A 115,343-nucleotide genomic window follows, 5' to 3' on the forward strand; every position below is an offset into this window, starting at 1 on the left:
GATCAGTACAGTTCAAAGTGATGCTTTATTGTGGGATGGGACTAAAGGCGCTTTTGTTGCAACGCATGGGAAAGATAATGACAAAAAAGCTAGCAAGATTACCTCTCTTCAGGATGGAGACATTAGTGCAACCTCAAGTGATGCTGTAGCTGGTAACCAGCTTCATAAATTTGGTACTGAAGTTGCGCAGTCTTTAGGTGGTGGTGCGAGCTATGAGAATGGCACATGGACAGCTCCAAGCTTTACGGTTAAGACTTTTAAAGAAGATGGCGGTGTTGCTGACTCGACTTATGACAATGTCGCGTCTGCCTTTTCCGGTGTTGGTGATTCATTCGAGAAAGTTAAAGATAAATTTGCGAATATTAAGGATGAAATTAGCAAAGAGATCAGTACAGTTCAAAGTGATGCTTTATTGTGGGATGGGACTAAAGACGCCTTTGTTGCAACGCATGGGAAAGATAATGACAAAAAAGCTAGCAAGATTACCTCTCTTCAGGATGGAGACATTAGTGCAACCTCAAGTGATGCTGTAGCTGGTAACCAGCTTCATAAATTTGGTACTGAAGTTGCGCAGTCTTTAGGTGGTGGTGCGAGCTATGAGAATGGCACATGGACAGCTCCAAGCTTCAAGATAAAAACAGTTAACGCGGATGGTCAGGAGAAGGATGAGACTTATCAGAATGTATCTGCTGCTTTTGAAGGAGTTGGCACATCTTTTACGAATATCAAAAATGAGATTACGAACCAGATTAATCATCTTCAGTCAGAAGATTCAGCGGTTGTTCATTATAATAAAAAGAAAGATGGTAAGACTGATTATGCCAATATAACTTTAGGTGGTAAGGGTAAAATCCTCACAGCGCTGCACAATGTTGGTGATGGTCAGATTGGTGACAAGTCACATGATGCAATTAATGGCGGACAGATTTATAAAATTGGTGAAGATGTTGCAAAATTCTTTGGTGGCGATGCAGCTTTTAACAATGGAGCCTTCACAGGACCAACCTATAAATTATCTGATGTTGATGAAAAAGGTAATGTTACAGATAAGCTGTTTAGTGATGTTGGCACAGCGTTTAGTGGTCTTGATAAGAATATCCAGCATGTGAACGATCGTATTAAGGAAGTTTCAGAAGGCGTTGCGCAGGATACTTTGAGTTGGAGCAAGGAGAAAGGGGCATTTGTTGCGGTTCATGGTGAAGATGGTGCAAAGAGCAATAGCAAAATCACGTCTCTTTTAGATGGAACTGTTTCTAAGGGTTCAACGGATGCAGTTACAGGAAGTCAGCTTTTTGATACAAATAAGACAGTTGCAACTTATTTAGGTGGCGGTGCTAAGTATGAAGAAGGTAAATGGACAGTTCCGAATTTCAAGGTAAAGACAATAAAGGATGATGGCAATTCTGGAGAAGAGAGCTACACAAGTGTATCTGCTGCGTTTGAAGGAGTTGGTACATCTTTTACGAATATCAAAAATGAAATTACAAACCAGATTAATCATCTTCAGTCAGAAGATTCAGCGGTTGTTCACTATGATAAAAAGAAAGATGGTAAGACTGATTATGGCAATATAACTTTTGGTGGTAAGGATGAGGTCCTTACAGCGCTGCACAATGTTGGTGATGGTAAGATTGCAGAAGATTCCCATGATGCGATTAATGGTTCCCAACTTTTTGCGACGGATAAAAAAGTGAGTATTGTGTCAGATAATCTAAAAGTTGCAGGCACAAATATAGCCAAAGTCCTTGGGGGTGGAGCTAAGTATGAAGAAGATAAATGGACAGCGCCAAGCTTCAAGGTAAAAACAGTCAAGGATGATGGGAGTGACGTTGAAGAGCAAAGCTATGAAAGTGTCTCTGCTGCGTTTGAAGGAGTTGGTACATCTTTTACGAATATCCATAAAGAGCTTAAGAATGAGATTACGAAAGTTGTAGGAGACAGTCTTGTTAAGCAAGATGCAGCGAGCAAGGTTATCAAGATAGGAGCGGAAAAGGGCGGTACGAGCATTAACATTGCCAATAGTGGAGATGCAGCGCGGAGCCTTTTAGGGGTAAAAGCAGGATTGCTTACAGAAGGCTCGACAGAAGCAGTGAATGGCTCACAGCTTTATTCGATGAGTAATGCGCTTGCGAGCTATTTAGGTGGTGGTGCTGGCTATAAGGAAGGAAAATGGAGTGCTCCAAGCTTTAAGGTTAACACTATCAGTGAAGATGGTAGCAAAGTTGAAGAGAAGAGCTATGATGATGTAGTGAAAGCCTTTGCTGGTGTAGGAAGTTCATTCACGAATATCCATAAAGAGCTTAAGAATGAGATTACGAAAGTTGTAGGAGACAGTCTTGTTAAGCAAGATGAGAAGACACGTGTCATTGCGGTTGGAGGTGAAAAGAGCGGCACAGAAGTTACTTTTGCAAATGTTGATCATGCAGCACGGACCCTCACAGGTGTGAAAGCAGGAAAGCTTTCAGATGTATCGACAGAAGCGGTGAATGGCTCTCAACTTTATTCATTGCATCAGAGGTTAGCGAGTTATTTGGGAGGTGGTGCAAGTTATGAAAATGATGCATGGACAGCACCAAGCTTTAAGATAGTGAGCTTCAAAGAAGATGGAAGTTCTGAAGAGACGATCTATGATAATGTTGCAGCCGCCTTTGCTGGTGTTAATAATTCTTTCACGAAGCTTCAACATGATCTTTCAGACAACATAGCGCAGAATGCATTGTTGTGGAGTGATGATGACAAAGCGTTTGTAGCAGTTCATGGCAAAGGAGATGGTAAGCATAATAGTAAGCTTAGCCACCTTGTTGACGGGGACATTTCAGCAGGTTCGACAGAAGCAATCACTGGTAACCAACTTTATCAGCTGGATCAGACGTTAGCGCTGTATTTAGGAGGTGGAGCGAAGTATGAGAATGGTCAATGGACAGGTCCTCAGTTCCAAGTAAGGCAGTTTAAGAGCGATGGAAGTTCTGATGATAGTAAGAGCTATGATAACGTAGCTGGTGCGTTTGAAGGAGTTAATGGAAGTCTTTCTGGTATGAATGATCGTATTAATAATGTAGCGCAGAATGTATCGTCGAACGGCTTAAATTGGAATGAAGAATTAGGGAGTTATGATGGTCGTCACAATGGGGTTGATAGTAAGCTTACGCATGTAGCGGATGGAGATGTATCGGAAGGCTCGAAGGAAGTTGTTAATGGAGGCCAACTTTGGGAGACGAATAAGAAAGTTGAAGCTGTTGAGGAGCGTGTAGAGAATATAGATCAACAAGTACAAGCGATTGAAAATACGTTTACGAATGATGTGGTTAAGTATGATAAAGGAGAAGATGGCAAGAAGACGAATAAAATCACGTTGGTTGGTGGTAATGAGAGTGATCCAGTATTGATAGAGAATGTAGGTGATGGTCGTATAGAAAGTGGTTCGAAAGAAGCGGTTAATGGAGGTCAATTGCATGATTACACGGACCAACAGATGAAGATCGTTCTTGATGATGCGAAGAAATATACGGATGATCGTGTGAATGATATAGTAAGCAATGGTGTTAATGAGTCCAAAGCCTATACAGATATGAAGTTTGAAACATTAAATTATGCAGTTGAGGATGTTCGCAAAGAAGCTAGACAAGCGGCGGCTATTGGTTTGGCTGTATCGAATTTGCGTTATTATGACATACCAGGATCTTTAAGTGTTTCATTTGGTACGGGTGTATGGCGCAGCCAATCGGCATTCGCTATCGGTGCTGGTTATACATCTGAAGATGGAAATATTCGTTCTAACGTATCTGTCACGAGTGCTGGAGGTCACTGGGGTGTAGGCGCAGGAATTACTCTGAGGCTGAGATGATAATGAAAAAAACGAATATTATGATAAAAAAACAAAATATTTTTGTGAAGGTTTTGTTCGTTCTTGCCTTATTAGGCAAGAACGAAAGTTTTGCCAACGAGAATAATAATATTTATACAGTGCAACCACCACATTTATCTATTCCTAAGGGAGAACCTGGTGAAACACGCCGTATCATTATGCAGTTTTTTCATTGGACGTTGATTTGCGATGAAAAACAAGATGAAAAACAGAAACTCAAGCGAGGCATATGTAATGTGACACAGACGGTTCATGATCAAGAGGATAATACTATTTTCAGTTGGTCTCTTGTTTCTACAAAAAATGGGCAAGCAGTAATGCTTTTGCGAACATTGCCAAATGCTGATACAAATGTTCCTATCCGAATGTTTATTGAGGGAGTTAAAAAGCCTATCCTTATTCAGTATACGCAATGTAATGAAACAGTCTGTTTAGCACAATCGTCTGTAGGACCAGTTCTTAGTAAACAAATAGAGCAAAACAAAAAGGTGCGTATTTCCTATAAAGTTAAAGAAGGAAAGGTATTTTCTTTTATTGTACCATTTCAAGGATTAAGTGCGGCACTTAATTCTCTACAACGATAGCTTATATCAAGTATTTTAACAAAGATTTTTCATAAATTATTGCATTATATTTCAGATGTAGTTGCAAATTCAGATCTAAATGAAGAGTAATGAGTAAAAAGTTCTACACGATATGATATAGAAGTGAATTCAAAGGAATGCATTTTAAAAATGTATAGTTACAATCAGATAGTATATGTAATAGAAAAATTAATTTAAATTTTTTCTACTAAGGTTGATAAAATTAGTGGCGTTAGTCATGAAAATTAAAAAAAATCATTAAGATAGCCCGTTGTAAATAAACAGAGTATGATTACCTCGAATACGAAAGAAATAGTTTATTTTATTTCTGCAAAAGTTCTTTATGAATTTTATAATGACATTATTTGACATCAATAATTTCTAATTGAAATGATATAGTCATTTTGTGTGATGGTATAAGAGATGAGTCATTTTACAAAATGCAATTACAACTCCAATATTGTGATCTCATGAGTACAAAGAAAAATTATAAATTTATTCTCTCTAAAATAAATATGCATTTCATGTGAATGAGGTAAAGAAATATTAAAAGGTTATAAAAGGGAATATAAATACTTCATTTATAGTTTCAGGTTCATAAAAATAAATACGGATTTGTGTAAATAGCAAAAAAATATTTCAATATCTGAATGGTACTAGCATAGAAATCTTAATGATAAAAAAATAGGTAATGTTTTCTTGATATTTGTCATTTAATACCACATTGTTACTTTAGCTTTATGAATGATCAGCAGAGTGCTCGCGTTTATTTATTGGGGGAAAATGCTTAAAGGATAGGAAAAATGCCTCCATTAAATTATAATTCAAAAGTGTCAAAGCGAGCAAGAGTGTATGATACGAAAGCAAATCAATTATCTGATAAGCGTGAGTGTAATAAAAATAACTGTTCTACATTATTACAGAGAGAGAGGGATTCTATTTCCGTTGATATAGAGAAACAACAGCGAAAAAAACACAATAAACAGAAACGGGTATTTATTCAATCAAATAAAGTTTTTGAATTGCATGGTCAAGAAATTGTAGGTGTAAAAAAAACAAAATGCATCAAATCTCCATTTCTTTCTCGGCTTTCTCAATTACAATCTCCACCTCTTTATGCTGCACTTGATTTAGGAACAAATAATTGCCGACTTCTTATTGCCTCTCCTAGCAAGCCCGGGTATTTCCGCGTTGTTGATGCTTTTTCACGTATTGTACGATTGGGAGAAGGATTAGTGAATAATGGCTTTCTGAATACACAAGCGATGGATCGCACAATTGAAGCATTAAAGATTTGTCATTTTAAGTTAAAACAAAAACGTATTAAGCGTTATCGCTTGGTTGCAACGGAAGCATGCCGTTCGGCGAAAAATGGTAAATATTTTATTCAACGTGTTTTGGATGAAACCGGTCTTGAATTGGAAATTGTTGATAGAGAAACAGAAGCACGTTTTGCTGTTTCGGGATGTGGTACGCTTGTTGAGCCAAATACTGATGCGATTGTGCTTTTTGATATTGGAGGAGGGTCATCAGAAATCGTGCTCCTTAATATTTCCAAAAAGCATTCTTTACGTTTAACGGAACAGATTACTGCGTGGACTTCACTTCCTGTTGGTGTTGTTACGCTTGCTGAGCGCTTTGGGGGAAATAATGTTAGTTTAGATAATTTTGAAAAGATGAAAAGTTATGTACGGAGTTTTTTAAATAATTTTTCAGAACGTCATAAATTAGGTGCTTTAGCTAAAGGTTCAAAGTTTCATCTTTTGGGAACTTCTGGAACGATTACGACTTTAGCAGGGATGCATCTTAATTTAGAGCGTTATGACCGGAAGCAAATTGATGGCATTTGGATGAGCGATGCAGACATTACTCTTATGATACAACGTTTATTATCATGGGATATGAAAAAACGCATGACTAATCCTTGTATTGGACGAGGTAGAGCAGATTTAATTTTAGCTGGTTGTGCAATTCTAGACGTTATTAGAGAAGTTTGGCCAAGTCAACGATTAAGAGTTGCTGATCGTGGATTGAGAGAAGGAATTTTGATAGAGTTAATGTTACGCGATGGTGTATGGCGTCGTCATAGGAAGGGAAAAAGGTTCAAACGCTAAGGCAGTTATTAGAGTCATGGAGATAATAAATAACAATGAAAAAAACGATAAAGACACCGACTGGTGGATATGGTGGTTCAGGATCACATGAACTATATCAGCGTGTAAAGAAGAAAGCAGGGACCATTAAAGCATCATCAAGAAGATGGTTAGAGAGACATCTGAATGATCCTTATGTTCATCAGTCGAAAGTGGATGGTTATCGTTCGCGTGCAGCTTATAAGTTAATTGAAATAAATGAACGCTATAAGTTTCTCAAAAAAGGTCAAAAGATTATTGATTTAGGAGCGGCACCAGGCGGATGGTGTCAGGTGGCAAAGGGTATCGTAGGGTCAAGTGACCAAAAACCTAGTGTAGTTGGCATTGATTATTTGCCTGTTGAGCCATTACCTGGGGTTGTGATGTTGGAAATGGATTTTTTGCACGCAGATACACCACAGAAATTAATAAGTGCTTTAGGAACAAAGCCGGATGTAGTGCTTTCTGATATGGCTGCACCAACAACAGGTCATCGTCAGACGGACCATTTAAGAACAATTTATTTATGTGAGGTTGCTGCTGATTTTGCCCTTTCAGTTCTTAAGCCCGGAGGGCATTTTTTAGCAAAGGCTTTTCAAGGGGGAGCCGAAAACACCCTTCTCACAACATTGAAACAGAATTTTAAAACAGTTCATCATGTTAAACCACCTGCAAGCCGATCAGAATCCGTGGAACTCTACCTTTTAGCACTTGGATTTAAAGGAAGAGAAGAAGATTAGTTTCTTTTTTTCAGAATATTTAAGTTTACTTACATATTTATAACATAAGGATGTTGTTAAACGGTTTTCGATAGTGTTGGTGATGTTATAAAATGTTTTTTTGTCAATAATGAAGACTGGTAAAATCGATGCATTGCTTATAAAGGTAAAGGGATTGATTTCTCAGTGAGCGTTTCCAATGAAATTTCTTGATCAAGCTAAAGTCTATATTCGTTCTGGCAATGGAGGGGCAGGGGCAGTATCATTTCGTCGTGAAAAATTCATTGAATTTGGTGGTCCTGATGGAGGCAATGGGGGGCGTGGTGGTGATGTGTGGGCACTGGTTGTTGACGGGCTTAATACACTGATTGATTATCGCTACCAACAGCATTTTAGAGCAAAAACAGGGGGGCATGGTAAGGGGCGTAATATGACGGGTGAAAAGGGTGATGATATCATTCTTAAAGTACCAGTCGGGACACAAATTTTTGAAGAGGATAATAAAACTTTAATCTGTGATTTAACACAAGTAGGACAACGTTATCGTCTTGCAAAAGGCGGAAATGGTGGTTTTGGAAATCTGCATTTTACGACATCTACGAATCGAGCACCTCGCCGTGCAAATCCTGGATTGGCTGGAGAAGAGCGCACATTGTGGCTTCGTTTGAAGTTAATTGCTGATGGGGGGCTTATTGGTTTGCCTAATGCTGGCAAATCAACTTTTTTAGCTTCTGTGACGGCAGCAAAGCCAAAAATTGCAGATTATCCTTTTACAACTCTGCATCCACATCTTGGTGTGGCACGTATTGATGCCCGTGAATTTGTTTTGGCTGATATTCCTGGCCTTATCGAAGGAGCTCATGAGGGTGTAGGGATTGGGGACCGTTTTTTAGGGCATGTAGAACGTTGTCGTGTTTTACTTCATTTGATTTCTGCACAAGAGGAAGATGTGGCGAAAGCCTATCAGATTGTACGTAATGAGTTAGAGGCTTATGGAAATAATTTGAGTGATAAGACTGAAATTATAGCTTTAAGTCAGATAGACACCCTCACTGTTGAAGAGAGTAAAGCCAAACAAGAGGTTTTGCAGAGCGTAACGGGTAAATCTGTTTTGATGTTTTCTGCGGTTAGTCATGAAGGTTTAGAAAATGTACTCCGTGCTGTTGCACGTGTTATTGAAATGGCACGTGAAGAGGATGATGGTGGAGAAAAACAGGATTGATGAGGATGGCAGTTGGTTTGCAAAAGCTTGTGCATTATAAACGCATTGTGATCAAAGTTGGTTCTGCGCTTTTGGTTGATCCTCAGACAGGTTTGCGGGCTGAATGGCTCAACAGTTTGATAAGTGATGTTGCCAAATTGCGTAAAAAAGGCGTGGAGATTTTACTGGTTTCTTCAGGGGCCATTGCTTTAGGAAGGACATTACTACAGCTTCCCAACGGAACTTTAAAATTAGAAGAGAGTCAGGCATGTGCTGCTTTAGGGCAAATTGAATTAGCAAAAACCTATGGTGATGCGCTTGCGCGGTATGGATTAAAAACGGGACAAATTTTACTCACTCTATTTGATACAGAAGAACGGCGACGTTATCTCAATGCTCGTGCTACGATTAATGTGCTTTTGCGTTTTGGAGCGGTGCCTGTTATTAATGAAAATGATACTGTAGCAACAAGTGAAATTCGCTATGGTGATAATGATCGTTTAGCAGCACGTGTGGCAACAATGATGGGCTCGGATCTTTTGATACTTTTATCAGATATTGATGGACTTTATACCAAGTCCCCCCATCGTGATCCAACAGCTGAATTTATTCCTTTTATTGCTTCAATTACCAGTGATATCGAAAAAATGGCGGATGTTGCTGCTTCAGAGTTTTCTCGTGGAGGAATGAAGACCAAACTTGATGCCGGGAAAATAGCCAGTTCTGCAGGAACGGCAATGGTAATTGCTTCAGGCAAGCGTATGAATCCTCTTGCGGCTCTTGATAGGGGAGAACGTAGCAGTTTTTTTGCTGCCAGTGAAAAACCGGTCAATGCTTGGAAAACATGGATTTCTGGTCATTTAGATCCATCTGGTATTTTAATGATTGATCAGGGAGCAGTTAAGGCTCTTGAATCTGGAAAATCATTATTAGCTGCAGGAATTGTTGGGGTTGAGGGAGAATTTAATCGTGGGGATACGGTTGCGATTATTGATGCAAACAGAGTTGAGATTGCTCGTGGACTTGTGAATTATGGCAAAGATGAAGTTGTCCGCATTATGGGGCGTAAAAGTGAAGAAATTGAATTTATCTTAGGTTATGAGGCACGCTCTGCTATGGTACATCGCAATGATATGGTTTTACGCTGCTTGACCGATTCTGCTTAAAAAAGTTATCTTTTATCTTCTTTATGTTTTAACAAAGTGGATAATACGATGGCTTTAAAAGAACAAATGAAGGACATGGGGCGAAAAGCGCGCCATGCTGCTGCGGCATTGGCTGTTATGTCTTCTGAACAAAAAAACAAAGCATTAGAAATGATAGCTTTAAGTTTAGAAGCTCAATCAGCTGAAATTTTACAGGCAAATTGTCAGGATTTAGAAAATGCTGCTCAAAATAATTTGAAGGCAGCAATGGTTGATAGACTTAAATTAGATGAGTCGCGTTTGCGTGCAATTATAGAAAGTGTCCACCAAATTGTTCATTTGCCTGATCCTGTTGGACAAGTGATGAGTGAATGGATACGTCCCAATGGGCTTCATATTAGCCGTGTCCGGACACCTCTTGGTGTGATTGGCATTATTTACGAAAGTCGACCAAATGTTACAATTGATGCAAGCGCTTTGTGTTTAAAGGCAGGAAATGCTGCAATTTTACGTGGTGGTTCGGATAGTTTTTATTCTGCCCATGCACTTCATTGTGCGTTGGTGAGAGGATTAGAGAAAGCTGGTTTTCCTAAAGATGCCATTCAAATGGTTGGAACGAGAGATCGTGATGCCGTTGGAGAAATGCTCAAAGGGCTTGATGGTATGATTGATGTAATTGTGCCTCGTGGTGGAAAAAACCTCGTTGCACGCGTTCAGTCTGATGCACGTGTTCCAACTTTTGCACATTTAGAGGGGCTTTGTCATATTTATATTGATCAATCAGCAGATTTAAAGATGGCGCGCAAGATTGTTTTAAATGCAAAGTTGCGGCGAACAGGTATATGTGGCGCTGTTGAAACAGTTCTTATTGACCGTAAAGCATTAAAAAAGTTTCTTCCTGTTCTCACAGATTTGCAGGAGAAAGGGTGTGAAATTCGCGCAACAGAAGATATTCTTTCTCTTATGCCAAGTTTCAAATTAGCCTGTGAAGAAGATTGGTCATACGAATATCTTGATGCCATTCTTTCTGTCAAAACAGTTGAAGGTATTGAGGGAGCCATTGCTCATATCAAGCGTTATTCATCAGGACATACGGAATCGATTATTGCTGAGGATAAAGAAATGGTGGAAAAATTTTTTAATCATTTAGATTCAGCTATTTTGCTTCATAACGCATCTACCCAATTTGCTGATGGAGGTGAGTTTGGTTTTGGGGCGGAAATTGGTATTGCCACGGGAAAAATGCATGCGCGTGGTCCTATAGGTGTTGAACAACTCACATCATTTCAGTACCATATTAGGGGAAATGGACAGGTTAGATCTTGAAACAGCTTTTTTTCCCGTGGAAAGATCGTATGCCCCATGTTGAAAGGTCCAATGTTGTGGGGCTTTTTGGGGGGTCTTTTAATCCACCTCATAAGGGACATCTTCTTGTTGCAAAAATTGCAATTCGGCGGTTGCATCTTGATCAATTATGGTGGATGGTAACACCACAAAATCCCTTAAAAGATCGTACACACTTACTCTCTTTAGAAGAGAGAATGCAGCTCTGTGTTCAATTGGTTGATCATCCAAAGATTCGTGTAACCGGTTTTGAGCAGACGATAGGCAGTAAAGTATCCGTGGATACGATTTCTCATATTCTGACGCATTATCGAGGTGTCCGTTTTGTATGGATTATAGGTGCAGATAGTTTTGCCACGATTCATCATTGGTATCGATGGCATGATATCATCTCTATGCTTCCTCTTGCGGTTATTGATCGTCCTTTTGTGCATATGTCAGCACTCTCTTCTCCTGTGGCACATATTTATCGTTCTTTTCGTTTAGATGAGAGAGAAAGTAGACGATTACCTTTTATGAAACCACCAGTTTGGAGTTATTTGCATGGGCCTTTGTCTTTTGAGTCTTCAACGAATCTTCGTTTAAAGAAGAACAATTTTTCTTGAACATTTTATTTTAAATGCCATAAAATACTGCTCTTCAGGATAGTGATATAAATTCAATTTTCTTTTGCATCAATTAAGTGTAAAAGAGTGAAATTAAATGGGACATTCAAGGTAGGGCTTGTTTAGTTAAGCTTATAATAAGCTTATAAAGTGAAGCCATCAAGGAGCTTAAGAGGGAGAGCAAATCTGAACCAATCTTATGATAGATTGGTGGAGGAGTGAAGATCTTTGTTCTAAAGGACAAGGAGGAGTATGGGGGATTCTCACTTCTTTTTTTACGAAGAAGTTCCTTTTATACTTTAAATGATAAGAAAGGATATTGGTCTGGAAAACCTAATAGAAAAACACTTTCACGGTATCGCATCACGCGCAGAAAAAAAAGTCTTTTCTGTGAGAGATGGTCTCAAAATTATTCTCAAGAGTTTAGAGGATACAAAAGCAGAAGATATTATCTCCATTGATATTCAGGTGAAGTCGTCTTTAGCTGATTACATAGTTATAGCTTCAGCAAATTCAAAGCGTCATGTCTCTGCTGTTGCTGATCATTTGTTACGTACTTGGAAAGACAAAAAATGCGGCTTTGCAAATGTAGAAGGGCTGGCCGGAGGTGATTGGGTATTGATTGATACAGGTGATATTATTGTTCATCTTTTTCGTCCGGAAATTCGTCTCTTTTACAATCTAGAAAAAATGTGGCTTACTCCAGATTTCAACAATACAAAATCGGTTCTCGTTGGAGATCATTAACATGCAAATTTCTATTTTTGCTGTTGGGCGTATGAAAAAGGGAGCAGAACATAAATTAGTTGATCATTATTTGGATCGTTTTTCTAAAAGTTGTGGAGCAGTAGGATTTCATTTAAAAAAACTACAAGAAATATCAGAAAGTCGTGCTCAAACAGCATACCAGCGTATGGAAGAAGAAGGAAGAAAGCTTATCGAGTTCCTCCCTGAAAAGTGTCGGTTAATTGTATTGGATGAGCGTGGAAAGTCAATTTCATCATCTGCTTTTGCTGAAAAACTGGGATTTTATCGTGATGAAGGCATCCGTGATCTCGTAATTGCTTTAGGAGGTCCTGATGGACATAATGAACAGATAAGAAGTCGTGCTGATTTTCTGTTGTCTTTTGGTTTTATGACATGGCCACATCAAATTGCCCGTATACTCCTTACAGAACAGCTTTATCGTGCTGTAACGATTGCAACTAATCATCCTTATCATAGGGCTTAAAATTTTTATGCGATTTTTAGCACTTATTTATGTATTTATTAATATTGTTTTAGCGGACATCATTTAAAGCATCGCTAGTTTATGCGATGATGCTTAATGGTTGGGCAAATGAAGAAGCTTCTTCATAGAAAAATGCGATGTTTATATGAGGAATGTGTGATATTTGTCGTACTGTTCTTGAGTATGTTTTTTTGCTGTTCTATCTTACATGCTGAGGATAGCATAAGAAGTGTAGAGACAGCACATAAAGAGTTGGTAGAAATTCGCCAAAATATTTCCATCTCGCGTGAACGTGTTGCTTTTCTTACACGTCAAGTTGAGCATTTAAAGAAAGATCAACATGCTTTAAGGGATGCACTCATAAAAACTGCTAAATTAGAACGTGCGATAGCAAATGATATTGCTGAAAGGGAAAAAAAGCTAAAAAAGATGATAGAAAAGCGGGCACAAATTCATCAAAGTTTAAAAAATCGTCGTGCTGAATTTGCAGAAGTTCTCGCTATCTTAGAACGTATGGGGTTAAAGCCTCCTCCTGCTCTTATGGTGCAACCTGAGGATGCGTTAGCTTCTGTACGGAGTTCTATTTTATTAGGGGCTGTCGTACCTCAGATGCAAGAGAAAACAAGGGACTTGACAGAGAGTCTCAAGGAATTGACCACTTTGAGTAATTCAATTGCTGCGGAATATGCAGCCTTAAAAACCAAAATGCAAAATCAAGCAGAGCAGAGAAAACGTTTAAAGCTTTTGTTAGAAGAAAAAGCCAAATTACAAAAAAAGTCAGAAGAGGAACTTACACAACAGCAACAAAACAGTATTGTTCTAGCTAAAAAAGCGCAGTCTTTGGAAGAATTGATTGTAGAACTTGACCGTCAATCAAAACTGAGTTTTGATACATCCATACAGGTACGGAAAAATTTACAATTGTTAGAGCAAAACAATTTTGAAAGCCGAAAAGGCTCTTTGCTTTTTCCTGTTGTAGGAACAAAAGTTCGGCATGTACACAAAAGTGCGCAGATTACACGCTTTGGTGAAATGGTTGAAACAGAAGAAGCTGCAGTTGTTATATCTCCTGCTGATGCTCTTGTTGCTTTTGCTGGACCATTTCGTTCTTACGGACAGTTAATTATTCTCAATGTTGGGAATGGTTATCATATTGTTCTGACTGGAATGTCGAGAATTAATGTCACTCAGGGGCAGTTTGTTCTTGCAGGTGAACCTCTTGGCACAATGGGAATGCAATTTATTGCGAACAGTGTTGCATTGGATATAGGCAAAACTGTTCCAATGCTTTACATTGAGTTTAGAAAGCAGGGGAAGCCTGTAAATCCAACTCCTTGGTGGCGGACTGAAAAAAACGAGAAGGAACCAAAATGATTCGTAAAGTTATTCTTTTGGTCGCTGGGGTATTGCTCGGCGCCAGTTCAATGATTATGGTGCAGTCTGTTGCTGCGAATAATGAAAATGATGTATATAAAGAGCTGGCTCTATTTGGCGATATTTTCGAACGAGTACGTATGCAGTACGTTACGGTTCCAAATGATAAAAAACTTATTGAAAATGCTGTCAATGGGATGCTCACATCACTTGACCCCCATTCATCTTATATGAATGCGCAAGAAGCCAAAGAAATGCGGGATTCTACGAAAGGAGAATTTGGAGGTCTTGGTATTGAAGTTACCATGGAGAAAAATTTAATTAAAGTTGTTTCTCCAATGGATGACACACCTGCTTCAAAAGCAGGGATTTTAGCAGGAGATCTCATTTCAAAAATTGATGGTGCACAAACTAATGGTTATACATTGAATGAAGCTGTTAATAAGATGCGGGGTGCGCCTGGCACACCAATTATGTTGACAATTATTCGTTCTGGTGTTGATAAGCCACTCGAAATTAAAGTTGTTCGTGATATCATCAAAGTGAAAGCGGTAAAATATCGTGTTGAGAACGATATTGGTTATGTAAGGATTATTCAGTTTTCTGAGCAAACTTTTGGTAATCTTCAGGCTGCAATTAAAGATATCCAATCTAAAATTCCTCAAGATAAATTAAAGGGGTATGTTCTTGATTTACGGCTTAATCCCGGTGGTCTTTTAGACCAAGCAGTAAATGTTTCGAGTGCTTTTCTCAATAAAGGTGAGATTGTATCGACCCGTGGGCGTAAAAAGAGTGATGTGACAAGATTTGATGCTAAACCAGGAGATATCATCAATGGAAAGCCTCTCATTGTACTTATTAATGGTGGTTCGGCAAGTGCTTCTGAAATTGTTGCAGGTGCATTGCAAGATCATCGTCGTGCAACAATTTTAGGAACACAATCTTTTGGTAAGGGATCTGTCCAAACAATTATCCCCTTGGGTGAAAATGGTGCTTTACGCTTAACAACAGCACTTTATTACACTCCGTCCGGCACCTCAATTCAAGGCACAGGGATTACACCTGATATTATTGTAGAGCAACCACTTCCTGAAAAATATAAAGGTTATGATGTAAAGGTTGGTGAATCTGCATTACAAGGGCATATCAAAGGGAAACGAGAAAATAATAAAGGTTCTGGCTCAGCTGCGTTTGTTCCGCAAGATCCCAAAGATGATGTTCAATTACATGAGGCTTATAAGCTGTTACGAGGTGAAATGGCAAATGCAGCATTTCCACCAGATTCCAATAAGGATGTTTTAAAGTAGAAAAGGTGTGTACAGTTTATGCATTTGGGAGGTAATTGAATGAATGCGGTGGTTAATGTAAAGGCGCTTCCTTATAGAAAATCTGTGGGGATTGTTGTCTTTAATCATGTGGGTGAAGTTTGGGTTGGGCGCCGTTTAATGACATGCGCTCATACCGATACTGATATGTCTCATCGGTGGCAGCTTCCTCAAGGGGGGATAGATGAGAATGAAGAACCATTTGATGCAGCATGTCGTGAACTTTACGAAGAAACGGGAATCCGATCTATAAAGTTGATTAAGGAAGCACAGGATTGGTTCCATTATGATTTTCCACAAGAACTTGTTGGCTGTACATTAAACAATAAATATCGTGGACAAATACAAAAATGGTTTGCTTTTCAGTTTACAGGAGATCAACATGAAATTGCTATAAACCCTCCACCAAATGGTCATAAAGCAGAATTCGACCAGTGGAAATGGGCTGATTTGGAAAACCTTCCCTCGATTGTGGTTTCTTTTAAAAAGCGTGTTTATATGCAAGTTGTCAACGAATTTCGCAGTAGCCTTAGAGGAATATAAAAGCTATATAATGATAGCAAGCTCTTTTTTATGAGGATGCTTGATATTATGTATAGTCATTAACATAATAACAAAAATGTTTCTCTTTTATGTAAAGAACTGGAATATAAGATGAAAAAGTTATTTAATTTACTTATAGTTTTTACTCTCTTGAGTATTTCTTCTGTTGCATTTGCATCAGATTCAAAGCCAGCTGCGACTAAACCAGCAGCAGCGACTTTACCAAATGGTGCTTCTTCTTTGACTGAGACCTATGGCTTGTGGAGCATTAGCTGCGGTATACAGGAAGGCAAGAAGATTTGTTTTATGGGCCGTCAGGAAGTGAATGATCAAGGTCGCGTGGTTGTGGCTATGAACGTTATGCTTAATGCTGATGGTGTGGTATCTGGTAATTTAACGGTTCCTTTTGGTATTTTAGTTTCTAAGCCTGTTCGTTTACAAGTCGATGAAGGGAAAGCTGTTATCGAGACCGGTATTCGCACTTGTGTACCAGCAGGTTGTATTGTTCCAATAGTTTTTGACAAAAATCATGTAGCAGCTTTACGCTCTGGAAAGCATTTGAAGCTAGCTATGACGATTGCTGCTCCAGGCGAACCACCTTTGAATGATTTGTTCGTTCAACTGAATGGTTTTAGTAATGCTCTTAATCGTTTGTCTGCTTTGCAGAAATAATCTATGGAATATAAAAAAGGCGGCCTTTTAAGGCCGTTTTTAGCCTGAGCGTTTTTTGTAATAAGCTTACGCTTAAAATAACAGTGTTGTTATAGAAGAGATTTTCAAAGTCTTTTGGAGATTCTCAGAATGTTTTCCGTTGCTTTTATTTTGGTAAGTCATTTTTTATTCCGATTATGAGTTTCATTATTATTATTATTATAGAAGTGAAGAATTGAGATGTTTAGATCCTTTAATTTGTAGAAAAAATGTTAGAGTATAAAACCATTGTTTAATAAACAAGCTCATTTTAATGAAAGTTCTCTATAAGATCTTCTCTTTCTTGAATAGAAAAAAGGATAAGGCATGGTTTATGCATTGCTTCAAGTGATTGATCTTATTTTAGATATTTATATTGATATTTTAATCGCAAATGTCATTTTTTCTTGGCTTTATGCATTTAACATCGTAAATGCACGAAATCGCTTTGTTGTTTTAATAGGAAGCTTTTTGTATCGCTTGACAGAACCAGTTTTAAGCCGTATTCGGCAGTTTTTGCCAAATCTTGGAACAATTGATATTTCACCTGTTGTAGTGTTTATCATTATTTATTTTATTCGTATGTTTATGTGGCGGGTTTACACAGATATGTATCTGTAAAGATATTGCATGAGATGAATAAAAATGTTTTATCGATTTGACACGAATGGTTTAATTTTATTTGTATATCTCATTCCAAAATCGTCTGTAGATCGCATAATGGGTGTTGAATGTAGAGATAATGGAAAGCAGTATTTGGTTATACGCTTGCGTGCTGTTCCTGAAGATGGAAAAGCAAATAAAGCACTTATCAAATTTTTAACGAAGCAATGGAAAATTCCATCTGCTTGTATTTCGCTTAAAAATGGCGCAACATCCCGTTACAAACAACTCTATTTTTCAAGACACTTAGAAGAGCTAAAACAAATATGGCAATCTTTAGGTGATTACACCTCAAAATAACAGCCCATTGAAAAAACAGGCTTTTATTTTTGAAGAAATCATAAATTTTCATGACGCTCAATGGCTTGCTTAATCAGTTCACACGCAAAATTTTTATCCCGCCAACCTTCAATTTTAGCCCATTTTCCAGGTTCAAGATCTTTGTAATGGGCAAAGAAATGCTCAATTTGTTTGAGTGTAATTTCGGGAAGATCTGTATAGTCATGGATATTAAGATAACGTTTTGTTAATTTTGGGGTAGGGACAGCAATAATTTTTTCATCTTTACCTCCATCATCTTCCATAATCAGGGCTCCGATGGGGCAAACATTAATAACACAACCAGGAAGGAGTGGACGCGTATTACAAATAAGAACGTCAATGGGATCACCATCATCTGAAAGGGTATGGGGGACAAAACCATAATTTCCAGGATAAACCATTGATGTATGAAGAAAACGGTCAACAAATAATGCTCCCGATTTTTTGTCCATCTCATATTTTATTGGTTGTCCACCAAGAGAAACTTCTACAATAACATTGATGTCTTGTGGTGGATTTTTACCAACGGGGATTTCTTTAATATTCATGTAAATATCCTTTCCAGAGTGTGAGGAAGTGAGGTCTCATAAAATATTTGACCGAAGAAGTTATGAAATTAGTTTGAAATTGATGCACGTGTTTTTTCAAAACGTTTGCGTTCATTAGGATCTAGATAAAGTTTACGAAGACGAATACTTTTAGGAGTTACCTCCACAAGTTCGTCATCTTGTATCCACGATAGAGCACGTTCTAATGTCATTTTAAGAGGAGGCGTTAATTTTACGGCTTCATCTTTTCCAGAAGCACGCATGTTGGTGAGCTTTTTTCCTTTTAACACATTCACTTCTAAGTCATTATCCCGTGAGTGGATGCCAATAATCATGCCTTGATAGACTTTAACACCGGCATCAATGATCATAGGCCCACGATCTTCAAGATTAAAAAGAGCATAAGCGACGGATTCACCATTATCGTTTGAAATCATCACACCATTGACACGACCACTAATGTCTCCTTTGTAAGGCTCATAGGCATGGAAAAGACGATTCATAATAGCTGTACCGCGTGTATCCGTTAAAAGTTCCGATTGGTAGCCAATAAGCCCTCGCGTTGGTGCATAAAAGACAAGACGGACACGATTTCCTCCAGAGGGGCGTAATTCAACCATTTCAGCCTTACGTTCAGACATTTTTTGAACGACAGTTCCAGAATATTCTTCGTCAACATCAATGACAACTTCCTCGATTGGTTCAAGAGTTGTTCCGTTTTCATCTTTTTGCATAACAACCCGTGGACGAGAAACACTCAGCTCAAACCCTTCACGGCGCATATTTTCAATGAGAACGGCAAGTTGCAATTCTCCCCGTCCTGAAACGTAGAAGGAATCTTTATCGGCTGATTCTTCAATTTTAAGGGCTACATTCCCTTCTGCTTCTTTAAACAAACGATCACGGATAACACGGCTTGTTACTTTATCGCCTTCAGTTCCAGCAAGAGGGCTATCATTGACAAGAAAGCTCATCGTAACAGTGGGAGGATCAATTGGTTGAGCAGTAAGAGGTTCATTGACCGCGAGATCACAGAAGGTATCAGCAACGGTACCTTTTTGTAAGCCCGCAATTGCTACAATGTCACCAGCACTACTTTCTTCAATAGGTTGCCGTTCCAACCCACGAAATGCCAAAATTTTTGAAATACGCCCCGTTTCTAAAAGCTTTCCATCTTGCCCAAGAACTTTCACACTTTGATTGGATTTTATAGTGCCTGAATGAATACGGCCTGTAATAATCCGCCCCAAAAATGGATCAGCTTCAAGAATAGTTCCAATCATACGGAATGGTCCTTCTGCTACATGAGGCGCAGGAACATGGCGGGTTACAAGATCAAACAAAGGACCAAGTCCTTGATCTTTTGGCCCTTCGGGAGTTTCAGCCATCCAACCATCGCGACCCGATCCATAAAGGATAGGAAAATCAAGCTGTTCATCACTTGCATCGAGAGCAGCGAAAAGGTCAAAAACCTCATTGATAACTTCATCAGCACGAGCATCAGCTCGGTCAATTTTATTGATAGCAACAATGGGGCGTAAACCGACTTTCAATGCTTTGCCAACGACAAATTTTGTTTGCGGCATTGGACCTTCAGCGGCATCAACAAGGACAATTGCCCCATCTACCATATTCAAAATACGTTCAACTTCTCCACCAAAATCAGCGTGTCCTGGTGTATCAACAATGTTAATCCGAGTATCTTTCCAAACAACGGATGTTACTTTTGCTAAAATTGTAATTCCGCGTTCTTTTTCAATATCGTTTGAATCCATCATACGTTCACTGGTACGCTGATTATCACGAAAGTTTCCTGATTGCTTGAGAAGCTCGTCTACGAGCGTTGTTTTGCCATGGTCAACATGGGCAATGATGGCGATATTGCGCAATTGCATAAATTTTCTTCTTTTCGTTTAATGAAATTTCACTTGAGGCAACGCCTTTGCGTCCTTTACCTTACTATTACAGAACCTTTTACATGTTTTTTTATAATTTTGGAAGAGAGGAAATATTTTTATAGCAAAGTGTTTACAAAAGTTTCTCATGTTCTGTTAGCCTAGAAGAATGTTATCAAAAATTTTTGAATATATGAACATTTTGTATAAAGGATGCACTCAGAAAATAAATAATGTCATTTGCTCTTTCTATAAGCAAAATGTATCATTGCACTTTTGCTTATAAATAAACATTGAGACACAATATAGTGGTATGCTTTGGATAACGATTGAAAGAGCTCAGTGTTTTGGGCAGAGTTTCATTTTTCTCTGCTAAATGAGAATGAGGATATTTATTTGTCTTTTTTTATCATTTTTCCTTAATTCAGCGTCGCATTTTTCAAAGTTATTTATCATAATATCTTTTAAATAGTGAAGCTTACGCAGTGTATTATATTATTAATATACAACCATACTTCAAGAAGATTCTTTACTTAGATTCATTTTCTCGTGTTATCCGTGAATATCATCAAAGCAAAGTCTATTAAGCATATTTCTAGTATGTTTGAAACTATAAGCTAGCCTTATATTTATCTATTTCCTATGACACAGCTACTCTTGTATTTAAACAAGTCATGCTTATTTTGAGTTATCATTGAATAATTTTTTAGTCTCTGAACGATGGAATGTTTGAAACAATACAATAAGATCAAAGAGCTTGGGTGAATATGCGTTGTTTATGGCTTACAAGTTAAGATATTGCTTCATGTATCATGCCCTTTATAAAGAGCAATATATCACTCTACAGCTTATTGATATATCAATCTAAAGCTATTTATAACACCACTCATGAAAGATATGACGCAAGATCATTGCTACTAGCAGCTTTAATTTATTCAAGGCATAAGCTAGCATTCATATGTTAGTTTTGGCTCTTAATATTGCCAACTGCTATTGTAGTGATATGGTAGATGAGAGGCATTTTACTTTTTTCTCAAACAGTTTTTATTTTACATGTTACCTTTTCTATGATGTGCAAACGAATAGGCTTTTTATGTTTTGTAATAAGACAGGTTTAAAATAACAGAAATTTGCTTTATTGAAGTTTCTCATTCAAGTTGTAAAACGATAAATTATCAATCAATATATTATCTAATGAAGAGATCTTAGATTTCATAAGACTTTTACTTTTCATGTTAGAGCAGAGTTCCAGACAAGATAAGGGAGGCAACAGAAAAATAGATTACGATTCCCATCACATCCACTAAAGTTGCTACAAGAGGTGCAGAAGCACTTGCTGGATCAAATCCAAAGCCTTTAAGGATAAAGGGAAGCATGGAGCCGGATAAAGAACCGAAGGTGACAATTCCAACTAAAGCTGCGCCTACTGTTATGGCAATAAAAATCCAATGTTCACCGTAGTTGTAGATACCAAGTTGTTGCCAAAGAGCAATACGCATCATTCCAATAATTCCCAGTAAAAGGCCAAGAGATATCCCTGCTGGAATTTCACGAATGATAATTTTCCACCAGTCTTTGAGTGTGAGTTCACGTAGAGCTAATGCGCGAATAATAAGGGATGTTGCTTGCGATCCAGAGTTTCCTCCCGAACTCATAATGAGGGGAATAAAGAGTGTGAGAGTAATGGCTTTTTCAAGTTCTGTTTCGAAATATTGCATAGCGGTTGCTGTTAGCATTTCACCAAGAAAAAGTAATGCGAGCCAGCCACCCCGTTTTTTCATCATTCCTAAAAAATTGATCTGCATATAGGGCTTATCAAGAGCTTCCATACCTGCAAATTTATAAGCATCTTCACTCATTTCATCAACCATTGTATCAAGGACGTCATCGACAGTGACAATCCCGATGACATGATTATCGTCATCAATCACCGGTACAGAGAGAAGATCATGGCGCTGAAAAAGACGTGCAATATCTTCATGATGTGTAAAGGGAGATATTGTAATGGGGGTGTCATGTGTGTAAACGTTGAGAATTTGCTCATCAGGAGAAGCAAGGATAAGATTACGTAGGGAAACAGCTTTGAGAAGAATGCCTGTTTTGGGATCAATGACATAGCTTGTATAAACTGTTTCACGTGTACGTTCGACATCACGAATATGATTCAGAGTTTTTTTTACGGTCCAGTTTGCGGGGATGGCTATAAACTCTGTAGTCATCAATGCGCCTGCTGTATGATCAGGGTAACTGGTCAGTTTTTTAATTTCAGAACGCGTTAAGGGTTTGAGCAATGCATAAAGCCGCGTACGGGTTTCTTTGTCCATTTCTTGAAAGACATCGGCGGCGGCATCAGCAGACATGCCATCAAGAATTTCAACAGAACGATTAACAGGAAGAAGTTCAAGAATAGCAGCTGGTTGTTCAAGTTCTGGTTTGTCGAAGAGTTCAATGGCATAATCAAGAGGTAAAAGGCTTAAGATAGCTACACGTTCCATGATATCGAGATCATTAATGATATCAATTGAGTCAGCAAAATGATGATTTTGTAATTCTTCGGCAAGAGCTTCAGGAGAAGAGTTTTTAAAGTCGAAGGTCGTTTTAATTTCAGTCATAATAAAGTACCTTCTGAAAGGTTAAAGAATTATAATTTTAAATCATGGTTCAAGATAAAACAAAAGTTGTGGAAGATTGAAGAAAAGCCCCTCCTAATTATATTCTCCCAATTGTTAATATTTAAAATTAAAGTCAAGGATAGATCGCATGTTATAAACAATTTCATGAATCAAATAGGGAGGGATTCTTATTTTTGTTTATTTCCCAGTGTTGAAGATATCCTTTATTTTTACTCCTACAATAGTGGTCTAAAAGGCATTTTAAAGCATAGTCATCATTTTTAGTGTATGATCAATGTGTATCGTAAAGGCGATAATTATACGTTAAATTTATAATTGGAGATAGGTCATATTATGACAAAAGCGGCAGTATTGGATTGGAAGGGATTTGCAGGGCTTCCTGATTTTTCTTTAATAAGTGATGAAGATTTTAAACCTGCTTTTGAACAGGCACTTCAAGAAGCAGAAGAAGAGTTGGAGACGATTGCAACGGTGCAAGAAACACCAACGCTTGAGAATTTTTTGCAGCCTTTTGAGCTTGCTGGTAAAGCGCTCAGTTGTGTATGTTCAATATTTTTCTTGCGCACGGGAGCCCATAGTAACGCTTTCATTCAACAGTTAGAACAAGAGTTTGTTGTAAAGCTTTCTCGTTATTCTTCAAAAATAATGCTGGATGCGCGGATATTTGCAAAAATAGACATACTTTATCAACAATCGCAGCAAGGCATGTATGATAGTGAAACAACACGTGTGCTTGAATTATGGTGGAAAAAGTTTGTTTGTAATGGTGCAAAACTAGATGAAAAAGGTCAGAAACGGCTTACTGAAATTAATGAAAGACTTGCTTTTCTAAATGCTACTTTTGGTCAGAATGTCTTAAAAGATGAAGCTGAATGGATTTTATTTTTAAAACAAACGGATTTATCTGGTTTACCTGATGATCTCATTGCTTCAATGAATGAAATTGCGCGTGAAAGAGGCAATGAAGATGCATATGCATTAACATTGGCACGTTCAATTGTTGAGCCATTTTTGAAATTCTCTCATCGTCGTGATTTGCGTGAGATTGCATTTCAAGCTTGGGCCAAACGTGGTGAAAATGAGAATGAAAACAATAATCGAGCGATTATTGTAGAGATCGTTTCACTTCGAGATGAAAAGGCTAAATTACTAGGATATAAGTCTTTTGCAGATTTGAAACTCGATAATACCATGGCCAAAAATGTTGATGCGGTTATGGATTTGCTTACACCTATATGGGAACGGGCGAGAGCTAAGGCTGCGGTCGAGCAGATTGAATTGCAAAATTTTGCAAATAATCAGGGCAGCAATGACACTTTAGAGGCTTGGGATTGGCGTTATTACGCTGAAAAACTTCGCTCTGAAAAATTTTCTTTCGATGGCTCTGAAATTAAATATTACTTTCAGCTTGATCGCATGATTGAAGCAGCTTTTGGTGTGGCAGAAAAGCTGTTTGGTATTACCTTTGAAGAAAAAAGCGCTGTTACACTTTGGCATCCTGATGCACGTTTGTGGGAAGTAAAAAAATCTGATGGAAATGTGCTTGGACATTTCATTGGTGATTATTTTGCGCGTTCATCAAAACGGTCTGGGGCATGGATGAGCAGTTTGCAATCACAGCATAAATTGGATGGTGGACAAAAGCCTATTATCTACAATATTTGTAATTTTGCGAAGCCCCTCAAAGGAGGGATTGCTCTTTTATCCCTTGATGATGCGCACACACTTTTCCACGAATTTGGTCATGCATTACATGGTTTGCTGTCTGATATAACATGGCCGTCTGTTGCGGGAACATCGGTTGCACGTGATTTTGTTGAACTTCCTTCTCAACTTTACGAACATTGGTTAACTGTACCGGAGGTCTTAAAGTCTTATGCTACACATACAAAAACAGGGCTTCCCATGCCACAAACACTGATGGATAAAGTTTTATTGGCACAGACATTTAATGCTGGTTTTTCTGCGGTTGAATTTACCTCATCTGCTCTCATGGACATGGCTTTTCACCAAGGAAAAACCATACCGGATCCAACTATATTTGAGCATCAGGAGTTAGAAAAATTACAAATGCCTAGTGCAATTATCATGCGTCATCGTCCACCTCATTTTATGCATATATTTTCAGGAGATGGTTATGCTGCTGGTTACTATTCTTATCTGTGGTCAGAAGTGCTTGATGCTGATGCTTTTCAGGCTTTTGAAGAAGTGCATGATGTTTTTAATTCAGAACTTGCTGATCGCTTAAAGCGTTTTATCTATTCTGCTGGGGGAAGCCGCGATCCAGAAGAACTCTATAAAGCTTTTCGCGGACGGTTGCCTTCACCAGAAGCGATGATTAAAAAACGTGGACTATAGGAAGAGAACGGTATGGTGGGAGCCATGCCGTTATTTTTTCTAGCCAATGAAATTTATGCAAATTGTTATTCGATCAAAGACATATGAAAAGAGGATTTTAGTCTTTGAAAAAAGCGAAGATTCTCTATTTAAAAAAACATTAGGGAAAAGAAAAATTATCAGCGCGGTCTCTCTGATGACCATTGGGAGGTGACCACGATTTTTGTATGAAACTTGGCTCTATTTTGCCCACGAGGTGGGTATTTTGTTGCGCGATGTTATCGAGGCTCATTGGCGGTTGGCGGACAATATTGTCCAGCTGTTGTATAAGCTTTGGAACATTGGTATTATTTAAAATTAGACTTTCGTGGGAAGATGTATGAAAACTTAAGATATTTTCTAATTGTTTTTCTAAATAAGAAGCAAGTTTTCTTTTTCCTGCAGTGGTAAAATTGATACCATTAGGTGTGCGCAATCTAACGACTTTTCCATCTGTATCATAGCTTGAAAAAGAAAATTGCCCTTGTTCATCAGTAAAGCCGCTCCAAATATCAATGAAATATCCTCCTGCTTGTTCTGTTTTTTGTTTATAGAGCGCATTAAAAATTTTCATTTTTTGTGTCAAGGTATCATTGCCAAAAGCAGGTTGCCCCATCCATATCCATGGTTTTCCTGAACTATGAAGACTTTCAACAATTTCGCTAATTTTCTGTTTATAGATGTTGAGCCATTCTGTCTGAACCGTATTAAATATGCCATAAGATGTTGTGATTGGTTGATTATCATTTGCGCCGATCACCATGACAATAGCATCAGGTTTATTTTTATCAATGCGTTCAGAAATATTATTTTTCCAAGAAATATGATCAGTTCTAACTAAACCAGAAGCTGGTACTGTATCATTTATGATGATAACATCACTATTCTCGGTAAAAAGCTTTTTGAGTGCATCAGCAACAGCAGAAGCTACAAAATCTCCTATGACAAGAATACGTTTTGCATTTTCGCCTTTTAACTGTTGCTGGGGTTTTCTTACGACACTCTTTTTTTGTGGTTTATATATCTTTTGTTCTATAACTTGCGGTGGTTGTTGTTCGGCTGTGTTATGTTGGTACAACCATTTAAAGAAATTCGTAGCTTTACTTGGAGATGGTTGTATGACACTCACGGCAAAGAGAGAAAAACACAGGAAAATCAAGTATAATGAGCGGAAACAGGACAAATATTTTGCTCCAGATTATTGTTTTCTCAGCAAAGAGAGAACATTATAGGTTGGATAGCCATTTGCTGTTAAGCTATGGCGCTGCTGAAAAGCTTTGATAGCTTTTCGAGAGGCAGTACCGATTTTTCCATCAACTTCTCCTTTATAATAGCCAAGTTTGGCTAAGCGAGATTGCAATTCTTTACGCTCATGGAATGTAAGAGGGGGAAATGGTCGTTGCCAATCTTGAACTAATCTAGCATGTCCAGCAATACGGTGAGCGAGAAGAGCAACAGCGAAAGCATAACGATCTGCATTATTATAACGTTTGAGAACAAAAAAGTTTTTTGTTACTAAAAATATGGGGCCTTCTGGTCCATCTGGATATTTTAATATTGCTTGTTCAGAGAGTGCAGAAAGAGCTTGCCCATTTGCCTGTTTTACACCTAACTTCGCCCATTGCTCAAAGGAATGCCAACTTGCTGGAAGTTTTTTACCTTTTGGCACTTTAACTTCTACTCCCCAAGGAAGGTTAGACTGCCAACCGTTCATATAGAGAAGATTAGCAGCACTAGCCAAAGCATCTGGAACAGAGGTCCAAATATCGCGCCGTCCATCTCCATCCATGTCAATAGCATAAGCGAGATAACTGCTTGGAATAAATTGCGTATGCCCCATAGCACCAGCCCAAGATCCAGTAAGCTTTACACGTGTAATTTCACCACGTTGGAGAATTTTCATGGCAGCAATGAGTTGCGCGTGGGCGTATTTGGCACGTTTTTTATCAGCATAGGCGAGGGTTGCAAGGGAGCGAATAGTATCACGCATTACACCTTTATTTGTTAAAATCTTTCCATAATTACTTTCCATTGACCAAATAGCAAGGAGGATATTGCGGTCAACACCAAAACGTTTTTCAATTTGAGGAAGCCATTTTTGCCATTTTTTTGCTTGGCGTTGTCCTTCTACAATTGCAATATCATGAACACGATTATCGAAATAATTCCATGAGGGATCAACAAATTCTGGTTGGTATGCAGCTCTTTCTAAAACCTCTGGATCAATTGCATTGACACCTTTAAAAGCCAGATCAAACGTAGAGGGTGAAATATTATTAGCAAGAGCTGTTTTTTTAAATTCTTTAATCCAAAGTTTAAAACCACCATCAGCATGTAAAAATGATGTAGAAAACGTGAAAAAAGCAAAAAAGAGAGTAACTAAACCTATAATAAAAGCCTTCTGATTTGTTGATTTTTTTGCAGAAGAGAAAATTTTAGATTTCGTGCTGTGCATTTTAAAATTCCCCTCAATATTCAAGTATTTTGTTGTGCAAGAACTTTATTTTGTATTTGATCTTATTGAAACATGTTATCAAGCAAGTAAGAAAGGCTAAAACGGATTATTTATTTAGGAAGATTGGTGATAAATTAGCATACTCTTGTATCTCTTTCTTGTCCATTATAATGGCGATAAAAACAATAAGATGTCTTTTTTACTATTTAGTAAAAACATATATTAAAGCAAATCAGAAAGTGATACGGTGAATGAGGAGCAAGAGAGTGAGAGTGCATAAAATCCGGAAAGCAGTATTTCCTGTGGCTGGTCTTGGTACACGTTTTCTTCCTGCAACAAAAACAGTTCCTAAAGAGATGCTGACGGTTGTTGATAAGCCTGTCATTCAATATGTTGTAGATGAAGCACGTGAAGCTGGTATTGAACATTTTATTTTTGTTACTGGACGCAACAAAGCAGTCATTGAGGATTATTTTGATGCGCAAGTTGAATTATATACAACGCTTGCCGAACGTGGCAAGAGGGAAGAACTTGAACATTTACACGCCTTACAGCCTCCACCAGGGTCAACTTCTTTCACGCGGCAACAGCAACCTTTAGGATTAGGACATGCTCTTTGGTGCGCGCGCGAATTAGTTGGGAGTGAGCCTTTTGCTTTATTATTACCAGATATGCTTATACAAGCTAAAAAGAGCTGTCTTTGTGAAATGATTAATCTTTATGAGAAAACTGGTGGAGGAAATATTATAGCAGTCCAAGAATGCGATCCGAAAGAGGCGCATAAATATGGTATTGTTGGACAAGGCGAGCAGATTGCAAACGGTTTTAAAATCACAAAAATGGTAGAAAAACCAACAAAAGGAACAGCACCTTCAAATCTGTACATCAATGGGCGTTATATTTTGCAACCAGAAATTTTTAATATTCTTGCCAATCAAGAACGAGGAGCAGGAAACGAAATTCAATTAACGGACGCGATGGTATGGCTTTCAAAGGAGCAGGATTTTTTTGGTTTCCAGTTAGAGGGGCGCACATTTGATTGTGGTTCTAGAGCTGGTTTTATTGAAGCCAACGTTGCATTTTCTTTAGCACGTGCTGATATGCATAGCGAAGTTTCTGCTTCATTGAAAAATTTACTAGAAATCATTAAAGTTGAGAAATGATATAGATCTCTCGTTTAATTTCATTTATCAAGTTTGATCATGATAATACAGTCTCCTCATATGCCTTTGCAAGGTGCCGTTGCCTCAGCGCTTAAAACGCTTGCGAGTGAAAAACAAGGGATTAAAGCCCTTGAAGAAGCTCTTATCGGAAATCTTTCTTCCCCTTTTGAAACAGCTGTTCAAACCATTAGAAATGCGAGTGGTCATGTGGTAATTACAGGCCTTGGCAAGAGTGGGCATATAGGTACAAAAATTGCGGCAACTTTAGCTTCCACTGGAACACCTGCTTTTTTTGTTCACGCTGCAGAAGCTAATCACGGTGATCTTGGTATGATTGGCTCTGATGATGTTATTCTTGCTTTGTCATGGTCAGGTGAAACCTTAGAATTAAGTGGCATTATCAATCATGCTGCGCGTTTTCACATACCACTTATTGCCATGACATCGGGTGAAAACTCTGTATTAGGACGACAAGCTGATGTTGTCCTTTTGTTGCCAAAGATAGAAGAAGCTTGTCCTCACGGGCTTGCTCCGACAACTTCAACTATTATGCAATTAGCAATGGGAGATGCATTGGCTGTTGCTCTTTTAGAAATGCGTGGTTTTACTGCAACGGATTTTAAAATTTATCATCCTGGTGGTTCTCTTGGTGCAAGTCTGAAATATGTGCGTAACATCATGCATGAGGGAGATCGTATTCCTTTAGTTGCGCAGGGAACAACTATGACTGAAGCAATGAATGTTTTGGTTGAAAAACATTTTGGTTGTGTTGGCGTTGTGAACCAAAAAGGTGAATTAATCGGAATTGTGACCGATGGTGATCTTGCACGCAACATGCATTTTGATTTATCAAAATTTAATGTTGATGAGGTGATGACAAAAAAACCTAAAATTCTAGAGCCAGATATACTGGTTGGTGCTGCAACAGCATTTATTAATGATCATCATATTGGTGCGTTTTTCGTAGTTGAAAATAAGAAACCGGTAGGTATTGTTCATTTTCATGATCTTTTGCGCATTGGGGCTGCATAAGTGGGAGCGCTCATACCAGAGAGCGTTTTATTTTAGAGTAAAACAGCTGCAACAATAATAAAAATAAAATTTTATGAGGCAGTAGCTTTATAAGTACTTCTTGGAAAAGATGGCTGGTTGCATTTTTTATGGTGTTTGCAAATTCTACTTCACGGGGGTATGTTCCTTACATAAAACAGAACGCCATTGTGTTGTAAATTCATTACGCTTGTAAAAGAACATCTCTTAAGGCATCCAAATCCATTTCGTGACGCCGCTTGTGAATGGTATAACGATAAGAATCTATTAATACTATCATCTTTACGCTTATAAAGGAGCAAGTTGGCATCATCATACTATTTATCAGTGCTCGGTTGCGGCAGCCTTTGGTACTGGAGAGCATTCATGAGAGGCATGCTTACTTTTTTAAAGAGTTTTTTATCTACACGCTAATCCCGCTTGTAAGCTCTAAGCGAATGGCTGAGATTGATTCACTATAGGAAAGGATTGGAATGAAAAAAATCCTACGATATTCAGCTTTCTCATTTTATATGCAAATAATGAACGATCATTATAATCAATACGTTACCTATAAGGAACTGTATTATCTTTGCTATTTTAAAAGAAATTTGATCAGGAAGAGAGGTGATACCTCCTGATATGCAAATTTATCACATTTCTTGTAGAACCCATAGTTTTTATTATGTTAAAATTTTCTCTTAAGAGAAAACTGTGATCCTGTATATGATGAGCAGAACAGTTGCATTGCATTTTGTGACATTATACAACTGACTTTAGAGATTGTGCCACGAAGAATGGAGCGTATTTCAATTTCTATATGTTGAGCACTGACATAATTATAGGTACCTTCTGACAATTTTTCTTCTGTATCTGCTGCACGCGTTTCAAAAACACCTCTACGGAAAGAAGAAATAATACCATTTTCATCAACCCATTTACCATCAATTCCAGCCTGTATATTTTGCTCATAATGTTGTGAAAAGCTACAGGCACCTAACATCAAAGCGATGATTGTAAGACATAAAGTACGGTAGGTGTGTTTCATTTGTTTCACTCTATTTATGTTACTCTGCTCTCTAAGATCTATAACATTGTTAAATTATTCTATGAGTCAAGATAAAAAATTTGATAAAAATCAATGAAAAAGTAAAAAAATGGAAAAAAATGCCTTAATGTTGTATTTAATTAGCAGCTTGATGAAATTTGTATAAACACAAGAGGCGAAATATTTCTTATGGTTTACAACAATTGTTACATTAAGTCGTTTAGTAGTCTCAAAGGAGATTATTAAAATTATGGTTGGTCCCATTCTTGTTGCGAGTGAAGATTATGGAAGACGTATAGAGCTTTCTGCTATGCTTCGAAGTTTTAGTCACCGTGTCATTGAAGCAGAAAATGGCCTGCGTACGATTGATCTTTTACACAGACGTAAAAATATTATTCTTGCACTCATTGATGTTGCTATGAGTGATTTGGGGGTGGGTGATTTGATTAAAATGATTAGGGTTGCTGGTGTTTCTGTTCCTATTGTTGTGATAGCACAAAAAGAGAATCAAGATTTACTCCAAAAGGCTTTAACAGCAGGGGCTATTGATTATTGGATTTATCCAGTTACACCACTGCGCTTAAGGGTTACTTTGGATACTCTCTCTCTTTTATCAGCATTGGAGCGTGAGGTTCATTATACTCGGCGAAAAAATGAGAATCATTTGCGTTTTTCGGATCTCTGTATAAAAAGCAGGGCAATGCAGATAGTTCTGGAACAATCAAGGAGTGCAGCCTCTTCATTACAGAATCTTTTGATAGAAGGTGAAAATGGTACTGGTCGCGAAACATTAGCTCGCATTATTCATCATGAGGGTTTGTTATCGGATGGGGCTTTTGTTCGCTTTCAATGTTCAGCTCTCATAGATCCAGAAGAAGAAAGTCGCCAGTGGTTTCAAGAGTTTTTGCCACTGGTTTCTTCTCTTGAAAGAGGAACACTGTGTCTTTATGATGTTGATCGACTTGAGCCTATACAGCAAAAACGTTTTGCACGCTATCTTCAAGAGAGGGATGAGGCTACAAAGAACAATCCCCCCTCCGTTCGTGTCATGGCTATTTCAACGTCACGGCTTTCAGATCTAGTTAAAGAAGATTGTTTTTCGCACAGTTTGTTTGAACAACTTTCCCAATTATCAATCAGTGTTCCTGCTTTGCGGGAATTGAGAGACGATTTTCCAGAGCTTACACAACGTTTGATTGACCACATTATCATTGAAACAGGGCGATCGCATGTACATGGTTTAGCAGGATCAGCTCTTTCATTACTTATGCAGTATGATTGGCCTGGTAATCGTAACGAACTTGAAAATTTTTTATTTCGTGCGGTTTTACTCAGTGAGGGGCCTTTGTTAACGGTTCGGGATTTCCCTCAATTAATGGGAAATTCATTAATAGGTGTTCCAAATATTGTTGAGAGCGATGTTCAAGAAGATCATGAACAAGAATCGATACAATTTTTAAATGCTGATGAGCATGTGCGCACTTTTGCAGAGATGGAATATGATATTATTGAGAAAGCAGTAAAACATTATAAGGGACATATGAGTGAGGTTGCTCGCCGTCTTCGTATTGGTCGCTCTACGCTTTATCGAAAAATAGAAGCATTAAGAGCAATAAGAAACCAAGAACGAAAATAAAATCCGTGATAAATCTCCATTTATTAAGAAGTATAATCTTCGAAAAATTATAAGATCTTTTAATATCAGCAGTAGAAGGGGAGATTTTAAAAGAAGTATTGTATAATGCAGATGAGGCGTTGAGGATAATTTGAAATTTTAATAAGTATTAATTTTATTAAAATAAACTCAGTTTTAATGCTTCTTTTTTATTTTTCATAATTTGAGTTAAGTTTATTTTCTCTTAAGCAAGGGATGGCATTTTATCTATTGTAATGATTAAGATTTGATCATTATTTAAATATTATGGTTTGTATCGCTAGTGGTGCGATAGCTTTAAAATAGAAAGTTTGTCTTCTTTGACTTTTTTAGAGATTGTTATCAGTTTTACCATATCTTTTTTTATTGCGTCTACGTTGGCTATTTACACATATGGGCGTTTTATGAAAAACGCTAGGGGAGTGTGTTCTTATGCATTGGCTATTAAGAAAGATGAAACCAAGCTTGACCGTATCATAAGCCGATTGGCAGAGGAGACAGATGGGCTAGGAATTGATAAAGATGCTCTTTCACTCATCATTAGTAATTTGGATGCGTTTTGTGTTCGTGCGATAGGAGCAGCACAGGCTGGGCGTAGTCTCGATCTCATGTATTATATTTGGGATGATGATTTAACAGGGCGCTTATTATTAAGTGAAATAGTAGAGGCCGCTGATCGTGGTGTTCGAGTGCGTCTTCTTTTAGACGATATTAATGCTCAAGCCCGTGATCCAGCTTATATTGCCTTGGACAAACATCCACATATTGAAGTGAGAATGTTTAATCCAGGTCGATCACGAAAGGGGGGATTACGCCGTGGTTTAGAGATTATATTGCGGGCAATTACTGTAACGCGCAGGATGCATAATAAAGCTTTCATTGTAGATGGTCGAGTAGCTTTTGTAGGAGGGCGTAATCTTGCCGATTCTTATTTTGACGCTGGTAAAGAATCCCATTTTCGAGATTTAGATTTGATGTTAATTGGTCCTTCGGTTAAAAAGGTGGAAACCATTTTTGATGACTTTTGGAATAGCGCTGTCGTTTTACCAATTCATACTTTGGTTGTCCCTAAAAGTGCAAGCGATCTTGGCTATTGGAAGGATAAATTACGTAAATTTCGTGATTCCAAGGTTGCGAAAGTTTATCTCGACTATGTCAAAGAACATATTCATTTTGATTGTTTTATCCAAGTAGGAAAGCGGTTATTTTTAGCAGATAAAGTTGTCGTACTCTCCGACCCTCCGGAAAAAGCATTGCGCAAAAAAGCAGGAAATTGGCTTATGAAGGCACTTTCACAGGTTATTAGTGATGCGAAAAAAACCGTCCAAATTACATCGCCTTATTTTGTTCCAGGTAGAGTAGGTACGCAGAATTTGAGCAATTTGGTTTCAAAGGGTGTTGATGTCAAAATTCTTACAAATTCCTTAGCGGCCACTGATGTGGCACTGGCACATGGTGGTTATGTACCGTATCGTAAAGCGTTATTGAAAAGTGGTGTGAAGCTTTATGAGTTAAAACCCGGTGGTAATATGCACGGATTACGACTCTTTCGTTCAAGTAAGGCAAGTTTACATACTAAAGCTTTTTTAGTTGATCGTAAAACTGCTTTTATTGGTTCTCTAAACTTTGATCCCAGGTCAGCTGCACTGAATACGGAGATGGGTATCCTTTTTGAATGTGCACCAATTACAGCAAGATTAGATTTGCTTTTTTCTGAAGAAACAACTGGTGAAATGAGTTATCACCTCCGTCTTGCTGATAATAACCGTATTTATTGGGATTTTATTGAAAATGAAAAACAGCATAGCCTTGATTATGAGCCGGAAAGCAGTTTTTGGCGTCGTGTGTTTGCGAAAATAATAAGTTGGTTACCCATTGAATCACAATTGTAGATTTTATAAACTATATTAAAAAATTATTTTTCTTTTCATTTTTTTTGTGGCATGGCATAATTTCTTGCCAATCCACAACGTCTGAGAACCGCAGTTGTATCAAACTACTTGCGGTGTTTTATTATAAAAGGAATTTGGCTATGGCAAAGATTGTTGAAACGGCGACAGGTGTATTGGCATTGACTTTTGATGATGTGCTTTTACAGCCTGGTCATTCTCTTGTTATGCCTAGTCAAGTAGATTTGAGAACGCGTATTGCAGCTGATATCACGCTAAATTTGCCGTTGCTTTCTGCTGCGATGGATACTGTAACAGAATCGCGTTTGGCTATCGCTATGGCTCAAGCTGGTGGTCTTGGTGTTATCCATCGTAATATGTCTCCTACAGAGCAAGCTGAAGAAGTTCGTCAGGTAAAAAAGTTTGAATCTGGTATGGTTGTTAATCCAGTGACAATTGGGCCAGATGCAACACTTGAAGAAGCAAAAGCTTTGATGCGTTCTCATAGTATTTCGGGTATTCCGGTTGTTGAAAATGGAGCTAAAGGTGAGACTGCGGGACGGCTTGTCGGCATTTTAACGAATAGGGATGTGCGTTTTGCATCAGATCCAAAACAAAAAATTTATGAATTAATGACCCATGAAAATTTGATAACTGTGCATGAAAATGTCCAACTTAGTGAGGCAAAATATCTTTTACATCATCACCGGATTGAAAAGTTATTGGTTGTGGATGGCCAAAATCGCTGTGTTGGTTTGATAACAGTTAAGGATATTGAAAAAGCACAATTAAATCCAAATGCAGCCAAAGATTCTCAGGGGCGCTTGCGTGTTGGCGCTGCCAGTAGTGTGGGGAATGATGGGATTGAACGGGCTGAACGACTTATTGATGCAGGTGTTGATGTACTGGTGATTGATACAGCCCATGGGCATTCTCAACGTGTGTTAGAGACCGTTGAGCGAATTAAAAAAATGGCGTGTTCTCCAGCAGTTATTGCTGGTAATGTAGCGACTTCTCAAGCAACACAGGCGTTAATTGATAGTGGTGCAGATGCGGTAAAAGTTGGTATTGGTCCTGGTTCTATTTGCACGACACGAATTGTTGCAGGGGTTGGTGTACCACAACTTGCAGCCATTATGAGTGCTGCTGAAGTTGCTGAAAAAGCGGGTATTCCTGTGATTGCAGATGGCGGGATTAAAGCTTCTGGAGATTTTGCTAAAGCTTTAGCAGGTGGGGCTTGTGCTGCTATGATTGGTTCTCTTTTAGCAGGTACAGATGAAAGTCCTGGCGAAGTTTATCTTTATCAAGGGCGATCTTTTAAGGCTTATCGCGGTATGGGATCCGTTGGTGCTATGGCAAGGGGATCGGCAGATCGCTATTTCCAGGATGAAGTGCGTGATGAACTTAAATTGGTTCCTGAAGGTGTAGAGGGGCAAGTAGCTTATAAAGGCCCTATAGCATCGGTCTTACATCAACTTGCTGGTGGATTGCGTGCCTCAATGGGCTATGTTGGAGCGAAGGATTTGGCAGAGTTTCGTGAAAAAGCGACATTTGTTCGTATCAGCAATGCCGGACTCCATGAAAGCCATACACATGATGTTGCTATCACACGAGAGAGTCCTAATTACCGCGGCCCTGTCTGATGTGTAAGCGCATAGAGCTATGTGAGATGGTATAAAATCTTTTGAGAAAATGGAGCGAGGCTATCATTTTCTTTTTATGATTTCGTTTAATAACTCTAAAAGAGAAAGAATTGGAGGTTGATATTCCAATTCTTTCTGTGTGTTATACGAAATTAAGGGAATTAACTTTTTGTTGTCTTCCGCGCCGACTTTGATGCACGTTGGCGAGTGTTAGTCTGATCACTTTGGATGGATTTCTTTCCATTGTTTGAGGGCATTGTATTGTGACGGCTTTTAGATGAAGTTGTTTTTCCATTATTATAAGTGTTCATTATTTTCTCCTTTTAAATTATCTGGCTTAAGACCAGTATAGTAAAAACGGTCATGCCAAATAGTGGTTCCAAGCCTTTCCTAAAAAGTTAATATTTCTTGAAGAATAATATGGACGTGCTGGCCTTAACCGGGATGTTTTTGCATCTTTTCAGAAAGGTAGCATTTTCAAGATAGGAAAATATTGGGTGTCAAGTACTGTTTATAGAAAGCTCTAAGAATTTAATTTACAAGAAAATAAGGAGGGGATGATTTTTGCCTATCTTATAAAGTGTGTGCTTATTCTGTTATCTGTAAATTAACATCAAAATCTACCGCAGCCGTATGTTTGAGATAAAAATTGAGACGATTGAAAGTTTTGCAAGAAGTTCCAGCTTTTGTATAGTAGGGGCGAGCATATTGTATATCTCTGTTTGACTAATCTCTGGAAAGGTGAGACAGCCTCATTTGGGGGGAGTGTAAAGCTGTAAAGATAAAAACCGATTCTCACCTTTACCACTTTCATAAGCATCTATAGCAGTATCTTTTAAATAATGGAGATTACGCATTGTCTCATGCTTTTGTTTTTCTCGTTTCTCAATGTTCTCAAGCTCATTTCACTACGGAGGTTCGTGAATGCTATAAGGATAAAGCCATACCACCATCTTATCGCTTATAAAGGAGTAAAACCGGCACCATCATACTATTTCTCTCAATGTTACGAGGTTTTCGGCATTTGAGAGCGTTTATGAGAGGTATTTTTACTCTTTTCTTTAAGTGTTTTATTCAGCGCTAACTGTACTTGTAATCTGCAAGTAAGTAATTTGTTTGATTCAACATAGAAAATATTTGAAATAAGAGAAACTTACGATATTCAGGACTTCTATCCCACATGCAAATAAATAATTATCATTATAAATTAAAATATTAATACATATTTGGAAAGGTTTTTAAGAAGATATCTTACCTTGCAGGATCAAGATAGAATATGTGTATTTTAGAATAAGGGGAATGTAAACGGATAGCAGGTGAAATGAAGATTTTGAAATGCTAAATAAAGCGCGATCAGAATCATTTAGTTTCCAATGTAAATTTTGTAGAGTTTCGAGAAATTCCATTGGCGTTAAGAAAGATAATTTATTTTAGCTTAACTTATTGAGAGAGTTTATAAAAATTTAATGGGAGAAATGAATGCGCTTAGGTGGGCGTTTGCGTGCAGCAATGGATATCCTACAAGAGATAGAAACGCGGCACTACTCAGCAAGTGAAGCTTTAAAAGCTTGGGGGCTTTCTCATCGTTTTGCTGGTGCAAGTGATCGTGCAGCAATTGGTACAATTGTTTATGATGTTTTAAGAAGGCGTTATTCTTTACAATGGCGTATGGAGAGTGATGATATTCGGGATAGCGTTTTTGGTACTTTGTTAGACACTGGAACAATGACCATTGAACAAATTGATGGTGAATTAGCAGGAGATCGATTTGCTCCACAGCTCTTAGGAATTAAGCAGCGTCAATCATGGCAAAAACGGCAATTAGGTGATGCGCCAGACTATATTCGTGGTGATATTCCCCAATGGTGTAAAACACATCTGTATCCTGTATTTTTCGAAAATTGGATCGTAGAGGCAGCTGCATTAGCAACACGCCCTCCTTTAGATTTACGGGTGAATAGTTTAAAGGCAACGCCAGAAAAGGTTTTACAAGAATTAGTAAAAACCAAAGTTCAGCCATTTTCATGGTTTCCGCAAGCTTTAAGAATTGCCCCGCTTAAAAAATTTGCACGTCATCCCAATCTTCAAGTTGAATCGGCTTTTCAGAAGGGGTATTTTGAAATACAAGATTTGGGATCTCAGATTGTTTCTTATCTTGTCGAAGCAAAAGCCAATATGCAGGTATTGGATTATTGTGCTGGAGCTGGTGGCAAAACGTTAGCTTTAGCTGCTTGTATGAAAAATCAAGGGCAAATTTATGCCTATGATTCAAATGAAATCCGTTTGGCTCCTCTTTTTGAACGTCTTTACCGTGCTGGTGTTCACAATGTACAGCCATGTGGACATACAGAAGCATTAAAGCCGTTAGTAGGTCAAATGGATATCGTTTTACTAGATGCTCCATGTAGCGGTACAGGAACATGGCGGCGGCGGCCAGATACGAAATGGCGCTTGACACTAGAACAGGTAAGACAACGCCAAACAGAACAGAAGACTATTTTGCATAAGGCTATAAATTATCTTAAACCAAACGGGCGTTTAGTCTATATTACATGCTCTCTTTTTGTGGATGAAAATGAGAAACAAATTTCCCATTTTCTACAACAGCATTGCAGTTTTTATCCAATAAATATGCAGGCTCTTTGGCAGCAATATTTCAGTTCTTCACCGGTTCAACCGATTTTTTCAAATTATGGACTCACCTTATCTCCAGCAACAACAAAAACAGATGGTTTCTTTTTATCTGTGTTGCAAAAAAGATATTGAGATCTCTTTTCGCATTTCTTATCTTTAAATTTTACGAGAAAAACCTTTTTTAAGTGAAAAGGCTTGTGAAAAGGAAAAGATTGAATAATAAATCTTATTTGTTCTCATCTTATAATGATTGATTGGTTTTCTATGAGCGTAGCACATTCAGACACTGTTCTTATTATCGATTTTGGTTCACAAGTGACACAACTTATTGCACGGCGGGTGCGAGCAATGGGTGTCTATTGTGAAATTGTCCCTTTTCAATCTGCGTTAGAAGGCATGCAAAGGATAAGTCCTAAAGCTATTATTTTATCGGGTAGTTCCTATTCAGTTATTGATGATGGTTCACCGCGTATTCCGATGGAAATTTTTGCAAGGGGTATCCCAGTTCTTGGTATTTGTTATGGCGAACAAGTGATGTGTGTTCAGCTGGGGGGAAAAGTTGAATCTGGACATGAGCGTGAATTTGGGCGTGCTTTGTTGGAGATACAAGAAGACAGTGTACTTTTTGATGGTGTGTGGGAAAAGGGTTCTTGTTATCAAGTATGGATGAGCCACGGTGACCGTGTGACGACTTTACCAGAAGGTTTTCGTGTCATAGCAACATCAAAAGGCGCGCCTTATGCTGCTATTGCGGATGAAAAAAGGCACCTTTACGCAGTGCAGTTTCATCCTGAAGTTGTTCATACACCAGATGGTACAAGACTTTTGCAAAACTTTGTTCATAAAGTTTCTGGCCTTAAGGGCGATTGGTCCATGGCTTCTTATCGTGAGCAGGCAATTGCTATGATACGACAGAAAGTTGGAAAAAGTCGTGTCATTTGCGGTCTTTCAGGTGGTGTTGATTCGTCAGTTGTCGCTGTGCTCCTCCATGAAGCAATAGGAGATCAACTCACATGTATTTTGGTAGACCATGGATTGATGCGCAAGAATGAAGCTGAAGAAGTGCTCACACTCTTTCGTGATCATTATAATATAGAGCTTATTCATGTTAATGCTGCTAATATGTTTCTCAGTGCTCTAGAAGGAGAGACAGATCCAGAAAAAAAGCGCAAAACAATTGGTCGCCTTTTTATTGAAGTTTTTGAAGAAGAAACCAAAAAGATTGGCGGCGCGGAATTTTTAGCACAGGGTACGCTCTATCCAGATGTCATTGAGAGTGTTTCAGCCATTGGTAAAACGGTAACAATTAAAAGCCATCATAATGTGGGGGGCTTACCGGAACAAATGAACATGAAACTTGTAGAACCGTTGCGTGAACTATTTAAGGATGAAGTTCGCGCGCTAGGGCGAGAATTAGGGTTACCTGAACAGTTTATTGGGCGTCACCCTTTTCCAGGTCCTGGTCTTGCAATTCGCTGTCCAGGAGCTGTGACACGTGAAAAATTAGAAATCTTACGTGAAGCAGACGCCATTTATCTTGATGAAATTCGTAAAGCGGGACTTTATGATGAAATTTGGCAGGCTTTTGCTGTGCTTCTTCCTGTTCAGACTGTTGGTGTGATGGGTGATGGACGCACTTATGAATTTGTTTGTGCTCTTCGCGCAGTGACATCTGTAGATGGAATGACGGCTGATTTTTATCCCTACGATATGGCGTTTTTAAGCAAAACAGCAGCGCGCATTATTAACGAAGTAAGGGGTATTAATCGTGTTGTTTATGATATAACTTCAAAACCTCCCGGTACTATTGAGTGGGAATGATTGAAATGAAATATAAACCTTATTGCACCATGTATGATGAGTGAAGGAGAGAGCATTAATGGTGTTGTGTATGGTATAATTCCAAAGTTATTTCAGAAATGAGAGTATTGTTTAAAATTTGATTTTCAGAAGAGTAAATAAAGAATCATTTTTTAAAATCACTGTCTAATCAGTATGAATCAATATCATTAAAAATTGAGAAGTGTGAAATTTTGCATGCCTGAGAAAAAAATTGTTGCACACCGTGGTGGAGCTCATCTTTATCCTGAAAATACCCTTTCTGCATTTCTTAATGCTATAGCGTTAGGTGTTGATGAGATTGAATGCGATGTTCATTTACTGAAAAGCGGTGAAGTGGTTGTATTTCATGATTTTCGTCTAGAACAACTTGTTGGGAAAACAGGATATATTTATGATATTGATAATGAAACACGCAAACAACTCTGCGTAAGAGGAAGTATGGAAGCACCTCCTTTATTAGAAGAAGTGCTTGATCTTTTAGCGCCCACTAACGTTGCCTTACATCTTGAAATTAAAACTTGTGGTGAGGTTGAGCGTGAGAAAATTTTATCCCAAAAAGCACTCGCATTGATAAAAAGTCGAAATTTAGAAGAACGCGTTTCTGCAATCAGCTTTGATCCTGCAAGCCTTTGTCCCTTTATTGAAGCAGGAATAACATCTGGACCATGTCTTGATAGCTTTTCCGATAACATGGACCATCATTTTTCTGAGTGGAAACAATTGGGATATACTGATTTGAGTGTAGATGGGTCCACTGTTCCACAGAACTTTATTAAATCTGCCCTTGAAGCTGGCTTTACTGTAGGGGTATGGACAATTAATGGGAAAGCTCGACTATCGCATTGGCTGGATATGCCGGTTCATTATATCACCACAGATCAACCTGACCTAGCTTTACAATTACGTGCACAAAGATAAGTATATATCTATAAAATTTTACCCTCCTAGCAGAAATGGAATTAATAGGAGGGAGGTAAGTAAGTAAGTAAGAAACATTCTCTGATGATGTTTATAAGATTAAAGTTTCTACTTTATTTACTTATTATCTGTACGTTTTCCAGTGGTTTTATTAAAAGTATGAAAATTCTGATAAGGAACAGTAAAGCTTAGTTTTTGACCATAGTTGTGTGCCAAGCGCTCTTTTATTTCAATGGTAAAAATATTGTCTTTCCAACGTGTTAAAATATGGCTCCCTGTTCCAACAGGCTTAATAAGTTCAATTTGTGTGTGAAAGACAGGCCCTTGATCTGGATATTCTCCAAACAAAATGATTTCTGGTCTAAAAGCTAAAAGATCAGTTTCTGTATTATAAGATAATGGCTGACCTAAATGTTGTTCTAAGATTTGGCAATCAAGAAAATTCATAGGAGGCGAACCAATAAAATCAGCAACAAACGTTGTTGCTGGATAATCGTAAATTTCCATTGGCGTTCCAATTTGCTCAATAGCTCCGTTATTCATAACAACGATTCTATCCGCTAATGTCATTGCTTCTAGTTGATCATGGGTAACATAGAGGCTAGTTGTTCCCAGTGAACGCTGAAGTGTTTTAATCTCAATACACATTTGCGCCCGCAATTTTGCATCAAGATTTGAAAGAGGTTCATCGAAGAGAAAAACACGTGGTTGACGCACAATCACACGTCCCATTGCTACACGTTGGCGCTGTCCTCCAGATAATTGTCGCGGTTTACGATCTAGAAATGGCTCTATTTGCAAAAGTTTTGCAGCATGTGTGATACGTCGATTTATTTCATCTTTAGGTGTTTTACGATTTTTAAGACCATATTCTAAATTTCCACGAACTGTCATATGGGGATAAAGTGCGTAATTTTGAAAAACCATAGCAATGTCACGATCAGCTGGTTCACGCTCATTGATACGCTCATTATCAATAGTGAGTTCACCTGATGTAACTTGTTCAAGTCCTGCAATGATACGCAATAACGTTGATTTTCCACACCCTGAAGGCCCCACAAGGACAAGAAGTTCCCTATCGGCAACTGTTAAATTTAAATCATTGATGACCAGAATGCCATTGTCATACTGTTTTTTTATGTTTGATAACTGGATTATGGCCACAGTTACTTCTCCGTTTCAATAAGACCTTTGATAAAAAGTCGCTGCATGCAGATGACGACAAGAACAGGCGGCACCATAGCAACAACCGATACTGCCATGAGTATATTCCATTGAGGATCATGTTGAAGTGATTCTACGATAAGCTGTTTTAAAATAATAAGAATAGTTTGATGATTTTGATCAGTTGTAACAATAAGAGGCCAGAGATACTGTATCCATCCATAAACAAACATAATAATAAATAAAGCAGCGATATTGCTTTTACTGAGAGGAAGAAGAATATCTTTAAAAAATTTAAATGGCCCTGCACCATCAACACGAGCAGCTTCTAAGAGTTCGTCTGGAACAGTTAAAAAAAACTGGCGGAATAAAAATGTCGCCGTTGCAGATGCGATGAGTGGAATAATCATTCCGCTATAGGTATTTATCATACCTAATTGTGCGACGATTGCATATGTTGGAATAATGCGAACTTCGACAGGGAGCATCAAGGTAATAAAGATGAGAGCAAAAGCAGTTTTTCGGAAAGGAAAACGCATGTAAACAATTGCATAAGCAGAAAAGAGCGAAATAATAATTTTTCCAATGCTAATACCAAGGGCCATAATAAGCGAATTCATTAAAAGTGGACAAAGATTGGGTAGTCCGAGTTTTTCAAGACCATCACCAAAGATTATTTGATAGTTTTCCAGAGCATGCTTTCCTGGTAAAAGAGGAAGTGTTCCTGAACTAAATGCCGCTGAACTATGGGTTGACGCAATAATAGCAACATAAACTGGAAAACAAATAACTATAATACCAATAATAAGAGTGAGATGGGTTAGAAATTTCAAAATAGGGCGATTTTCAACCATAATTTGTTTCCTAATATTGCACGCGGCGTTCAATCCAGCGAAACTGGATAAACGTTAAAACAATAACCATCAACATTAATATTGTTGATTGTGCTGCTGATGCACCGATTATTTGGTTTTTAAAACCATCGTCATACACTTTGTAGACGAGAGTGCTTGTTGCACGTGCAGGACCTCCAGAGGTTATGTTATCAATAATACCAAATGTATCAAACATGACATACTGAATATTGATAACAAAAAGAAAAAAGGTTGTCGGTGAAATTTGTGGAAACACTACGGTCCAAAATCGTTTAAAGGGACCAGCACCATCAATTGCTGCGGCTTCTATTTGGGAACGTGGAACAGATTGGAGACCGGCAAGAAAAAAGAGAAAGTTATAGGAGATTTGTTGCCAACTGGCTGCAATCACAATAAGGATCATTGCTTGTGTACCATTAATACGATAATTCCATATAATACCGATTTTCTCCAACAGAACAGGGATAATTCCGATGGTTGGATGAAAGATAAACAACCATAATATACCTGCCAATACTGGAGCCACAGCATAAGGCCAGAGCAAAAGCGTTGTGTAAGCTTTTTTTGCGCGGATGACACGATCAACACAGACAGCTAAAAGAAGCGCGATCGTCATTGAAACAACAGTAACCGAAATAGAAAATATTGCGGTTGTAAGCAGTGATTTCAGATAAGCAAGATCAGAGAGAACATTTATATAATTTTCAAAACCAATAAAAGTTGTCGAAAAACCAAAAGGATCCTCACGCTCGAAAGATGATTTTATTGCTTGGGCAGCAGGCCAAAAGAAAAACAAAAAAGTCACAATGAGCTGAGGAAACAGCAGCCAATAAGGGAGTAAACTATTTTTGAAATATGCGTGCTTTTCTTGCATCCGTAGGGTTCTTTACACACAGAAACTTTATAAAGGTAAACAAATAAAAAGACTCAACTGCTTAATTAACCTTTGATCTTTAATGATGAAGAATAAAACCCTAATGATTGGCTTTTTCAAATTCACGTAAGAGCTTATCGCCACGTTTAACGGTTTCATCTAATCCATCTTTTGGTGTTTTTGAACCACTAAGGACAGCTTCTAATTCTTGATCAAGAATAGAACGAATCTGTGGTAAATTACCAAATCTTATACCTTTTGAGTTCACAGTTGGTGGGTTAAGATTAATTTGTTTAATAGCAATATCTGCACCGACATTTTTATCGTAGTAATGTTGTTGTTTGCTCAATTCGTAAGCAGCTTTCGTTGTTGGCAGGTAACCTGTTATCTGGTGCCATTTAGCCTGATTATCTGCTCTGGAGAGATATTTAAGAAAAGCAGCCGCACCAGCATATTCCTCAGGTGTATGACCTTTCAAAGCCCAAATAGAGGCGCCACCAATAATTGAATTTTGTGGTGTACCTTTTACATCATCATAATAGGGCAGCATACCAAATCCCACCTTAAACTGTGCTTCAGACAGGATTCCATCCCGAGAGCCTGAAGATTGCATAAAGATCGCGCAATTTTGCGTCATAAACATTGGTGTCGCATCTAATGCTCCAGCAGGACCACCATAGCGAAAAATACCTTTGTCAGACCATCTTTTAAGGTCGCTCCACATACGCACTTGCAAAGGTCCATTCAAGGTAAGTTTTGCATCAAGTCCGCCAAAACCATTTTCTTTGGTTCCAAAGGGCACATTGTGCAATGCTGAAAAATTTTCTATGCCAATCCATTGGGCTGCATAAGACATTGTAAAACCGCAGCTTGCAGCTTTAGTCTCAAGAATTTTTTTAGAAAAATTTTCTATATCTTGCCATGTTTTAGGTGGTTGCTCTGGATCAAGCCCTGCTTTTTTAAAGATATCTTTATTATAATAAAGAATTGGTGTTGAAGCATTGAATGGCATAGAAAGCATTCGCCCTTGGACATCTGAGTAATAGCCACTGATAGCAGGTAAATAATCTGTAGGGTCAAATTCTTGTTTTGTATCCTTCATAAGTTGATAAAGAGGATAAACGGCACCTTTTGCAGCCATCATAGTCCCAGTACCAATTTCATAGATTTGGGCAAGAACAGGTTGTTGTTTTCCACGGAATGCTGCAATGAGTGAAACCATACCTTCTTCATATTCACCACGAAATGAAGGTACAACTTTATACTCAGATTGACTGGCATTAAAATCGTTAATGAAACGCTCAGTTTGTTTTCCTAGCTCACCGCTCATAGAATGCCAAAAGCTAATTTTTGTTTGCGCAAACCCCGCTGTTGTCATACTGACAGTAATTGCAAACGCTGCTATAGAAAAATAAAAACGACTCATGGTTCCCCCTTTTTGAAGCGATAGAAGACAGACTTTCCCTAGATTTATGATATTACACATGAACATGCCATGACAGTTTTGTTTCAGAAATAGATTGGTTCATTTAAACAGGAACCAGCAAAAGGTCAAACGAATTTGTTTAGATTTACTTGTTTTCCTTTATGAAAGCTATCGTATGTTAACGAGATATTGCCCTGTAAACATCTGATAAAAAATAAAATGGTGTTGAATAAAGCAGTAGACAAGATCAAGGATATAAACAGTAAATGTTACTCAGTTATGGCTATTAGAGTATCCAGATTTACTTTTTCAAGAAAGAATTGTTTATTTTCTGTGCGAGTTGTCTTGTAACTGTGGAACAATAAGCTTGAGGTAAATTGTTTGTATTCCATTTAAATTAAGAAATTCTACTAAAGCAGATTTTTAAACTTATTTAAGAGATTATAGCCTTCCAAAACTTTTCTGATGCATTGCAAAATTATATGAAAATCGCGTTTTTAGGAATTAACGTATCTCATTTTAAGGTTTAGGAAACATCTTTAGAGCGTCTAAGAGTACCTTTTGTTTATAAAAGGACTTATTTATCATTTTTATACAACTTCAAACCATGATTTATAAGGTATTTTATGAGTATAAAAACAGAAAAATTATTACCCCCAAAATATTGATTTTAGGAAAAAAACAATTTTAAAACAAAATATAATTACACTTATTCACATAATGAGCTCCTGTTATCAATGCATATGGAAACAAATTAAAAAACAAGAAAGTGAATTCAAGTATAAATGGTGTTTTCACTTGTGACAAATTGATTGATCAGTATGAGGATCAGATTTTAAAAACGATAAAGAGGCATTTTGGTGATGGGTTTTGGATAATTTCTATAAAAACTTTAATTCGGAAGAGATTTTAAGCTTTTTTGTAGTATTATTCTGTTTAACACATCATAGGACATATTGGGGTGCCAAAAGAAGAATTTTTCCCATGAACGTGATTTTAGGGGCGCGTAAAAATGATAGAACAAACCATTTTCATGGAATAGAAGTAGGTATTCAGAAGAGTTTGCTGTTCTCTTAAGAATCAAGGTTTGTTCATTCTTTTATAAAATGCTTCTTAATGTTTTGTAATAGCGTCAATAATGGTATTCACATTATGTTCCATCATATCGAGATAAGTTGCAGCAGGACCGTTTTCGTTTGATAATGCATCGGAATATAATGTTCCACCAATTTTTAACCCTGTTTCTTTTGCAATCTGTTTTATAAGACGCGGATTAGAGATATTTTCAACAAACAGTGCTGCTGCTTTATTGGTTTTAATTTGTTTGATAAGTTTGGCCACATCACCTGCTGTTGCTTCAGCTTCTTTTGAAGTATTTTGCGGCGCAAGGATAGTAAAACCATATTCTTGGGCAAAATAACTAAAAGCATCGTGAGATGTGATGATGATGCGCTGATCTTTTGGGATTATGGCAATCTTTGTTTTAAGTTTTTCTTGTGTTTCTTTAAGCTTTTGGAGGTAGATCTTAGCATTTTTGTTGTAGCTTAGACAGGATTGTTGATCGATTTTACAAAAAGCAGCAGCAATATTTTTGATATAGATTTCAACATTAGGGATAGTTTGCCAAGCGTGGGGATCAATGTTACTGTGATGATGATGTGGTTGGGCACTCTGCTCTTGATTTTTCATTTTAAGGGGAGAAATATTGGCAGCCACTTCAACAAGAAGCGCTTTTGTCCCGCTTGCAGTGATAAGACGGTCAATAAATCCCTCTAAATGGAGTCCGTTGATGAAAATAATATCAGCATTTCTAAGAGCTTGGGCATCTCGGGGGACTGGTTCATAAGTATGGGTATTTGCATTAGGTCCGACAAAAGTAGTCATAGAGATATGATTGCCCCCTACATTTTTGACTAAATCTGCAAGAATAGAAAAACTCACAACAACTTTAATTGTATGTTGTGCAACAGCAGAAAATGGAAAAAGGACAAGCGATAAGAGGGTTCCACGTAGAATCAATTTTTGAATAAATTTAGACACATTATTTCCTTAAACGAGGGAGGGATGTACAAAACAGGTGAGGAAACCATGTCACAATAAAACCACGTGGACTGATAAAGCAGGAAAAAAGATAAATAGATCCTGCGACAATGATAATAGCAGGGCCGGAGGGAAGTGACAGATGAAAAGAAAGCAGTAGACCACATATACTAGCAATGATTCCTAAAAGGGTAGAAAGTATGCAGATAGGTCCCAAACGCGAAAGCCAAAAACGGGCTGTAATAGCTGGAATCATCATAATGCCGACAGAAAGTAATGTGCCAAGTGATTGGAAACCACCAACAAGATTTAATACAACGAGTCCAAGCAATGATATATGGACATATTTACTCAATGGAGAGAGCGATTTAAAAAAGAGGGGATCAAAGCTTTCTAATACGAGCGCGCGCCAGAAAATACAAAGACTGCATATTGTGATCAGCATGATCGTGGTGATGAGTAAAAGGGTTTGTGTATCCAGTGCAAGCACCGAGCCAAATAAGAGATGAAGCAGTTCAATTGTTGAGTTTTTCAGGGAAATAATAATGACACCTGTTGCAAGTGCAATAAGATAAAAGACTGTCATTGATGCGTCTTCTTTCTGAATACTATTTCGTGAAATAAGGGCTGTGGCCAAAGCAACAATGATGCCAGCGAAAATACCACCAAGAGTCATAGATAGTAGTGAAAATCCACTTATCAGAAAAGCAGCCGCAACACCAGGTAGAATGGCGTGGGATATAGCATCTCCTGTTAAACTCATTCCACGTAGCATCAGAAATACACCAACCGGACAAGCACTGATGGAGAGGAGGATTGAACCGATAAGAGCATTTTGCATGAAATGGAAATCAACGAAGGGGGCAAGAAAAAATGCGTACACGTCTCTATAACTCCATAGATTGCGAATCATTGAGAGAAAAATGTTGTTTTAGCGTGTTGATAGGCAAAGAGCTGGGTGTAAGAGGAGACATAATGTGATGCATGTTATCACAGAAGAATTGGGGTGTTTCTCCATAAAAAGCATGTTGTTGATGAATGTGAAGCATTTGGGGAAAACATTTTTGCACAATGAGGGGATCATGGAGTGCTGTAAGAACTGTTCGTCCTTGTTGTTGCCAGTGTGAGATTAGGGAAAGAAGATCTTTTTGGGTACTATAATCTACACCATTGAAAGGTTCATCAAGCAAGATAATATCGGCATCTTGTACAATAACACGTGCAAAAAGAGCACGCTGTAACTGTCCACCTGACAGTGTCTCAAGGGGATGGGTAGCGAGTGCTGTAAGTCCAACCATTTCAAGAGCATTCTGGATTTTAGAGTAATAAGGACGCTGGTCTTTCCACAATCCACAAAAAGACCACAATCCTGTTTGGATCAACATCCTCACATCAATGGGAAATGTCTTGTCTATGTCACATTGCTGAGCAAGATAAGCAATCCGGCTTTTCTTTGGCTTTATAACTTTACCTTTGAGAGGCTTAATCAAGCCAGCAATAGTTTTCAAGAGCGTAGATTTTCCAGAGCCATTATCACCCGTTATTGCTACCAACGAGCCAGCTTTTAACTTTGCTGAAAAGCCTCTTATTGCTATTCTTTTTCCATAGCCTAAAGTTGCACGTTCAAAATGCAGATCCATACTTGTTACCATCTTTGATTATTATCTCATAGACATATGTAATAATATAACGTTTGTCAATAAAACGTTATATTATTACATATGTTTTGGGTAGTGAGATTTTTAGCAGGAAGATCGTGGAAAATTAAAAATAATGATTGAATTTGCCTTGACGAAAGAGAGAGTGTGTATACTATATATAGTATCAAAATGATTGGTGATTCTAAATAAGCACAAGTGAGGGTGTAGTGTGTTTCGTTTGGTGTCTAAGTTATTTCCATAATGTGATTATAGAAGAGTTTATTAGCCAAGAGTAGAACAGTATTCTGGCGGGAAGCTCTTTTGGAAGAATTTCCTTTCGTTTTTGTAAGTTGATTTTTGTCGTAAGAGTAAAACTAAGCTATTGGAAAGCAGTGGCTGGGGGCGTTAGTTTTTTAGACAGCAGGAGGGAATTGTAATGCAGACAAAAGATTATTTTATAACTGAGAGGCTTTGCCATTTAAGTTGTAGAATGATCATTTATTCTCATCATAATTTTAAAATTATTTGATGGGGACTTCTATTCTATTCAGGAAGCTATGTGTTATTTGAATAAAGAGTATAGCTATATGTGTTTGCGTACGATTTCTGTTTTTTTGTTATCCTTGAGTATTTATAAAGTTATCAGAATGAACCCTTTGAGGGTTGATTTGTTAAGATTGTGAAAGTTGAAGAAAATGCCGGTCACTATTTATAGCAAACCATCTTGCGTCCAATGTGATGCTACACGTCGTGCCTTTGATGCTAAAGGTATTAATTATCGTGTTGTAGATATTTCCCGTGATGAACAAGCCTATCATTTTGTTCAATCTTTGGGTTATCGTCAGGTTCCTGTCGTCGTTTGTGGTGAAAATCATTGGTCTGGTTTTAGACCAGATATGATTAGTGGTCTTTGTGTTTAATGGGACTTATTGTTTATTATTCGAGTGCTACGGGTAATACTGAACATTTTGTTTCGCAGCTTGGTCAACGACTCTTCAAAATTGATAAGAAAAAACCGTCTGTGTTGGTTGATGAACCTTATGTATTGATTGTTCCGACTTATGCAGATGGTGAAGGAAGAGGAGCTGTGCCGAAAGCAGTTATTCATTTCCTCAATGAAAGTGAGAACCGCAAATTCATTCGTGGTGTCATTGGTGGTGGGAATCGTAATTTTGGTCGCTATTATAATTTAGCAAGCAAGATCATTTCTGAAAAATGTTTTGTACCTTGCCTTTATCGTTTTGAGCTGCGTGGAACTGATGAAGATGTTATTTGTGTAAAAAAGGGATTGGAAAGATTTTGGAAACAATTGGTATAGAACAGTCGCAAAAAACAGGTCAGATCACAGATTATCATGCACTGAATGCGATGCTTAATCTTTATGATGAAAGTGGTCATATCCAATTTGATATGGATAGACTTGCAGCGCGGCAATATTTTCTTCAGCATGTTAACCAAAATACGGTTTTTTTTCATAATTTGAAGGAAAAAATAGACTACTTGATAGAGGAAGGTTACTATGAAGAAGGTTTGTTTAAGCTTTATGATTTTTCTTTTATTAAGAAGCTTTTTAAGCGTGCTTACGCGTTTAAGTTTCGCTTTCCCACGTTTTTAGGTGCATTTAAGTATTATACCAGCTATACACTAAAAACTTTTGATGGAAAGCGCTATCTTGAGCGTTATGAAGATCGTGTGTGCCTTGTTTCTTTATATTTAGCACAGGGCAATAAGACTCTTGCTGAGATTTTTGTAGATGAAATTATTACAGGACGGTTTCAACCTGCTACACCGACATTTCTAAATGCAGGGAAAAAACAGCGGGGTGAGTTGGTATCGTGTTTTTTGTTGCGTGTTGAAGATAATATGGAGTCCATAGGGCGTTCGGTTAATTCAGCTTTACAGCTTTCAAAGCGCGGTGGCGGAGTAGCGCTTTGTTTGACAAATTTGCGAGAAGCGGGAGCTCCGATCAAGCAGATAGAAAATCAATCTTCAGGTGTTTTACCTGTGATGAAACTGTTGGAAGATTCTTTCTCTTATGCCAATCAGCTTGGTGCACGGCAGGGGGCTGGTGCTGTTTATTTACATGCACATCATTTAGATATTATGAAGTTTTTGGATACAAAGCGTGAGAATGCTGATGAAAAAGTCAGAATTAAAACGCTTTCGCTTGGTGTTGTTATTCCCGATATTACTTTTGAGCTTGCACGTAATAATGAGGATATGTACCTATTCTCGTCGTATGATATTGAGCGCGTTACCGGCAAACCCTTTAGCGATATTTCTTTGACCGAGCATTATAGGTCTTTTGTTGATGATGCAAGGATTCGTAAAAAGAAAATAAGTGCACGTGTTTTTTTCCAAACCTTAGCGGAGATTCAATTTGAATCAGGTTATCCCTATATTTTGTTTGAGGATACTGCTAATCGAGCCAATCCGATAGCTGGACGTATAAGTATGAGTAATTTATGTTCAGAAATTTTACAGGTGAGTGAAGCAAGTGAACTAGAGACGGATTTAACATATCGCACTGTTGGAAGTGATATATCTTGTAATCTTGGTTCCATGAATATTGCCAAAGCAATGAAAAGTCCTGATTTTGGCCGAACAGTGGAAGCTGCTGTTCGTGCTCTTACTGCTGTTTCCGATATGAGCGATATTGCCTGTGTACCCTCCATTGCCAAAGGCAATGCTGAAAGCCATGCGATTGGTTTGGGACAAATGAATTTGCATGGTTTTTTAGCGCGTGAGAAGATCTATTATGGGTCTCCAGAAGCGATTGATTTTACCAATATCTATTTTTATACGGTAACTTATCATGCAATACGTGCTTCCAATTTAATTGCACGCGAGCGTAAGAAAATTTTTGCAGGATTTGAAAAGTCCGCTTATGCAGACGGTCGTTTTTTTGACAAATATATTGAGAAAGAATGGAAGCCGCAATTTGCACTTGTACAAGAGCTTTTTGCACGGAATAATATTGCTATACCAGATCAAAAGGATTGGCAGGAACTCAAGGATTTAGTTGTTGAGTATGGGCTTTATAATCGCAACCTGCAAGCTGTTCCCCCCACTGGATCTATTTCTTATATTAATCATGCGACCTCTTCTATTCACCCAATTGCTTCGAAGATTGAAATTCGCAAAGAGGGAAAAATTGGGCGCGTTTATTATCCTGCTCCTTACATGGATAATACAAATTTGGATTTTTACCAAGATGCTTATGAGATTGGTCCTGAAAAGATTATTGATACCTATGCTGCTGCTACGCAGCATGTTGATCAAGGTCTTTCATTAACGCTCTTTTTTCCGGATACTGCTACCACGCGTGATATTAACCGTGCACAAATTTATGCTTGGAAAAAGGGTATAAAGAGTATTTATTATATACGGTTGCGGCAAGTAGCGTTGAGTGGAACAGAAGTGGATGGCTGTGTTTCATGCAGTCTATAGGAGATAATCATATGACAAAGATTACAACCCAAAATCCTGTTGTTTGCGCTGTCAATTGGAATAGATTGCATGATGAGAAAGATCTTGAAGTATGGAACCGCTTAACTGGAAATTTTTGGTTGCCTGAAAAGGTTCCGCTTTCTAATGATATTCCTTCATGGTCAAGTTTGACGGAGGAAGAACGCAAGCTCACAATTCGTGTTTTTACCGGATTAACTCTTCTAGATACGATTCAAAATACCGTAGGAGCCATTGCATTGCTCGCTGATGCAATAACAGAGCATGAGGAGGCAGTATTGACAAATATTGCCTTCATGGAAGCGGTTCATGCGCGTTCTTATTCTTCTATTTTTTCAACCCTTTGTTCGACGGTAGAAGTTGATGATGCGTTTAGATGGTCAGAGGAAAATATTCATTTACAAAAAAAAGCCAGATTAGTGCTTGAACGTTATGAAGGCAATGATCCGCTAAAGAAGAAAATTGCTTCGACTCTACTAGAAAGCTTTTTATTCTATTCTGGTTTTTATTTGCCTATGTATTGGGCCAGCCGTGCTAAATTAACAAATACAGCTGATCTTATTCGGCTTATCATTCGTGATGAAGCTGTCCATGGTTACTATATAGGCTATAAATTTCAATTAGGGTTTGCAAAACTTGATGAGGACAAAAAGCAAGAAATTAAAGACTTTGCTTTTAACTTACTCTTTGATCTTTATAATATTGAATGCAAATATACTGAAGATCTTTATGACGCACTTGGATTGACAGAAGATGTGAAAATTTTTCTTCATTATAATGCCAACAAAGCCTTAATGAATCTGGGTTTTGAAGCTCTTTTTCCACCTGAAGTTTGCCGTGTTAATCCAGCTATTTTGGCTGCTTTATCACCAAACTCTGATGAAAATCATGACTTTTTTTCAGGAGCAGGTTCCTCGTATGTCATTGGCAAGGCAGTTGCAACGACAGATGATGATTGGGAATTTTAAGAGTTGTATACAAAGAGAAGGGCGCGGGGGATACCACTTAAGTCTTTGCGTATTTCTAAGCACTTAAAGCCATTTTTTTCAAATAAGTCGCAAACTTCTTTTTCTTGAAAGCAGCCGATTTCGACAGCAACATAACCTTCTGCTTTTAAGTAGTTTGCGGCTTTATCAGAAAGCTTTCGATAAAAAGTAAGACCATCTTTTCCACCGATCAGTGCACGCAATGGATCATAGAGCCGCACTTCTTTTGCAAGATTTTGGATATCTTTTTCTGGAATATAGGGTGGATTGGAAATAATAAGATCAAATTGACCTGTAACAGAATCAAACCAATCACTAAGAAGGGGTGTAAAACGATTGATAACATTTGCATTCTTTGCATTTTTTGTCGCTGTTTTGAGGGCATTTTCAGAAATATCAACAGCCACTGCATAAGATTGAGGAACTTGTTTAAGAATTGCAATAGCAATAGCACCGCTTCCTGTTCCCATATCCAGCAGTGTTATTTTTTCTGATTTTTCACTCTGTTTTTTGAGGAATGGTAAAACAAGATCTACCAATGTCTCTGTATCAGGACGAGGTTCTAATGTTTCTTGAGAGAGTGCGAAAGATATACCATAAAATTCTCTCACGCCTATAATACGGTAGACAGGTTCGCCAGCAATACGTCGTTGAATGGCGCTTTCTAATTGTGCAATTTGTTCAAAAGATAGGCAGAAATTTGGTTGAAGAATTCTATCCGCTGCATTTGTATTTGTGATCCATTCAACAAGTATTTTTGCCTCAAGATTGGCTTCAGAAACTCCCTGAGTACGCAATTTTTCTTGAGTTTGTCGGATAACATTGTTGAGAGTATGCGCGTTCATCCATGATCATCCATTTCCATAAGGAGGGCTGTCTGATGATCGGATATGAGTGCGTGAATGATCTCATCAAGCTCTCCTTCTAGAATGCGGTCAAGCTTATAGAGAGTGAGATTAATACGGTGATCAGTGATACGTCCTTGTGGAAAATTATAGGTACGAATACGTTCTGAGCGATCACCAGAGCCAACCTGATTTTTACGGGAAGCGGAACGTTCATTTTCCGCTTTTTGTCGTTTGATATCAAATAAACGTGCACGTAAAATTTGCAGCGCCCGTGCACGGTTTTGGTGTTGTGATTTTTCTGCTTGCACAACCATAATCCCTGTTGGAATATGCGTGATACGAACAGCTGAGTCCGTTGTATTGACATGCTGTCCTCCTGCTCCAGAGGCACGCATGGTGTCAATGCGGATATCTTCAGGACGAATTTCAATATCAATTTCTTCAGCCTCTGGAAGGACAGCAACGGTAGCAGCAGATGTATGGATACGTCCACCGGTTTCTGTTTCAGGGATGCGTTGTACACGATGAACGCCTGATTCAAATTTCAGTTTAGAAAAAACGCCTTTCCCTGAAATACTGGCAATAATTTCTTTATATCCACCAACTTCTCCCTCATTAAGTGAAACAACTTCAACTTTCCAGTTATGGGAAGCGGCATAACGCTCATACATACGGAAAAGATCTCCTGCAAAAAGTGCTGCTTCTAAACCGCCTGTTCCTGCGCGAATTTCAACAATGGCACTTTTTTCATCAGCAACGTCTTTAGGTAAAAGAAGAATCTGGAGTTCTTGCTCAAGTTGTTCTATTTTCTGACATAACAATGGTAATTCTTCTTGGGCAAGATGACGCATCTCTGTATCTGTGAGTTTATCACTGATAAGTGTCTCGAGATCCGTAATTTCTCTATAAAGAGCACTGAGTGTTCGTATAGAAGAAACAATTGGCTGTAGTTCTGCATACTCAGAAGCTAATTTCACATAAGTTTCAGCATCTGGGTTTTTTGCCATTTGGCTTTCAATTATTTCGAAGCGCTTTTCAAGCTGTCTCATACGATCTTTTGGCAAAGAAACCATGACAATATTAGCCTATTTTGTTGTAATACGAGCAATTGGTTGCCTTATAGCAATCAGATAAAGAGGCTAATAAAGCAGAAAAACTCTCTTGCCAATGAAAACTATAGATTTTTCGAGTAAACTTGTAGAAAATCTGCTTTTCATAAAGCGTGTTTTTGATGATACATGCGAGATGAGCTACTCAAGAGTTGTTTTTTTCCCATAAAGTTCAAGGCGATGATGAATAATATTATAGCCAAGGGATTTAGCAATTTCTTCTTGCAACTTTTCAATGATATCAGAATGAAATTCGATAACTTGCCCTGTTTCCACATCAATGAGATGATCATGATGTTGGCCATCTGCTTGCTCAAAACGAGAAGGGCCACCACTAAAGCTATGACGATGAATTGTTCCATTCCCTTCTAATGTTTTCATTGTTCTATAAACGGTTGAAAGCGAAATACTCGAATCTATTTTGTGAGCACGCTGAAAAATTTCAAACGCATTTGGATGGTCGTTTGTTTCAGCCAAAATATCAAGAATAATGCGCCTTTGACGTGTTACTCTTAGACCAGCAGCACGTAATTCCTTCTCATAATTTCGCTTTTTCTTCATCTTCTTCATTGTTTTTTTAAACGAAGGCACCATGACAATGTTTGTATTTTTTTTCTGAACCACAAGGACAACGTTCATTACGTCCCACCTTGCCCCATGTGGTAACGTCGTTGGGATCACGGTCTTTCGGGTTAACAATTCTATTTTCTTGTGTTCGTGCCCACAGAGTGGAAGTTTTTCCTTCCTCTTGATCATTTGGAACAAAGTGATCGACATCCGTTTGTACAGGCATGAGTGGCTCTGTGGGTTGCTGAATAATTTCAAAACGCATGAGTTTAGAAGTCACGATTCTGCGTAAACTTTTCAGCATGCTCTGAAAAAGTTCAAAGGACTCAGTCTTATATTCATTGAGTGGATCCCGTTGGGCATAACCACGAAAGCCAACAACAGAACGCAGATGATCTAAACTTACCAAATGCTCACGCCATAACGTGTCAATGGTTTCAAGTAATATTGCTTTATGAAAATAAGCCATGACCTCTGGAGTATAGCGTTCAGTACGTTCATTTTCAAGATTTGTAACAGCATTTGATACGCGTTCTAAAATTTGTTCTTCGGCAATTCCATCTTCTTTTGCCCATATCTCGATTGGAAGCTCAAGATTGAAGAGTTGGTGAATTTCCTCTTGTAGAGCTTTCACATTCCACTTTTCAGAATATGTTCCAGATGGGATATAAGCTTCTACGAGATCTTCAACCACTTCATTACGCATTTCAAGGATCATGTCTGTCAAATCATCTGCATTCATGACTTCCATACGCTGTTCAAAAATAACCTTGCGTTGATCATTCATGACATCGTCATATTTTAACAAGTTTTTACGAATTTCAAAGTTTCGTGCTTCGACTTTTTTTTGCGCCTTTTCGAGGGCTTTATTAATCCACGGATGGGTAATCGCTTCATTTTCTTTTAATCCAAGCTTTTGCAGCATACTATCCATACGGTTAGAACCGAAGATACGCATGAGATCATCTTGGAGAGAAAGAAAGAATTTTGAGCGCCCAGGATCACCTTGGCGACCAGAACGTCCACGCAGCTGGTTATCAATACGACGACTCTCATGGCGTTCAGTAGCGATAACGTAAAGACCACCAGCGGCTAACGCTTGTTCTTTAAGCTGTTTGACATCTTTTTTTATTTCTTCAATTTTAGCAGTCCGTTCTGTTCCATCTGGCATATCCTGTAATTCTTGTCGGATACGCATCTCAACATTTCCTCCAAGCTGTATGTCAGTACCACGACCCGCCATGTTTGTTGCGATGGTGAGAGCTCCAGGAACGCCTGCTTGTGCAATAATATACGCTTCTTGCTCATGATAGCGGGCATTTAAGACTCTAAAATCGGTAATGCCTTCTTTTCGTAAACGTTCTGCTAATTGTTCTGACTTTTCAATAGACGTTGTTCCAACAAGAATAGGTTGTCCTTTTTCATGCGCTTGACGGATATCACGGACAATAGCACGATATTTCTCTTCTGCTGTTCGGTAGATCTCATCATCCTCATCAACACGCTGTATGGGCAAGTTTGTGGGGACTTCTACAACCTCAAGGCCATAAATATTACTGAATTCTTCAGCCTCTGTTTTGGCTGTTCCAGTCATTCCAGAAAGTTTTCTATACATACGGAAATAATTTTGGAAAGTAATGGAAGCAAGTGTTTGATTTTCTGGTTGAATAGCAACATGCTCTTTAGCTTCTAAGGCTTGATGGAGGCCTTCAGAATAACGCCGTCCTGGCATCATACGACCTGTAAATTCATCAATGATAACAATTTCATCATTGCGTACAATGTAATCCTTATCACGGACAAACAATTTATGGGCTTTAAGGGCGTTATTGACATGATGGACGATAGCAACATTTTCTATATCATAAAGGCTTTCACCTTTAAGATATCCAGCTTGTTCGAGCATTTTTTCAATTTTTTCAGTACCAACTTCAGTAAAGGTTGTTGTTTTTTGTTTTTCGTCTATTTCATAGTCTTCTGGAGTTAAAGCGGGAATAAATGTATCAATAAGGTTATAGAAATCAGTACGATCTTCTAGAGGACCAGAAATGATAAGAGGAGTGCGTGCTTCGTCAATGAGAATCGAATCAACTTCATCAACAATGGCATAATGATGTCCACGTTGGACCATTTGACTACAATCAAAAGCCATATTATCGCGCAAGTAATCAAAGCCCAATTCATTATTTGTTGCATAGGTGATATCGCATGCATAGGCTGCTCTACGGGACTCACTATCAAGGTCATGGAGAATCACGCCTGTTGTTAGCCCTAGAAAACCGAAGATTTTTCCCATTGTTTCAGCATCACGGTTAGCAAGATAATCGTTGACTGTTACGACATGAACGCCTTTCCCTTCCAATGCATTGAGGTAAATTGGCAAAGTTGCCATTAATGTTTTACCTTCACCAGTGCGCATTTCAGCAATACCACAGTCATGAAGGACCATTCCACCAATAAGCTGTACATCAAAAGGACGCATATCATAAACACGCTTTGCTGCTTCACGGACAGTTGCAAAAGCTTCTGGTAGGAGCAAATCAACGGTTTCACCTGTAGCGAGACGTTTACGAAACTCGTCAGTTTTTTGACAGAGTTGCGCATCGCTTAATTTCACGAATTGTTCTTCTAACTCATTAATTTTTATAACTTTTTGGCGAAGAGCTTTGAGACGTCGCTCTTGAGCTGAACCAAAAAATTTGCGTGCAAAAACACCTAAACCGACCATCTCTGGTCCTTTCTTTTAATTGTTACCATTATGATTGGGTAATGCATATGTTATCCCCATATTCTACAATCCCAAAAGTGTTTCATAACTGGATGCAAGTGGTACCATTATACTTGTGGGTGTGCAATTTTTCATTTGATTGTAAAATAGAGATAAGAGGCGAAGTGCATCGTGTCAACTTTAGGAGTGCTTTTTAGTTGAGACAATACCAAGTAATTTACGATATAATATGTCATTTTCTATATTATTATGTTTTCTATGAGCATGAGATAGGGTGGTATAAACTAATATAAAAGGACAAGTTTATGCTTTTTTAAATAAAATTACTGATTTATTTATCTTTGTTTAGAGATTAAAATGCTACATTCAAATAAAATGAGAATTTTGAACCTGCCTTCATTTTTAAGGAGTATATTTATGAAATTCAACTTTATCACGCTATTTTTGGCATCAGCTGTATTGACAAGTACGAGTGTAGGGGTGATAGCCCAAGAAAGTTTGAATTCACCATCAGATGATTTAAAGACTTTGGAGAAAGCTTCAGAAAAGGCAGTTCCTTCTTCTCATGTGATGGCGGTTATTGATGGGAAGGATATTACTGCAGGACAATTAGATGATTTAGCGCTTGAAATAAATCCTAGTTTAGTACGTTTTCCTGATGAACAACGCCGTATAATGGTTTTAAAAGCTTATTTGGATATGCAGGCACTTGCGAAAGCAGCAAGGGACAAGGGCATCGATAAGAGTGAAGCTTATGATAAACGTATGGCGGTTATGCGTGATAATGTTCTTCAGCAGCTTTATTTTAAACAGACAATTGTTGATCAGATTTCTGATACCGATTTAGAAACTCTTTACAAAAAGGAAATTGCTGCTTTGCCTAAAGAGGATGAAGTAAAGGCGCGTCATATTTTGGTCAAAACGAAAAAAGAAGCAGAAGCTATCGTTAAGCGTTTAAATAAAGGGGAAAATTTTGAAGAGATTGCAAAAAAGACTTCAACAGATGGTTCTGCGGCTGTAGGGGGTGATCTTGGTTATTTTAGCCATGGTCAAATGGTCAAACCTTTCGAAGACGCTGCGTTTGGCTTAAAAGTTGGTGAATACACCAAAAATCCTGTTGAAAGTCCTTTTGGTTGGCATGTTATTAAGGTAGAAGATCGTCGTTTGAAACAATCTCCTGCATTTGATGATGTTAAAGAGATGTTGCGTACACAGCTGATAAGAGAGCGCTACCAAAAGCTGATTGTTGATTTGCGCAACAAAATGGATGTGCAATATCCTGATCCCAATGTGACAAAGCTTATGCAATCGATTAATCAGAATGGAACAGTACTTCCGGATGAAACAGCCGATGAAGAAGATACGGAATAATAATGAAGAAGAGGTAGAGAGTATTTTTGCTGGTGATTTGAGTGATTAGTTTTGTTCAAAAAGCTAAGCAGTTATTTATGTAGAGACTACTTATCTACAATCATTTTATCTATTTTTATGGAAAGCATAGAGTGGCTTTGAAAATATCTCCTTTGTCTCCGCAAAATATACCGGAGCTTCCGCCATTATCTGGTGTGCGGATAGCAACAGCTGAAGCTGGGATTAAATATAAAGGTCGTACAGATCTTCTTTTCATCATATTCGATAAGCCGGCAAGTGTAGCTGGTGTTTTTACCCGCTCAAAATGCCCTTCTGCTCCTGTGGAGCATTGCCGCGCATCGCTTCCTCACGGCGTTGCAAGGGGTGTGGTTGTTAATTCTGGGAATGCGAATGCTTTTACAGGACGCAAAGGAAGACACACAACCAATGAAATTATGTGTGCTGCAGCAAATACTTTGAAGGTGAGAGAAAATGAAATTTTTATAGCTTCTACAGGTGTTATTGGTGAGCCAATGGATGCATCGGCTGTTGTGAGTCTTTTACCAAATATGCTGGAGACGGCAAAAGAAGGGAATTGGTTAGAGGCTGCAAAAGCTATTATGACGACGGATACATTTCCAAAACTTGCTACGCGCAGATTTGATTGTGGGGGAGAGACTGTTACCATTAATGGAATAGCAAAAGGTGCTGGTATGATTGCACCAGATATGGCAACGATGCTCTCTTTTGTCATAATTGATGCGGGAATTTCTTCGGATATACTTCAAGCCTTGTTATCAGAAGCGGTTCAGGGGTCTTTCAATTCGATTACTGTCGATAGCGATACTTCAACATCAGATACACTCATGATGTTTGCGATAGGAAAAGAAAACTTTCCTCCCCTTACACAGAGATCTGATCCGCGTTATGGGGTATTCTCAAAGTACTTGAATGCGCTTTTACATGAGCTTGCCTTACAAGTTGTTTGTGATGGAGAAGGGGCGCGTCATTTAATTGAAGTGAATGTGATTGGTGCTACAACAGACAATGCTGCGAAGACTATTGCCCGATCAATTGCAAATTCGCCCCTTGTAAAAACGGCTATTGCTGGTGAAGATGCGAACTGGGGGCGCGTGGTTATGGCAGTTGGCAAAGCAGGTGTTGAAGTAGACCGTGATCTATTGACAATTTGGTTTGGTGAACATCGTTTGGCGATCAATGGTGAACGAGATCCTGAATATTGTGAAGAAAAAATAGCTGCTTATATGCGAGGAAAACACATCACAATTCGTGTTGATATTGGTTTGGGCATTGGCAAAGCGACAGTTTGGTCTTGCGATTTAACGAAGGAATACGTTATGATCAATGGTGATTACAGAAGTTAACAGATACATCATAAATTTGACAGCGGATATCTGTATATTTTTGAAGAATATGAGTATTTTAACTTTTCATTTTAGAGCAAGGGGTAATACGAAAGAAATGGTTATCTTTATCCCTTTTGGAGAGTGGTATGCATATAAAAAGTTCACTTCTTCTTGTTGTTGCATGTGCATTATTAGACCAAGATAATCGTGTTTTGCTTACAGAACGTCCTCAAGGAAAATCACTAGCTGGTTTATGGGAATTTCCTGGAGGAAAGGTTGAGAAAGGCGAAACTCCAGAGGCATCATTGATTCGCGAGTTAGAAGAAGAGCTTGGTATTCATGTTCAAGCAGGTAATTTACGACCCTTAACATTTGCAAGCCATAGCTATGAGACATTTCATCTCCTAATGCCATTGTATCTTTGTTACCATTATGAAGGTGTTGCTAGGGGACGAGAAGGGCAAGATTTAAAATGGGTTTTTATTGGCGATCTTGATGAATATCCTATGCCTGATGCTGATAAACCATTGGTTCAACGGTTGAAAAAATTTCTTCTTTAATAAGTTTTTGAAAAGACAATGCCCTTTACAAGTAAAAAATACTTCTTTCCATAAGTCCTTAATGTTAGAAAAGCCTCTTTTAAAGAGGAAACTTTGTAAGTTTTATGAGAAATTGTTCTTTTGGCGCAACCAATTTCTTTATCGCCAATATGTCGTAGCTTTACCCTGTCTTTTACATTCGACGTTGGGACATTCAAAAATATCCACAGCAACATTTAAAAACAATGGAGAGTGCGCAATGCCTCACGCTTTTGTTTCTCATGGTCTTTTAATAGAGGTATGTCCCTCATGTAATACAGAGGGCTATTGTGTTACACATTCACATTCTTGTAAAAAAAGCTTAACACTCCAAAACCTCTTTCACAAGAGTGCCTGTTCCTAATAATAATTTTCACCTTTATGCATAGATCACCTGTAATATACAGACTTTAATGCAAGCTATTTACTAAATTGGCTAGTGAGTTACACAATCCGCGAAAAATTTATGAGTGTTGATAAAAGCTTCCTACTAAATGTGAGTTTTAAGAAAAATCGAGTTATGAATTCTCTTTGATATCAATAAGTTTAAAAAAATGTTTGTAGCCCATAGAATCAATAACTTTCTTCTATCCACCTTATTATTTTTAAGGCATTTAAATCGACCTACGAAAAAATGCAGCAATAGAAATATTTGTTAATTATGCTCATCTATAAAAGTATCACTTACTTTCCTAGTATTGTAGACGGCGTTTTTCTACGGGATATTTCTGATATGTTTGAGCGATACGCATAATTGTTTCCTCTAGTGGCTCAATTGTCACGTCCATAGAAAACCCATTTGCATGAATGACATTCTCATGATCAACCATAATGGCAGCATGACCTTTCCAAAAGATCAAATCACCTCGTTGAAGTTTATCACTGTCTGAAAGTTGACTACCTATAGTTTTTTGCTGCATATCAGTATCGCGTAAAACCATTTGACCGGTCATAATCATAGAAAGCTGGATGAGTCCTGAGCAATCAAGTCCGAAACCACTGACACCACCCCAAAGGTAAGGTGTGCGGATGAACATTTCAGCAACGGCAACATAATCTTTATATACACGGCCAATGGGACTGAGATGATTGCTAATAATTGCTTTTCCGTTTCCAAGTATAGAATACATAGTATCACGGACTTCAACTTCATTAACAACACTTACCTTACTTCCCATGGATAAAGGATATTCCATTGATCCACGCAAATCAGCTTGGAAATATTGAAAAGTACGTGGTACTGAAACAATGTGTGTTTGTTTTACAGTTGATGTGCAAAGTGCTGTTGTATCGATATAGCCAACATAACCATCTTTGAGGGATTGTCCCCACGACATAGCTTCCCCTTGTTCAAAGATAAGAAGCTCTTCTCCAAGTAAGCATTCTGTTTGCATTTCGCTTTTTTTACTGTTTTCTTTAAACAGTCCAGCAACAGGTACATGAACGCGTTTTTTTTCACCTTGCACAAAGCGCTGCGCTGTGACTTCTGTTTCAAGACGTTTGTCAGCGAGATCTTCTCTGAATGCATGTAACCTTGGATCTTTAGAGATCATTCGCTTCTCTTTCATTTTTGTCTTTAAATAAGTTTATGACAACTGCAAAAGCGCAGAGCTTTTCATCTTTAAATAAAGCACAGAGCATCATTAGAGACGATAAGCAACCACTCCTAAAGCCTTACAATTGTCCATCTTTGTGGATATTTTGTGTCAATTTTTAGTTTTTAAAGAGATTATAAAGAGCACGAATAACTTGTGCAGATCCACCGACAGGATAGCCTGGTTTTTCTTTAGGAACCCACCCATAAAGATCAAAATGCGCAAAATGTTCGGCTCTTTCAACGAAAGAGTTAAGAAATAAAGCAGCCACTATAGAGCCGGCATAGTTATTTCCAGTTATGTTATTCAGATCAGCATTTGGTGAAGATAACATTTCCAAGTAAGGTTTCCAAAGGGGCATTTGCCAAAGAGGATCACAAACAGAGTGAGAAGACTGAGAAATCTGTTGTGCCCATATTGCATCATTACAATAAAATGCAGGAAGATCTGGTCCTAATGCTATCCGTGCTGCTCCTGTTAAAGTTGCCATACAAAGCATGAATTGTGGACTTTCTTCATCACCATAGGCAAGTGCATCGGCAAGAATAAGTCGTCCCTCAGCATCTGTATTGCCAATTTCAACAGTTAAGCCTTTACGGCTTTGAAGGATATCACCTGGTCTGTAAGCATGAGCAGAAATTGCATTTTCAACAGCTGGAATCAAAACACGCAAACGAAAGGGTAATTTTGCATCCATGATAAGCTTAGCCAGTCCCAAAACATGTGCTCCACCCCCCATGTCTTTTTTCATGAGTAACATGTTATTGGCTGATTTAATATCGAGTCCTCCAGTATCGAAGCTTACGCCTTTACCAACCAATGTTATTTTAGGATGGTTTTCTTGACCCCAGCGTAGCTCAATCAGTCGTGGTGCAGTACTGCTGGCGCGTCCTACAGCGTGAATCATAGGAAAATTATGTGTTAAGAGTTCATCTCCACAGATACTTTGGACATCAGCACCATAAGTTTTTCCCAATTGGCGTACTTCTTGCTCGAGGCTATCAGGACTCATATCATTGGCTGGAATATTAATGAGATCACGAACAAAAAAGACCGTTTCATAAATTCGTTGAAGCTCATCAAAATCAACTCTATCATTGACATAGATCGACAACGATTTAGAAGAAGAATGTTGACGATAGCGGTTGAATTTATAACTTCCAAATGCCAATCCAAGATAGCTCTTTATTTCGTGGGAGGCTGTGCCTTCTAAATGCCAATGTCCAGCAGGAAGATTTTTAGCGAGAAGCCCTGTGATAAAAGGTTCATCACCATTGCCAAGTCCAAAGAAAACTTTTTTTAAATGTCCTGTTTCATGCGGAACGAAGAGTATTTGTCCTGCTTTCCCAGTAAAATTGTTAACTTTCATCCATGCTGTTGTTGATGCATCAAGCGACAAATCAGTAAGACTTTCAGGACTTACCAAGAATATGGGGCAACTCTTATCCAAACGTTTTTGGCTAAAATGAATGTGATGTGAAGGCATATTTATAAAATCCTCATAGTCGTCGCAGTGCGACATATTCGACCAAATGGTTTTTTCCTTTGCGTAGAATGAGGTTAGACCGTGGTCGTGTTGGCAGTATATTTTCTTGTAAATTTTTCAAATTAATCGTTTGCCAAATATTTTCAGCAATTTTTAGAGCTTCTTTTTCATGCAGGAGTGCATAACGATGAAAATAGGATTCAGGATTTTGAAAAGCGGTTTTACGCAAACGTTTAAAACGTTCCAAGTACCAGTGCCGAATGACTTCTGTTTCAGCATCTACATAGATTGAAAAATCAAAAAAGTCTGAAACAAAAGGAATGACTTTACCATCTTTAGGAAGATCACTGACTTGCAGGACATTAATACCTTCAATAATTAAAATATCAGGACGGTCAATGGTAATAGTTTGATTTTCCAGAACATCATAGATCATATGCGAATAAAGTGGGGCGCTAACATTACCAACACCAGCCTTTATGGCAGAAAGGAAGTTCAGCAATTTTTTAATATCATAGGAATCAGGAAATCCTTTACGATGAATGCGGTTTTTTTGCTGTAAAACAGCGTTAGAATAGAGAAAACCATCAGTTGTAATCAAATCCACTTTAAGACTGGATGTCCAACGTTTCAAAAGTTCCTGAAGAATACGAGCGGTGGTTGATTTTCCTACAGCAACAGAGCCAGCAATCCCAATGATAAAAGGAGTTTTCTTCGTTCCTTCTTGGTGTAAAAATTTTTGACGCTTATAAAAAAGTTCCTGTACTGCTTCAACATGGCATGACAACAGACGCGATAAAGAAAGGTAAATACGTTGTACTTCTTCAAGATCAATAGGATCATCAATGGAACGTAACCGTTTAATTTCATCAAAGGTTAAGGTGAGTGGTGTATTCGCACGAAATTCTGACCATTCTTGTGCAGTAAAAACACGATAAGGCGAATATCGATCAGAGATTGATGTGACCAAGTTATCTTCCTGATCAGTTTTTGAGAGAATCGTATCAATCATTTTATAAAGTCGAGATCTTTTTTGCTGCAGTAACTGCTTAAAAATAAAGAAACAAGCTGTTTTGTATTCACATGAATTTTTTTCTGCATGTTTTTTCTTTTAAATCAATAATCTTTCGTTAGCTTATAGTCCAGTCATTCCAGTGTTCTTTAATTTGTGCCAAGGAGTTTCCTTGTGCTAAAAAAGCCCATAAAAGTAAACGCGCTTTTACTGCTGATAAATACCCAGACATAAGAGCGCCAGAAGCAAGTAAATCGACCTCTGAACCTTTATAGCCATAAGTTGTTCGGGTTGTTGAGCCAGTATAGGTACGGCTAGCAATAATGATGGGCATTTTTTGTGTATATTGTCGCACGATGTCTGCTTCTTCAAAACTACAGTGACCAGAGCCAAAACCAACAATGACAAGTCCAGCATAATATCCACTTTCAAGACAGAATTTCATTAACTGTGTATCAGAGGATAAAGAAGCGTGAAGGAGTGCAACTTTGTGATCGTAATTTTGAGGAAGATCAAATGTTGTGGGGAAAAACTTTCGATCATTAAAATAAATCAATTTTCCTTCCAAAATAGTACCTAAAATACCTATCATACCTGATTGAAATGTTTCAATTTTTACGGTATGGCTTTTCTGTACCCAATAAGGTGAATGAATGGTATCATTGATGACAACGAGAACACCCCTATTGCGACTTTGTGGATGAGTAGCGACACGCGTTGCTGCTAAAACATTAGCGGGTCCATCAGCACCTGCTTCATGAGGTAGACGCATAGCGCCAGTAATGACAAGCGGTTCCGCTCTATCCCAATAAAGAGAAAGAAAAAACGCTGTTTCTTCTAATGTGTCGGTACCTTGGGTTAAAATAATACCTTCGGCGCCAGCCTTTATCTGTTGTTTTGCCCACTCTATGATTTCAAAAAGAATTTTAAAAGATAAAGATCCACTGGGTAATTGTGTGAGTGTTTGTGCATGAACATGAGCAACTTTATTTAAATCAGGAACACTTTTGATGAGGATATCTGAGGTTAAAGTTGGTTGCATTTGGCCGGAATCGTCAGCAGCCATTGCAATTGTTCCCCCTAATGTTCCTATGGCTATTTTCTTCATAATCTTTCCCTTAGAAGATGTAGATTGTTGAAGAGAACTATTTAACAACAATTTACATTGATAACAATGCATTCATTTTTTTATTTTAACAAATTGAATTGTGCTAAATCATTGTGTTTTGCAATATATGTTCTTAAATAGAGACAATAATGATTAGATTTTACATTTGATGGAAAGAAATCAATATTAAGGAGTTTCCTTATGGCAGAACATAAGCCAGACATCATGTATGGTACAACTATTGTTACGATACGAAAAGGTGGCAAAGTCGTGATGGCCGGAGATGGTCAGGTTTCATTGGGGCAGACGATTATGAAAGGCAATGCACGCAAAGTTCGTCGTCTTGGGAAAGGCGGAATGGTTATAGCTGGTTTTGCAGGGGCTACAGCGGATGCTTTCACTTTGTTGGAAAGATTGGAAACGAAGCTGGAACAATATCCTGATCAGCTCATGCGTGCCTGTGTAGAACTTGCAAAAGACTGGCGGACAGATCGTTATTTACGTCGTCTTGAAGCAATGATGCTTGTAGCTGATAAGAAAATAACTTTAGCTTTAACAGGGCTTGGTGATGTCTTAGAACCAGAAGACGGGGTTATGGCAATTGGGTCTGGAGGCAATTTTGCTCTTTCAGCTGCTCGGGCACTCATGGATATGGATTTGGATGCCGAAACTATTGCGCGTAAAGCTATGGATATTGCCGCTAAAATTTGTGTTTACACCAATGATCATTTTACAATTGAAACATTGGATGCAGAATTATCTTCTTTAGAGAAAGCTATTTGAATGTGTGTTGTATTTTCCCCTCGTGAGACTGTTTCTGAACTTGATCGTTTTATTATTGGCCAAAATGATGCCAAACGTTCTGTTGCTATTGCATTGCGTAATCGTTGGCGTAGACAACAGCTTGATGGCCCAATGCGTGAAGAGGTTATGCCCAAAAATATTTTGATGATCGGACCAACAGGTGTTGGTAAAACAGGTATAGCGCGTCGATTAGCAAAGCTTGCTGGAGCCCCTTTTGTTAAAGTAGAAGCGACTAAATTTACTGAAGTTGGTTATGTGGGACGTGATGTTGAGCAGATCATTCGTGACCTTGTTGAGATTGCCATTTCTCTTGTGCGTGAAAAAAAACGAGAGGAAGTGAAAGTAAAAGCTCACATGAATGCTGAAGAGCGCGTCTTAGATGCTCTCGTTGGCAAGACAGCAAGCCCCGCTACACGTGATAGTTTTCGCAAAAAATTGCGCGAAGGTGAATTGGATGAGAAAGAGATTGAAATTGAAGTAGCCGATAATAATAGTAATAGTGCTTCGACCTTTGAAATTCCCGGTATACCTGGTGCACAAATGGGAATTATGAATTTGTCAGATATTTTTGGTAAAATGGGGAGTCGTACGAAGGTCCGCAAAACAACAGTAAAGGATGCTTTTAAGCCCCTCATGGATGATGAATCTGAAAAGCTCCTTGATCAAGATCAAATCATTCAAGAAGCACTTCGTGTTACTGAAAATGATGGAATTGTTTTTATTGATGAGATTGATAAAATTGCTACGAGGGATGGTGGAGCAAGTGCCGCTGTTTCCCGTGAGGGCGTTCAACGGGATCTTTTGCCTTTGGTTGAAGGAACAACAATTTCTACAAAATATGGTCAAATTAAAACAGATCATATTTTATTTATTGCTTCAGGTGCGTTTCATGTTTCCAAGCCATCTGATTTGTTGCCAGAACTTCAAGGGCGTTTACCCATTCGCGTGGAATTGAATGCTCTCACAAGAGAAGATTTGCGACGTATTCTCACCGAACCTGAGGCTAGTCTCATTAAGCAATATATTGCTTTAATGGCAACGGAAGAAGTTCATTTAGAAATTACCGATGATGCCATTGATGCTTTAGCAGATATTGCTGTAGATTTAAACGCAAGAATTGAAAATATAGGGGCACGTCGTTTGCAAACAGTAATGGAGCGTGTTTTAGATGAGATTTCTTTTACAGCACCTGATAAAGCTGGAACATCATTTAAAGTTGATGCAGCTTATGTCAGAAAATCGATAGGTGAGCTTGCTGCTGATATCGATCTTTCGCGTTTCATTCTTTAGAGTTATCATTTATTTGCATCTATCGGTGCGCTTCGATAACTTTGAAACCATGGGCTTTTTCATCTATGAGCACTGTGTGAAAAATGTCCTTTAGCAATATTTCATAAGGCAGGTGGAGGTTAGCAACAAGAAGCAGCTTACCACCTGGCTTTAGATGTTTTGCAGCATTTATAATAAAATGCTGCCCTAATGAGACATCTGTCGTTTGTTGCGTATGAAAGGGTGGATTTGAAATGATGGTATCATAGAGATCAGTGATAGGCTCATGGACAAGATCATGCCAATAAAAATGAATCGGACAAGAAGTTGTTATATGTTTAAGATGCTGCTTTGCAGCTGTCAAAGCATTGTAATCGGCTTCATAGAGATCAAGAGTTGTTAGTTTTTTGCTTTTTTCAAGTGCAGCATGAGAAAGAAAACCCCAGCCAGCACCAAAATCTGCAGTTTTTCCAGTAATTTTATGCATATGTGAAGCAAGCACGGCAGACCCAGGATCAATGCGACCATGCGAGAACATGCCAGAAGTGGTCTGAAATTTATTTTCAAAAGTGAGCGGTGGTGAACGCAATTGTGTAATCTTCTGTCTATCTATTTGTTGTGGAACTTGAAGCCAGAAGACTAGTCCATGGTTTTTGGATAATTTATCGGTGATGGGAATAAATGTTTTGACCCACTTCATCATTGAAGGAGCACCGGCAGTTTTATTTCCACCAATAATAACCCATCCACCAGGTTTCACACATTCTAATAAATCAAGAAAACAATTTTGGTTAAAACCACGATATTTGCTCAAATGTAAAAGTGCACCATCATAGGTGAAAGTCTTATCTATTTGAGGAGCACAATCAAACTGAGCATTGACAAATTTTAAAAAATCTGGTCGCCAAGGCGTAATAACTTTTAAGTTTTTTACCCATTCTGAAGTGGGAATTTCAGCTAAACCAAAACCCAACCACGATTGGTTTGGACTGGGAAGAGGAAGATTATGGTTCTCAAAAGGCAAAAAACAGTGACACATGTCAGTCTTTCAAGGCAAAAATGCCATTTTCATATGAAAATGGCATTTCATAACAAGAGGAAAGATTACTCTTCTTTTTTCTTACGACGACGCTTGTTCTCGGATTTATTTCTTTCTTCCACGCACTTTTCTTGTTCTTCTTTTACCGGACGATCTGCTGTAATTTCTTCACCGGTTTGTTGATCAACGATTTTCATTGATAAGCGAACTTTACCACGCTCATCAAAGCCCATGAGTTTCACCCAAACTTTATCACCTTCTTTAACAATATCTGTTGTTTTTGTGACGCGTTCTGATGCGAGCTGAGAAATATGAACGAGTCCATCACGAGAGCCAAAGAAATTTACAAATGCACCAAAATCGGCAGTTTTTACAACTGTTCCTTGGTAGATAGCACCAATTTCAGGTTCATCAACAATAGAATGGATCCAGCGCTTTGCTGCTTCAATAGTTTTAGCATCGGCAGAAGCGATTTTGATTGTTCCATCATCTTCAATATTGATTTTTGCTCCAGTTTGTTCAACGATTTCTCGAATAACCTTACCGCCAGAGCCAATCACCTCACGAATTTTATCAACGGCAATGTTCATCACTTCAATACGCGGAGAGAATTCGCTAAGTTCAGCACGTGCACTGGTTAAAGCTTTACCCATTTCATGAAGGATATGGATTCGTCCACCTTTAGCTTGTTCAAGTGCAATTTTCATAATTTCTTCGGTAATACCATCAATTTTGATGTCCATTTGCAAAGCAGTAATACCATTTTCTGTTCCCGCTACTTTAAAATCCATATCTCCAAGATGATCTTCATCTCCTAAAATATCAGAGAGTACAGCAAAGCGTTCACCTTCTTTAATCAAGCCCATGGCAATACCGGCAACGGGGCGTGCTAGAGGAACACCGGCATCCATGAGGGCAAGCGAAGTTCCACAAACTGTTGCCATGGAAGATGATCCATTGGATTCAGTAATTTCAGAGACAGCACGAATAGTATAAGGGAAAGATTCCTTCGTTGGCAACATAGGATGAAGTGCACGCCACGCCAATTTGCCATGTCCAATTTCACGGCGACCAGGAGAGCCAAGACGCCCTGTTTCTCCTACTGAAAATGGTGGGAAATTGTAATGAAGAAGAAATGTTTCCTTATACATACCTGTTAAAGAGTCAACATATTGTTCATCTTCGCCAGTTCCCAGTGTTGCAACAACCATTGCCTGTGTTTCGCCACGGGTAAAGAGTGCGGATCCATGTGTCCGTGGTAAAAGACTAACTTCTGACTGAATGGGACGTACTGTTGAAAGATCACGTCCATCAATACGTCTTCCCGTATCAAGAATATTCCAACGCACAATTTTTGCTTGCAACTGTTTGAAAACGGTTGCAATTTGATCTGCATTAAATTTACAGTCCTCTTCTGTTTCGGGCATAAATTTATTGATGACTTCTGTTTTCAGTGTATCAATGGCAGCATAGCGCTCTTGTTTATCAGTAATTGTATAAGCCTTTCGTATATCCTGTTCAGCCATTTCCAGCATGGCTTTTTCAAGATCAGAGAGATCTTCAGGAACGAAATCACGTGGATCTTTTGCGGCAACTTCGGCAAGCTTTATGATGGCATCAATCACAGGTTGCAAACCTTTGTGCCCAAACATAACGGCACCCAACATGATATCTTCTGGCAATTCTTGTGCTTCTGATTCAACCATCAACACAGCACTTTCTGTTCCTGCAACAACAAGATCAAGTTTTGATTCAGGCATTTCATCGATATGAGGATTGAGAACATATTGTCCATTACAGTAGCCAACACGGGCACCAGCAATGGGCCCCATAAAAGGAACACCTGATAGAGTTAAAGCAGCAGAAGATGCAATCATCGCAAGGATATCGGGATTATTTTCAAGATCATGCTGTATAACGGAAACAATAACTTGTGTGTCATTTTTATAACCGTCAGCGAAGAGGGGACGGATGGGACGATCAATTAAACGTGAAATTAAAGTTTCATTTTCTGTTGGCCTACTTTCACGTTTTAAATAACCACCAGGTATTCTACCAACAGCATAGGATTTTTCTTGATAATTAACTGTGAGTGGAAAAAAATCCTGGTCTGGTTTTGGACTTGTTGCCGATACAACGGTTGCTAAGACAATGGTTTCTCCATAGGTCGCAATTACTGCACCATCAGCTTGACGCGCTATTTTTCCCGTTTCAATGGTGAGTGGCCGACCGGCCCATTCAATTTCTATCTTGTGCGTTTTGAACATTTTTTATCCTTAATAACCAGTATTCACATCTTTGAGTGTTTATATTCTGGTTTTGCGTAGCATATTTAAAGCTATGGGCAGGACAACAAGACACTTCTGTTTTTTCGCGAGAAGAGAGAAATAAATCGCAATTTAAACGCGAAGCAACTAGCAATCCTGCCCCATGATGGTTACTCATCAGTTTAAACTAAAAGCAGCAAGCTAAAAAAATGGGTAAATTTTATCGAGATACTATCCACCCATTTCTCTTCTAGCGACGCAAACCTAATTTCTTGATAAGTGTCTGATAACGATTTTGGTCAACTCCTTTAAGGTAATCAAGAAGGCGACGGCGTTGAGATACCATCTTTAAAAGACCACGGCGAGAATGGTTATCCTTTTTGTGTGATTTAAAATGGTTCGTTAAATTGGAGATACGTTCAGAAAGTACAGCAACCTGCACTTCTGGAGATCCTGTATCACCAACCTTATTTGCATATTCTGCGATAAGAGCTTGTTTACGTTCAGTTGTAATCGACATCGTATTATCCTTTCAAAAAACAAAGAAACAAAAGCCACCCACAGCCGAGATGTCGTTCAGCAAGGGTCTATGAAGAAATAAGAAGAGTTCAAGACTCTTACTCATCTTGACACTTATATAGGAAAAGAGGTTAAAATGCTAGCCCTTAAAAGCATTGAAACGCTCCCTTAAATCAAGGGTTTTGTTTTAAAATAGTAATTTTAACAGGGTTGTATGAGAAGTTTTAAAAGAATTATGCATCCTTTTGATACAAAGATAACTGCTTTGCAGAGTATATGTATGATAACAAAAGCGATAAATACCGATTTGGAGGCAAAAGATGCAGAGCATTTCAACATTCGAACTTTTTCGTAATTCGGTATTTCGAAATTTGTGGTCGTCCACTCTCATTTCTAATTTAGGAGGGCTTATACAGGCTGTAGGAGCAGGGTGGTTAATGGCATTGATTAGTTCTTCGCATTCTATGGTCGGGCTTGTTCAAAGTGCTACAACATTACCACTTGTGATGTTTTCTCTGATGGCAGGGGCATTAGCTGACAATTTTAATCGTCGTCAAATTATGTTGTGTGCGCAAATTATGATGATGGTTGTATCAATGAGTTTGGCTATTTTATCCTATATGGGCTTTCTAACACCTTCACTTTTATTATGCTCCACGTTTTTGATTGGCTGTGGAACAGCCTTTTATAATCCTTCTTGGCAAGCGACAATAGGAGATATTGTGAGTAGGGCAAATATTCCTGCTGCTGTGAGTTTGAACAGTGTTGGCTTTAATTTGATGCGTAGTGTAGGTCCTGCTATTGGTGGTGCTATCATTGCAATGTTAGGGGCCGCCGCTGCTTTTTTATTCAACGCGATAAGTTACATTCCTTTAATTGGTGCTTTGTTTTTCTGGAAACCAAATTACGAAAACAACATCTTGCCACGGGAAAGATTTTTAGGTGCTGTCTCAGATGGTTTACGTTATGTTGCTATGTCACCTAATCTTCTCAGTATTATGGTCAGGGCATTTCTTTTTGGTCTTGGAGCAATCTCGATTTTGGCACTCTTGCCAATCGTTGTGCATAAAATTCTTGGAGGGAGTGCACTTCTTTATGGTACATTGCTTGGTTGTTTTGGCTTAGGGGCTATGACAGCAGGTATTATTAATTCATTTGTACGAAATTATTTTCGTTTAGAGACAATTATTGCCAGCGCATTTATTGGTTTTGCCTTTTCTTGCTTTATTTTAGCGATAAGTCGTTCATTGATTATAAGCCATATTGCCTTATTTCCTGCAGGCTTATCTTGGGTTTTGGCGTTATCATTATTTAATACATCTGTACAGCTTTCTACACCACGCTGGGTTGTCGCACGTGCTTTAGCACTTTATCAAACGGCATCTTATGGAGGGATGGCTGTTGGAAGTGCAATTTGGGGAGCTTTGGCTGATGGTTATTCTCCAACAATTGCTTTGAGTATTTGTTCTTTCTTCTTGGTTTTTGGTGCCCTTGCGGGAGTAAAGTTTAGAATTCAGGAAATTCCTCAGATAGATTTGGATCCACTTGATCATTTCAGAGAACCGGAGCTTTTACTTGACCTAAAAGCAAGGAGTGGTCCGATCATGATAATGATCGATTATCAAATTCATGAAAATGATCTCGAAGAGTTTCTCAAAGTCATGACACGTCGTCGTCATATTCGTTTACGTGATGGCGCTCGCCAATGGGTTCTCTTACGTGATCTTGAAAGACCTGAATATTGGACAGAAGCCTATCATATGCCAACATGGGTAGATTATTTACGCCATAATCACCGTCGTATAAAAGCGGACGCAGAGGTGAATAAACTCCTGCGTCATTTAAATCGTGCGCCTAACGGTATAAGAGTCCACCGCATGATTGAACGCCAAACCATACCACAAGCCAATGAGATGATTTTAAAGTCTTCTGCTGATCAATTACCTTGATAGTAAAAAGGCAAAAAGAATTTTCTTATAAAATATTCAATATGTGCAATACCATTTTATGGATAAGTTGTTATTATGAAAAAATCAGTAGCAATTTTAAAGGTTAGATAAACAGTTTATGCTGTTGGTAGGTTGAGGACAGAGTTAATTAAAAAAACAGTTAGAATTCGTGGGTATTGTAATTTATTTTAAGCTCAAACCTGTTTTTCTATTTCACAAAAATCTTTTAACACAGTATAGTATACTCGTATATCTAGTAATGATTAAAGAAGACAATTGAAAAAACAAGGTGTTTTTTTGTCCTTTATTGCGCAAGCAAGGATCGGACTTTTGAACGCATCGCAGATTTTAGGCATCCAATACAAATTATTGTAAAAGGCTAAGTATAAGACAATGAAAAGAGCTCTCTTCTCTTTATTGATAGATATAAAAAATATCTTTTTCCAAGAGTTTGTTGTGAAAAAGAATGAATTAGATTGTAAAAATTCGTTTTGGTTTGAACAGAATTTTTTCAAGAGTGCCTATAGCAAGAAGTTGTCCTTTGTAAAACACACAGAGCTCATCTTCATCAAGAGATACATTGTGATTATAGAGAGGCACTGGAGCACCCTTCATGACTCGCTGTGCTTGGGTTTCATTAAGAATGTAATGAGAGAGACAATCCACTGCAGCACCTGTTTCAATTAAAAGTGCATCAAGTGTTGAAAAATCTCTTTTGAGAGGAGTATCATTTTCATTTGTCACACTTTTATCTAGCCCTACTGCTTTTAGCGTGTTCCATGTGATGAGATCGTTTTCACAAAACGGTGCCACTGCGATACGTCTTAAATCAGCAATATGCCCATAACAACCAAGATCACGCCCCATATCACGTGCTAAGGAACGCACATAGGTCCCTTTTCCGCAGGTTATTTCAAAGATAGCACGCTCGCTGGTAGGAGTTTCTATTAATTTAAAAGTTTCTATTTCCACTTGGCGGGGTGGAATTTCAACAATCTCACCTTCACGGGCCAAATCATAGGCACGATTACCAGAAATTTTAATTGCCGAAAATTGCGGAGGTGTTTGCAAAATAACACCTGTATATTGAGGGAGAAGAGCACGTATTTCTTCTTGTGTTGGACGTTTGAGAGATGTTTTTGTGATTTCACCTTCTAGATCGTCTGTTGACCTCTCTTCACCCCAAGCAATTTGAAAACGGTAGGTTTTTGTACCTTGCATCACGTAGGGAACAGTTTTGGTTGCTTCGCCCAATGCAATTGGCAAGAGCCCAGAAGCAAGAGGATCAAGTGTACCCGCATGTCCCGCTTTTTGCGCATGAAAGAGCGATTTTATTTGTGAGACAGCTTCTGTTGATCTCATTCCTTTTGGTTTATCAAATATGACCCAACCAGAAACAGAACGGCCTCTTTTTTTGCGTTGCGGCGCCATATTTTAATCCTCAACTTCATCATTATGGTGGAGATCACGTGCCACCTCAGGTGAGCGAAGAAGAGCATCAATTTTTGAAAAATTATCAAAACTACTATCAAGTCGAAAACGCAGTTCAGGCATATATTTCATTTGTCGTAATGCATGACTGATTTCTCTACGGATAAAACGGCTATGTGTATTGAGAATATCGACAACATCAACATGCGATGCATTTTTAAGAGTACTAAGAGGAGAAATAAAGCAGGTAGCAATTTTTAAATCTGCTGACATGCGTACTTCAGAGACAGAAATAACCATATTTTTTAGGAGGTCCTCAAGTAAAATTCCGCGCTGTAGTATATGTGCTACTGCGTGGCGCACTTGTTCACCTACTCTAAGTTGCCGTTGTGATGGCCCTGCATTTTTCATTAAAGTTTTACCCTTATTACAACATCTCTTCTTTTGACCATCTTAAAAAAAATTAAGAAAGGACCGAGGTGCTATACACAAACCTAACAATTTTTTCCATTTCACGATAAAGCAAAGTTATTGGATTATTCTATAATGTGCGATTAATATGTTCAATACGGAAGGTTTCAATGATGTCTCCTGCACGTATATCTTCATAATTTTCGAATGCTATTCCACATTCTTGTCCACTTTGTACTTCATTGACTTCATCTTTGAAACGTTTGAGTGTTTTAAGTTTTCCTTCATGAATGACAATATTATCGCGGATAAGGCGAACACCAGCGCCTCGTTCTATTTTGCCTTCTGTGACACGACAACCTGCAACTTTTCCGATTTTTGTAATGTTAAAGACTTCTAAAATTTCGGCGTTACCAAGGAAAGTTTCACGCTGTTCTGGTGAAAGCAACCCTGACATGGCAGCTTTTATATCATCAACAAGATCATAGATGATATTATAATAGCGAATTTCAATTCCTTGTGTTTTTGCACAGTCACGCGCTTGTTTATTGGCGCGAACATTAAAGCCAATTACAGCGGAGTTAGAAGCTTCAGCAAGAGAAATATCACTTTCAGTGATACCTCCAGCACCAGAATGTACAATGCGCGCGCGCACTTCTTCGTTCCCTAACTTTTCTAATGCTGAAGCAATTGCTTCAATTGATCCTTGCACGTCTCCTTTAATAATCAGAGGGAACTCTTTAATACCGACGGTTTGTAATTTTGTCATCATTTGTTCAAGGGAACCACGAGAACCCGTTTGTCTGGCGACAGCTTTATCACGCGCTAATCGCTGACGGTATTCAGCAATTTCACGTGCTTTTGCTTCATGACTGACAACTGCAAAACGATCACCAGCTTGTGGCGTTCCTTGCATACCTAAAATTTCAATGGGTGTAGAAGGAACAGCTTCTTTGACATGACGACCATGATCATCAATCAAAGCGCGTACGCGCCCCCACTCATTGCCGGCAACAATAATATCAGAAGGATGTAATGTACCTTTCTGAACAAGAACTGTAGCAACAGATCCACGTCCTCGATCCAGTTTTGCTTCAATGACAACGCCTTCCGCTGTTCGTTGGGGATCTGCTTTCAGATCAAGAATCTCAGCTTGAAGAAGAATAGCTTCGAGAAGTTTATCAAGATTCTGTCCAGTTTTAGCAGAAACTTCCACTTCCAAAGTCTCTCCGCCCATAGTTTCAACAAATACTTCATGTTGTAGAAGTTCTGTACGCACTTTTTGTGCATTAGCAGCGGGTTTATCAATTTTATTGATAGCAACAATGATTGGTACACCAGCTGCTTTGGCATGATTAATTGATTCAATCGTTTGCGGCATGACACTGTCATCAGCAGCAACAACCAGAACGGCAATATCGGTAACACGAGCACCACGCGCACGCATAGCTGTGAAAGCAGCATGTCCAGGTGTATCAATAAAGGTAATTTTTTGACCGTTTTGCTCCACTTGATAAGCACCAATATGCTGCGTAATACCACCGGCTTCACCAGAAACAACATTCGCTTTTCGAATAGCATCAAGCAGAGAAGTTTTTCCATGGTCGACATGGCCCATAATTGTTACAACGGGAGGACGAGTTTGCATTTTTTGAGGGTTATCAGCGATATTAAAGATACCTTCTTCTACGTCAGATTCTAAAACACGTTTAACAGTGTGACCGAATTCAACAGCGATGAGTTCAGCAACATCAGCATCAATAATATCGCCAGGTTTCATCATTTGTCCCTGTTTCATCAGAAATTTAATCACATCAACGGAACGTTCAGTCATACGCTGTGCGAGTTCTTGAATTGTAATAGTTTCAGGAAGAACAACTTCACGAGAGATTTTTTCTCTTGGTTCTTGGTTTTGTGCACGTTTAAATTTCTCCTGCCTGCGGCGCATTGCAGCCATTGAGCGCCCACGTGCGTTACCTTCTTCGTCCAAAGCACTATTGAGGGTGAGTTTTCCACGGCGGCGCTCATCAGCGCCTTTTACAACTTTTGGCGCACGTACTTCTGATTTCGCAAGGTTAGCACGCCGGCTACTATGTCGATCGTCCTCTTTATTTTCATCTGTTTTGCGTTTTTCAATGACAGTTGTATTTTTAGGCGTGGTAGGGATATCTATAGGTTCTATAGGGACATGAGCAGGACTAAGATCAGGTGTTTGTACCGTTGGACTTTTGTTCTCTTGATGGATTTCTATTTCTTTTTGAATTGATTGCTGCAAACTTTCTTCATGCTCTTTTGCACGTCTTGCTTCTTCTTCAGCCCGTTCACGCGTTATTTTTTCTTGAATATGTGCTTCTTCTAACGCACGAAGCCTTGCTTCCATTTCAGCGGATGAGAGATTATTTTTAGCAACAGGTTTACTCGGCTTTGCTTCTTCAAATCGTGGCTTAGAGCGTTGAGGAGCTACATGTGGTTTTGTAATAGGCTGTTGTATTTCAGCTTTTTCATCAGGTCGCGTAATTTTACGCCGTTTAGTTTCAACAACCACAGCCTTGGTACGACCATGGCTAAAATTTTGTTTGACCGTACTTGTTTCTAGGACGGACCGCTTTAAGGTTAATGTCCTTTTGCCTGTTATTTTGTCGTTATTATTTTCACTCATTGTACTTCCTTCACGGCTTGTGCCGTTATTTCACCAGGCTTGCTGTGCTTTTCATCACGATAGGCGAGCAGTTTATGTATTGTTGTGAGAAATCCTTCAGCAGCTTTAGTGTCTAATAAGGCTGCATGCATAACAGGATTAGCACCGAACGCTACTCGCATTTCATCACTTGTAAATAAAGATATAGTTTTTATATTCCGATTTATTTTTTGCTGTATTGTATAGACGGCTTGTGCAATTTTTCGTTTTCCATCTTCTGTCGTTTCTTGGGCATGAAGTACGAGAATAACTTGACCAGAGCGGATAGCAGCATCAACTTTTGTTGCTCCCATGACAATGGCACCTGCTTTACGCGCTAAAGAAAGACTTGCAAGAGCGGTTTTTAGCAAAAGTCTATCAACAATATGCGCAAGATTTGGCGCAACCTCAACATCTGTTTTAAAACTTCTATGAAAAGCTTTCTGTTTAATTGCTGCTTCAATGGTAGAATGACGAGCACAAACCCAAACACCTCGCCCTGGCAAATTGGCTTTAAGATCAGGGACGATTTGATTATTGGGACCAATAACAAAACGGATCAGCGTCTTTGCTGAAGCGCTTCTTCTGGTTACAATGCAGGTCCGTTCATTCATTTAAAATTCATCCACGCTCTAATTGTCTCTTTTTTCATCTTTTGCAGAATTTTCACTTTCTGCAGGAATTTCTTTAACAAGATCAGCTTCATTTATCCAGCCTGCTTGCACACGTGCTGCTAAAACCATAGTTTCTGCATCAGCACGTGTAATATCAAATGGTGTCAGGATACCAGAAAAACTTTGTGTTTGTCCCTCTTTACGTTCTCTCCAACCAGCCAAATCATCGACTGCATATCCAGCAAAATCTTCTATTGTTTTCACACCGTCTTCGCCAACAGCAACCAACATAGCACTCGTCATTCCGGGCAGTGTTCGCAATTCATCAGAAACACCAAGTTCTTTACGCTTTTCATCAAGTTCTTTTTCTTTATGTTCAAGATATTCACGCGCACGGCTTTGAATTTCAGCAGCAGTTTCATGATCAAAACCATCAATGGAAGCAATTTCTTCAAGATCGATATAGGCGATTTCCTCAATAGAAGAAAAGCCTTCTGATGCCATAACCTGTCCGATCATTTCATCAACATCTAAGGATTCCATAAACAGTTTACTGCGTTCAGTAAATTCTTTTTGACGATTTTCAGACTCTTCTTTTTCGGTTAAAATATCAATATTCCATCCCGTTAATTGCGAAGCCAAACGAACATTTTGTCCACGTCGTCCAATTGCAAGGCTCAGTTGGTCATCAGGCACAATGACTTCAATGCGTTCGGCATCTTCATCAAGCACAACTTTGGAAACTTCAGCAGGTTGTAGTGCATTAACAATAAATGTCGCGGCATCAGGGGACCAAGGAATAATATCAATCTTTTCACCTTGTAGTTCTGCAACCACAGCCTGTACTCGGCTTCCTCGCATTCCCACACAAGCTCCAACAGGATCAATGGAGCCATCCCGTGAGACAACAGCAATTTTAGCACGTGAACCAGGATCACGAGCAACCGATTTAATTTCTATAATACCATCGTAGATTTCTGGTACCTCCATGGTAAACAACTTCACCATAAATTGCGGGTGTGTGCGTGAAAGAAAAATTTGCGGACCACGTGATTCACGGTGCACATCATTAACAAAAGCACGAATACGATCCCCATAGCGAAAGGATTCACGTGGAATTAATTCATCACGGCGCACAATAGCTTCACCACGCCCGAGATCAACGATAACATTGCCATATTCTACACGCTTTACTGTACCAGAAATAATTTCACCAATTTTATTTTTAAATTCTTCATATTGTTGGTCACGCTCTGCATCACGGACCTTTTGTACAATAACCTGTTTAGCAGATTGCGCAGCGATACGACCAAAATCCATAGGAGGCAAAAGATCCGCAAAAAAATCACCAACCTTTGCATCCGTTTGGCGTTTAAGTGCATCGGACAAGGTGATTTCATTTGTATAATCTTCAACGACATCAACAATTTTTAGCAGGCGTTGTAATTTAATTTCACCTGTTTTGGAATTGATTTCAGCACGGATATTGGTTTCTTGACCATAACGAGAACGTGCCGCTTTCTGAATAGCATCAGCCATCGCAGAAATAACAATTTCACGGTCAATTGACTTTTCACGTGCAACAGCATCTGCAATTTGCAGAATTTCAAGCCTGTTAGCGCTTGTAGCCATCAATTTTCTCCTTCTTTGTGCCACACGATAGGCATTTCCCAGTGATATTAACTTTTATAATTTGATGTCTGTTTTGAGATGTTAGAATTATCTTCGGGAATAACTTGTTGATTTAAATCTTTATTTTTTTTCAAGGCGTCGCGAATAAGTTCATCTGTTAATACCAGATGTGCATTTGTAATATCACAAAAGGCAATAGAGATATATAGTGCTTCTCCATAAGCGACTTTATCGGTGTTTAAAGTAAATCCATCTTCCGTGATATTGGTCAGTGTTCCACGAAATTTTCGGCGCCCATCAATTGTTTTGTTAGTTTCAATTTTTGCAATATGTCCCTGCCAATGCAGAAAGTCAGATTTTCTTACCAGTGGACGGTCAATTCCTGGAGACGAAATTTCTAAATGATATTTGCGCTCAATAATATTTTGCACATCAAGAAGGGGTGAAACAGTTCGGCTAACAGTTTCACAATCTTCCACGGTCATAGAGCCATCAGCGCGTTCTACCATAATCTGAAGTGTTAAACCATTTAAACCAAGAAGCTTCACACGAACCAAACGAAAACCTAGAGGTTTAAGCAATGGTATGATAAGAGCCCCAACACGTGCTTCAATGCCATCTTCTTCAAACAGACGTGGTTCATCAAGACTGCTTATTTTTTCAGTTTCGTTCATACATTTCATCCAAGTCATTTTTCTTAAGTTTTACGACATTAAAAAAGAGCGGGTCCAACGGCCCACTCCTCATCATAAGACCAAGAATTTACTTATTGATACTCTTAAATTCAAAATTTTTCAAGTTGTTTATAAGAAAAGCATTTGAGCATTTATTTTTTGATAAAGGTAAGATAAGTAGGTATCCGTCCTTCGCGTAAAGCTTTTGCTTCATAGCGAGTACTTATCCAGAGCGGATAAGGGGTTTTCCAATCTTTAGGTTTTTCTGCTTCCCACTCAAAGTGATTATGTTGTGCAAAATGGTAAAGGGTCCAATTTACATAACTGTCTATATCGCTAGCAAAGCGGAACTTTTTCCCTGTTTTAAGAACGCGAGCAAAACGATTAAGATTTTTTATGTTGATGAAACGTCGTTTCCAATGTTTCTTTTTAGGCCATGGATCAGGATAGAGGAGGTCTATTCCATCAAGTGATGCATTGGGGAGCCAATCAAGGAGATGTGTGGCATCATCGTCGTAGAGGCGAAGTTGATTTTGATGCTGTTTATGTTGTTCAAGAGATAGCAATATTTTTGCTATACCATTGACAAAGGGTTCGATACCAATAAAACCAGTTTGCGGACAATGTTCCATTTCATGAAGCAAATGTTCACCTCCACCAAAACCAATTTCAAGCCGAACTTCTTTTACTTTATTGGGAAACAAAGTTGTTAAGTCTAAGGGGGAAGGGGTATTTAAATCAATATGAAGAGTTGGGAGAAGCATTTTTATACGCGCAAGTTGACTGTTTCGCAGCCGTTTCCCTTGTCGGCGACCAAAAAAGGCTTCACGTGCACGTGTATTATGATCAATCATGGTATTTTAATCATCGTTTGAAGTGGTTTAATCAAATCAGTTTTTTCCCATGAAAACGAACCATCATCTTTTGGTGTACGTCCAAAATGACCATAGGCAGCTGTTTTTGTATAAATAGGTTTATTGAGATCAAGATGTTTTCGAATGCCTGTTGGTGAAAGATCCATTATTTTGCGAATGGTTGCTTCAAGAATTTTTTCATCGACTTTTCCTGTTCCATGGAGATTAAGATAAATGGATAGGGGCTGCGCAATGCCAATCGCATAAGAGAGTTGGATAGTGCATCGTTCTGCTAAATCAGCTGCAACAATATTCTTAGCAAGATAACGTGCGGCATAAGCAGCAGAACGATCAACTTTTGTCGTATCCTTTCCTGAAAAAGCGCCTCCACCATGAGGTGCTGCCCCTCCATAAGTATCAACAATAATTTTGCGCCCCGTCAGTCCAGCATCACTTTGAGGACCACCAATAACAAATTTCCCTGTTGGATTGATATACCAACGACATTGAGTCGAAATGGGAATATCATGTAAAGCCTGACGAATATAAGGCTCAACCACTGTACGAACTTTATCCGAATCCCAACTTTCATCTAAATGTTGTGTTGAAAGAACGATGGACGTTACCTCTATTGGTTTTCCATTTTTATACCGTATTGTTATTTGACTTTTAGCATCTGGTCCTAATTTTCCAGTTTCTCCTTCCCCTTTATGGCGAGCTGCAGCAAGAAGTTTAAGAATTTTATGTGCATAATAAATGGGAGCTGGCATGAGATCTGGTGTTTCACGGCAAGCATATCCGAACATGATGCCCTGATCACCTGCTCCTTCTTCACCATGCCGATCCGTAGCATTATCAACACCACGTGCAATATCCATTGATTGGGGACGTAAAAGAACATCAATTTTAACAGTCTTCCAGTGAAAACCTACTTGTTCATAACCAATTGCACGGATAGCACGACGTGCCGCTGCACGAAAACGTGTGGGATCAATGAACGGACAGCCATTCTCATCGTAGATAAATTCTCTATTTTTATCTCTTTTTAACAGTGTATCAGGAACACGCACCTCGCCCGCGATAACAACGCGGTTCACACTAACCAAAGTTTCACAAGCGACTCGTACCAACCATGGATCTGTACCAGTTTTTTGCGCTTCTCTATAGACCATATCAACGATTTCATCGGAAATACGGTCGCAAATCTTATCAGGATGTCCTTCCGATACCGACTCACTCGTAAAAAGATAATCTTGATGCGGCATAGGAACTCCTTCAAAAAAGAAAACCAACAGTTTATGAAATTGTCTATTAAAACTGCCCCTATTTGCCAATCCCAAGACAAATGGTCAATGCCCAATTTATAAGCTGGAGAGAAAAGACGGAATCTTTACTTTATGATTTGTTTGCCATATCTTCTTCAGACAATGCTTTTGCCAAATCAATAATTTTTCGGCGCACCTTAGCATCAGATATATTCGTAAAAGCACGCATTAGCTGGATTCCTTCATTGCTAGAGCAAAAATCCATAAAATCGTTATCGCTTTCAGCAAAGCCTTCTACATGTTGCGTATTCATGCCTTTATCAAAAAAGTAGGAAACAGGAACATCCATAATTTCTGCAATTGCTTGAAGGCGACTTGCACCGATACGGTTCGTACCTTTTTCATATTTTTGGATTTGCTGGAAAGTAACGCCTAATTTCTCACCTAGTTTTTCTTGCGTAAGTCCTAAAATATTACGACGTAAACGAATACGGGTTCCAACATAGATGTCTATAGGATCGGGTTTTTTTCTAGTCTCGGTCATAATGCAACTCTTTAATTTCCAGCACTTTTCTTCTAAACCAACACCATCTTGCTATGAAGCTGATTTATCATATAATTAAGATAATATGTAACACTTTTTCCCAACATTACCGGTACACCTAATGTAACACCGGATATGGGCATTTGAATCATTTAAGGTATTTTGTAGAACCAAAACCGATACGACACAATAGCATAAGAATAAATAAGATGAAAGTAGAGAATATTCTATATTCACTGCTTCCTATGGGCGTAATGGGTGATGGAATTGGTGAATCAATAATGCCAATAGCATTCTGTTGGAGAGCTACAATGATTCGTCCATAAGAATCAATAACAGCTGATATTCCATTATTGGCTGCGCGTATGAGAGGTATTCCCAGTTCAATAGCACGAAGCTGTGCTTGTTGAAGATGTTGATAAGGTCCAGGTGTTACACCAAACCATGCATCATTTGTGACATTAATGATTGCTTGAGGAGAGGAGCCTTTAAAAGTCATTTCATGGGGGAATATGACTTCATAACAAATCAGTGGAAGATAAGAAAAACCGTTTGGCAACGTGACAATTTCACGCGCACTTGCAGCGCTATATCCACCAATATTATCAGCAAGGGTATGCAATCCAATTTTTTCCAATAAATTTTGATAAGGGAGATATTCACCAAAAGGAACTAGATGCAGTTTATCAGAAGTCTTTAAAACATTCCCTTTATGATTAATAACGGCAATTGTATTAAAATATTGCATTTGTGTATTAAAAGAATCATTACTAGCACGTATGGCACCAATAATCGCCCATTGTTTAGGTTTTAGCAGAGAAGCGATACGCATTGTGGTTGTAGAGTTATCATAGAGAAGATAAGGAATAGACGCTTCAGGCCATACGATAAAGTCAGGTTCTCTATTATGTCCTGATATTGGTGTTGCACTCAAGCGCATATGGGCTGCAAATATAGCTTCTCGTGTTATATTACTCAATTTTATATCTTGCTGAATAGAAGGTTGAACAATACGCACCCAATAACCACTTTTTTGATTATCTGCTGTATTTGGTATGGTATTGAGGCGGTAAAATCCAAAACCACTGTGGACCAATATAAGTGATAAGCAGAGAGAAAGTGCAGCTTTCTTTTTTTCATCTGTTAATAAAACAGCCGGTAAACTGTAAACTAAGACGGCAAGAATATTCATGCTGTAAAGTCCAACAATTGCATCGGATTGCATGAACATCGGGGTTGGCATAGCTGTATAGCCAAGAGCATTCCAAGGGAATCCTGTGAATAAAAATGCACGCAACCATTCTGCTAATCCTAGCGCGAAGGCCAGAACAAAGAAGCGTGCTATGCCTTTTGTCCATAATAAACCGACAATGAAGCCTGCAAAAAACCAATAAAGAGAAAGGTAGAGAGGAGGACCTAAAATAGCAAAGGGCACTGCCCAACCAAAAGAAACGGGATCTGTGAATAAAGCATTGCACAACCACCAAAGGCTGCAAATAAAATAACTAAAGCCAAAGACTCCACAGCTGAGAGCGTAGGTAAGAAAACGTTTTTTATTATTTTGGATAGCGCGTATTGAATCAAGTAAAATAATAAAGATGGGGAAAGTTAAAAAGCAAAGGGGTGTCAAATAAAAGGGTGGAAGTGCAAAAGAAGTCAAAGCACCACAGAGGAACACCCACATTTGTCGCTTCCAGCTGGTAACAGAAAACAAGAAGAGTGTAAAATTGTTTAAAAAAATTTGGCTATTCTTTAGGGATGACATTGTTTTTAAAATTCTCATTTTCTGGAGTACGACAAATGCGCAATCGCTTAATCCTGCGTTTATCAGCCTCTAAAATACGAAATCGATAACCAGGCACGGCTTCAATAACTTCACCTTTTGCAGGAATGCGATCAAGAATAGAAACAATCAAACCACCAATGGTATCAACTTCATCACCATATTCTCCCACAATAAAATCGGGACCAAGAGCTTTTTCCACTTCCTTTAATTCGGTTCTTGCGTCAACAAGCCATTTATTATTATGTTCACGCACGATAGCATTGTTGACATTATCATGTTCATCTTCGATATCACCAACAACTAATTCGACAATATCTTCCATTGAAACAAGACCATCTGTACCTCCATGTTCATCAATAACCAAAGCCATTTGTGTTCGTGTGGTTTGCATACGTGTTAATAATTTGCTTGCTAGCATGGAACTAGGAACAAAGAGCACGGTTCGAATCAAACCCAATTCACCGATGGGGGTGTGCAAATGCGTATGATTTAACTGAAGAAAATCGGATTTTTGTTCAGTTTGGGTCGAGTTGATAATAAAACGAGTCATATAATTAAGGATATCGCGGATATGGATCATTCCTCGTGGATCATCTAAGGTTTCAGCATAAACAGGTATGCGAGAATGACCAATTTTTGCAAAACATTTGAGAGCTTCCTCAAGTGGAGTGTTTATTTCCAATGCTTTGATTTCGGAACGTGGAATCATCACATCATCAACACGTGCTTCACGCAAATGTAAGATATTATGCAGCATAGTACGCTCTTCAGGAGAGAAGAGGGCTGTGTCTTTTTCATTATCGGTTGTGAGTGCAACGGTAAGGTCATCGCGCAGTGATGTAGCATTGCGACCACGAAAAAACGAAAATAAATGATTTAACAGGGAATGTTTTTCCGTATGATTCGCCTGTTGAGAGGAATGTTCTTTAATAACAGAAGGTGTGTGATGATTATTGGGTGCATTTATTTTGTTTGCCATGATTTTGAAATCTTCAAACTTTCTTTTTTATAATAGAGGCATAAGAAACTTTAAATTGTATGATGATGATATGAATTTAAAAAGTTAAATTTTATCATTTCTAAAACAATTCAATATAGGGGTCTTGTATGGAAAGCTTTTGAAGAATTTCTCTTTCAAGTTTTTCCATGCGGTGAGCTTCATCATCTGTTTCATGATCATAGCCAAGGAGGTGAAGAACACCATGAACAATCATATGTGTCAAATGGTCTTGAAACAATTTTCCTTCTCTCTGTGCTTCTAGTAGAACAGTTTCTTGTGCAATAATAATATCACCGAGCATAAGTCCTGGAATCTGTCCAATTTTAATTGGAAAAGCAGGAAAGGACAAGACATTGGTGGGTTTGTTTTTACCACGCCATTGTGCATTGATCTGTGCCATATGTTGGTCATTCGTAAAAAGCAGGCTGACTTCGCTTACAACATCTTCTAACGAAAGATGATGCATTGTCGTTTTTAATGCTTTTTCAGTGATATTATAAAGTATTTGCTCATCATCCCATCCAGAGCTTTCAACAATTATATCGATAGTAATCATAACAAATGAAACTCACTTTTTTGAGGAAGAGCTTGAAGATGGCATTTTTTCAATTTGTACAGCAGAATCTTGATCATAAGCACGGACGATAGCGGCAACAAGGGGATGGCGTACAACATCTTTTTCATCAAATCGAATGATGGCAATATTTTCTACCTGTGAGAGAATACGTATCGCTTCGCTTAAACCTGATTTTTGTCCGCGAGGTAAATCAATTTGGCTTACATCACCAGTGATAATCATACGTGTTCCCTCGCCAAGACGGGTGAGAAACATTTTCATTTGCATAGGTGTAGTATTTTGTGCTTCATCAAGAATAACAGCGGCATGAGAAAGTGTTCGCCCACGCATGAAAGCAAGAGGCGCAATTTCTATGACACCGGAGGCTAAAATGCGCTCTACTTTTTCAGCAGGAATCATATCATAAAGTGCGTCATAAAGGGGACGTAAATAAGGATCAACTTTTTCTTTCAGATCACCAGGCAGAAAGCCAAGATGCTCTCCAGCTTCAACGGCAGGACGTGAGAGGATAATACGTTCAATGATACCACACTCTAGAAGCATTGCAGCATGTGCAACAGCAAGATATGTTTTGCCTGTTCCAGCAGGGCCTACACCAAAAACAAGTTCATTACGGTCCATTGCACGTATATAAGCATCTTGTGTAGGGGTCCTAGCATGGATTATTTTTTTATGGGTACTAAGTCGTGCTGGGCTATATTTTTTCCCATGTTGGATTGTTATTGGGGCTTCTTGCTGTTCTTGTAGCAAATTTGCCATAGCAATCGCTCCTTCTGTATCTGATAAAGTGAGCTCTTGATGTGTTTTTGCGCGTTCATAAAGCTGCTGTAATACGTATTGTGCCTGTTTTATAGCAATAATATTTCCACGGATGAAAACTTCATTACCGCGCGGATGAATGCTAAGTCCGAGTTTTTTTTCAATATAAGCAAGATTTTCGTCGAATTTACCAAAAACCGTTTTCGCATATTTATTGTTTTCAAAAATGAGAACAACATGATTAACATCTGATAGGTTTGCTTTTCCTAAGATATGCGTGTTTTCAGGGTAAGCATTTATTTTTTCTTTAACGCGCTTTATTTTTTCGGTTGAAGTTTTCAACCTATTCTCCCATATTTATATAAATTCTGCATACTTCCTGCAATAAACTTTATAGAAAACAATATATTTTTATAGAATGCATGGTTTAAATGTAATCATTTTCTTCAAAAATAAAAGAGCTTTTTAAAATCTCTGTTGTGAACGAGGCATGAAAGGCATATTTACACATTTGCCATTTCACCAACAAAGCTGTTTGAACTTGTATTTTTAATATGAATTGCCACTACATCTCCTGTCATAGCGTCTGTATTCACGACAACGGGCAAAAGCCAAGGTGAACGTCCTACCATTTGTCCTTCGTGACGCCCAGCTTTTTCGATGAGAACATCGGTTGTTTGACCAATTTTAGAACGCAAAAATGCATCTTGTTGCTCAAGGAGCAGAACTTGTAAATGCTGGAGTCTCGCATCTTTTACAGTCTCATCAACATGATTCTTCATTGTTGCACCAACTGTTCCAGGGCGGGGTGAATATTTAAAAGAATAAGCTGAACTATAGTGAACCTGTTTAACAAGTTTAATGGTTTCTTCAAAATCTTCGTCTGTTTCTCCTGGAAATCCTACAATAAAATCGCCTGAAAAAGCAATATCGGGTCGTGCGGTGCGAATTTTTTCGATAAGTTGAAGATAATCAATGCTTTTATGTTGGCGATTCATTGCTTTTAAGATGCGATCCGAACCTGATTGAACAGGCAAATGGAGATAAGGCATCAATATGTCAAGATCTCGATGCGCGGCAATAAGGCTATCATCCATATCTCGTGGGTGGCTGGTGGTGTAACGCAGACGTTTTAAACCATCTAGTTTGGCAAGATGATAGAGAAGATCACCAAGACGCCAAGTTTTACCATTTGCACTTTGTCCATGCCAACCATTTACATTTTGTCCAAGCAGCGTAATTTCTTTGACACCTGCTTCAATAAGTTGGCGTGCTTCTTCGGTAATTTGTTCGACAGGTCGTGATATTTCGGCACCGCGTGTGTAAGGAACAACACAAAAAGTGCAAAATTTATCGCATCCTTCTTGTACTGTTAAAAATGCACTAACGCCCCGTTTTCTGACAGCACGTTTATTATGCGGCGGTAAGTGAGCAAATTTATCTTCAACAGCATAGTCTGTTTCGATAATTTTTTTCCCCTGTTTTGCTTTTTCTAACAAATCTGGTAAGCGGTGATACATTTGTGGACCAATAACGAGATCCACGGTTGGAGCACGGCGTAAAATTTCACTCCCCTCAGCTTGAGCAACACAACCAGTCACACCAATCATCAAGGGTTTATCGGGGCTCCGTTCTTGACGTATCACCCGCAAACGACCAAGATCCGAATAAAGTTTTTCTGCTGCTTTTTCGCGAATATGACAAGTATTAACAAGAATAAGATCAGCATCATTTGGCGTTTGTGTCGTAACATAACCTTGCGCACTGAGACTATCAGTCATTCGCTGGCTATCATAAACATTCATTTGGCATCCATAGGTTTTGATAAAAACCTTTTTAGGAGGAACAGGAGGTATATTTTTAGGATCTGCTTTATTCATAGCATGTGTCTAAATGTTTTTGATATAAATCTCAATCTGTTTGCTGAAAAGTTTTTTCCATAACGATTGCGTCCACTCGGCTATTTTTTGTTTGATAGTAAGCAGGGCGTTTAGAAATTTTTTGAAATTTAAAACGTTGGTAAAGGTTCAAAGCAGAAAGATTTGTTTCTTCTACTTCTAAGAAGAGTTTAAGAGCACGCGCATTATGCAGATGGTGAAGTGTGCGATCAATAAGCAAGGAACCAATACCGTGTCGATGAAAATCAGGGTGAACAGCAATTGTGATAATTTCTGCTTCATCAAGAATAAGACGGCAAAGGCAAAAGCCTACAATTTGTTCAGGTTTTTCAATGAGAGAGGCTTTGTATCCAAAGATAGAACAATCTGTTAAGAAATCATCAAAAGCTTGCTTTTCCCAAGCAGGAAAAAAACAAGAGTGATGGATTTGATGAAGAGAAGCACTATCATCAATTTGGAGTGGAGAAACCTCAAAAAGCTTTTTTAGCAATAAAAATTTAGACATTATTTTTTCGTGGTAATGCAAAACCAGTTTGTTGTTTTGCATCGGCATTACGTAAATAGAGCGGGCGGGGTGGATCTTTTGGTTGTTTGTTTGCAGCAAGATGGGCATAACTTACAATGTCTGCTGCCTCACAAAAGCTTTGGTCTCGTATGATTTTTTTATTTATCTTATTGTCTATAATACGCTGTGCAATAATATCAGTTGCTGGACCGGTTAATCTCGTTTGTTGTGGTAAACCTTCGATGATATCCTCAATTGTTTTTAATCCTGGTTCTCCTAAAGGTGTCAAATCTTCATTGAAGTTTTGATGGTAGAACATATCTCTTCCTGCTTCAATGACGACAGTGATTGCTGATGCAGTATTTGTACTGGTTTTTGTTTGTGCTGCTAATGCTTCCAGGGCACTTATTCCGACAGCTGGTATCTCAAGCGCTAACGCTAAAGCGCGTGCTGTGGAAACCCCCACACGCACACCAGTGAAAGATCCAGGTCCAATATTGACAGCAATACGATCAACTTGATTAAGGGTCATGTTGGCTTGTATCATGACTTGTATAATATGTCCCATAAGCTTTTCTGCATGCCCCTTTTGCATGCGTTCATTGATATGCGCGATGATAGATTTATGACGAACGAGCGCAACGGCGCAATAAATTGAAGCAGTGTCTATAGCAAGAATAAGCATAAATATACTTTAGTTGAATAAAATGATAAACAAAAGGTCTATCGTGCTTTTTAGTTTTTTCATTTTGTAATAATTGAAGAAGATTGCTAGTGCAAATAAGCAGCAATATCTTTTTTCTTGGATACGGATTTGATTGTCATTCACATCCTTTTGTAAATTATAGTGCGTAAAAGAAATTTGAAAGGAGAAATTTTGAAGTCACATTTGTTTTTCTCCGATAAGAACATAGTCTGTATTGAGATGAGAGTGATAAAATAAAAAAGTAATTTTTATACATTGTATATTTCTATACACTGTTTATGGCAAATAATTATGTGCTGTAAAGCAGTTTAACAGTTTGCTACGTATATCAAAAGTGCATTTCATTTTTATCTGAAATGATAAGAAAATTTTTATAATTTTTCACTTGGTTTAATAGAAGAGCTTTCCAATATTGGTAAATCTACGGGATGATTGTATAGTAGGCTGAAAAAAGTAAAAATATTTGAGAACACATATTTCAAAATGTAATATGACTTAAATCATTCAATTGTATCATGATAAGACTACAAATTCCAAGGATAAGTATGGAGCAGGTTGAAGCCAAGATGACACGCCATCCTGCTTTTTTTAAGGATCGGATATCAACGCCTAGTCCCAAAGCTGCCATTGAAATGACAGTGAACAACTGAGCGATAAATCGTATGGGTATAAGAGCGCTTTCAGGAATAAGATCGCTGGAGCGGATCAACATCATAATAATAAAGCCAATGATAAACCATGGAACAAGAGTGTGTAGGCGCAAGCGGGTTTGGGCTGATCGGTGATAAATAATTGACAAGGCAAAAATAACAGGACCCAGCATGAGAACACGCACCAATTTAACAACTGTTGCAATTTGAACACTTATAAAAGAAACAGATGCTGTTGCTGCCAAAACTTGTGGTACGGCATATACCACCATGCCTGCAAGCACACCATATTGACTCAATGACAAATTGAGGAGAGGATGTAAAACAGGAAGAAGTAAAATAATAAGGATTCCTAAAAGGGCGGTAAAAGCAATTGATGCAGCGACTTCTTCATGTTTTGCTTTAATGACAGGGGCAACGGCAACAATAGCGGAATTACCACAAATAGCGTTACCACAAGCAACCAGCATTGCTAAATGTGAAGAAAGCCCGAAAATTCGGCCAATAAAAAAACTTATAAGAATAGTTACAAATATAACGAATATGATGCTAGCAAGCAAACTCCAACCGGCTGAAAAAACGGCGTGTATGCTAATGCTTGCTCCTAGAAGAACAATAGCAAATTCAAGAAGTGTTTTTGCACAAAAGGTTATACCTTTTTGAAAATATGTTGGCAAAGTAAAACAACTACGGATAATCGATCCTAAAATAATTGCTAAAACCAGACTTTCGAGCCATGCTTGCCCAAAAAGCTGTTTTTCTACAACTTCTAGACCATATGCTAATGCTGATATGAGTAAACATATCAAGATACCAGGAAAAAAGTCGTTTAAAAGTGAGAGATTTTTCTTTACCAATTTAATATTTCCCCCAAAAAAGAACAATGAGCAATGATAGCAAATAGAAGAGACAACAGCTAAGAGCAAAAAGTTTTTAAAGATTTGTTCTTGCTTGTAAGGCTGCTGCTAAAGTTCCATCATCAAGATAATCAAGCTCACCTCCTACAGGCACTCCATGGGCAAGTCGGGTCACTTTAACTGAAAAGTTGGAAAGCTGATCTGTGATATAGTGCGCTGTCGTTTGTCCCTCAACAGTAGCATTGACAGCCAGAATAATCTCTATAATTGAATTTTGTACAACGCGTTGTATTAAAGAAGTGATATTAAGTTCATCAGGGCCTATTCCATCTAAGGGAGAAAGACGTCCACCTAGTACATGATAACGTGCGGCGAGAGTTTTTGCACGCTCTAAAGCCCACAGATCAGCGATATCCTCAACAACAATAATTGTTGTATCATCACGGCGTGGATCTGTACAAATCGAACAAGGATCAATTGTATCTACATTTCCACAAATAGAACAAATGCAAACTTTATTTACAGTTTCCTGTATTGCTGCTCCCAAAGGTTCCAGCAGTGTTTCCTTTTTTTTGATAAGGTAAAGTGCTGCACGGCGGGCAGAGCGTGGACCAAGACCTGGTAACCGTGCTAAAAGTTGAATAAGACGCTCGATTTCAGGTCCTGCAATGTGTTTAGACATATTGTTGTCCCATGGGATTAAATAAAATATGCTTCATTAAAATGGTAGTTTGAAACCTGATGGAAGCGGTAATCCTGCTGTTATACTTTTGGTTTTTTCTGCTACAATAGCTTCCATCTTTGCTTTGGCTTCATTATAGGCTGCCATAATGAGATCTTCAAGGACTTCAACTTCCTCAGGCGTAAGTAGTGAAGGATCAATGTGAACCGCCGTTATAACATTTTGGCCGTTTAAAGTGATGTTGACAAGTCCTCCTCCAGCAGAACCCATGACTTCAATTTTTTTCAGTTCCTCCTGAATTGTTTGCATTTTTTCTTGCATTTCTTTGGCTTTTTTCATCATGCTCATCATGTCACGCATAGAAATGGGTATCCTTATTCATCATTAGTTTCACGTTCATTTTCAAAAGTATCAATATTTCTAAAGCTATTAGATGGTAAATCAAGGTCATTTTCTTGTTTATTCAGGCGAATATCGACAATTTTCGCTTCTGGGAAATGGTTAAGTATTTTTGCGATATCAGGATCTGTTTCTGCATTGGAAAAAAGAGTCTTTTGGACAGCTATACTTTCTTCCTGTAAGGTTGGTCCTCCCCCTTCACTGACAAAGGTTACAGTCCAGCGTTTTTTTGTCCATTGAAAAAGCATTTTTTCTATATCACAAGCAAGTGAATGTGGAGCGTCTTCAGAAAGCCTCAAGGTAATATGCCCTGGTTTAAAGGAAACAGGATGCACAAATTCTTTAATAAGGAGTTTGAAAGGCATCTCATTATACTGTTCAGCTAATTTAACAATATCGTGCAAGGAATTGATAACAGTGGTTTGCGATACAGTAATTTCTTCTGCATTCCTCCTAGAGGAATGTGATAAATGCGTAATATCTTCAGAAAGCTTAACAGACTTTGAAGTTTCAAGAGTGTCTGTTATTTCAGGAGTGTTGGTACTTTCAAAAACTTGAGTTTTAGCTGTCTCTTTTTCTTGTAAGGAGTGGCTAAGTTGTTTGCCTACGGATGGTTTGAAATCAGATTGATTAGCTGGCACGTTTGAAACGTTTTGGGAAGAATCGGCATATAGAGTTGTTACTTTTGTCGTATTATTTGCATTTGTGGACTCTTGATGAGATGCGTTTGGGACGATTGTGAGAGATGTTTTTTCTTGGCTAAGTTTTTTTAAGGCTTCATCAAGAGTAGGCAAATCAGCAGTGTGAGCAAGGCGAATAAGCAACATTTCAGTAGCTTGAAGTGGGTGCGCTGTCTGACTTACCTCTTGTAAGCCTTTGAGTAACATTTGCCAATTTCGAGATAACACAGGGACGGAAAGTTTTTGTGAAAAGCTTAAGCTTCTTAAGCGTTCCTCTTCGGTCAGTGAGAGATCTTCGGCTATCTCTGGAGTAAAACGGAGACGTGTGACCAGATGATTGAAATCGGCTAATTCTGTCAATATCGTGAGAGGATCAGCCCCTGCATCATATTGGCTACGTAATTCATGCAAGGCATTTACAACGTTGCCCTTCATGATGAATTCAAAGAGATCAATAATACGTGCTTGATCAGCTAGCCCTAGCATTGCACGCACTGCAACAGCACTAACATTCCCATTGCTATGAGCAATTGCTTGATCAAAAATGGATAATGCATCACGTACAGAGCCTTCTGCAGCACGAGCAATCATGGAGAGCGCTTGCTCTTCCACTTCTACCTTTTCATATTTTGCAATTTGGTACAAATGTGTACTCAAAACTTTTGCTTCAACACGTCGTAAGTCAAAACGCTGACAACGTGAAAGAATGGTAATAGGAACTTTGCGAATTTCTGTCGTTGCAAAAATAAATTTTACATGCGCTGGTGGTTCTTCAAGTGTTTTTAAGAGACCATTAAATGCCTGCGTTGAGAGCATATGCACTTCATCAATAATATAAACTTTATAGCGAGCAGAAACAGGACGATAACGTATTTGTTCAATGATTTCACGAATATCATCAATACCCGTATGCGAAGCCGCATCCATTTCTATAACATCGATATGGCGTCCTTCAATGATTTGTGTGCAATGTTCACCAAGTGTATTTAATACGGTTGTTGGTTGGTCAATATCTTTTGTTTTGTAATTGAGTGCACGTGCCAAAATACGTGCTGTGGTTGTTTTGCCAACTCCACGAATTCCTGTTAGCATCCACGCTTGTGCAATGCGACCTGTTTCAAAGGCATTTGTAAGGGTACGCACCATAGCTTCTTGACCAATAAGGTCAGAGAAATTTTGAGGCCGATATTTGCGAGCAAGAACACGATAGGTTGTTTCTACCGGCATATTTTCCATCAACGATTCCAACTTTGAAGCTCTTTATGCGTATAGTTCGATAATACAAAGGCACAGATTAATATCATAGTCTAATATAAAAGGATTTTTTCTCAATCAATTTATTTTTTGAAGGAATAGGACAATTTTCTTAAAGACAGCCCCAAACCTTTTATTGGCTTCTTGCACAACGCTGCTTTGAAAATTGAAAACACTTCACGAAGAAACAAAAAAAACGTAATTTACAGAAAGAAGTAGGAGGCTGGTACAATGACCCGTACAAAAACCCGTTGGGGCTGCTTCTTTCCAGACCTGACCCAGTTGGCGAGCAGTTCGTCCATCACCAACCTCCCATGCTCATATTGTCGATTTAAAATGAAAAATCAAGCTAAGAAACAAGAAATATGCTGCGAACAATGAAGAATTTTTCCTTTGTGCTTCATTCTGGTATTATGGGCGACAAGGGTGATGGAGATTCATCAATTTTTATGGGAAGAGCGCATTCTATTTGATTTGCTATGAACAAGATGGTTATATTGTTCGACATTAAGGAGATGTTTATTGACTAAAGTTTCGTTAAAGGAGGAGGAATTTATTTTTTTGAATTTCTTTAAGCAAAGAAGCCTGTGCTTGTCGCAAGAGCTTCACAATTAAATCTTCTTATCCATTGCAACATGAACTGTTGGCACGTCTATGAAATTTTTAAATGGTTTGTTCTAAGAAGATTTAAGCAGCATTCAAAAAAATATTAGAATCAATGTATCAAGAATCTCTATGCGAATAGACACATGTTTGAAAATCTTATTTCAAAGCTTTATCTAGTTATACTGTAAAACACTATCATTTAAGGTGAGGTGATATAAGGTATGTAAAACTTTACACATTAAGTATTTTAAAGCAATGGTGTGAATATTTAGGGCAGAGCTTGCACGTAGATTCTTGTAGAAATGAAATACATTGAGTGGTTAGCAGGTGGCAACCGTGAGATAAGAAGCTTGATTTTTTATAGACGGATATGATTAGAAATCTTCGTCTTTTGAAGTGGGAGGAGGTAACCAATTTTACATTGCGTACCTTAAAAAGTTTAATAGAAATAGTAAGTTATACCTTATGAAACTTGTTGTCATATTCTCTCAAGGCATGATAAAAAAATGCAGGAGCAAAAAGAAGTAGATAGGTGATTTAATAAGTTAAATTATAAAGAGAGTTTATAGCATTTTAAGATGATCTTCATGGCAAGGATGAATGCAATATTCTCATTTTAAAATACTCTGATAATCAAAATACAAAATAATTCATTGGCAGCAAAAGGCGTTCACTATTCAGTTTTTTTATTTTATTTTTCTGAACAGCGTGATTTTACGAACCAAGCACAAAGTTTAATCTCCCTAAAAATCAAGCGTTGATAATGTACAACGCTTGATTTCAAAAAAGCTTACTCCAGCATTGTTATAAAATCATGCAAGCCCAGGTATTGTTAGAATATTATTAATTGTAATCCCCTGTATCACAGTCTATTCCAATAATTTTTTTCTTAGTAATATTTTTAAAAATATAATGTCCTGATGATGGAAAACTTATATGGAGAGATTTTATACCTTTGAGTGTAAAGAGCTTATGTTCTTTATCATGTTTTATTTTCTTTTCATCATCCGCAACAATTTTAAGTTTGTCCAAGTCAGAAGGGGAAGAGTACGATAAAGAAAAGGATGCTTTTTTAGGTTTAAATGCTTTGCAAGCATATTCAACACCTTGATGCATTGTATTATCGGGCGTACCAATAGTAACACTTTCACTTGGCGCAAAATTCCACGCTCTCTCACCAAATCCAGCAAATGCAACATTGGAGCACGCGAGAATATTGACGGCGAATAATCCTTGAGTGATAATTTTTTTCATTATTTTTCCCTTTTGTTCTAAAATAGGGTTAATCATAAAGGAGTTTTCATCAATATAAAAGATCAAATTTTACTATGAAAAACAGGGCAAAATTGCAGTTTTTAGCTTTATAAAAATCGTTTTGATATTGCTTGAATTCAAGACAATTTAAATTATTCCTGTTTGATGTCTTCTAAAAGAAATTTCAATGGTTGTGTTAGCTTAGTTGGGAGATTGGCGCGCATCCCTTTAAAATAAATTGCCATAGATGATACATATCTTTCCAAAGAGCTTTTTGTATGGGAGAAATAGGATTGCTAAGGCAAATTTTGCCTTTGTGCTTGTATTTTTTCTCCTGCCGAATTTATGTTCTTTTACTTATATATGTTATTCATGGAAAATATTATCCGGAAAATTGAAAATGTCCATGAAGTGGTGGGATAGCTCATTTTTTCAGTGTTTATGATAAAGTTATGTTAGCAAGAAAAGAGCCTGCCTTGTCTATGAAAAGTGATACAATTGAATTATTTTCATAGAGGTGTGCGATCGTTTTGAGCCGGATAAATGCCGATAATGCGAAGTTCAGCAGAGAAGAAAGATAGCTCTTCTAAAGCAAGTTGCATCATGGGATCTTCAGGATGTCCTTCGATGTCAACAAAAAATTGTGTTGCATTGAAATTTCCACCAATTTGATAGCTTTCTAATTTTGTCATATTGATGCCGTTTGTGGCAAATCCTCCTAGAGCTTTATAAAGAGCAGCGGGCACATTGCGCACGCGAAAAAGAAGGCTAGTGATAATTTTTTCACCATTTTGTGGTTTAGGCACAGAGCGTTGAGAACGCGAAAGGATGACAAAACGAGTAATATTACGAGGATTATCTTCTACATTTCTTTCAAGAACATCAAGCCCATAGAGTTCTGCTGCGATGAGAGGAGCCAAAGCTGCTTGTGAACGCTTTGCATTTTGTTTAATAAATTTTGCAGCTCCAGCGGTATCAGGTGAAACAACAGGGAGCCAGCCATTTTTTCGTATGATTTTCCGGCATTGTGCAAGGGCATGCGTATGGCTATGAACGGTTTTAATTTCATCATGCGTAACGCCAGGTAAAACCATGAGTTGAAAATGAATAGGCAAAAAATATTCATCAATAATATAGAGGGATGATTGTGGTAAAAGATGATGAATATCCGCAACACGGCCAGCAAGAGTATTTTCAATAGGGATCATAGCAAGATCAGCTTGCTCACTTTCCACTAAGTTAAGGGCCTCTTCAAATGTTGCTGAGGGTACAGCATCCATATCAGGGAACATATTGGAGCAAGCGATATGAGAATTGGCACCATATTCCCCTTGGAAAGAGATTTTATTGGTTTTCTTAAGTGCTTTCATGCTAAAATCTTACGTACTCTTTCAAGGTCACTTTGTGTATCAACGCTTAAGGGAATAGTGTCGATGATTTCTACATCGATACGCATATTATGCTCTAATGCGCGTAATTGTTCAAGTTTTTCACGTTGTTCAAGTGGAGAAGGTTTTAGCGCCACAAATTTCTCCAATGCTCCACGCCGATAAGCATATATCCCAATATGATGGTAAAGGGGACCATCTCCATAAGGCGCGGTTGCGCGGGTAAAGTAAAGAGCACGAAGGCGATTTTGAGAAAGTGGTGAACCAATAATTTTGACCACATTCGGATCTCTCTTTTCATTTTCTTCATTGATTTTAGCAGCCAAGGTTGCAATATCAGTGAAGCTATTTTCCAAAGGGCGCAAAGCACTGATAATTTCATAGGGCGTTATTGTTGGCAGATCACCTTGTACATTCAAAATGGTATTGTAGCGTTGTTCAGGATCAATATGCATTAAAGCTTCATAAATGCGATCAGAACCAGATTTATGATCGCCACATGTTATGATACATTCATGTCCATAAGCTGTAACGGCTTTGGCGATATCATTATGATCTGTTGCTACGAGAGTCCGTCCGATTGCAGCTTTTTTCGCTTGTTCAGCAACATGAACAATCATAGGCTTTCCAGAAATCTCAGCGAGAGCTTTTTGGGGTAGACGGGTTGAGCCCATACGGGCGGGAATAAGAATAATTGGTTCAAGCGTCATTACAAAGTTCCAAATGCCATTGTGACGTATTTATAATGTTGTATGTTATAAGGAAAGAGCTTAAACTAGGAATGGTAATGAAAAGATGAACGTTTAAGTTTTTATGAATCGCTCAACAGTTGTTTATTTTGTGGTTTCTTGCCTCTTTGTCTTGATTGTTTTGCTGGGAATTTCCACACTTAGCGATATAGTCTATGATAACTCTCCATCGGTTCAACATTCTTATACGGTAACAAAAATTGATACATCCAAGGGAAAACAACAGGTATCGAGTCCTTCTTTATCATTAAATGAGCGTCTTCAACGGGGTAATCTTGAAAATGGGCGTAAAATTTTTCGCCAATGTGCTATATGCCATATCTCGGGACGCAATGAAGCTGGTCGTGTTGGTCCAGTTCTTTGGGACATAGTGAATCGTCCTTTAGCCGCGTCACCAAGCTTTGCTTATTCACGGGCATTGCGTGCAAATTCTCATCAAAGGTGGGATTTTACAAATTTAGATCGTTATCTACAATCACCACGTAGAGCATTTCCAGGAACAACGATGTCTTTTCGTGGGATAAAAAATGATCAAGATCGTGCAGATCTTTTGCTTTATTTACGCAGTTTATCTGATAACCCCATTCCTTTACCAATGGATAATAAAGAAGACAAACAAGATCAGACCAAAGATTAAGCTATTTCAGAAGTAAATCATTTTAGAAAGAGACGTGATTGATTTTTAGATTTTTATTTTTTTTGAGTATTCCGATGTGCTTTTAATCCACTCAATTCATCTGCCTTTATTGCATAGTGGAATCCGCTACATAAGAATTATGCAGATATTTATCCTTAACGCATTGGTTTATTATTAGCATGCGATAGTTTTTTATTATAAAAATATTCCATTAATACTTTAAGATTTATGCGGTTAATGATGCTGAAAAAAGCAATTTAATTTTTCAGATTACATCGTCTCGTTAACATGTTTTTATTCTTAAGAGTAAAAACATGTTACTTAAATTTTATCCATTAAAGAAGTGGGAGTGCATTGAATTTAATAGCACTTGGAAATTGGGCATGAGTGACAAATATTTTTCCATTTCCATTTCTTTTTCCTCTCTTGTTAGTAATAAAACAAAATATGCCCATAAGTGTGTTGGATAAAAATAATTAGCAAATTAGAAAACACAAACACTAAAAAACTCCCTTGAGAGTTTTTTTTGAAAACAAAATTGATATCATCTCTATATTAGCCCCTATCAAAGGGAGTAAATAAATATTTTAAAGGGTAAATCATTTGAATTTTGTTAAAGTTAGCAATAAATTATTCTAGGAATAAAGCGTGATAAGAACACGTTTTGCTTATCTTTCGAATATAAAAGAGAGTTCTAATTATGTATTGTTTCTTTTCTATTTTTGAAGGAGTTTCATGAATATTTTATAAAATTATTCACTCTCTGTCATAAAAGTGTACTGACAATTAATATTTTTTTATAGACAATTGGAAAATAACAAAAGAGATTAAGGGGAGGGTGTTATGGATCATATATTTTGTAACTAATGAATAATTTAAAAGAATTCTTTTTCCTGTGACAATTTCTCAGGGAAGAGTTTGTTTTGATGAGTACATGTGGGGGGAGAATGTATGGAACAGCAATATATTTTGGGAAAATACACCCGTGTTGTTGTTCGTGAAGAGGATGCCATTTTTGGTGCGGGCTCAAAACAATTTATTATCAAGGAGAGAAAATACTGGGAAAATTTAGTACTTATCGCAGCGCAGTGGATTGAGAAAAAGACGGTGGAAGAAGCTTACACTGCGCTATCATCCATCATGTTGAGAGAAGACTTTAACCACGCATTTGACTTTCTTTTTTCTAACCACTTTCTTGTTTTGGCTAAGACATCGGACAACATCTTCAAGAATCGATATTCAAGGAATCATCTCCATTATCAAAGTTATGGTATGGATCCAGAAACCATTCAATATACCCTTTCACAAAAAATGGTGGTCATTTTAGGGTGTGGTGGGATTGGTAGTCATGTATCAGCGATACTTGCATCCTCTGGCGTGGGAAAATTAATTCTTGTCGACAATGATGTGATCGAAATAAGTAACCTTACCAGACAAATTCTTTTTACTGAACAAGATGTTGGACTTCCTAAGACCACTGTTCTTCGGCGTGAATTATTGCAGAGAAACAGTGAGAGTGAAGTTACTGAGCTACAAATGTCAATAATGGACAAAACGGATATCAACAAATTACCCAAAGCTGATTTATGGATTATTTCTGCTGACACACCTGATCAGTTGATGCCATGGGTAAATGAGTGGTGTGTAAAGAATCAACAAGCTTATATAAATTCTGGGTATGTCAATGATATAGCTGCGTTTGGACCTTTTTACATACCAGGAAAAACTGGTTGCTATGCATGTGGTTCATCCATAGGAAATCTTCCTCCAAAAAGTGACGGTTTACTCTATGAGGCTTGCGCTGCTATTAATCATAATTTTAAAGTTGCAACGTTTTCTCCCGTGAATGCTCTTTCAGCTGCTATGTGTGCTAACGATGCTCTTAAATTTTTAGGTAATTATGGTGATCTCCTTTCCACGGATCGTCGTATAGGAATATGGAGTAGCAAGCTTTTCACAGAAGAGCGCTCCTTTAAAAAGATCCCCCACTGCAAAGTTTGTGGAACAAAACAATGAACAGATCTCGAACGCTTGCAGTAACCTACGGATCTTATCACGCGGTACGGATGTTAATCGGTGTTTATCATGCTATTTTTCTCATGTCTATGGGGGTTACTCTATCCCAATTGGCTTTACTTCAAGTCGCCTTTTCGGTAACCGTTTTACTTCTTGATTTTCCTTGTGCTGTTTTCGCTGACAGATATCGGCGTAAATATTCAGTAACGGTTGGGTTTTTTATGACGGGATTGTTTTATCTTCTCTGTCTTCAAGCCCCTAATATGATAGCGCTTATCATTGCACAAATCCTCTATGCAGCAGGAATTTGCCTCATTGCTAGCGCCATTGATGGATGGATTTATCATTTTCTAGGGCATCAACAAGATCGCTTTTCGTATTATGCACATCTCTCTCACCAGATAAACTCTTTCGGTAGCATTATCAGTGGTATCATAGGAATTGCAACGATCTATTATTCTAGGCAATATTTTATGGGGTATATTATCTCAGGCATCATGATGGGGGTAATTTTCTTTATATTTCTTATTGTTCCTGAAGAAAAAACATCTGTGAATGAAGGGACAAAAACAAAGACGATCTTGCAAAATGCTAAGGAAACGCTCTGGGTATTTAAAAACACCGTGGGTGGAGCATGGTTTATTTTGCTAATGTGTCTGTTCAGTGCTGGTATTCAGATTATTTATCACTTCTGGCAGCCAATAATACTCTCTGGTGGAAAGATTAGCCACCTCAACACTTCGCAAATGTTGACACTTATGTTTTGCCATATTGGAGCTTTCTCAGCGCAATATTTTTCTAATTTACTGATGTCTAAGTATCACGTACTTGATAAAAAATATAAGGATTATATGAAATATTTTTCATTTTTCTCTGCCCTTATGTGTATTGCTCTTTATTTTTTTGTCCATAGCAATCAAACCGTTCTAGCAATTATCGCCTTTTCTTTAATTCATGGATTTATTTGCACTGTACCGATAGGAGCAAAGAGTCTGTTTTTCTCAGAGCTTACCCAAAAACAAACTGGGCATATTTCTGGTATTATTGGTGCTGTATCTTTCAGTGGAAGAATATTTTCAATAACGGTGTTAAGCGCTATTTCATTTCTTCCTGCAAAAATTTCACCGTCTTGTTATCTTGTACTACCGACTTTAACTTTTTTCCTATGTGGTTTGGTCACCATCAGGTGGATGTCGCTCTCTGGTAAATCTATTTTGAAAAAAACAATATGACAAATACAGTTGAAAAATATTTGCTTCTGAAGTTTTGGAGATCAGAAAAATAATCAGGATTTATTTTACGAATGAAACAGGAAAATTTGTCGCCAGAAATTTTTCTATGATGTAAATTACTGAATACAGTGCACTGAAATCATATAGAATTCTGTATGGCTGAATTTGCTTTATTTCATCAAACACGGTTTCTAAGATTTCTCTAAAAAACTGCAACTTTACTTTCATTCTAGAGTATAGAGAAAAGAACTTTAACAGAAGTTGTGAGGATATGAAAAAAAAGAGATTATTGATATATTGACGCTTTGCATGAGATTTACCTCGTTCTTTTTCTCTGCTATGTTATCCCCATGAGTTTTCTCGTAGACAGAGAAAGCGCATCGCTTTTACATATGCAGTTATCCTTAAACTACGTTTTATCATGCTTGATGAACCTACGGCTTCTCTTGATGTAAGTGTGCAGCACAGATTATTGACCTTTTGCGTCATCTACAACCAAAATATCATTTTTGGGTATCTGTTCATGAGTCGTGATTTGAAAGTCATTAAAGCGCTTTCACGTGAAGTGATTGTGAAGCGTAATGGAGAAATGGTTGAATATGGTTCTGCTGATCGTATTTTTTCTTATCCCCAAAAATTTTTATACGAAAGTCTGATGACAGCAGCATTCTTTTTAGATTTTTGTTACCTATAGGAATGAGTATTATACGGACCATCCATTCTAGAAAAGATTTGTCTTAATCAATAATTCGCCAATATTTATGATCAGTTTAATAGCTTCTGTAGCGTTTTGGTGATTTGCAGTAAAAGATTGGTGTTTTCGGCTTCAGGAGATTTTGTAAGAATGTTACAAGTTTGTGGATTAGAAAAGAGCACATTTTCCTAAAATTCTTAAGGCGCATGGATATTTTTATTAGAATTTGACCGTTTATAGGTAATGACATTAAATTGCGCTGATAATCCATTATAGAAGAGAATTTTACCTACTAATGGTTCGCCAATATTTGTGATTAGTTTAATGGCTTCCATGGCTTGTAGTGTTCCGATCACTCCAGGTAAAATGCCGATGATTCCAATTTCAGCACATGTTGGGACAACACCAGGGGCGGGCGGACTGGGGAATAAGTCGCGATAGTGAGGATTATGGTCTTTATAAGGCATAAGGACTGTCAGTGAGCCGCTAAAACGTTCTACAGCACCACTTATTAAGGGTTTTTTACAGTGAGCAGCGTGATCAGCAAGCAAATAACGTGTGGTAAAATTATCACATCCATCAATAATAATGTGGTAGGCGTTGATCAGTTTATCCACATTACTTTTATCCAAGTGGATATTATGTTTTTCAACGCTAACATGGGGGTTTATGTCTTTGATAAAAGCAGTGGCGCTCTCCGTTTTACGTTGATGAATTGTGTTGGTTTTATGAATCACTTGGCGTTGTAAATTGGAAAGCGAAACGATATCATCATCAACAATTCCAAGAGTACCAACGCCTGCGGCAGCTAAATAGGTTAAGATAGGGGAGCCAAGACCGCCAGCACCAACAACAAGAACACGTGCGGCTTTAAGCTTTTGTTGTCCCGCTCCACCAATTTCAGGCAGAATGATGTGACGTGCATAGCGTTCAATTTCTTCACTGCTTAATTTTGTGTCAGTGTCTTGTATCATAGGCTTTCCCTCGTCATAGTTCTCTTTATGTACGGAATTTATAGCGCATAGACCAGTCTGTTTTTAGTATAAGGAGCTTTTATTTATGAAAATCGCCATTCAGATGGATCATATTTCAACCATTCAGATTCAAGGGGACACAACATTCGCACTTGCTTTAGCAGCGCAAGAACGCGGACACTCTCTTTTTCATTATACACCAGATCGTTTATCTATGCGCGATGGTTGTGTGATTGCATGGCTGGAATCATTAATGGTACGTGATGAAGAAGGGAATCATTATCAATTAGGCAAGCCATGTCGTACGCAATTGAGCGATATGGATGTGATTCTTTTACGGCAGGATCCTCCCTTTGATCTTAATTATATTACGACAACGCATTTGTTAGAACGCATTCATCCTCAGACTCTTGTTGTGAATGATCCAGCATGGGTGCGCAATAGTCCAGAAAAGATTTTTGTCACGGAATTTCCTGATTTGATGCCAGAAACTTTAATTACAAAAGATATTGAAGAAATAATGACTTTTAGAGCCACATTTGGTGATATTATTGTGAAACCACTTTATGGTAATGGGGGGGCTGGTGTTTTTCATTTAAAACAGGATGATCGCAATTTAGCATCGCTTTTGGAAATGTTTGCACAAATTTATCGCGAACCTTTTATTGTTCAGCGTTATTTAAATGCAGTGCGCAAAGGCGATAAACGAATTATTTTGCTTGAGGGTACCCCTGTTGGAGCGATCAATCGGATAGCTGCAGAAATGGATGTTCGCTCGAATATGCATGTTGGGGGGTGTGCAGAAAATATTGATTTAACAAAACGTGATTATGAGATTTGTCAACGTATTGGTCCAGCTTTAAAGGAACGTGGTCTTTTTTTTGTGGGAATTGATGTGATTGGAGATAATATAACAGAAATCAATGTAACATCTCCTACTGGAATTCGTGAAATAAAACGCTTTGGTGGGACAGATATTGCTCATCTTTTTTGGGATGTTGTTGAGGAGAAATGTTCAAGTTAAATTTATTTGAACACAGAGTTCAAACATGATTTTTTCAGAAAAAATCATTAATGTTACTTTTTATATTTGTTCTGCTACAAATATGAACTAGAATTAAAATTGTCATGTACTGCAAAAAAAAGAATTTGATTCACATTAAGGAGTTTATAGATGAGCAAATTATTATCAGTTGGGGTGGGACTGATTTTCGCGATATTGTTATCAGTGAATGTTAGCAACGCACGTGATCAAATTCAGATGACAGGTTCATCGACAGTTTTACCTTATCAAAAGATCGTTGCTGAGGCATTTGGAGAAATGTATCCTCATTTTAAAGTTCCTGTTATCGAATCGGGTGGAACAGGAGCTGGTATTAAGGAATTTTGTCGTGGCATTGGGGAGAATGCTATTGATATTGTGAATGCTTCTCGAGCAATGAAGTCTAGTGAATTAAAGTCTTGTTTTGATGCTGGCGTAAAAGATGTTGAAGAGATACGCATTGGATATGATGGCATTGTTTTTGCAACAGATATCAATGGTCCTGATTGGAAATTACAACCAGTAGATGTTTATAGGGCACTTGCTGCTCGAATTATGAAAGACGGAAAATTGCAACCCAATAACGTTTTAAAATGGAGCGAAATCAATGGTGCTCTTCCTGATTGGGCAATAGCAGCTTATATCCCTGGAGAGAAGCATGGAACGCGTGAAGTTTTTGAAGAAAAACTATTAAAAGCGGGTTGTAAAGAGAGTGGAGCAGTGGATGTGATGAAGTCTTTGGGGATGGATGAGAAGGCAATACATGCTGCGTGTGTTGCTGTGCGTAAGGATGGTAAAGCTATTGATATTGATGGCGATTATTCTGAAACATTCGCGCGTCTCACTTCTAATAAATCAGGAGTTGGCGTTTTTGGTTTATCTTTTTATCAAAATAATGCTGATAAGCTAAAAGTCGCAGATATTAATGGTGTTGCGCCAACCGTTGAAACAATTTCTAGTGGTCAATATCCCGTTTCTCGTCCCCTTTTTTTCTATGTTAAGAAAGCGCATTTAGGTATTATTCCAGGATTACGGGAATATATTGATTTTTTTCTTTCTGATCAAATGATTGGTCCAGATAGTCCTTTAGCTGAATATGGTTTGATTGTGGCTTCTGAAAAGGAGCGTCAAGCGCAGCGTTCTGCTTTTTCTGCTGGTAGAGTGATGACATTGGAATAATTTTTTGGATTTGCTAGTGTAGACGTTGTCTGTGCTGCTTTTTTACAAAAATTGAAAGACAATATGCACATTTCCGTTATTATTTTTCTGTTATTGCTTCTTGGTTTTTTTGGATTTTGTATTTCTTATATGCGGGCACGCACTTTGGAATATACGCAATGCAAGATGCATTCTCGTGTGTATTATTACGGTTGGTGGACGTTTTTAATGACGGTTATTCCACCGCTTGTTTTTTTACTTTTTTGGGAGAGTGGGAGTGCAATTTATTTAGAGTATAGTGCCTCTCGAGAGATTGGGACATATAGTGCGCATATAACAGGGCTTATAAATCACGACCTACTTTGGGGAACGCTTCGAAATTTGGTCAAAATGCTTCACCACTTTGAGGGAGATCTTGCTAATACTTCATATGAAGAAGTGCGTGCACAATTATTAGTGAAAGGATTGATTTTACCTTATGAAGCATCAGATGATGTGTTAAGGATAGCACAGTCATGGATATCTTCTTCTAGAAAGCTCCAGTTTATTGGTCATATTTTTCTTTTTGTCGTTGCATTCTTTGGTTTTATTTGCGGACTTATGCAAGTTGCTCCCCATCGGCGTGCGCGCAATAAGGTTGAATGTTTGATTGTTATGGGATTGGTTTGTGCATCTATTGTTGCGGTTTTGACGACAGTAGCCATTGCACTTTCTATGTTCTTTCAAACGATAAGCTTTTTTCAGTCTGTATCCTTTTCAAATTTCTTTTTTGGAACCGTTTGGGATCCGCGTTTTTCAGCGAGTGGTTCAGGGGATGGTGTGGGGCAATTTGGTTTAATACCATTGCTTGCTGGCACGCTTTATATAGCATTTGTAGCAATGCTTTTTGCTGTGCCAATAGGATTATTTTCAGCCCTCTATATGGCCGAATATGCTTCGTCTCGCTTACGTTCAATAGTGAAACCATTGCTAGAAGTTCTTGCTGGTATTCCCACCATTGTTTATGGTTTTTTTGCTTTGAAGGTTGTTGGTCCATTTTTACGTGATCTTTCTATTTCTCTCTCTGATGGTTCTGGTTTTATTATGGCTCAAAGTGTTTTGACCGCTGGAGTTGTGATGGGAATAATGTTGATACCTTTTGTTTCTTCCTTATCAGATGATGTTATTACAGCTGTTCCACGTATTTTGCGGGAAGGCTCTTATGGTTTAGGAGCAACGCAATCGGAAACGATTAAAAAAGTCGTGATACCAGCAGCGCTTCCAGGAATAATGGGAGCAATTTTATTGACAGCATCCCGTGCCATTGGAGAAACGATGATTGTGGTTTTGGCGGCAGGTGTTGCAGCGAATTTAACACTGAATCCATTCCAAGCAATGACTACAATGACGGTAAAAATTGTAAATCAATTGACAGGTGATTTTGAGTTTAATTCCCCCCAAACTCTTGTTGCTTTTGCTTTAGGGATGACACTCTTTGTTATGACTCTTTTGATGAATATTCTTGCTCTTTATATCGTACGTAAATATCGGGAACAATATGAATGAATGAAGATTTTCTTTTTCCTCGTCGCAATATTGGACTCAAACGTCGATATTGGGCTGAACGTCGTTTCCGCGCGTATGGTATGATTGCTATTTTTATTGGTCTCTTTTTTTTATTTGCCCTTTTATGGTCTATCATCAGTCAGGGTTATACAGCTTTTTTTCACAGTGAAATGACATTATCAATTTATTTGGATGAGAAGATTATTGATCCAAGTGGTTTGCGTGCAAAAAATCCGCAGGTTCTTATAACTGCCAATTATCCTCTTCTTGTACGCAATGCTTTGGTAAAAAAGCTTGGTATAGATCAAAATGATCGAGCATCATTGCGGGATGTTAACCGGATGTTTTCAAGTGGTGTGCGTGTTCAACTGCGTGAAATGGTGACCAAGAATCCAAAGCTCATTGGTACAATACAAAAAATCAAAGTCTTAGTGGCAGCGGATATTGACTCTGCTTATAAAGGGCAAATTAATTTACATGTCGCAGAAAAAAATCGCAAGGTTTCTAATCGCCAAGTACAATGGATGAAACGCTTAGCGCATGATGGCACACTTTATAAAACATTTAATTTTGGTTTTTTTACCTTTGGTGCTTCAAGTCGTCCTGAAACTGCGGGCTTAGGCGTTGCGATTATCGGCTCTTTTTACATGATAGCGATAGTTTTAGCGATTTCACTTCCCATAGGGATAGCAACTGCTGTTTATTTGGAAGAATATGCACGCAAAAATAAGTTTACAGATTTTATTGAAGTGAATATCAATAATCTTGCTGCGGTTCCTTCAATTGTTTTTGGTCTGTTAGGACTTGCGGTGTTTGTTAACTTTTTGGGGCTACCGCGTTCAGCCTCTTTGGTTGGTGGGCTTGTTTTAGCTCTTATGACGCTTCCTACAATTATTATTGCAACACGTTCTGCTTTGCGTGCTGTTCCTCTTTCTATTCGCGCTGCCGCTTTAGGGTTAGGAGCATCAAAAACACAAGTGGTTTTTCATCATGTTGTTCCCTTAGCTGCTCCTGGTATTTTGACTGGTACGATTATTGGTGTAGCTCAGGCTTTAGGTGAGACAGCTCCATTACTTTTGATTGGTATGGTTGCTTTTGTGGTCAATATTCCTACCACCCCTATGGATCCGGCAACAGCTTTGCCTGTGCAGATTTTCATGTGGGCAGGTGAAGCAGAGCGTGCTTTTGTTGAAAAGACTTCTGGTGCTATTATCGTATTAATGACTTTTCTTGCGGTCATGAACATTTCGGCGTTTTTTTTACGTCGACGATTTGAACGGCGCCAGTAATTTAGATAAAAGCTGATTTCGATAAAGCAGTAACAGAGATAGGATTTATATTTTAAACTAAGGTAAATTTTGTAATGAAAATTAAGATGCGTGGTCAAGATGTAAAGGTTTTTTATGGAGGAAAAGAGGCGCTTCATGGTATTACGCTTGATATTCCTGAACATCAAGTTACAGCTTTGATAGGGCCTTCAGGTTGCGGAAAGTCAACTTTTTTGCGTTGTTTTAATCGTATGAATGACACGATTGAAAGCGCTAAAATAACGGGTCTTATTACCTTAGATGGAGAAAATATTTATGACTCACGGATTGATGTTGTAGAATTGCGCGCCCGTGTAGGGATGGTTTTTCAAAAACCTAGCCCTTTTCCCAAATCGATATTTGAGAATGTTGCCTATGGTCCACGCATTCACGGTTTAGTCAAATCGCGTGGCGAATTGCATGATGTGGTTGAAAAGAGTTTAAGGCAGGCGGGTTTATTTGAAGAAGTAAAAGATCGCCTTCATGAACTTGGAACAAGTTTATCAGGAGGACAGCAACAGCGTTTGTGTATTGCACGTGCCATTGCTGTTAGTCCTGAAGTTATTTTGATGGATGAGCCCTGTTCGGCTCTTGATCCAATTGCGACAGCACGTATTGAAGAGCTCATCGATGCATTACGACAAAATTATACAATTGTTATTGTGACACATTCGATGCAGCAGGCAGCACGTGTTTCTCAATATACAGCGATGTTTCATTTAGGGCATTTGGTAGAAGTTGGTGCAACTGAAATGATCTTCACTTCACCAAAAGAACAACGTACGCAAGATTATATCACGGGGCGTTTTGGATAGGTGAATTGAGGAGAATAAGATATGTCTATGAACCATACTGTCCGTTCTTATGATGCAGAACTCAAATATTTGAAAGCAAGGATTACAGAAATGGGGAATCATGCAGAAAACATGATCGAACGTTCTGTTGCATCGATTGTGTGTCGTGATCTTCAACTTGCGACGGCAGTTATTGCTGATGATTTATTTTTGGATGAAGCAGAACGTGATATTGATGAGAAAGCGATTACCATTATTTGCAAACGCCAACCTATGGCTGTTGATCTGCGTGAAATTATTGGTGCCATTCGTATTTCTTCTGATCTTGAGCGGATTGGGGATATGGCCAAAAATGTTGCTAAGCGAACGGTTGCGCTTTCAGAAACGCGTCAACCTGCAGCTTTTTACCATGGGCTTGAAACGATTACAGCGTTAGCACTCAATCAGTTAAAAGAAGTGTTGAGTGCTTATAGGAGCCGTTTATTGGAACGTGTTGATGCCGTACGTGAGCGTGATGGTAAAATTGATGCTCTGTATACTTCTCTTTTTCGGGAGCTTCTGTCGTATATGATGGAAGATATGCGTAATATTACGGTTTGTACGCACTTACTTTTTTGTTTAAAAAATATTGAAAGAATTGGTGACCATGTTACCAATATTGCAGAGATGCTACATTATATTATAACAGGTCATCATATGTCTTCTGAACGCCCTCGCGATGATCTTACCTATAAAGTTGGGGTAGGTGAGCAAAAGATAGATTAACATTTTTCTTGAAGATACGAAGTATTGATCGCCTTTTTACAATACAGTTGTAAGCGGAATATGCTAGAGAATATTATGGGTAACGACAAAGAAGCCGCTAAAAAGTTTTTCAAGCTAATATCACGGATTTTAAATTCTTAATTTGACAGATTTGGGTATTGGGTAGTATCATTGTCCTTAATTTAGCTGGAGGGGGTATTCGTGTTGTCTTTTCGATGTTAATATAGATAGTTTTAATATTCCAATCTTTCTTTTATGGAGAATTGTTGGAGAGTTTCCGATTGTGCATTATTTTATTGCGATTTTAAAGTGTAAGAATTGATACTGTGTGGTTATATTCATTTTATGAAGAACAGCAGTATTTATCTGTAAATTAAGTTTTTTTATTTTTTATTGAGCATAAATGCCTTTTAGTTACTCCTTGTATTAAAATTTTACTAAGTTGTAACAATTAACCGTATACTTTCTTTGAAGGTACATTTAGAACACATTCAGATTTTAAATACTTCAAAGAGTTGGGGATCTGTTGTATAAGATGAAAAAGAATTTTTTGACTGTTTTTTTTAGTTGTTTTTTAGCGCCGTTTGTTATTGTTGGGTGTGCTTCAAATCATTTTAGTGTTGGAAATGTAAATGATGATAAGAAGACAGTAATGTATCCATTGACTGAGCGCCAATGTTTGATGCGTGCAATGTATTTTGAATCAAACCGTACCAGCCGAGAAGGAATGATTGCTGTTGGCACTGTTGTCATGAATCGTGTTAATTCAAGCGCTTATCCAAAAACGATTTGTGGTGTTGTTGGTCAGTACAAGCAGTTTGCTCCTGGCGTTTTAACACGTCCTATGCTGGAGCCTTCATCTGTGAACCGTGTTAGAGAGGCAGCAGATGCTGTTTTGCGCGGCGAACGGGATAAGAAACTTAAAAATGCTAAATTTTTTCATACCGCAGGTTTATCTTTTCCTTATAAAAACATGTACTATGTTCGTGTTGCAGGGGGAAATGCTTTTTATGAAAAGCGTTCACGTGATGGATCTCTTCAAGTTCCTACGAATGATCGTCCCTATGATGTTGCTTATGCTTTTTCTCAAGAACGCTCAAGAAATACACCGAGTTCCATGGATGCAAGTTTAGCAAATAAAGGAATAAAAACAGAGAAAAAACAAAATACATCTCCTTTAGTAGAAGTAGCGCAAGCAAAAGAGGTGCATCCTACATCTTTTTTTGTCGTACAAGTTGATAAAGTTCCCATTCCCACATCAGCGCCTCATCGTATAGAGAAGGAAGATGAAAGCAAAACAATAGCGGCTTATACTATGCCTTCATCGGATCAGTTAAATGCAATCGTTGCAATGTTAGAAAAACAGTACAGAATCCGGTAATTTTTTACAACTAAGAAGGGTATTGGTAATGTACTTTGATATTCATGAGACAATCTCACCTGAAATGCTTAATCGTCTTGCAGAAGTTACGGTAAAAGTTGGGCTAAATTTACAAGAGGGACAAGATCTTATTTTAACTGCTCCAGTTTCAGCATTACCTCTTGTTCGGCGTATCGCATATCATGCTTATAAGGTTGGTGCTGGTGTGATTACACCACTTTTTAGTGACGATATGTTATCGCTGACACGTTTTGAAAATGCCCATACGGCTAGTTTTGATTGTGCACCTTCTTGGCTGTATGAGGGAATGGCGAAGGCTTTTGAAAATGGAGCAGCGCGTTTAGCGATTGTTGGTGATAATCCTTTGCTGCTTTCCAATCAAGATTTTGATAAGGTTGCACGTTTAAAT

At 38.2% G+C, this 115,343-nt stretch carries 94 protein-coding genes, 1 other RNA gene and 1 pseudogene (1 of these 96 running past the window's edge); 47 read left to right on the forward strand and 49 right to left on the reverse strand.

The window, feature by feature from the left end; all coding sequences use genetic code 11:
* The 16 genes and pseudogenes from PVV68_RS01415 to PVV68_RS01490 form a co-directional block, all read left to right on the forward strand.
* Nucleotides 1–3,844: Vomp family autotransporter (locus PVV68_RS01415; protein ID WP_273782589.1), on the forward strand; the 3,844-nt coding region annotated here is incomplete at its 5' end.
* Nucleotides 3,841–4,449: an invasion associated locus B family protein gene (locus PVV68_RS01420; RefSeq protein WP_273719951.1), complete on the forward strand. Its 609-nt coding sequence runs from the start codon at nucleotides 3,841–3,843 to the stop codon at nucleotides 4,447–4,449. The genes PVV68_RS01415 and PVV68_RS01420, both read left to right, overlap by 4 nt.
* 803 nt (nucleotides 4,450–5,252) lie before the next feature.
* Nucleotides 5,253–6,563 (forward strand): Ppx/GppA phosphatase family protein, encoded by a 1,311-nt coding sequence (locus PVV68_RS01425; RefSeq protein WP_273719954.1) that lies wholly within the window; start codon nucleotides 5,253–5,255, stop codon nucleotides 6,561–6,563.
* 35 nt (nucleotides 6,564–6,598) lie between these two features.
* On the forward strand, nucleotides 6,599–7,321 hold the full coding sequence (locus tag PVV68_RS01430) for an RlmE family RNA methyltransferase (protein WP_273719955.1): 723 nt from the start codon (nucleotides 6,599–6,601) through the stop codon (nucleotides 7,319–7,321).
* A 178-nt stretch (nucleotides 7,322–7,499) separates the two neighbouring features.
* The gene (obgE, locus tag PVV68_RS01435) at nucleotides 7,500–8,522 is read left to right on the forward strand and encodes a GTPase ObgE (RefSeq protein WP_273719957.1); all 1,023 of its coding nucleotides are present in this window, start codon (nucleotides 7,500–7,502) and stop codon (nucleotides 8,520–8,522) included.
* A 5-nt stretch (nucleotides 8,523–8,527) separates the two neighbouring features.
* A complete protein-coding gene (gene proB / locus PVV68_RS01440) occupies nucleotides 8,528–9,667 on the forward strand; it encodes a glutamate 5-kinase (RefSeq protein WP_273719959.1) in 1,140 nt (379 codons plus the stop codon).
* Nucleotides 9,668–9,715: 48 nt separating this feature from the next.
* Nucleotides 9,716–10,972, forward strand: coding sequence for a glutamate-5-semialdehyde dehydrogenase (locus PVV68_RS01445; protein WP_273719961.1), 1,257 nt, complete (start codon nucleotides 9,716–9,718; stop codon nucleotides 10,970–10,972).
* Nucleotides 10,973–11,001: 29 nt separating this feature from the next.
* Nucleotides 11,002–11,595 carry a nicotinate-nucleotide adenylyltransferase gene (locus PVV68_RS01450; RefSeq protein ID WP_273719963.1) on the forward strand — a complete coding sequence of 198 codons (594 nt, stop codon included), beginning with the start codon at nucleotides 11,002–11,004 and terminating at the stop codon, nucleotides 11,593–11,595.
* A 303-nt stretch (nucleotides 11,596–11,898) separates the two neighbouring features.
* Nucleotides 11,899–12,342 (forward strand): ribosome silencing factor, encoded by a 444-nt coding sequence (rsfS, locus tag PVV68_RS01455; protein WP_273719965.1) that lies wholly within the window; start codon nucleotides 11,899–11,901, stop codon nucleotides 12,340–12,342.
* A 1-nt stretch (nucleotide 12,343) separates the two neighbouring features.
* Nucleotides 12,344–12,826 (forward strand): 23S rRNA (pseudouridine(1915)-N(3))-methyltransferase RlmH, encoded by a 483-nt coding sequence (gene rlmH / locus PVV68_RS01460; RefSeq protein ID WP_273719967.1) that lies wholly within the window; start codon nucleotides 12,344–12,346, stop codon nucleotides 12,824–12,826.
* Between the two features lie 96 nt (nucleotides 12,827–12,922).
* A pseudogene (locus tag PVV68_RS01465) lies at nucleotides 12,923–14,207 on the forward strand (murein hydrolase activator EnvC family protein).
* Nucleotides 14,197–15,507, forward strand: a complete 1,311-nt coding sequence (locus PVV68_RS01470; protein WP_273719971.1) for a S41 family peptidase — start codon at nucleotides 14,197–14,199, stop codon at nucleotides 15,505–15,507. The pseudogene PVV68_RS01465 and the gene PVV68_RS01470 overlap by 11 nt, the downstream one beginning before the upstream one ends.
* Nucleotides 15,508–15,546: 39 nt before the next feature.
* Nucleotides 15,547–16,068 (forward strand): RNA pyrophosphohydrolase, encoded by a 522-nt coding sequence (locus PVV68_RS01475; RefSeq protein WP_273719973.1) that lies wholly within the window; start codon nucleotides 15,547–15,549, stop codon nucleotides 16,066–16,068.
* A gap of 111 nt (nucleotides 16,069–16,179) precedes the next feature.
* Nucleotides 16,180–16,740, forward strand: a complete 561-nt coding sequence (locus tag PVV68_RS01480; RefSeq protein ID WP_273719974.1) for an invasion associated locus B family protein — start codon at nucleotides 16,180–16,182, stop codon at nucleotides 16,738–16,740.
* 345 nt (nucleotides 16,741–17,085) lie between these two features.
* Nucleotides 17,086–17,379 (forward strand): YggT family protein, encoded by a 294-nt coding sequence (locus PVV68_RS01485; RefSeq protein ID WP_273719975.1) that lies wholly within the window; start codon nucleotides 17,086–17,088, stop codon nucleotides 17,377–17,379.
* Between the two features lie 24 nt (nucleotides 17,380–17,403).
* Nucleotides 17,404–17,721, forward strand: coding sequence for a DUF167 domain-containing protein (locus tag PVV68_RS01490; RefSeq protein ID WP_273719976.1), 318 nt, complete (start codon nucleotides 17,404–17,406; stop codon nucleotides 17,719–17,721).
* A 38-nt stretch (nucleotides 17,722–17,759) separates the two neighbouring features.
* On the opposite strand, the gene ppa is transcribed toward PVV68_RS01490, so the two are convergent.
* The 3 genes from ppa to mgtE all read right to left on the reverse strand — a co-directional run bounded on the left by ppa (nucleotide 17,760) and on the right by mgtE (nucleotide 22,797).
* Nucleotides 17,760–18,290 carry an inorganic diphosphatase gene (ppa, locus tag PVV68_RS01495; RefSeq protein ID WP_273719977.1) on the reverse strand — a complete coding sequence of 177 codons (531 nt, stop codon included), beginning with the start codon at nucleotides 18,288–18,290 and terminating at the stop codon, nucleotides 17,760–17,762.
* A 68-nt stretch (nucleotides 18,291–18,358) separates the two neighbouring features.
* Nucleotides 18,359–20,185: a translational GTPase TypA gene (gene typA / locus PVV68_RS01500; RefSeq protein WP_273719978.1), complete on the reverse strand. Its 1,827-nt coding sequence runs from the start codon at nucleotides 20,183–20,185 to the stop codon at nucleotides 18,359–18,361.
* A gap of 1,235 nt (nucleotides 20,186–21,420) precedes the next feature.
* Nucleotides 21,421–22,797: a magnesium transporter gene (gene mgtE / locus PVV68_RS01505; protein ID WP_273719979.1), complete on the reverse strand. Its 1,377-nt coding sequence runs from the start codon at nucleotides 22,795–22,797 to the stop codon at nucleotides 21,421–21,423.
* Nucleotides 22,798–23,151: 354 nt separating this feature from the next.
* On the opposite strand from mgtE, the gene PVV68_RS01510 reads away from it, so the two are divergent.
* The gene (locus tag PVV68_RS01510; RefSeq protein WP_273782591.1) at nucleotides 23,152–25,176 is read left to right on the forward strand and encodes a M3 family metallopeptidase; all 2,025 of its coding nucleotides are present in this window, start codon (nucleotides 23,152–23,154) and stop codon (nucleotides 25,174–25,176) included.
* Nucleotides 25,177–25,315: 139 nt separating this feature from the next.
* On the opposite strand, the gene PVV68_RS01515 is transcribed toward PVV68_RS01510, so the two are convergent.
* The gene (locus tag PVV68_RS01515) at nucleotides 25,316–26,377 is read right to left on the reverse strand and encodes an SGNH family hydrolase (RefSeq protein WP_273719981.1); all 1,062 of its coding nucleotides are present in this window, start codon (nucleotides 26,375–26,377) and stop codon (nucleotides 25,316–25,318) included.
* A gap of 15 nt (nucleotides 26,378–26,392) precedes the next feature.
* The gene (locus PVV68_RS01520; protein ID WP_273719982.1) at nucleotides 26,393–27,649 is read right to left on the reverse strand and encodes a lytic murein transglycosylase; all 1,257 of its coding nucleotides are present in this window, start codon (nucleotides 27,647–27,649) and stop codon (nucleotides 26,393–26,395) included.
* Nucleotides 27,650–27,921: 272 nt separating this feature from the next.
* Between PVV68_RS01520 and galU the strand changes: the two genes are divergently transcribed.
* Together galU and PVV68_RS01530 are read left to right on the forward strand one after the other, a co-directional pair.
* Nucleotides 27,922–28,812 (forward strand): UTP--glucose-1-phosphate uridylyltransferase GalU, encoded by an 891-nt coding sequence (galU, locus tag PVV68_RS01525; RefSeq protein WP_273719985.1) that lies wholly within the window; start codon nucleotides 27,922–27,924, stop codon nucleotides 28,810–28,812.
* Nucleotides 28,813–28,851: 39 nt separating this feature from the next.
* Nucleotides 28,852–29,844 (forward strand): SIS domain-containing protein, encoded by a 993-nt coding sequence (locus PVV68_RS01530; protein ID WP_273719986.1) that lies wholly within the window; start codon nucleotides 28,852–28,854, stop codon nucleotides 29,842–29,844.
* Nucleotides 29,845–30,529: 685 nt separating this feature from the next.
* Here the strand turns inward: PVV68_RS01530 and PVV68_RS01535 are convergent.
* Nucleotides 30,530–30,889 carry a hypothetical protein gene (locus PVV68_RS01535; RefSeq protein ID WP_273719988.1) on the reverse strand — a complete coding sequence of 120 codons (360 nt, stop codon included), beginning with the start codon at nucleotides 30,887–30,889 and terminating at the stop codon, nucleotides 30,530–30,532.
* A 250-nt stretch (nucleotides 30,890–31,139) separates the two neighbouring features.
* Here PVV68_RS01535 and PVV68_RS01540 point away from each other — a divergent pair, with 250 nt between their 5' ends.
* The 6 genes from PVV68_RS01540 to PVV68_RS01565 all read left to right on the forward strand — a co-directional run bounded on the left by PVV68_RS01540 (nucleotide 31,140) and on the right by PVV68_RS01565 (nucleotide 41,469).
* Nucleotides 31,140–32,525, forward strand: a complete 1,386-nt coding sequence (locus PVV68_RS01540) for a sigma-54 dependent transcriptional regulator (RefSeq protein ID WP_273719989.1) — start codon at nucleotides 31,140–31,142, stop codon at nucleotides 32,523–32,525.
* A gap of 338 nt (nucleotides 32,526–32,863) precedes the next feature.
* Nucleotides 32,864–34,435 (forward strand): phospholipase D family protein, encoded by a 1,572-nt coding sequence (locus PVV68_RS01545; RefSeq protein WP_273720140.1) that lies wholly within the window; start codon nucleotides 32,864–32,866, stop codon nucleotides 34,433–34,435.
* A 140-nt stretch (nucleotides 34,436–34,575) separates the two neighbouring features.
* Entirely contained in the window at nucleotides 34,576–36,075 is a 1,500-nt protein-coding gene (gene guaB / locus PVV68_RS01550) for an IMP dehydrogenase (protein ID WP_273719990.1), read from the forward strand.
* A 1,479-nt stretch (nucleotides 36,076–37,554) separates the two neighbouring features.
* Nucleotides 37,555–38,841, forward strand: a complete 1,287-nt coding sequence (locus tag PVV68_RS01555; protein WP_273719991.1) for an RsmB/NOP family class I SAM-dependent RNA methyltransferase — start codon at nucleotides 37,555–37,557, stop codon at nucleotides 38,839–38,841.
* A 132-nt stretch (nucleotides 38,842–38,973) separates the two neighbouring features.
* Nucleotides 38,974–40,530 carry a glutamine-hydrolyzing GMP synthase gene (guaA, locus tag PVV68_RS01560; protein WP_273719993.1) on the forward strand — a complete coding sequence of 519 codons (1,557 nt, stop codon included), beginning with the start codon at nucleotides 38,974–38,976 and terminating at the stop codon, nucleotides 40,528–40,530.
* A gap of 216 nt (nucleotides 40,531–40,746) precedes the next feature.
* Nucleotides 40,747–41,469: a glycerophosphodiester phosphodiesterase family protein gene (locus tag PVV68_RS01565; protein ID WP_273719994.1), complete on the forward strand. Its 723-nt coding sequence runs from the start codon at nucleotides 40,747–40,749 to the stop codon at nucleotides 41,467–41,469.
* 117 nt (nucleotides 41,470–41,586) lie between these two features.
* Here PVV68_RS01565 and PVV68_RS01570 read toward each other — a convergent pair whose 3' ends face one another.
* The 7 genes from PVV68_RS01570 to PVV68_RS01600 form a co-directional block, all read right to left on the reverse strand.
* Nucleotides 41,587–42,633 (reverse strand): sn-glycerol-3-phosphate import ATP-binding protein UgpC, encoded by a 1,047-nt coding sequence (locus tag PVV68_RS01570; RefSeq protein ID WP_273719996.1) that lies wholly within the window; start codon nucleotides 42,631–42,633, stop codon nucleotides 41,587–41,589.
* Nucleotides 42,634–42,635: 2 nt separating this feature from the next.
* Nucleotides 42,636–43,487 carry a sn-glycerol-3-phosphate ABC transporter permease UgpE gene (gene ugpE / locus PVV68_RS01575; protein ID WP_273719998.1) on the reverse strand — a complete coding sequence of 284 codons (852 nt, stop codon included), beginning with the start codon at nucleotides 43,485–43,487 and terminating at the stop codon, nucleotides 42,636–42,638.
* Between the two features lie 10 nt (nucleotides 43,488–43,497).
* Nucleotides 43,498–44,382 carry a sn-glycerol-3-phosphate ABC transporter permease UgpA gene (ugpA, locus tag PVV68_RS01580; protein ID WP_273720000.1) on the reverse strand — a complete coding sequence of 295 codons (885 nt, stop codon included), beginning with the start codon at nucleotides 44,380–44,382 and terminating at the stop codon, nucleotides 43,498–43,500.
* 100 nt (nucleotides 44,383–44,482) lie between these two features.
* Nucleotides 44,483–45,808, reverse strand: coding sequence for a sn-glycerol-3-phosphate ABC transporter substrate-binding protein UgpB (gene ugpB, locus PVV68_RS01585; RefSeq protein ID WP_273720002.1), 1,326 nt, complete (start codon nucleotides 45,806–45,808; stop codon nucleotides 44,483–44,485).
* Nucleotides 45,809–46,921: 1,113 nt separating this feature from the next.
* Nucleotides 46,922–47,848 (reverse strand): metal ABC transporter solute-binding protein, Zn/Mn family, encoded by a 927-nt coding sequence (locus PVV68_RS01590; protein ID WP_273720004.1) that lies wholly within the window; start codon nucleotides 47,846–47,848, stop codon nucleotides 46,922–46,924.
* 1 nt (nucleotide 47,849) lies between these two features.
* Complete coding sequence (locus PVV68_RS01595) at nucleotides 47,850–48,731, reverse strand: metal ABC transporter permease (RefSeq protein WP_273720006.1); 882 nt, start codon at nucleotides 48,729–48,731, stop codon at nucleotides 47,850–47,852.
* 4 nt (nucleotides 48,732–48,735) lie between these two features.
* On the reverse strand, nucleotides 48,736–49,488 hold the full coding sequence (locus PVV68_RS01600) for a metal ABC transporter ATP-binding protein (RefSeq protein ID WP_273720007.1): 753 nt from the start codon (nucleotides 49,486–49,488) through the stop codon (nucleotides 48,736–48,738).
* Nucleotides 49,489–50,183: 695 nt separating this feature from the next.
* Between PVV68_RS01600 and nrdH the strand changes: the two genes are divergently transcribed.
* From nrdH to nrdF, 4 genes are read left to right on the forward strand one after another with little or no spacing between them, the layout of a single operon-like run.
* Entirely contained in the window at nucleotides 50,184–50,408 is a 225-nt protein-coding gene (nrdH, locus tag PVV68_RS01605; RefSeq protein ID WP_273720009.1) for a glutaredoxin-like protein NrdH, read from the forward strand.
* The gene (nrdI, locus tag PVV68_RS01610) at nucleotides 50,408–50,806 is read left to right on the forward strand and encodes a class Ib ribonucleoside-diphosphate reductase assembly flavoprotein NrdI (RefSeq protein WP_273720011.1); all 399 of its coding nucleotides are present in this window, start codon (nucleotides 50,408–50,410) and stop codon (nucleotides 50,804–50,806) included. Before nrdH ends, nrdI begins: the two co-directional genes overlap by 1 nt.
* Nucleotides 50,788–52,938, forward strand: coding sequence for a class 1b ribonucleoside-diphosphate reductase subunit alpha (gene nrdE / locus PVV68_RS01615; RefSeq protein WP_273720012.1), 2,151 nt, complete (start codon nucleotides 50,788–50,790; stop codon nucleotides 52,936–52,938). The genes nrdI and nrdE overlap by 19 nt, the downstream gene beginning before the upstream one ends.
* 11 nt (nucleotides 52,939–52,949) lie before the next feature.
* Nucleotides 52,950–53,924, forward strand: coding sequence for a class 1b ribonucleoside-diphosphate reductase subunit beta (gene nrdF, locus PVV68_RS01620; RefSeq protein ID WP_273720013.1), 975 nt, complete (start codon nucleotides 52,950–52,952; stop codon nucleotides 53,922–53,924).
* Here the strand turns inward: nrdF and prmC are convergent.
* The 4 genes from prmC to secA all read right to left on the reverse strand — a co-directional run bounded on the left by prmC (nucleotide 53,921) and on the right by secA (nucleotide 59,194).
* On the reverse strand, nucleotides 53,921–54,787 hold the full coding sequence (gene prmC, locus PVV68_RS01625; RefSeq protein ID WP_273720014.1) for a peptide chain release factor N(5)-glutamine methyltransferase: 867 nt from the start codon (nucleotides 54,785–54,787) through the stop codon (nucleotides 53,921–53,923). The genes nrdF and prmC overlap by 4 nt on opposite strands.
* Nucleotides 54,784–55,863, reverse strand: a complete 1,080-nt coding sequence (gene prfA, locus PVV68_RS01630) for a peptide chain release factor 1 (RefSeq protein WP_273720015.1) — start codon at nucleotides 55,861–55,863, stop codon at nucleotides 54,784–54,786. The genes prmC and prfA overlap by 4 nt, the downstream gene beginning before the upstream one ends.
* 177 nt (nucleotides 55,864–56,040) lie before the next feature.
* Nucleotides 56,041–56,538: a Fur family transcriptional regulator gene (locus PVV68_RS01635; RefSeq protein ID WP_273720017.1), complete on the reverse strand. Its 498-nt coding sequence runs from the start codon at nucleotides 56,536–56,538 to the stop codon at nucleotides 56,041–56,043.
* Nucleotides 56,477–59,194, reverse strand: coding sequence for a preprotein translocase subunit SecA (gene secA / locus PVV68_RS01640; RefSeq protein WP_273720018.1), 2,718 nt, complete (start codon nucleotides 59,192–59,194; stop codon nucleotides 56,477–56,479). Before secA ends, PVV68_RS01635 begins: the two co-directional genes overlap by 62 nt.
* Nucleotides 59,195–59,611: 417 nt before the next feature.
* On the opposite strand from secA, the gene PVV68_RS01645 reads away from it, so the two are divergent.
* From PVV68_RS01645 to mutT, 3 genes are all read left to right on the forward strand, one after another.
* On the forward strand, nucleotides 59,612–60,565 hold the full coding sequence (locus tag PVV68_RS01645; protein ID WP_273720019.1) for a peptidylprolyl isomerase: 954 nt from the start codon (nucleotides 59,612–59,614) through the stop codon (nucleotides 60,563–60,565).
* Between the two features lie 131 nt (nucleotides 60,566–60,696).
* Complete coding sequence (gene argJ / locus PVV68_RS01650) at nucleotides 60,697–61,929, forward strand: bifunctional glutamate N-acetyltransferase/amino-acid acetyltransferase ArgJ (protein WP_273782592.1); 1,233 nt, start codon at nucleotides 60,697–60,699, stop codon at nucleotides 61,927–61,929.
* A gap of 128 nt (nucleotides 61,930–62,057) precedes the next feature.
* Entirely contained in the window at nucleotides 62,058–62,471 is a 414-nt protein-coding gene (gene mutT / locus PVV68_RS01655; RefSeq protein ID WP_273720023.1) for an 8-oxo-dGTP diphosphatase MutT, read from the forward strand.
* Nucleotides 62,472–63,181: 710 nt separating this feature from the next.
* Here mutT and PVV68_RS01660 read toward each other — a convergent pair.
* From PVV68_RS01660 to PVV68_RS01675, 4 genes are all read right to left on the reverse strand, one after another.
* Complete coding sequence (locus PVV68_RS01660) at nucleotides 63,182–64,042, reverse strand: NlpC/P60 family protein (protein WP_273720025.1); 861 nt, start codon at nucleotides 64,040–64,042, stop codon at nucleotides 63,182–63,184.
* A 160-nt stretch (nucleotides 64,043–64,202) separates the two neighbouring features.
* A complete protein-coding gene (locus PVV68_RS01665; RefSeq protein WP_273720026.1) occupies nucleotides 64,203–65,570 on the reverse strand; it encodes a M17 family metallopeptidase in 1,368 nt (455 codons plus the stop codon).
* A gap of 13 nt (nucleotides 65,571–65,583) precedes the next feature.
* The gene (gene coaA, locus PVV68_RS01670) at nucleotides 65,584–66,528 is read right to left on the reverse strand and encodes a type I pantothenate kinase (protein WP_273720142.1); all 945 of its coding nucleotides are present in this window, start codon (nucleotides 66,526–66,528) and stop codon (nucleotides 65,584–65,586) included.
* A 172-nt stretch (nucleotides 66,529–66,700) separates the two neighbouring features.
* Nucleotides 66,701–67,690 carry an asparaginase gene (locus PVV68_RS01675; protein ID WP_273720028.1) on the reverse strand — a complete coding sequence of 330 codons (990 nt, stop codon included), beginning with the start codon at nucleotides 67,688–67,690 and terminating at the stop codon, nucleotides 66,701–66,703.
* Between the two features lie 201 nt (nucleotides 67,691–67,891).
* Between PVV68_RS01675 and hslV the strand changes: the two genes are divergently transcribed.
* Together hslV and hslU are read left to right on the forward strand one after the other, a co-directional pair.
* Nucleotides 67,892–68,473 (forward strand): ATP-dependent protease subunit HslV, encoded by a 582-nt coding sequence (gene hslV / locus PVV68_RS01680; protein ID WP_273720030.1) that lies wholly within the window; start codon nucleotides 67,892–67,894, stop codon nucleotides 68,471–68,473.
* Nucleotides 68,474–69,784 (forward strand): ATP-dependent protease ATPase subunit HslU, encoded by a 1,311-nt coding sequence (gene hslU, locus PVV68_RS01685; protein WP_273720031.1) that lies wholly within the window; start codon nucleotides 68,474–68,476, stop codon nucleotides 69,782–69,784.
* 19 nt (nucleotides 69,785–69,803) lie between these two features.
* Here the strand turns inward: hslU and PVV68_RS01690 are convergent, their stop codons facing one another.
* From PVV68_RS01690 to rpsO, 3 genes are all read right to left on the reverse strand, one after another.
* Nucleotides 69,804–70,802, reverse strand: coding sequence for a class I SAM-dependent methyltransferase (locus PVV68_RS01690; protein ID WP_273720033.1), 999 nt, complete (start codon nucleotides 70,800–70,802; stop codon nucleotides 69,804–69,806).
* 65 nt (nucleotides 70,803–70,867) lie between these two features.
* Entirely contained in the window at nucleotides 70,868–73,069 is a 2,202-nt protein-coding gene (pnp, locus tag PVV68_RS01695) for a polyribonucleotide nucleotidyltransferase (protein WP_273720036.1), read from the reverse strand.
* Nucleotides 73,070–73,319: 250 nt separating this feature from the next.
* Nucleotides 73,320–73,589, reverse strand: a complete 270-nt coding sequence (gene rpsO / locus PVV68_RS01700; RefSeq protein ID WP_208440251.1) for a 30S ribosomal protein S15 — start codon at nucleotides 73,587–73,589, stop codon at nucleotides 73,320–73,322.
* 319 nt (nucleotides 73,590–73,908) lie between these two features.
* On the opposite strand from rpsO, the gene PVV68_RS01705 reads away from it, so the two are divergent.
* Nucleotides 73,909–75,537: an MFS transporter gene (locus tag PVV68_RS01705; RefSeq protein WP_273720042.1), complete on the forward strand. Its 1,629-nt coding sequence runs from the start codon at nucleotides 73,909–73,911 to the stop codon at nucleotides 75,535–75,537.
* Nucleotides 75,538–76,008: 471 nt separating this feature from the next.
* Here the strand turns inward: PVV68_RS01705 and truB are convergent, their stop codons facing one another.
* From truB to PVV68_RS01825, 24 genes are all read right to left on the reverse strand, one after another.
* Nucleotides 76,009–76,968 (reverse strand): tRNA pseudouridine(55) synthase TruB, encoded by a 960-nt coding sequence (gene truB / locus PVV68_RS01710; RefSeq protein ID WP_273720044.1) that lies wholly within the window; start codon nucleotides 76,966–76,968, stop codon nucleotides 76,009–76,011.
* A gap of 3 nt (nucleotides 76,969–76,971) precedes the next feature.
* Nucleotides 76,972–77,379: a 30S ribosome-binding factor RbfA gene (rbfA, locus tag PVV68_RS01715; protein ID WP_273720046.1), complete on the reverse strand. Its 408-nt coding sequence runs from the start codon at nucleotides 77,377–77,379 to the stop codon at nucleotides 76,972–76,974.
* A 130-nt stretch (nucleotides 77,380–77,509) separates the two neighbouring features.
* Complete coding sequence (gene infB, locus PVV68_RS01720) at nucleotides 77,510–80,038, reverse strand: translation initiation factor IF-2 (RefSeq protein ID WP_273720048.1); 2,529 nt, start codon at nucleotides 80,036–80,038, stop codon at nucleotides 77,510–77,512.
* On the reverse strand, nucleotides 80,035–80,670 hold the full coding sequence (locus PVV68_RS01725) for an RNA-binding protein (RefSeq protein WP_273720050.1): 636 nt from the start codon (nucleotides 80,668–80,670) through the stop codon (nucleotides 80,035–80,037). The genes infB and PVV68_RS01725 overlap by 4 nt, the downstream gene beginning before the upstream one ends.
* 18 nt (nucleotides 80,671–80,688) lie before the next feature.
* Nucleotides 80,689–82,302, reverse strand: coding sequence for a transcription termination factor NusA (gene nusA, locus PVV68_RS01730; protein WP_273720052.1), 1,614 nt, complete (start codon nucleotides 82,300–82,302; stop codon nucleotides 80,689–80,691).
* Nucleotides 82,303–82,349: 47 nt separating this feature from the next.
* Nucleotides 82,350–82,976, reverse strand: a complete 627-nt coding sequence (gene rimP / locus PVV68_RS01735) for a ribosome maturation factor RimP (RefSeq protein ID WP_273720053.1) — start codon at nucleotides 82,974–82,976, stop codon at nucleotides 82,350–82,352.
* 152 nt (nucleotides 82,977–83,128) lie between these two features.
* Complete coding sequence (locus PVV68_RS01740) at nucleotides 83,129–83,830, reverse strand: tRNA (guanine(46)-N(7))-methyltransferase TrmB (protein ID WP_273720054.1); 702 nt, start codon at nucleotides 83,828–83,830, stop codon at nucleotides 83,129–83,131.
* The gene (metK, locus tag PVV68_RS01745) at nucleotides 83,827–85,095 is read right to left on the reverse strand and encodes a methionine adenosyltransferase (protein ID WP_273720055.1); all 1,269 of its coding nucleotides are present in this window, start codon (nucleotides 85,093–85,095) and stop codon (nucleotides 83,827–83,829) included. The genes PVV68_RS01740 and metK overlap by 4 nt, the downstream gene beginning before the upstream one ends.
* Before the next feature lie 130 nt (nucleotides 85,096–85,225).
* Nucleotides 85,226–85,639, reverse strand: coding sequence for a helix-turn-helix domain-containing protein (locus PVV68_RS01750; protein ID WP_273720056.1), 414 nt, complete (start codon nucleotides 85,637–85,639; stop codon nucleotides 85,226–85,228).
* A 148-nt stretch (nucleotides 85,640–85,787) separates the two neighbouring features.
* Nucleotides 85,788–87,422, reverse strand: coding sequence for an apolipoprotein N-acyltransferase (gene lnt / locus PVV68_RS01755; RefSeq protein ID WP_273720058.1), 1,635 nt, complete (start codon nucleotides 87,420–87,422; stop codon nucleotides 85,788–85,790).
* Nucleotides 87,385–88,404 carry a hemolysin family protein gene (locus PVV68_RS01760; protein ID WP_273782593.1) on the reverse strand — a complete coding sequence of 340 codons (1,020 nt, stop codon included), beginning with the start codon at nucleotides 88,402–88,404 and terminating at the stop codon, nucleotides 87,385–87,387. The genes lnt and PVV68_RS01760 overlap by 38 nt, the downstream gene beginning before the upstream one ends.
* 100 nt (nucleotides 88,405–88,504) lie before the next feature.
* Nucleotides 88,505–88,981 carry an rRNA maturation RNase YbeY gene (gene ybeY, locus PVV68_RS01765; RefSeq protein ID WP_273720060.1) on the reverse strand — a complete coding sequence of 159 codons (477 nt, stop codon included), beginning with the start codon at nucleotides 88,979–88,981 and terminating at the stop codon, nucleotides 88,505–88,507.
* Between the two features lie 12 nt (nucleotides 88,982–88,993).
* Nucleotides 88,994–90,103, reverse strand: coding sequence for a PhoH family protein (locus tag PVV68_RS01770; protein ID WP_273720061.1), 1,110 nt, complete (start codon nucleotides 90,101–90,103; stop codon nucleotides 88,994–88,996).
* A gap of 161 nt (nucleotides 90,104–90,264) precedes the next feature.
* Nucleotides 90,265–91,641: a tRNA (N6-isopentenyl adenosine(37)-C2)-methylthiotransferase MiaB gene (gene miaB / locus PVV68_RS01775; RefSeq protein WP_273720062.1), complete on the reverse strand. Its 1,377-nt coding sequence runs from the start codon at nucleotides 91,639–91,641 to the stop codon at nucleotides 90,265–90,267.
* A 31-nt stretch (nucleotides 91,642–91,672) separates the two neighbouring features.
* Entirely contained in the window at nucleotides 91,673–92,164 is a 492-nt protein-coding gene (rimI, locus tag PVV68_RS01780; RefSeq protein ID WP_273720063.1) for a ribosomal protein S18-alanine N-acetyltransferase, read from the reverse strand.
* Complete coding sequence (gene tsaB / locus PVV68_RS01785; RefSeq protein WP_273720064.1) at nucleotides 92,157–92,849, reverse strand: tRNA (adenosine(37)-N6)-threonylcarbamoyltransferase complex dimerization subunit type 1 TsaB; 693 nt, start codon at nucleotides 92,847–92,849, stop codon at nucleotides 92,157–92,159. The genes rimI and tsaB overlap by 8 nt, the downstream gene beginning before the upstream one ends.
* A gap of 499 nt (nucleotides 92,850–93,348) precedes the next feature.
* Nucleotides 93,349–94,377, reverse strand: coding sequence for a YeiH family protein (locus PVV68_RS01790; protein ID WP_273720066.1), 1,029 nt, complete (start codon nucleotides 94,375–94,377; stop codon nucleotides 93,349–93,351).
* A gap of 76 nt (nucleotides 94,378–94,453) precedes the next feature.
* Nucleotides 94,454–95,059: a recombination mediator RecR gene (recR, locus tag PVV68_RS01795; RefSeq protein WP_273720067.1), complete on the reverse strand. Its 606-nt coding sequence runs from the start codon at nucleotides 95,057–95,059 to the stop codon at nucleotides 94,454–94,456.
* Nucleotides 95,060–95,095: 36 nt separating this feature from the next.
* Nucleotides 95,096–95,419, reverse strand: coding sequence for a YbaB/EbfC family nucleoid-associated protein (locus PVV68_RS01800; RefSeq protein WP_273720068.1), 324 nt, complete (start codon nucleotides 95,417–95,419; stop codon nucleotides 95,096–95,098).
* A gap of 14 nt (nucleotides 95,420–95,433) precedes the next feature.
* Complete coding sequence (locus PVV68_RS01805) at nucleotides 95,434–97,374, reverse strand: DNA polymerase III subunit gamma/tau (RefSeq protein WP_273720070.1); 1,941 nt, start codon at nucleotides 97,372–97,374, stop codon at nucleotides 95,434–95,436.
* 233 nt (nucleotides 97,375–97,607) lie between these two features.
* Nucleotides 97,608–97,705, reverse strand: an RNA gene (gene ffs / locus PVV68_RS01810) — signal recognition particle sRNA small type.
* A 1,136-nt stretch (nucleotides 97,706–98,841) separates the two neighbouring features.
* On the reverse strand, nucleotides 98,842–99,252 hold the full coding sequence (locus PVV68_RS01815; protein WP_273720071.1) for a hypothetical protein: 411 nt from the start codon (nucleotides 99,250–99,252) through the stop codon (nucleotides 98,842–98,844).
* A 509-nt stretch (nucleotides 99,253–99,761) separates the two neighbouring features.
* A complete protein-coding gene (locus PVV68_RS01820; protein WP_273720072.1) occupies nucleotides 99,762–100,622 on the reverse strand; it encodes a prephenate dehydratase in 861 nt (286 codons plus the stop codon).
* A complete protein-coding gene (locus PVV68_RS01825; protein WP_273720073.1) occupies nucleotides 100,619–101,350 on the reverse strand; it encodes a 3-deoxy-manno-octulosonate cytidylyltransferase in 732 nt (243 codons plus the stop codon). The genes PVV68_RS01820 and PVV68_RS01825 overlap by 4 nt, the downstream gene beginning before the upstream one ends.
* Before the next feature lie 103 nt (nucleotides 101,351–101,453).
* Between PVV68_RS01825 and PVV68_RS01830 the strand changes: the two genes are divergently transcribed.
* The 4 genes from PVV68_RS01830 to PVV68_RS01845 all read left to right on the forward strand — a co-directional run bounded on the left by PVV68_RS01830 (nucleotide 101,454) and on the right by PVV68_RS01845 (nucleotide 105,968).
* On the forward strand, nucleotides 101,454–102,026 hold the full coding sequence (locus tag PVV68_RS01830; protein ID WP_273782594.1) for a cytochrome c family protein: 573 nt from the start codon (nucleotides 101,454–101,456) through the stop codon (nucleotides 102,024–102,026).
* 951 nt (nucleotides 102,027–102,977) lie between these two features.
* Complete coding sequence (locus PVV68_RS01835; RefSeq protein ID WP_273720076.1) at nucleotides 102,978–104,042, forward strand: ThiF family adenylyltransferase; 1,065 nt, start codon at nucleotides 102,978–102,980, stop codon at nucleotides 104,040–104,042.
* Entirely contained in the window at nucleotides 104,039–105,274 is a 1,236-nt protein-coding gene (locus PVV68_RS01840) for an MFS transporter (RefSeq protein ID WP_273720078.1), read from the forward strand. The genes PVV68_RS01835 and PVV68_RS01840 overlap by 4 nt, the downstream gene beginning before the upstream one ends.
* A gap of 523 nt (nucleotides 105,275–105,797) precedes the next feature.
* Nucleotides 105,798–105,968, forward strand: coding sequence for a hypothetical protein (locus tag PVV68_RS01845; RefSeq protein ID WP_273720080.1), 171 nt, complete (start codon nucleotides 105,798–105,800; stop codon nucleotides 105,966–105,968).
* Between the two features lie 197 nt (nucleotides 105,969–106,165).
* On the opposite strand, the gene PVV68_RS01850 is transcribed toward PVV68_RS01845, so the two are convergent.
* Nucleotides 106,166–106,942, reverse strand: a complete 777-nt coding sequence (locus PVV68_RS01850) for a molybdopterin-synthase adenylyltransferase MoeB (protein WP_273720081.1) — start codon at nucleotides 106,940–106,942, stop codon at nucleotides 106,166–106,168.
* 85 nt (nucleotides 106,943–107,027) lie between these two features.
* Between PVV68_RS01850 and gshB the strand changes: the two genes are divergently transcribed.
* The 8 genes from gshB to PVV68_RS01890 form a co-directional block, all read left to right on the forward strand.
* On the forward strand, nucleotides 107,028–107,966 hold the full coding sequence (gene gshB, locus PVV68_RS01855) for a glutathione synthase (protein WP_273720083.1): 939 nt from the start codon (nucleotides 107,028–107,030) through the stop codon (nucleotides 107,964–107,966).
* 150 nt (nucleotides 107,967–108,116) lie between these two features.
* A complete protein-coding gene (locus tag PVV68_RS01860; protein ID WP_273720085.1) occupies nucleotides 108,117–109,163 on the forward strand; it encodes a PstS family phosphate ABC transporter substrate-binding protein in 1,047 nt (348 codons plus the stop codon).
* Nucleotides 109,164–109,226: 63 nt separating this feature from the next.
* Nucleotides 109,227–110,687 (forward strand): phosphate ABC transporter permease subunit PstC, encoded by a 1,461-nt coding sequence (pstC, locus tag PVV68_RS01865; RefSeq protein WP_273720087.1) that lies wholly within the window; start codon nucleotides 109,227–109,229, stop codon nucleotides 110,685–110,687.
* Nucleotides 110,684–111,976 carry a phosphate ABC transporter permease PstA gene (gene pstA / locus PVV68_RS01870; RefSeq protein WP_273720089.1) on the forward strand — a complete coding sequence of 431 codons (1,293 nt, stop codon included), beginning with the start codon at nucleotides 110,684–110,686 and terminating at the stop codon, nucleotides 111,974–111,976. Before pstC ends, pstA begins: the two co-directional genes overlap by 4 nt.
* Before the next feature lie 74 nt (nucleotides 111,977–112,050).
* Nucleotides 112,051–112,809, forward strand: coding sequence for a phosphate ABC transporter ATP-binding protein PstB (gene pstB, locus PVV68_RS01875; protein ID WP_273720091.1), 759 nt, complete (start codon nucleotides 112,051–112,053; stop codon nucleotides 112,807–112,809).
* A gap of 21 nt (nucleotides 112,810–112,830) precedes the next feature.
* Nucleotides 112,831–113,553 (forward strand): phosphate signaling complex protein PhoU, encoded by a 723-nt coding sequence (gene phoU, locus PVV68_RS01880; protein ID WP_273720092.1) that lies wholly within the window; start codon nucleotides 112,831–112,833, stop codon nucleotides 113,551–113,553.
* Between the two features lie 535 nt (nucleotides 113,554–114,088).
* A complete protein-coding gene (locus tag PVV68_RS01885) occupies nucleotides 114,089–114,934 on the forward strand; it encodes a cell wall hydrolase (RefSeq protein WP_273720093.1) in 846 nt (281 codons plus the stop codon).
* Nucleotides 114,935–114,962: 28 nt separating this feature from the next.
* Nucleotides 114,963–115,343, forward strand: the 5' end (the start) of a protein-coding gene (locus tag PVV68_RS01890) for an aminopeptidase (RefSeq protein ID WP_273720094.1). It continues 867 nt past the right edge of the window; the window shows 381 of its 1,248 coding nt (coding positions 1–381); its start codon is at nucleotides 114,963–114,965; its stop codon lies beyond the right edge, outside the window.

Source organism: Bartonella sp. ML69XJBT, assembly GCF_028618515.1.
Taxonomy (GTDB): Bacteria; Pseudomonadota; Alphaproteobacteria; order Rhizobiales; family Rhizobiaceae; genus Bartonella.

What these genes read in the sequence shown, in the direction of transcription:
- PVV68_RS01420 (WP_273719951.1), top strand. Translation starts at nt 3,841, where the DNA reads ATGATAATGAAAAAAACGAATATTATGATAAAAAAACAAAATATTTTT.
- PVV68_RS01425 (WP_273719954.1), top strand. Translation starts at nt 5,253, where the DNA reads ATGCCTCCATTAAATTATAATTCAAAAGTGTCAAAGCGAGCAAGAGTG.
- PVV68_RS01430 (WP_273719955.1), top strand. Translation starts at nt 6,599, where the DNA reads ATGAAAAAAACGATAAAGACACCGACTGGTGGATATGGTGGTTCAGGA.
- obgE (WP_273719957.1), top strand. Translation starts at nt 7,500, where the DNA reads ATGAAATTTCTTGATCAAGCTAAAGTCTATATTCGTTCTGGCAATGGA.
- proB (WP_273719959.1), top strand. Translation starts at nt 8,528, where the DNA reads ATGGCAGTTGGTTTGCAAAAGCTTGTGCATTATAAACGCATTGTGATC.
- PVV68_RS01445 (WP_273719961.1), top strand. Translation starts at nt 9,716, where the DNA reads ATGGCTTTAAAAGAACAAATGAAGGACATGGGGCGAAAAGCGCGCCAT.
- PVV68_RS01450 (WP_273719963.1), top strand. Translation starts at nt 11,002, where the DNA reads ATGCCCCATGTTGAAAGGTCCAATGTTGTGGGGCTTTTTGGGGGGTCT.
- rsfS (WP_273719965.1), top strand. Translation starts at nt 11,899, where the DNA reads ATGATAAGAAAGGATATTGGTCTGGAAAACCTAATAGAAAAACACTTT.
- rlmH (WP_273719967.1), top strand. Translation starts at nt 12,344, where the DNA reads ATGCAAATTTCTATTTTTGCTGTTGGGCGTATGAAAAAGGGAGCAGAA.
- PVV68_RS01470 (WP_273719971.1), top strand. Translation starts at nt 14,197, where the DNA reads ATGATTCGTAAAGTTATTCTTTTGGTCGCTGGGGTATTGCTCGGCGCC.
- PVV68_RS01475 (WP_273719973.1), top strand. Translation starts at nt 15,547, where the DNA reads ATGAATGCGGTGGTTAATGTAAAGGCGCTTCCTTATAGAAAATCTGTG.
- PVV68_RS01480 (WP_273719974.1), top strand. Translation starts at nt 16,180, where the DNA reads ATGAAAAAGTTATTTAATTTACTTATAGTTTTTACTCTCTTGAGTATT.
- PVV68_RS01485 (WP_273719975.1), top strand. Translation starts at nt 17,086, where the DNA reads ATGGTTTATGCATTGCTTCAAGTGATTGATCTTATTTTAGATATTTAT.
- PVV68_RS01490 (WP_273719976.1), top strand. Translation starts at nt 17,404, where the DNA reads ATGTTTTATCGATTTGACACGAATGGTTTAATTTTATTTGTATATCTC.
- ppa (WP_273719977.1), bottom strand. Translation starts at nt 18,290, where the DNA reads ATGAATATTAAAGAAATCCCCGTTGGTAAAAATCCACCACAAGACATC.
- typA (WP_273719978.1), bottom strand. Translation starts at nt 20,185, where the DNA reads ATGCAATTGCGCAATATCGCCATCATTGCCCATGTTGACCATGGCAAA.
- mgtE (WP_273719979.1), bottom strand. Translation starts at nt 22,797, where the DNA reads ATGACTGAAATTAAAACGACCTTCGACTTTAAAAACTCTTCTCCTGAA.
- PVV68_RS01510 (WP_273782591.1), top strand. Translation starts at nt 23,152, where the DNA reads ATGACAAAAGCGGCAGTATTGGATTGGAAGGGATTTGCAGGGCTTCCT.
- PVV68_RS01520 (WP_273719982.1), bottom strand. Translation starts at nt 27,649, where the DNA reads ATGCACAGCACGAAATCTAAAATTTTCTCTTCTGCAAAAAAATCAACA.
- PVV68_RS01530 (WP_273719986.1), top strand. Translation starts at nt 28,852, where the DNA reads ATGATAATACAGTCTCCTCATATGCCTTTGCAAGGTGCCGTTGCCTCA.
- PVV68_RS01535 (WP_273719988.1), bottom strand. Translation starts at nt 30,889, where the DNA reads ATGAAACACACCTACCGTACTTTATGTCTTACAATCATCGCTTTGATG.
- PVV68_RS01540 (WP_273719989.1), top strand. Translation starts at nt 31,140, where the DNA reads ATGGTTGGTCCCATTCTTGTTGCGAGTGAAGATTATGGAAGACGTATA.
- guaB (WP_273719990.1), top strand. Translation starts at nt 34,576, where the DNA reads ATGGCAAAGATTGTTGAAACGGCGACAGGTGTATTGGCATTGACTTTT.
- PVV68_RS01555 (WP_273719991.1), top strand. Translation starts at nt 37,555, where the DNA reads ATGCGCTTAGGTGGGCGTTTGCGTGCAGCAATGGATATCCTACAAGAG.
- guaA (WP_273719993.1), top strand. Translation starts at nt 38,974, where the DNA reads ATGAGCGTAGCACATTCAGACACTGTTCTTATTATCGATTTTGGTTCA.
- PVV68_RS01565 (WP_273719994.1), top strand. Translation starts at nt 40,747, where the DNA reads ATGCCTGAGAAAAAAATTGTTGCACACCGTGGTGGAGCTCATCTTTAT.
- ugpE (WP_273719998.1), bottom strand. Translation starts at nt 43,487, where the DNA reads ATGGTTGAAAATCGCCCTATTTTGAAATTTCTAACCCATCTCACTCTT.
- ugpA (WP_273720000.1), bottom strand. Translation starts at nt 44,382, where the DNA reads ATGCAAGAAAAGCACGCATATTTCAAAAATAGTTTACTCCCTTATTGG.
- ugpB (WP_273720002.1), bottom strand. Translation starts at nt 45,808, where the DNA reads ATGAGTCGTTTTTATTTTTCTATAGCAGCGTTTGCAATTACTGTCAGT.
- PVV68_RS01600 (WP_273720007.1), bottom strand. Translation starts at nt 49,488, where the DNA reads ATGGATCTGCATTTTGAACGTGCAACTTTAGGCTATGGAAAAAGAATA.
- nrdH (WP_273720009.1), top strand. Translation starts at nt 50,184, where the DNA reads ATGCCGGTCACTATTTATAGCAAACCATCTTGCGTCCAATGTGATGCT.
- nrdI (WP_273720011.1), top strand. Translation starts at nt 50,408, where the DNA reads ATGGGACTTATTGTTTATTATTCGAGTGCTACGGGTAATACTGAACAT.
- nrdF (WP_273720013.1), top strand. Translation starts at nt 52,950, where the DNA reads ATGACAAAGATTACAACCCAAAATCCTGTTGTTTGCGCTGTCAATTGG.
- prmC (WP_273720014.1), bottom strand. Translation starts at nt 54,787, where the DNA reads ATGAACGCGCATACTCTCAACAATGTTATCCGACAAACTCAAGAAAAA.
- prfA (WP_273720015.1), bottom strand. Translation starts at nt 55,863, where the DNA reads ATGGTTTCTTTGCCAAAAGATCGTATGAGACAGCTTGAAAAGCGCTTC.
- PVV68_RS01635 (WP_273720017.1), bottom strand. Translation starts at nt 56,538, where the DNA reads ATGAACGTTGTCCTTGTGGTTCAGAAAAAAAATACAAACATTGTCATG.
- secA (WP_273720018.1), bottom strand. Translation starts at nt 59,194, where the DNA reads ATGGTCGGTTTAGGTGTTTTTGCACGCAAATTTTTTGGTTCAGCTCAA.
- PVV68_RS01645 (WP_273720019.1), top strand. Translation starts at nt 59,612, where the DNA reads ATGAAATTCAACTTTATCACGCTATTTTTGGCATCAGCTGTATTGACA.
- mutT (WP_273720023.1), top strand. Translation starts at nt 62,058, where the DNA reads ATGCATATAAAAAGTTCACTTCTTCTTGTTGTTGCATGTGCATTATTA.
- PVV68_RS01660 (WP_273720025.1), bottom strand. Translation starts at nt 64,042, where the DNA reads ATGATCTCTAAAGATCCAAGGTTACATGCATTCAGAGAAGATCTCGCT.
- PVV68_RS01665 (WP_273720026.1), bottom strand. Translation starts at nt 65,570, where the DNA reads ATGCCTTCACATCACATTCATTTTAGCCAAAAACGTTTGGATAAGAGT.
- PVV68_RS01675 (WP_273720028.1), bottom strand. Translation starts at nt 67,690, where the DNA reads ATGAAGAAAATAGCCATAGGAACATTAGGGGGAACAATTGCAATGGCT.
- hslV (WP_273720030.1), top strand. Translation starts at nt 67,892, where the DNA reads ATGGCAGAACATAAGCCAGACATCATGTATGGTACAACTATTGTTACG.
- hslU (WP_273720031.1), top strand. Translation starts at nt 68,474, where the DNA reads ATGTGTGTTGTATTTTCCCCTCGTGAGACTGTTTCTGAACTTGATCGT.
- PVV68_RS01690 (WP_273720033.1), bottom strand. Translation starts at nt 70,802, where the DNA reads ATGTGTCACTGTTTTTTGCCTTTTGAGAACCATAATCTTCCTCTTCCC.
- pnp (WP_273720036.1), bottom strand. Translation starts at nt 73,069, where the DNA reads ATGTTCAAAACGCACAAGATAGAAATTGAATGGGCCGGTCGGCCACTC.
- rpsO (WP_208440251.1), bottom strand. Translation starts at nt 73,589, where the DNA reads ATGTCGATTACAACTGAACGTAAACAAGCTCTTATCGCAGAATATGCA.
- PVV68_RS01705 (WP_273720042.1), top strand. Translation starts at nt 73,909, where the DNA reads ATGCAGAGCATTTCAACATTCGAACTTTTTCGTAATTCGGTATTTCGA.
- truB (WP_273720044.1), bottom strand. Translation starts at nt 76,968, where the DNA reads ATGGCGCCGCAACGCAAAAAAAGAGGCCGTTCTGTTTCTGGTTGGGTC.
- rbfA (WP_273720046.1), bottom strand. Translation starts at nt 77,379, where the DNA reads ATGAAAAATGCAGGGCCATCACAACGGCAACTTAGAGTAGGTGAACAA.
- infB (WP_273720048.1), bottom strand. Translation starts at nt 80,038, where the DNA reads ATGAGTGAAAATAATAACGACAAAATAACAGGCAAAAGGACATTAACC.
- PVV68_RS01725 (WP_273720050.1), bottom strand. Translation starts at nt 80,670, where the DNA reads ATGAATGAACGGACCTGCATTGTAACCAGAAGAAGCGCTTCAGCAAAG.
- nusA (WP_273720052.1), bottom strand. Translation starts at nt 82,302, where the DNA reads ATGGCTACAAGCGCTAACAGGCTTGAAATTCTGCAAATTGCAGATGCT.
- rimP (WP_273720053.1), bottom strand. Translation starts at nt 82,976, where the DNA reads ATGAACGAAACTGAAAAAATAAGCAGTCTTGATGAACCACGTCTGTTT.
- PVV68_RS01740 (WP_273720054.1), bottom strand. Translation starts at nt 83,830, where the DNA reads ATGATTGATCATAATACACGTGCACGTGAAGCCTTTTTTGGTCGCCGA.
- metK (WP_273720055.1), bottom strand. Translation starts at nt 85,095, where the DNA reads ATGCCGCATCAAGATTATCTTTTTACGAGTGAGTCGGTATCGGAAGGA.
- PVV68_RS01750 (WP_273720056.1), bottom strand. Translation starts at nt 85,639, where the DNA reads ATGACCGAGACTAGAAAAAAACCCGATCCTATAGACATCTATGTTGGA.
- lnt (WP_273720058.1), bottom strand. Translation starts at nt 87,422, where the DNA reads ATGAGAATTTTAAAAACAATGTCATCCCTAAAGAATAGCCAAATTTTT.
- PVV68_RS01760 (WP_273782593.1), bottom strand. Translation starts at nt 88,404, where the DNA reads ATGGCAAACAAAATAAATGCACCCAATAATCATCACACACCTTCTGTT.
- ybeY (WP_273720060.1), bottom strand. Translation starts at nt 88,981, where the DNA reads ATGATTACTATCGATATAATTGTTGAAAGCTCTGGATGGGATGATGAG.
- miaB (WP_273720062.1), bottom strand. Translation starts at nt 91,641, where the DNA reads ATGAATAAAGCAGATCCTAAAAATATACCTCCTGTTCCTCCTAAAAAG.
- rimI (WP_273720063.1), bottom strand. Translation starts at nt 92,164, where the DNA reads ATGTCTAAATTTTTATTGCTAAAAAAGCTTTTTGAGGTTTCTCCACTC.
- tsaB (WP_273720064.1), bottom strand. Translation starts at nt 92,849, where the DNA reads ATGCTTATTCTTGCTATAGACACTGCTTCAATTTATTGCGCCGTTGCG.
- recR (WP_273720067.1), bottom strand. Translation starts at nt 95,059, where the DNA reads ATGTCTAAACACATTGCAGGACCTGAAATCGAGCGTCTTATTCAACTT.
- PVV68_RS01800 (WP_273720068.1), bottom strand. Translation starts at nt 95,419, where the DNA reads ATGCGTGACATGATGAGCATGATGAAAAAAGCCAAAGAAATGCAAGAA.
- PVV68_RS01805 (WP_273720070.1), bottom strand. Translation starts at nt 97,374, where the DNA reads ATGGAAAATATGCCGGTAGAAACAACCTATCGTGTTCTTGCTCGCAAA.
- PVV68_RS01815 (WP_273720071.1), bottom strand. Translation starts at nt 99,252, where the DNA reads ATGAAAAAAATTATCACTCAAGGATTATTCGCCGTCAATATTCTCGCG.
- PVV68_RS01820 (WP_273720072.1), bottom strand. Translation starts at nt 100,622, where the DNA reads ATGAAAGCACTTAAGAAAACCAATAAAATCTCTTTCCAAGGGGAATAT.
- PVV68_RS01825 (WP_273720073.1), bottom strand. Translation starts at nt 101,350, where the DNA reads ATGACGCTTGAACCAATTATTCTTATTCCCGCCCGTATGGGCTCAACC.
- PVV68_RS01830 (WP_273782594.1), top strand. Translation starts at nt 101,454, where the DNA reads ATGAATCGCTCAACAGTTGTTTATTTTGTGGTTTCTTGCCTCTTTGTC.
- PVV68_RS01835 (WP_273720076.1), top strand. Translation starts at nt 102,978, where the DNA reads ATGGAACAGCAATATATTTTGGGAAAATACACCCGTGTTGTTGTTCGT.
- PVV68_RS01840 (WP_273720078.1), top strand. Translation starts at nt 104,039, where the DNA reads ATGAACAGATCTCGAACGCTTGCAGTAACCTACGGATCTTATCACGCG.
- PVV68_RS01845 (WP_273720080.1), top strand. Translation starts at nt 105,798, where the DNA reads ATGAGTCGTGATTTGAAAGTCATTAAAGCGCTTTCACGTGAAGTGATT.
- PVV68_RS01850 (WP_273720081.1), bottom strand. Translation starts at nt 106,942, where the DNA reads ATGATACAAGACACTGACACAAAATTAAGCAGTGAAGAAATTGAACGC.
- gshB (WP_273720083.1), top strand. Translation starts at nt 107,028, where the DNA reads ATGAAAATCGCCATTCAGATGGATCATATTTCAACCATTCAGATTCAA.
- PVV68_RS01860 (WP_273720085.1), top strand. Translation starts at nt 108,117, where the DNA reads ATGAGCAAATTATTATCAGTTGGGGTGGGACTGATTTTCGCGATATTG.
- pstC (WP_273720087.1), top strand. Translation starts at nt 109,227, where the DNA reads ATGCACATTTCCGTTATTATTTTTCTGTTATTGCTTCTTGGTTTTTTT.
- pstA (WP_273720089.1), top strand. Translation starts at nt 110,684, where the DNA reads ATGAATGAAGATTTTCTTTTTCCTCGTCGCAATATTGGACTCAAACGT.
- pstB (WP_273720091.1), top strand. Translation starts at nt 112,051, where the DNA reads ATGAAAATTAAGATGCGTGGTCAAGATGTAAAGGTTTTTTATGGAGGA.
- phoU (WP_273720092.1), top strand. Translation starts at nt 112,831, where the DNA reads ATGTCTATGAACCATACTGTCCGTTCTTATGATGCAGAACTCAAATAT.
- PVV68_RS01885 (WP_273720093.1), top strand. Translation starts at nt 114,089, where the DNA reads ATGAAAAAGAATTTTTTGACTGTTTTTTTTAGTTGTTTTTTAGCGCCG.